This window comes from Flavobacterium luminosum, assembly GCF_023635005.1.
Taxonomy (GTDB): Bacteria; Bacteroidota; Bacteroidia; order Flavobacteriales; family Flavobacteriaceae; genus Flavobacterium; species Flavobacterium luminosum.
Genome location: NZ_JAMLJM010000002.1, coordinates 1 through 115,343 on the forward strand (window position 1 = coordinate 1; position 115,343 = coordinate 115,343).

General features: G+C 34.7%; 102 protein-coding genes and 2 tRNA genes. 53 read left to right on the forward strand and 51 right to left on the reverse strand.

Features of this window, described 5'->3' with window-relative positions; translation table 11 throughout:
- Positions 1 to 258: 258 nt before the first annotated feature.
- The 3 genes from NAT50_RS03170 to NAT50_RS03180 all read right to left on the reverse strand — a co-directional run bounded on the left by NAT50_RS03170 (position 259) and on the right by NAT50_RS03180 (position 4,198).
- The gene (locus NAT50_RS03170; RefSeq protein ID WP_250591429.1) at positions 259 to 1,329 is read right to left on the reverse strand and encodes a tyrosine-type recombinase/integrase; all 1,071 of its coding nucleotides are present in this window, start codon (positions 1,327 to 1,329) and stop codon (positions 259 to 261) included.
- Between the two features lie 89 nt (positions 1,330 to 1,418).
- Entirely contained in the window at positions 1,419 to 1,970 is a 552-nt protein-coding gene (locus NAT50_RS03175; RefSeq protein WP_250591431.1) for a PepSY-associated TM helix domain-containing protein, read from the reverse strand.
- A 5-nt stretch (positions 1,971 to 1,975) separates the two neighbouring features.
- Positions 1,976 to 4,198, reverse strand: a complete 2,223-nt coding sequence (locus NAT50_RS03180; RefSeq protein WP_250591433.1) for a TonB-dependent siderophore receptor — start codon at positions 4,196 to 4,198, stop codon at positions 1,976 to 1,978.
- A gap of 200 nt (positions 4,199 to 4,398) precedes the next feature.
- On the opposite strand from NAT50_RS03180, the gene prfA reads away from it, so the two are divergent.
- Positions 4,399 to 5,472, forward strand: coding sequence for a peptide chain release factor 1 (gene prfA, locus NAT50_RS03185; protein WP_250591435.1), 1,074 nt, complete (start codon positions 4,399 to 4,401; stop codon positions 5,470 to 5,472).
- 250 nt (positions 5,473 to 5,722) lie between these two features.
- A complete protein-coding gene (locus NAT50_RS03190; RefSeq protein WP_250591437.1) occupies positions 5,723 to 7,075 on the forward strand; it encodes a DUF5723 family protein in 1,353 nt (450 codons plus the stop codon).
- A 100-nt stretch (positions 7,076 to 7,175) separates the two neighbouring features.
- Here NAT50_RS03190 and NAT50_RS03195 read toward each other — a convergent pair whose 3' ends face one another.
- Positions 7,176 to 8,333 carry an AI-2E family transporter gene (locus NAT50_RS03195; protein WP_250591439.1) on the reverse strand — a complete coding sequence of 386 codons (1,158 nt, stop codon included), beginning with the start codon at positions 8,331 to 8,333 and terminating at the stop codon, positions 7,176 to 7,178.
- 214 nt (positions 8,334 to 8,547) lie between these two features.
- On the opposite strand from NAT50_RS03195, the gene pyrF reads away from it, so the two are divergent.
- The 3 genes from pyrF to NAT50_RS03210 all read left to right on the forward strand — a co-directional run bounded on the left by pyrF (position 8,548) and on the right by NAT50_RS03210 (position 11,212).
- Positions 8,548 to 9,369, forward strand: a complete 822-nt coding sequence (pyrF, locus tag NAT50_RS03200; protein ID WP_250591441.1) for an orotidine-5'-phosphate decarboxylase — start codon at positions 8,548 to 8,550, stop codon at positions 9,367 to 9,369.
- Positions 9,370 to 9,375: 6 nt separating this feature from the next.
- Positions 9,376 to 10,218: an ABC transporter substrate-binding protein gene (locus tag NAT50_RS03205; RefSeq protein ID WP_250591443.1), complete on the forward strand. Its 843-nt coding sequence runs from the start codon at positions 9,376 to 9,378 to the stop codon at positions 10,216 to 10,218.
- A gap of 205 nt (positions 10,219 to 10,423) precedes the next feature.
- Positions 10,424 to 11,212, forward strand: coding sequence for an alpha/beta fold hydrolase (locus NAT50_RS03210; RefSeq protein WP_250591445.1), 789 nt, complete (start codon positions 10,424 to 10,426; stop codon positions 11,210 to 11,212).
- Positions 11,213 to 11,535: 323 nt separating this feature from the next.
- Here the strand turns inward: NAT50_RS03210 and NAT50_RS03215 are convergent, their stop codons facing one another.
- Positions 11,536 to 12,243 carry a DUF4197 domain-containing protein gene (locus tag NAT50_RS03215; RefSeq protein ID WP_250591447.1) on the reverse strand — a complete coding sequence of 236 codons (708 nt, stop codon included), beginning with the start codon at positions 12,241 to 12,243 and terminating at the stop codon, positions 11,536 to 11,538.
- Positions 12,244 to 12,449: 206 nt separating this feature from the next.
- Between NAT50_RS03215 and katG the strand changes: the two genes are divergently transcribed.
- From katG to NAT50_RS03230, 3 genes are all read left to right on the forward strand, one after another.
- Complete coding sequence (gene katG / locus NAT50_RS03220) at positions 12,450 to 14,660, forward strand: catalase/peroxidase HPI (protein ID WP_250591449.1); 2,211 nt, start codon at positions 12,450 to 12,452, stop codon at positions 14,658 to 14,660.
- A gap of 185 nt (positions 14,661 to 14,845) precedes the next feature.
- A complete protein-coding gene (locus NAT50_RS03225; protein WP_250591451.1) occupies positions 14,846 to 15,331 on the forward strand; it encodes a glutathione peroxidase in 486 nt (161 codons plus the stop codon).
- A 378-nt stretch (positions 15,332 to 15,709) separates the two neighbouring features.
- Positions 15,710 to 19,135 carry a methylmalonyl-CoA mutase family protein gene (locus NAT50_RS03230; protein WP_250591453.1) on the forward strand — a complete coding sequence of 1,142 codons (3,426 nt, stop codon included), beginning with the start codon at positions 15,710 to 15,712 and terminating at the stop codon, positions 19,133 to 19,135.
- 183 nt (positions 19,136 to 19,318) lie between these two features.
- Here NAT50_RS03230 and NAT50_RS03235 read toward each other — a convergent pair whose 3' ends face one another.
- The gene (locus NAT50_RS03235) at positions 19,319 to 21,172 is read right to left on the reverse strand and encodes a DUF4139 domain-containing protein (RefSeq protein WP_250591455.1); all 1,854 of its coding nucleotides are present in this window, start codon (positions 21,170 to 21,172) and stop codon (positions 19,319 to 19,321) included.
- 88 nt (positions 21,173 to 21,260) lie between these two features.
- On the opposite strand from NAT50_RS03235, the gene NAT50_RS03240 reads away from it, so the two are divergent.
- Both NAT50_RS03240 and NAT50_RS03245 read left to right on the forward strand, forming a co-directional pair.
- A complete protein-coding gene (locus NAT50_RS03240) occupies positions 21,261 to 21,854 on the forward strand; it encodes a uracil-DNA glycosylase family protein (RefSeq protein WP_250591457.1) in 594 nt (197 codons plus the stop codon).
- A gap of 124 nt (positions 21,855 to 21,978) precedes the next feature.
- Entirely contained in the window at positions 21,979 to 22,806 is an 828-nt protein-coding gene (locus NAT50_RS03245) for a universal stress protein (protein ID WP_250591459.1), read from the forward strand.
- A 7-nt stretch (positions 22,807 to 22,813) separates the two neighbouring features.
- Here NAT50_RS03245 and NAT50_RS03250 read toward each other — a convergent pair whose 3' ends face one another.
- The gene (locus NAT50_RS03250; protein ID WP_250591461.1) at positions 22,814 to 23,767 is read right to left on the reverse strand and encodes a TerC family protein; all 954 of its coding nucleotides are present in this window, start codon (positions 23,765 to 23,767) and stop codon (positions 22,814 to 22,816) included.
- A gap of 187 nt (positions 23,768 to 23,954) precedes the next feature.
- On the opposite strand from NAT50_RS03250, the gene NAT50_RS03255 reads away from it, so the two are divergent.
- The 11 genes from NAT50_RS03255 (at position 23,955) to NAT50_RS03305 (ending at position 35,206) form a co-directional block, all read left to right on the forward strand.
- Positions 23,955 to 26,144 carry a glutamine synthetase III family protein gene (locus NAT50_RS03255; protein WP_250591463.1) on the forward strand — a complete coding sequence of 730 codons (2,190 nt, stop codon included), beginning with the start codon at positions 23,955 to 23,957 and terminating at the stop codon, positions 26,142 to 26,144.
- A 400-nt stretch (positions 26,145 to 26,544) separates the two neighbouring features.
- Complete coding sequence (locus NAT50_RS03260; protein WP_250591465.1) at positions 26,545 to 27,360, forward strand: hypothetical protein; 816 nt, start codon at positions 26,545 to 26,547, stop codon at positions 27,358 to 27,360.
- Between the two features lie 62 nt (positions 27,361 to 27,422).
- Positions 27,423 to 27,923 carry a hypothetical protein gene (locus NAT50_RS03265; RefSeq protein ID WP_250591467.1) on the forward strand — a complete coding sequence of 167 codons (501 nt, stop codon included), beginning with the start codon at positions 27,423 to 27,425 and terminating at the stop codon, positions 27,921 to 27,923.
- Between the two features lie 10 nt (positions 27,924 to 27,933).
- On the forward strand, positions 27,934 to 28,659 hold the full coding sequence (locus tag NAT50_RS03270; protein WP_250591469.1) for a curli production assembly/transport protein CsgE: 726 nt from the start codon (positions 27,934 to 27,936) through the stop codon (positions 28,657 to 28,659).
- Between the two features lie 10 nt (positions 28,660 to 28,669).
- Positions 28,670 to 29,116 (forward strand): curli production assembly/transport component CsgF, encoded by a 447-nt coding sequence (locus NAT50_RS03275; protein WP_250591471.1) that lies wholly within the window; start codon positions 28,670 to 28,672, stop codon positions 29,114 to 29,116.
- Positions 29,117 to 29,190: 74 nt separating this feature from the next.
- Complete coding sequence (locus NAT50_RS03280; protein ID WP_250591473.1) at positions 29,191 to 30,612, forward strand: CsgG/HfaB family protein; 1,422 nt, start codon at positions 29,191 to 29,193, stop codon at positions 30,610 to 30,612.
- A 6-nt stretch (positions 30,613 to 30,618) separates the two neighbouring features.
- Complete coding sequence (locus tag NAT50_RS03285) at positions 30,619 to 32,103, forward strand: carboxypeptidase-like regulatory domain-containing protein (protein ID WP_250591475.1); 1,485 nt, start codon at positions 30,619 to 30,621, stop codon at positions 32,101 to 32,103.
- Positions 32,104 to 32,129: 26 nt separating this feature from the next.
- Complete coding sequence (locus NAT50_RS03290) at positions 32,130 to 32,567, forward strand: hypothetical protein (protein WP_250591477.1); 438 nt, start codon at positions 32,130 to 32,132, stop codon at positions 32,565 to 32,567.
- A 16-nt stretch (positions 32,568 to 32,583) separates the two neighbouring features.
- Positions 32,584 to 33,453, forward strand: a complete 870-nt coding sequence (locus NAT50_RS03295; RefSeq protein ID WP_250591479.1) for an OmpA family protein — start codon at positions 32,584 to 32,586, stop codon at positions 33,451 to 33,453.
- An 80-nt stretch (positions 33,454 to 33,533) separates the two neighbouring features.
- Positions 33,534 to 34,712, forward strand: coding sequence for an AIR synthase related protein (locus NAT50_RS03300; RefSeq protein ID WP_250591481.1), 1,179 nt, complete (start codon positions 33,534 to 33,536; stop codon positions 34,710 to 34,712).
- A gap of 137 nt (positions 34,713 to 34,849) precedes the next feature.
- Positions 34,850 to 35,206, forward strand: coding sequence for a hypothetical protein (locus NAT50_RS03305; protein ID WP_250591483.1), 357 nt, complete (start codon positions 34,850 to 34,852; stop codon positions 35,204 to 35,206).
- On the opposite strand, the gene NAT50_RS03310 is transcribed toward NAT50_RS03305, so the two are convergent.
- The 11 genes from NAT50_RS03310 to NAT50_RS03360 form a co-directional block, all read right to left on the reverse strand.
- Complete coding sequence (locus NAT50_RS03310; protein WP_250591485.1) at positions 35,203 to 35,835, reverse strand: class I SAM-dependent methyltransferase; 633 nt, start codon at positions 35,833 to 35,835, stop codon at positions 35,203 to 35,205. The genes NAT50_RS03305 and NAT50_RS03310 overlap by 4 nt on opposite strands.
- Complete coding sequence (locus tag NAT50_RS03315) at positions 35,835 to 36,404, reverse strand: hypothetical protein (RefSeq protein ID WP_250591487.1); 570 nt, start codon at positions 36,402 to 36,404, stop codon at positions 35,835 to 35,837. Before NAT50_RS03315 ends, NAT50_RS03310 begins: the two co-directional genes overlap by 1 nt.
- Before the next feature lie 43 nt (positions 36,405 to 36,447).
- Positions 36,448 to 38,949 carry a cation-translocating P-type ATPase gene (locus NAT50_RS03320; RefSeq protein ID WP_250591489.1) on the reverse strand — a complete coding sequence of 834 codons (2,502 nt, stop codon included), beginning with the start codon at positions 38,947 to 38,949 and terminating at the stop codon, positions 36,448 to 36,450.
- Between the two features lie 189 nt (positions 38,950 to 39,138).
- Entirely contained in the window at positions 39,139 to 42,498 is a 3,360-nt protein-coding gene (secA, locus tag NAT50_RS03325) for a preprotein translocase subunit SecA (protein WP_250591491.1), read from the reverse strand.
- Between the two features lie 76 nt (positions 42,499 to 42,574).
- Positions 42,575 to 42,796, reverse strand: a complete 222-nt coding sequence (locus NAT50_RS03330) for a DUF2795 domain-containing protein (protein WP_002986941.1) — start codon at positions 42,794 to 42,796, stop codon at positions 42,575 to 42,577.
- A gap of 147 nt (positions 42,797 to 42,943) precedes the next feature.
- Positions 42,944 to 43,513: a cob(I)yrinic acid a,c-diamide adenosyltransferase gene (locus NAT50_RS03335; protein WP_250591493.1), complete on the reverse strand. Its 570-nt coding sequence runs from the start codon at positions 43,511 to 43,513 to the stop codon at positions 42,944 to 42,946.
- Between the two features lie 72 nt (positions 43,514 to 43,585).
- Complete coding sequence (locus tag NAT50_RS03340; protein WP_250591495.1) at positions 43,586 to 44,272, reverse strand: ABC transporter ATP-binding protein; 687 nt, start codon at positions 44,270 to 44,272, stop codon at positions 43,586 to 43,588.
- 59 nt (positions 44,273 to 44,331) lie between these two features.
- Positions 44,332 to 44,961 (reverse strand): carbonic anhydrase, encoded by a 630-nt coding sequence (locus NAT50_RS03345; RefSeq protein WP_250591497.1) that lies wholly within the window; start codon positions 44,959 to 44,961, stop codon positions 44,332 to 44,334.
- Positions 44,962 to 44,989: 28 nt separating this feature from the next.
- Complete coding sequence (locus NAT50_RS03350; protein ID WP_250591499.1) at positions 44,990 to 45,799, reverse strand: O-methyltransferase; 810 nt, start codon at positions 45,797 to 45,799, stop codon at positions 44,990 to 44,992.
- Positions 45,800 to 47,659: an ABC-F family ATP-binding cassette domain-containing protein gene (locus NAT50_RS03355; RefSeq protein WP_250591501.1), complete on the reverse strand. Its 1,860-nt coding sequence runs from the start codon at positions 47,657 to 47,659 to the stop codon at positions 45,800 to 45,802.
- A gap of 99 nt (positions 47,660 to 47,758) precedes the next feature.
- On the reverse strand, positions 47,759 to 49,609 hold the full coding sequence (locus NAT50_RS03360) for a CocE/NonD family hydrolase (protein WP_250591503.1): 1,851 nt from the start codon (positions 49,607 to 49,609) through the stop codon (positions 47,759 to 47,761).
- A gap of 97 nt (positions 49,610 to 49,706) precedes the next feature.
- On the opposite strand from NAT50_RS03360, the gene NAT50_RS03365 reads away from it, so the two are divergent.
- The 16 genes from NAT50_RS03365 (at position 49,707) to ftsY (ending at position 61,372) form a co-directional block, all read left to right on the forward strand.
- Positions 49,707 to 50,891, forward strand: a complete 1,185-nt coding sequence (locus tag NAT50_RS03365; RefSeq protein ID WP_250591505.1) for a glycosyltransferase family 2 protein — start codon at positions 49,707 to 49,709, stop codon at positions 50,889 to 50,891.
- Positions 50,892 to 50,974: 83 nt separating this feature from the next.
- The gene (locus NAT50_RS03370; protein WP_250591507.1) at positions 50,975 to 52,279 is read left to right on the forward strand and encodes a dihydrolipoamide acetyltransferase family protein; all 1,305 of its coding nucleotides are present in this window, start codon (positions 50,975 to 50,977) and stop codon (positions 52,277 to 52,279) included.
- 309 nt (positions 52,280 to 52,588) lie between these two features.
- Positions 52,589 to 53,383 carry a hypothetical protein gene (locus NAT50_RS03375; RefSeq protein WP_250591509.1) on the forward strand — a complete coding sequence of 265 codons (795 nt, stop codon included), beginning with the start codon at positions 52,589 to 52,591 and terminating at the stop codon, positions 53,381 to 53,383.
- Positions 53,384 to 53,387: 4 nt separating this feature from the next.
- A complete protein-coding gene (locus NAT50_RS03380; RefSeq protein WP_250591511.1) occupies positions 53,388 to 53,819 on the forward strand; it encodes a hypothetical protein in 432 nt (143 codons plus the stop codon).
- A 28-nt stretch (positions 53,820 to 53,847) separates the two neighbouring features.
- Complete coding sequence (locus tag NAT50_RS03385) at positions 53,848 to 54,630, forward strand: hypothetical protein (protein ID WP_250591513.1); 783 nt, start codon at positions 53,848 to 53,850, stop codon at positions 54,628 to 54,630.
- 10 nt (positions 54,631 to 54,640) lie between these two features.
- Complete coding sequence (locus NAT50_RS03390) at positions 54,641 to 54,922, forward strand: hypothetical protein (RefSeq protein ID WP_250591515.1); 282 nt, start codon at positions 54,641 to 54,643, stop codon at positions 54,920 to 54,922.
- Positions 54,915 to 55,835 (forward strand): ADP-ribosylglycohydrolase family protein, encoded by a 921-nt coding sequence (locus tag NAT50_RS03395; protein ID WP_250591517.1) that lies wholly within the window; start codon positions 54,915 to 54,917, stop codon positions 55,833 to 55,835. Before NAT50_RS03390 ends, NAT50_RS03395 begins: the two co-directional genes overlap by 8 nt.
- Positions 55,832 to 56,389, forward strand: coding sequence for a hypothetical protein (locus tag NAT50_RS03400; protein WP_250591519.1), 558 nt, complete (start codon positions 55,832 to 55,834; stop codon positions 56,387 to 56,389). The genes NAT50_RS03395 and NAT50_RS03400 overlap by 4 nt, the downstream gene beginning before the upstream one ends.
- Before the next feature lie 44 nt (positions 56,390 to 56,433).
- Positions 56,434 to 57,207, forward strand: coding sequence for a 3'-5' exonuclease (locus tag NAT50_RS03405; protein ID WP_250591521.1), 774 nt, complete (start codon positions 56,434 to 56,436; stop codon positions 57,205 to 57,207).
- 76 nt (positions 57,208 to 57,283) lie between these two features.
- The gene (locus tag NAT50_RS03410; RefSeq protein ID WP_250591523.1) at positions 57,284 to 57,895 is read left to right on the forward strand and encodes a fumarylacetoacetate hydrolase family protein; all 612 of its coding nucleotides are present in this window, start codon (positions 57,284 to 57,286) and stop codon (positions 57,893 to 57,895) included.
- Entirely contained in the window at positions 57,895 to 58,239 is a 345-nt protein-coding gene (locus NAT50_RS03415) for an Hpt domain-containing protein (protein WP_250591525.1), read from the forward strand. The genes NAT50_RS03410 and NAT50_RS03415 overlap by 1 nt, the downstream gene beginning before the upstream one ends.
- 34 nt (positions 58,240 to 58,273) lie before the next feature.
- Positions 58,274 to 59,530 carry a CinA family nicotinamide mononucleotide deamidase-related protein gene (locus NAT50_RS03420; protein WP_250591527.1) on the forward strand — a complete coding sequence of 419 codons (1,257 nt, stop codon included), beginning with the start codon at positions 58,274 to 58,276 and terminating at the stop codon, positions 59,528 to 59,530.
- Between the two features lie 68 nt (positions 59,531 to 59,598).
- Positions 59,599 to 59,835, forward strand: a complete 237-nt coding sequence (rpmB, locus tag NAT50_RS03425; RefSeq protein WP_250591529.1) for a 50S ribosomal protein L28 — start codon at positions 59,599 to 59,601, stop codon at positions 59,833 to 59,835.
- A 27-nt stretch (positions 59,836 to 59,862) separates the two neighbouring features.
- Positions 59,863 to 60,045, forward strand: coding sequence for a 50S ribosomal protein L33 (gene rpmG, locus NAT50_RS03430; RefSeq protein WP_008253902.1), 183 nt, complete (start codon positions 59,863 to 59,865; stop codon positions 60,043 to 60,045).
- A 10-nt stretch (positions 60,046 to 60,055) separates the two neighbouring features.
- Positions 60,056 to 60,208 carry a DUF4295 domain-containing protein gene (locus tag NAT50_RS03435; protein WP_014166478.1) on the forward strand — a complete coding sequence of 51 codons (153 nt, stop codon included), beginning with the start codon at positions 60,056 to 60,058 and terminating at the stop codon, positions 60,206 to 60,208.
- Positions 60,209 to 60,418: 210 nt separating this feature from the next.
- Positions 60,419 to 61,372 carry a signal recognition particle-docking protein FtsY gene (ftsY, locus tag NAT50_RS03440; protein WP_250591531.1) on the forward strand — a complete coding sequence of 318 codons (954 nt, stop codon included), beginning with the start codon at positions 60,419 to 60,421 and terminating at the stop codon, positions 61,370 to 61,372.
- Positions 61,373 to 61,635: 263 nt separating this feature from the next.
- Here ftsY and tpiA read toward each other — a convergent pair whose 3' ends face one another.
- Genes tpiA through NAT50_RS03460 form a run of 4 tightly spaced genes read right to left on the reverse strand, consistent with a single transcriptional unit; the run spans position 61,636 to position 64,563 of the window.
- Positions 61,636 to 62,388, reverse strand: a complete 753-nt coding sequence (gene tpiA / locus NAT50_RS03445; RefSeq protein WP_250591533.1) for a triose-phosphate isomerase — start codon at positions 62,386 to 62,388, stop codon at positions 61,636 to 61,638.
- Positions 62,389 to 62,886, reverse strand: a complete 498-nt coding sequence (locus NAT50_RS03450; protein ID WP_250591535.1) for a TlpA family protein disulfide reductase — start codon at positions 62,884 to 62,886, stop codon at positions 62,389 to 62,391.
- A 6-nt stretch (positions 62,887 to 62,892) separates the two neighbouring features.
- Positions 62,893 to 63,990 carry a BT_3928 family protein gene (locus NAT50_RS03455; RefSeq protein WP_250591537.1) on the reverse strand — a complete coding sequence of 366 codons (1,098 nt, stop codon included), beginning with the start codon at positions 63,988 to 63,990 and terminating at the stop codon, positions 62,893 to 62,895.
- A 30-nt stretch (positions 63,991 to 64,020) separates the two neighbouring features.
- Positions 64,021 to 64,563, reverse strand: coding sequence for a DUF1599 domain-containing protein (locus tag NAT50_RS03460; protein ID WP_250591538.1), 543 nt, complete (start codon positions 64,561 to 64,563; stop codon positions 64,021 to 64,023).
- A 95-nt stretch (positions 64,564 to 64,658) separates the two neighbouring features.
- Between NAT50_RS03460 and folP the strand changes: the two genes are divergently transcribed.
- Positions 64,659 to 65,477: a dihydropteroate synthase gene (folP, locus tag NAT50_RS03465; RefSeq protein WP_250591540.1), complete on the forward strand. Its 819-nt coding sequence runs from the start codon at positions 64,659 to 64,661 to the stop codon at positions 65,475 to 65,477.
- 89 nt (positions 65,478 to 65,566) lie between these two features.
- On the opposite strand, the gene NAT50_RS03470 is transcribed toward folP, so the two are convergent.
- The 8 genes from NAT50_RS03470 to NAT50_RS03505 all read right to left on the reverse strand — a co-directional run bounded on the left by NAT50_RS03470 (position 65,567) and on the right by NAT50_RS03505 (position 71,990).
- Positions 65,567 to 65,965 (reverse strand): acyl-CoA thioesterase, encoded by a 399-nt coding sequence (locus tag NAT50_RS03470; RefSeq protein WP_250591542.1) that lies wholly within the window; start codon positions 65,963 to 65,965, stop codon positions 65,567 to 65,569.
- 3 nt (positions 65,966 to 65,968) lie between these two features.
- The gene (locus tag NAT50_RS03475; RefSeq protein WP_250591544.1) at positions 65,969 to 67,732 is read right to left on the reverse strand and encodes an ABC transporter ATP-binding protein; all 1,764 of its coding nucleotides are present in this window, start codon (positions 67,730 to 67,732) and stop codon (positions 65,969 to 65,971) included.
- A gap of 1 nt (position 67,733) precedes the next feature.
- Positions 67,734 to 68,474 (reverse strand): tRNA pseudouridine(38-40) synthase TruA, encoded by a 741-nt coding sequence (gene truA / locus NAT50_RS03480; protein WP_250591546.1) that lies wholly within the window; start codon positions 68,472 to 68,474, stop codon positions 67,734 to 67,736.
- A 107-nt stretch (positions 68,475 to 68,581) separates the two neighbouring features.
- The gene (locus NAT50_RS03485; RefSeq protein WP_250591548.1) at positions 68,582 to 69,130 is read right to left on the reverse strand and encodes a hypothetical protein; all 549 of its coding nucleotides are present in this window, start codon (positions 69,128 to 69,130) and stop codon (positions 68,582 to 68,584) included.
- A gap of 90 nt (positions 69,131 to 69,220) precedes the next feature.
- Complete coding sequence (locus NAT50_RS03490) at positions 69,221 to 69,799, reverse strand: Maf-like protein (protein ID WP_250591550.1); 579 nt, start codon at positions 69,797 to 69,799, stop codon at positions 69,221 to 69,223.
- On the reverse strand, positions 69,789 to 70,712 hold the full coding sequence (locus NAT50_RS03495) for a geranylgeranylglycerol-phosphate geranylgeranyltransferase (RefSeq protein WP_250591552.1): 924 nt from the start codon (positions 70,710 to 70,712) through the stop codon (positions 69,789 to 69,791). The genes NAT50_RS03490 and NAT50_RS03495 overlap by 11 nt, the downstream gene beginning before the upstream one ends.
- A gap of 5 nt (positions 70,713 to 70,717) precedes the next feature.
- A complete protein-coding gene (locus NAT50_RS03500; RefSeq protein ID WP_250591554.1) occupies positions 70,718 to 71,245 on the reverse strand; it encodes a KdsC family phosphatase in 528 nt (175 codons plus the stop codon).
- Positions 71,229 to 71,990, reverse strand: coding sequence for a Rossmann-like and DUF2520 domain-containing protein (locus NAT50_RS03505; RefSeq protein WP_250591556.1), 762 nt, complete (start codon positions 71,988 to 71,990; stop codon positions 71,229 to 71,231). Before NAT50_RS03505 ends, NAT50_RS03500 begins: the two co-directional genes overlap by 17 nt.
- Before the next feature lie 141 nt (positions 71,991 to 72,131).
- Between NAT50_RS03505 and NAT50_RS03510 the strand changes: the two genes are divergently transcribed.
- From NAT50_RS03510 to NAT50_RS03520, 3 genes are all read left to right on the forward strand, one after another.
- The gene (locus NAT50_RS03510) at positions 72,132 to 72,572 is read left to right on the forward strand and encodes a hypothetical protein (RefSeq protein ID WP_250591558.1); all 441 of its coding nucleotides are present in this window, start codon (positions 72,132 to 72,134) and stop codon (positions 72,570 to 72,572) included.
- A gap of 141 nt (positions 72,573 to 72,713) precedes the next feature.
- Positions 72,714 to 75,848, forward strand: coding sequence for a cytochrome c biogenesis protein CcsA (ccsA, locus tag NAT50_RS03515; RefSeq protein ID WP_250591560.1), 3,135 nt, complete (start codon positions 72,714 to 72,716; stop codon positions 75,846 to 75,848).
- 6 nt (positions 75,849 to 75,854) lie between these two features.
- Positions 75,855 to 76,460: a glutathione peroxidase gene (locus tag NAT50_RS03520; protein ID WP_250591562.1), complete on the forward strand. Its 606-nt coding sequence runs from the start codon at positions 75,855 to 75,857 to the stop codon at positions 76,458 to 76,460.
- Positions 76,461 to 76,472: 12 nt separating this feature from the next.
- Here NAT50_RS03520 and NAT50_RS03525 read toward each other — a convergent pair whose 3' ends face one another.
- On the reverse strand, positions 76,473 to 77,549 hold the full coding sequence (locus NAT50_RS03525) for a serine hydrolase domain-containing protein (RefSeq protein WP_250591564.1): 1,077 nt from the start codon (positions 77,547 to 77,549) through the stop codon (positions 76,473 to 76,475).
- Positions 77,550 to 77,625: 76 nt separating this feature from the next.
- Between NAT50_RS03525 and NAT50_RS03530 the strand changes: the two genes are divergently transcribed.
- Positions 77,626 to 78,063, forward strand: coding sequence for a lipocalin-like domain-containing protein (locus tag NAT50_RS03530; RefSeq protein WP_250591566.1), 438 nt, complete (start codon positions 77,626 to 77,628; stop codon positions 78,061 to 78,063).
- Positions 78,044 to 78,340: a DUF721 domain-containing protein gene (locus NAT50_RS03535; RefSeq protein WP_250591568.1), complete on the forward strand. Its 297-nt coding sequence runs from the start codon at positions 78,044 to 78,046 to the stop codon at positions 78,338 to 78,340. Before NAT50_RS03530 ends, NAT50_RS03535 begins: the two co-directional genes overlap by 20 nt.
- Positions 78,341 to 78,389: 49 nt before the next feature.
- Here the strand turns inward: NAT50_RS03535 and aceA are convergent, their stop codons facing one another.
- Positions 78,390 to 79,667, reverse strand: coding sequence for an isocitrate lyase (gene aceA / locus NAT50_RS03540; protein WP_250591570.1), 1,278 nt, complete (start codon positions 79,665 to 79,667; stop codon positions 78,390 to 78,392).
- Positions 79,668 to 79,752: 85 nt separating this feature from the next.
- Positions 79,753 to 81,333, reverse strand: coding sequence for a malate synthase A (gene aceB, locus NAT50_RS03545; protein WP_250591572.1), 1,581 nt, complete (start codon positions 81,331 to 81,333; stop codon positions 79,753 to 79,755).
- Between the two features lie 134 nt (positions 81,334 to 81,467).
- Here aceB and NAT50_RS03550 point away from each other — a divergent pair, with 134 nt between their 5' ends.
- Entirely contained in the window at positions 81,468 to 82,946 is a 1,479-nt protein-coding gene (locus NAT50_RS03550; RefSeq protein ID WP_262918579.1) for a helix-turn-helix domain-containing protein, read from the forward strand.
- 87 nt (positions 82,947 to 83,033) lie between these two features.
- Here the strand turns inward: NAT50_RS03550 and NAT50_RS03555 are convergent, their stop codons facing one another.
- Both NAT50_RS03555 and bshC read right to left on the reverse strand, forming a co-directional pair.
- Positions 83,034 to 83,453, reverse strand: a complete 420-nt coding sequence (locus NAT50_RS03555) for a nucleoside-diphosphate kinase (protein WP_063744076.1) — start codon at positions 83,451 to 83,453, stop codon at positions 83,034 to 83,036.
- 168 nt (positions 83,454 to 83,621) lie between these two features.
- Positions 83,622 to 85,211 (reverse strand): bacillithiol biosynthesis cysteine-adding enzyme BshC, encoded by a 1,590-nt coding sequence (gene bshC / locus NAT50_RS03560; RefSeq protein ID WP_250591576.1) that lies wholly within the window; start codon positions 85,209 to 85,211, stop codon positions 83,622 to 83,624.
- 111 nt (positions 85,212 to 85,322) lie between these two features.
- On the opposite strand from bshC, the gene NAT50_RS03565 reads away from it, so the two are divergent.
- Both NAT50_RS03565 and NAT50_RS03570 read left to right on the forward strand, forming a co-directional pair.
- Positions 85,323 to 87,548, forward strand: a complete 2,226-nt coding sequence (locus NAT50_RS03565; protein WP_250591578.1) for a B12-binding domain-containing radical SAM protein — start codon at positions 85,323 to 85,325, stop codon at positions 87,546 to 87,548.
- Positions 87,549 to 87,659: 111 nt separating this feature from the next.
- Positions 87,660 to 89,771 carry a response regulator gene (locus NAT50_RS03570; RefSeq protein WP_250591580.1) on the forward strand — a complete coding sequence of 704 codons (2,112 nt, stop codon included), beginning with the start codon at positions 87,660 to 87,662 and terminating at the stop codon, positions 89,769 to 89,771.
- A gap of 78 nt (positions 89,772 to 89,849) precedes the next feature.
- Here NAT50_RS03570 and rimO read toward each other — a convergent pair whose 3' ends face one another.
- The 3 genes from rimO to NAT50_RS03585 form a co-directional block, all read right to left on the reverse strand.
- Positions 89,850 to 91,151 carry a 30S ribosomal protein S12 methylthiotransferase RimO gene (gene rimO / locus NAT50_RS03575; RefSeq protein WP_250591582.1) on the reverse strand — a complete coding sequence of 434 codons (1,302 nt, stop codon included), beginning with the start codon at positions 91,149 to 91,151 and terminating at the stop codon, positions 89,850 to 89,852.
- Between the two features lie 138 nt (positions 91,152 to 91,289).
- A complete protein-coding gene (locus tag NAT50_RS03580) occupies positions 91,290 to 92,822 on the reverse strand; it encodes an OmpP1/FadL family transporter (RefSeq protein ID WP_250591584.1) in 1,533 nt (510 codons plus the stop codon).
- Positions 92,823 to 92,878: 56 nt separating this feature from the next.
- Complete coding sequence (locus NAT50_RS03585) at positions 92,879 to 93,835, reverse strand: hypothetical protein (RefSeq protein ID WP_250591586.1); 957 nt, start codon at positions 93,833 to 93,835, stop codon at positions 92,879 to 92,881.
- Positions 93,836 to 93,933: 98 nt separating this feature from the next.
- Between NAT50_RS03585 and proS the strand changes: the two genes are divergently transcribed.
- The 5 genes from proS to typA all read left to right on the forward strand — a co-directional run bounded on the left by proS (position 93,934) and on the right by typA (position 98,317).
- Positions 93,934 to 95,412, forward strand: a complete 1,479-nt coding sequence (proS, locus tag NAT50_RS03590) for a proline--tRNA ligase (protein WP_250591588.1) — start codon at positions 93,934 to 93,936, stop codon at positions 95,410 to 95,412.
- A 119-nt stretch (positions 95,413 to 95,531) separates the two neighbouring features.
- Positions 95,532 to 95,603, forward strand: a tRNA-Glu gene (locus NAT50_RS03595).
- A gap of 34 nt (positions 95,604 to 95,637) precedes the next feature.
- Positions 95,638 to 95,709, forward strand: a tRNA-Glu gene (locus NAT50_RS03600).
- 156 nt (positions 95,710 to 95,865) lie between these two features.
- Positions 95,866 to 96,117, forward strand: a complete 252-nt coding sequence (gene rpsT / locus NAT50_RS03605; protein WP_250591590.1) for a 30S ribosomal protein S20 — start codon at positions 95,866 to 95,868, stop codon at positions 96,115 to 96,117.
- A gap of 400 nt (positions 96,118 to 96,517) precedes the next feature.
- A complete protein-coding gene (gene typA / locus NAT50_RS03610) occupies positions 96,518 to 98,317 on the forward strand; it encodes a translational GTPase TypA (RefSeq protein WP_250591592.1) in 1,800 nt (599 codons plus the stop codon).
- Positions 98,318 to 98,441: 124 nt separating this feature from the next.
- Here the strand turns inward: typA and lysA are convergent, their stop codons facing one another.
- A complete protein-coding gene (gene lysA / locus NAT50_RS03615) occupies positions 98,442 to 99,647 on the reverse strand; it encodes a diaminopimelate decarboxylase (protein WP_250591594.1) in 1,206 nt (401 codons plus the stop codon).
- A 356-nt stretch (positions 99,648 to 100,003) separates the two neighbouring features.
- Here lysA and sucC point away from each other — a divergent pair, with 356 nt between their 5' ends.
- Entirely contained in the window at positions 100,004 to 101,197 is a 1,194-nt protein-coding gene (gene sucC, locus NAT50_RS03620) for an ADP-forming succinate--CoA ligase subunit beta (RefSeq protein WP_250591596.1), read from the forward strand.
- Positions 101,198 to 101,307: 110 nt separating this feature from the next.
- Here sucC and NAT50_RS03625 read toward each other — a convergent pair whose 3' ends face one another.
- Together NAT50_RS03625 and NAT50_RS03630 are read right to left on the reverse strand one after the other, a co-directional pair.
- Positions 101,308 to 101,523, reverse strand: a complete 216-nt coding sequence (locus NAT50_RS03625; RefSeq protein WP_250591598.1) for a YgaP family membrane protein — start codon at positions 101,521 to 101,523, stop codon at positions 101,308 to 101,310.
- 64 nt (positions 101,524 to 101,587) lie between these two features.
- Positions 101,588 to 101,980 carry a DUF1456 family protein gene (locus NAT50_RS03630; protein ID WP_250591599.1) on the reverse strand — a complete coding sequence of 131 codons (393 nt, stop codon included), beginning with the start codon at positions 101,978 to 101,980 and terminating at the stop codon, positions 101,588 to 101,590.
- Positions 101,981 to 102,128: 148 nt separating this feature from the next.
- On the opposite strand from NAT50_RS03630, the gene NAT50_RS03635 reads away from it, so the two are divergent.
- Complete coding sequence (locus NAT50_RS03635) at positions 102,129 to 102,578, forward strand: TerB family tellurite resistance protein (protein WP_262918580.1); 450 nt, start codon at positions 102,129 to 102,131, stop codon at positions 102,576 to 102,578.
- Positions 102,579 to 102,602: 24 nt separating this feature from the next.
- Here the strand turns inward: NAT50_RS03635 and NAT50_RS03640 are convergent, their stop codons facing one another.
- The 10 genes from NAT50_RS03640 to NAT50_RS03685 form a co-directional block, all read right to left on the reverse strand.
- Complete coding sequence (locus NAT50_RS03640; RefSeq protein ID WP_250591603.1) at positions 102,603 to 103,577, reverse strand: c-type cytochrome; 975 nt, start codon at positions 103,575 to 103,577, stop codon at positions 102,603 to 102,605.
- A gap of 338 nt (positions 103,578 to 103,915) precedes the next feature.
- Positions 103,916 to 105,904, reverse strand: coding sequence for an excinuclease ABC subunit UvrB (gene uvrB, locus NAT50_RS03645; protein WP_250591605.1), 1,989 nt, complete (start codon positions 105,902 to 105,904; stop codon positions 103,916 to 103,918).
- Positions 105,905 to 106,054: 150 nt separating this feature from the next.
- Positions 106,055 to 107,266 (reverse strand): DUF3570 domain-containing protein, encoded by a 1,212-nt coding sequence (locus NAT50_RS03650; protein ID WP_250591607.1) that lies wholly within the window; start codon positions 107,264 to 107,266, stop codon positions 106,055 to 106,057.
- 17 nt (positions 107,267 to 107,283) lie between these two features.
- Positions 107,284 to 107,490 carry a DUF4266 domain-containing protein gene (locus NAT50_RS03655; RefSeq protein WP_250591608.1) on the reverse strand — a complete coding sequence of 69 codons (207 nt, stop codon included), beginning with the start codon at positions 107,488 to 107,490 and terminating at the stop codon, positions 107,284 to 107,286.
- 13 nt (positions 107,491 to 107,503) lie between these two features.
- A complete protein-coding gene (locus NAT50_RS03660) occupies positions 107,504 to 108,424 on the reverse strand; it encodes an FAD:protein FMN transferase (protein WP_250591610.1) in 921 nt (306 codons plus the stop codon).
- A gap of 1 nt (position 108,425) precedes the next feature.
- On the reverse strand, positions 108,426 to 108,854 hold the full coding sequence (locus NAT50_RS03665) for a thioredoxin family protein (protein ID WP_250591612.1): 429 nt from the start codon (positions 108,852 to 108,854) through the stop codon (positions 108,426 to 108,428).
- Positions 108,855 to 108,865: 11 nt separating this feature from the next.
- Positions 108,866 to 109,528 (reverse strand): thiamine diphosphokinase, encoded by a 663-nt coding sequence (locus NAT50_RS03670; protein WP_250591614.1) that lies wholly within the window; start codon positions 109,526 to 109,528, stop codon positions 108,866 to 108,868.
- Between the two features lie 78 nt (positions 109,529 to 109,606).
- Positions 109,607 to 110,422 carry a DUF4249 domain-containing protein gene (locus NAT50_RS03675; RefSeq protein ID WP_250591615.1) on the reverse strand — a complete coding sequence of 272 codons (816 nt, stop codon included), beginning with the start codon at positions 110,420 to 110,422 and terminating at the stop codon, positions 109,607 to 109,609.
- Positions 110,423 to 110,427: 5 nt separating this feature from the next.
- Positions 110,428 to 112,809, reverse strand: coding sequence for a TonB-dependent receptor (locus NAT50_RS03680; protein WP_250591617.1), 2,382 nt, complete (start codon positions 112,807 to 112,809; stop codon positions 110,428 to 110,430).
- Between the two features lie 124 nt (positions 112,810 to 112,933).
- Positions 112,934 to 115,156 carry an NADP-dependent isocitrate dehydrogenase gene (locus NAT50_RS03685; protein ID WP_250591619.1) on the reverse strand — a complete coding sequence of 741 codons (2,223 nt, stop codon included), beginning with the start codon at positions 115,154 to 115,156 and terminating at the stop codon, positions 112,934 to 112,936.
- Positions 115,157 to 115,343 lie beyond the last annotated feature (187 nt).

A 115,343-nucleotide genomic window follows, 5' to 3' on the forward strand; every position in this document is an offset into this window, starting at 1 on the left:
TGATATTATACTAATAGTTAGATAAATTCCATAGAATGCAAATAAGTATAAAAGAAGCATTAAAAAAAGATTTGTCTTTTTAGATATTTTCATGTAATCAAAATTTTGCTTTAAAATTACCGCTAACTCGTAAATAGGCGAACCTGATTACGGATTCTTTTTGTCTTTTTACTGTTATTTAATAAGTTATAAAATGCTATTCAAAAAAGTGTACTTCGCTTTTCAAAATAGTATTTCGTTTCAAATATAAATAAAATATTACAAGAAATCCAAAGGACTGGCAATTTTTCGTAAACTTTTATCCGATACATTCGTGTATACTAATGTGGTTTTAATATCATTATGACCCAACAGTTCCTGAATAAATCGAATGTCGGTCCCGTTTTCCAGTAAATGGGTGGCGTAACTGTGCCGCAAACTATGTATGCCTACTCTTTTTTTGATATGTGCAGCTTCCAATGCTTCTTTGAAAATTTTTTGCACAGAACGGGAACTGTAGCGACCGCCATACTGCCCTTCAAAAAGGTATTCCTTGGGTTTGTAGGCAATATAATACTTTCGCAAAGGTTCTAAAATACTTTCCGGTAAGTTGACATATCGGTCTTTTTTTCCTTTGCCTCTTTCAATAAAAACCCGCATCGATTTACTGTCGATGTCCGCGATTTTTAAATGAATAATCTCAGAAACACGCAATCCCATGCCATAGCATAATTTTAATAAAGTGTTGTGCTTCAGGTTCTGCGTGACTTCAAAAAGACGTCTTACTTCATCAATATTTAATGCTTTGGGAAGTTTTAGTTGCTTTTTGGGACGGGGAATTTCTACAAAGATTTTTTCCTGACGCAAGACGTGTTCAAAATAAAATTTGATGCCGTTAATCCGACTGTGCAGACTGTTTTCTTTGAGTTTAAGGGTAGTAATACAATACAACAGGTAGTCATGAATGTCTTGCTCGGTACAACGTTTAATTTCTTTGTCTTTCAGAAAGTAAAGAAATTGTGCTAATTCCATGGTATAACAACGCAGCGTACTTTGACTGTATCCTTTAAGTTGTAATAAATCGATGAGTCGTTGTAATTCCCTCTGGTTTTCCACAGAAATTTTTGACAAAGTAGTTTTTCCAACAGTAAACTCGCTCGTAATTTTAAAAAGATTCCGATATTGGCTAACATCGGGGACGTACCACATTCGGTTGGTTTGGCTCCAAGTGGCTCCTACTAAGGTTTTGACTTCAGCGATGAGTTGTGAATTTCTTTCAAATTGTATGAAAATCACTTTTTTGTTGCGATGTTCTCCTAAAGTAAAGGTATAAGGCGTTAAATCTTTCATAATGGCGTATATTACAGTCAAATATAATAAAAAAAATAAAACCCCAACAGTAAAAATGTGTTGGGGTTTTATAGTTTTTAAGGGATAAGTTAGGCGAGGAAGAGTAAAAACAATAGGGGAAAGAGTATGCCCGCTAAGGCAAGTTTCCAACCTCGACGCTTAAAAGAGAATTTACCAGCCGGGATCATGATCGCTCCCGTAATGGCAATAACAATGAGTGATAACCCGAAAATGTCAGCATAATAAATCCACCAATGAGAGGTGCTTTTATGCAGTTTCATACTCTGACTAATAAGTGGTGTTTTAATAAAAGAAATCAGTTCACCTTGTCCGGTTTTTAAATCAATTTCTATATCGTGATTTTCAAAGGAGATTTTTAATTCTTCATCTTTAACTCGGTGTCGACGAAATTTATCTTCAATACCCAATTGCTTTCCCAGTGTTTCGGCATACTTTTCGGTAATGCTGTCCGGGTCGTTGGGTAGGGTTATGCTAATAGTTTTGGTTTCTATCGTATATTTTTCAGGATGCCAATGTTCTCGGTGATTCATTAATATACCTGAAAAAGCAAAGGAAATGATTAAGCCTAAATAAAAGTAGCCTAAATCGCGATGTAGATTTCTGATGGTGATTTGTTTCATGATTTTTAGAATTTATATCGTAAGGTGCTTGTAATTTGTCTGGGAGCAATGGGATTTACACTGTAATTTTCATGCAAAGTATAATTCAATTCGTTCGTAATATTGGATAGTTTGCACAACAAAGAAAATTGGTTCCATCGATACCCCAATGAAAAATCGATGGTGGTATAACCGGATACTGGAATCTCCCGATCCCAAATGCCGTTCGGATAAGAAGGATTGATTTGGTTATTCCATCCGCCAAGTCTGTCGCCAATATAGTTTCCTATAGCGCCCAAAGATACATTTTTTAATAGTCCTGTTGGTATCGTATAAAAGAAACTTAAGTTAGCAGTGTGTTGTGGAGTTCGTACCAAACGATCACCTTCAATAAAACTTCCTGGGGCACCGGTTGTTTTGGTAAAACGCATATCGTTGTAACTATATCCGGCCATGATGTTAAAATCGGGTATGGGTTTGTAGGTAAAATCCAATTCAATTCCTTGGCTTTTGGTCGCTCCGTTAAGCGATTTAACGTTGGGATTGGTGTTAACAGCTCCGGAAGCATCAAACTCCGCGGTTTGTGCTAAATTGCTGTTCATGATTTGATAAGCAGTAATGTTGGTAGTCAATGTTCCTTTCCAGAATTCATTTTTTATACCAACTTCAAATTGGTCAATAATTGAAGGTTTTAAAGCTTCATTATATATAGTAACACCGGTGTTAGGAGTAAAAGAATTGGCATAACTTGAAAACAAAGTTATCGTTTTATAAGGTTGGTAGATCAAACCTATTTTAGGAGAAAAAGCCCTATCGTTTCGAATCGTTTCTGGAGTAACCGTAGCCAATTTTAGATCATAACTCTCGGGTTGGGTTTGCTGATAAGAGTAGCGTATCCCTAATAAAGTTTTGAACTTTTCGCTAAAAGAAATTAAATCTTGAGCGTAAACACCCGCACGTTGTGTCGTTGTTTTTACAATTTTTGTTACCTCAGAGGGGAGTATAGGCCCTTCGTTTGCTACATCGTAAGAGGATGGATCAAAAATGTTAATCGTATCGTATGTAGTTACAGTGGCTCCGGTTGAGGGATCAAAAAATCTAAAAGTGTAGGTATCGGCATTAGAAATTTCCGTATCGATGCCGGTGAGTAATTGATGTTGAATCGTACCGGTTTTAAAGTGCCCCTGCAAACTAATCTGATGGGCAAAAATCTGTTCTAATGCTTTATTTCTTCCATACGGACGCTTCCAATCACCATTATTGGCCGGTTGTATGCGCTCGGTTCCTAGAGAGGTTCTGCTGAAATCTTGAAAGGAAGCGTTAAAATTTAGTTTCCATTCAGAAGAAAGTAAGTGGTTGACCAAAATCGATGTGGAGGCTTGTTGTGTCTTTCCGTTCGACCATCGGGCGCCCAAATAGGTATTTCTTGGAAGATTGGCAATAGCTTTTCCAATGGAGCCGGTACCAAAATCAGGAATCCAGTCATCACTCAAATAATCTCCTTGTAATGTAATTTCGGTTTTAGGACTGATTCTAAAAAGAAAGGAAGGGTTCCAATAGTATCGATTTCGTTGAACCACATCTCGGAAACTCTCGGAGTTTTCATACGAACCATTAAAACGGTACGCAATAACATCATTGAAACTTCCGTAAAGGTCTATTGAAGGTTTGTAAAATTGATAACTACTCATTTGTATGTTAAATTCACCTCCCGATTTGAAATCAGGGGTTTTGGTAACGAGATTTAAAATTCCCCCGGGACTAACATTGCCATACAACAGCGCAGCACTTCCTTTTAGTAGTTCAACTTTTTCTAGGGAAGAAACCTCAGGGATAGAACCACTGTTGTATCGAAAACCGTTTTTAAAGGTATTGTTTGCAGACATATCGTAGCCTCTGGACCAGAATGATTCCTGTGCTCCACCGCGGGAGGAACCCACATAAACACCATTCGCATTTTTAATGACATCACTCAAACGGATGGATTGCTGTTGCGCAATTATTTCATTTCCTAAAACTTGAAGCGATTGTGGGTTGTCCATTGGCTTTAACCCGGAACGAACGCTATTAACGGTTTTTCTGTGATGGTTGGCATGAATAGTAACTTCTTCTAATACTTTGGTTTTTTTCTTTCTCAAAGTGTCATGGTCAAAAGAAGTCGCTGGAATCGGTTCGGGAACGGCGGTTTGTCCAAAACAGAGGACGGAAGATAAAAGGAATAGGGCTTGAAGGGTTTTATATCTTTTCATTTTTACTATTTATTTAGATTGAATAAAAATAACAAAGCAAAAGTAAAGAGTGAACACGAAACATGCAAATTTTATTTAGATTAATTTTAAATAATATTTTTAACCCATTGAAAGTGAGCTTTTCTAAAAATTGGAAAGGGGATTCTTGAAACCTGAAACAAAAATTGTATTTTTGCACTCCAAAATAGACAAATAACATTATGTTAGACAGATTACAATATGTAAAACAGCGTTTTGACGAGATTTCGGACTTAATCATTCAACCGGATGTTATCGCCGATCAGAAACGTTATGTACAATTAAATAAAGAGTACAAAGACTTAAAAGCGCTGGTTGAAAAAAGAGAAGAATATATCAATCTGGATGGAAATATTAAAGAAGCCAAAGAAATCTTAGCGGATGGATCGGATGCCGAAATGGTCGAGATGGCAAAAATGCAATTAGAAGAAGCCACAGAAAGATTGCCGCAACTGGAAGAGGAAATCAAATTCATGTTGATTCCTAAAGATCCTGAAGATGCGAAAAATGTTATGGTGGAAATCCGTGCAGGTACAGGAGGTGATGAGGCTTCTATCTTTGCCGGTGATTTGTACCGTATGTATACTAAATATTGTGAAAATAAAGGATGGAGAACTTCCGTAGTCGATCTGAACGAAGGAACTTCGGGAGGTTTTAAAGAAATTATTTTCGAAGTGACCGGAGAAGATGTATACGGAACCTTAAAATTTGAAGCAGGGGTACACCGCGTGCAACGTGTTCCTCAAACCGAAACACAAGGTCGTGTTCATACCTCGGCAGCGACAGTGATGGTACTGCCGGAAGCAGAGGAATTTGATGTTCAGATTGATATGAACGATGTGCGTATCGACTTTTTCTGTTCTTCGGGACCGGGTGGACAGTCAGTAAATACTACAAAATCGGCAGTTCGTATGACGCATATTCCAACGGGTTTGGTGGCGCAATGTCAGGACGAAAAATCGCAACATAAAAACAAAGACAAGGCGTTAACCGTATTACGTTCTCGTTTATACGAAATGGAATTGGCTAAGAAGCAGGAAGAAGATGCTAAAAAACGTAACTCTCAGGTAAGTAGTGGAGACCGTTCAGCAAAAATCCGTACCTACAATTACCCTCAGGGACGTGTAACAGACCACAGAATTGGACTTACGTTATATGATCTAGACGGGGTGATGAATGGAAACATACAAAAAATCATAGACGAACTTCAATTGGTATCGAATACCGAAAAATTAAAAGAAAGCGAAGTCTTCTAATCATCACAAAAAGCCTTGTCATCACAAGGTTTTTTTTTGGGATATATATTTTTGTGGCTAATGGTTTGAAACAGGAATACGAAACAAACCAAAGGGAATATCAATTTCATCGTGAGGATTCTCGAAATAAGAGTGCAATCGAAAAGAGTAGTTAAAGAGAGTACTGAAGGCAACAGAATCACAAGCAAACGATGATTATAAAAATTGAAATAATTCAAATAAATAAGTAACTAAATTCAAAGAAAACAAAATGAGAAAAATTCTAGTAACAACCTTGGTCGTTGTTTGTTCGTTAACGGTTAAAGCGCAATCGTATATAGGGTTCCAGCAGGATAACTATGCAGGGGTGCAAGGGGTATTGTTTAACCCAGCCTCTATAGTAGATTCTAATTTCAGAACCGATATTAATTTGTTTTCATTCAATACCAACGTTACAAACGATTATTATGGGGTAACTTTTTTGGATGTTTTTAAAAGTGGCTACAATATAGAAACACAGGCAAAATTATTTCCTTCATCAGCGAATAATTTCATCATTAGTTCCGATATAATGGGACCGGCATTCATGTTCAATATCAAACCAAAACATGCTGTGGCGGTTTTTACCCGTGGAAGAGCCTTAGTGAATATTCATGATATTAATGGGGAATTATTCAATCAATTATCAGACGATTTTAATACCAATGAAGATTTTAACCTGAACGCGGGACATTTTAATATGACCGGAAATGCTTGGGGCGAATTGGGAGTTTCTTATGCTGGGGTATTGCTGGACAAAGGCAAACATTTCTTAAAAGGAGGTATTACTGTAAAATACCTACAGGGAATAGCTAACTCCTATACGAAAGGGAGCAACGTAACGGTGAATTATAATTACAATTCGGACCTACCAACAACCAATACCATAGCTACCACGGGGAATTTGACCTATGGAGGAAGTAACGATTTTGAAAAAAGCTTCGAAAACTTTGATTTTGATTCTAATTCTCAAGGTTTTGGTGGTGATTTTGGATTGGTTTACGAATACCGTCCTGAATCTGAAAATAAACCGGCAAATGGGTATAAATTTAAAGTAGGACTTTCTGTAACAGATCTAGGGGCGATCAACTATAAATTGTCGGATCAAAAAACCTACGATTTAAACAAAACGGTGACGGAAGCACAATACCAAGACGCAGGTTCTTTGGGAGACTTCTTAGAGCAAAATTATACGGTGACACAAACCAAAGGAGCTGTAAAAGCGGTTTTACCTACAGCGATTCATGCCAACGTAGATTGGAATTTTTATCGCAAATTTTATGTCAACCTAAACGGAGATATCAGTGCGGCAAACAGAACAGCTTTAAATGCGACAGCAGTAGCCAATGTGGTATCGGTAACACCCCGTTACGAAACCAAATTTTTTAGTTTTTACTTGCCTTTCAACTATATGCAATACCGCGGATTAATGGCAGGTACCGGACTGAGACTAGGTCCATTAATGTTAGGTTCGGGATCTTTACTGACCAATTTAATTTCAAAAGAATCCAAAGGATTTGATGTGTACCTAGGGTTAAAAGTGCCAATATATAAAAGTAGAAAAACGCAAAATACAAAAGTATAAACTGAAAAAAGCTGTTTCGCAAATAAGAGAAACAGCTTTTTTTATTTAAAATAATCCTTTGTATACAGGAATCAAAAAAATGACAGTGGAGTAGCTTTTCTTAGGATGCCTCAGGATCACTGCTATTAGAATCTTCCGCTTCTTTCTCTTTTTTTAATTCTTCCCAATGTTTCAATCGACTCCAAGCTTTGCTTCGTAAATGATCAGCGGTGGGTTCTCCTATTAAAAAACCGTAAGGACGTAAAGAAGGGGTGTGGTCAAAAATGATTTTTAAAGAAGCCGTAATCGGTAAAGCAAGAATCATTCCGCTGGTTCCCCAGAGCATCGAAAAAAGAATCAAGGACAAAATAGAAACAAAGGCATTCACACTCACTTTGGAACCGGTTATTTTTGGAGTGATAAAATTACCTTCTAAAAATTGTACAAATCCAAACACACCAATTACTCCAACAGAATACCAAACGGAGTCTTTCGTAGCCAAAGCCACTACAGCAGGCAACAAAGAACCAATGATGATTCCAATATAAGGAATCAACAACAATAGTGCGGCTAGAAAACCAAAGAAAAAGGCGTTTTCAATGCCAAGTACCAATAAGCCGATGCTATTCAATAGTCCTACGATGAGCATTACGGTAAACAACCCTAACAAATAGCTTTTCTGAACATCGTAAATTTGATCCAAGATGATATTCAAAAGTTTGTTGTTCTTTTCCGGAAAGGCTTTGTGGATAAATTCTACGAAAAAATTACGATACAAAAGGAAAAAGAAGATATAAATCGGAATTAAAAATAAATCGCTGAGTATGCTGGTCGAAGAACTTAAAAGATTGCCAATTCTGGAAAAATTGTCTTTCAATAAGGCTTCAAACTTTATATCGCTTTGGCTTAACAATTGCTTTTCATTAATGCCAAAATGGGCTTCCAGATACTGAAAAATTTCATCATATAAGGCGGTCAATCGGTTGGTGTACAAATCACTTTTATTCACAAAATCAGAGATCTGTACACTGATGAGCCAGATTAAAATTCCGATGATAATTCCTAAAATCAGTAATACGGTCAAAGCGGAAATAATTCGGTTGAATCGAAGTTTTACTTCTAGAAATTGAACAATAGGATAGACCATTATGCTCAAAATCAAAGAAATGAACAAAGGCACCAAAAAAGGTTGCATGATGTATAAAATAAATACAATCGCTATAATCGATACCAAATTATAGGCTAACGGAGCGCTCGGATGGGGTGTAGTGAACTTCATACGTAAATGTAAAAAATTAATTCATAAATAAAATTACATTGTCTAAGAAAATACACAAGCCTAACTTTGTCCTAAGGAGTTTGTATGCGATGGCTATGGTTCCGTGTTCCGAATGACAAAATAGGTACAAACAAGCGTAAAGGGCTTTCAGACTGAGGTGATATAATTTTGTGAATGCAGCCGTAATTAGTACTTTTGTACCACAACTTTCACTATGACAACACAACAACTTATTCAGCAAATTAAAACCAAACAATCCTTTTTGTGTATCGGATTGGATGTAGATCTTACCAAAATCCCCCAACATTTGTTAGCGACAGAAGATCCTATCTTCGAATTCAACAAAGCCATTATCGACGCGACACACGATCTGTGTGTTTCGTACAAGCCCAATACGGCCTTTTATGAAGCTTATGGAATCAAAGGGTGGATGTCTTTGCAAAAAACAATTCAGTACATCAATGAAAAGTACCCCGAGCAATTCACTATTGCAGATGCCAAAAGAGGTGACATCGGAAATACTTCAGCGATGTATGCCAAAGCTTTTTTTGAAGATTTACAGTTCGATTCGGTGACCGTAGCACCTTACATGGGCAAGGATTCTGTAGAACCGTTTTTGGCATTCGAAGGGAAACATACCATTTTATTAGCGTTAACTTCTAACGAAGGCGCTTACGATTTTCAGACATTACCTTTGGAAGGAAAAGAACTATACCAAAAGGTTTTGGAGACTTCCAAATCATGGAAAAACAGTCAAAACCTAATGTATGTCGTAGGGGCAACCAAAGCCGAATTTTTCAAAGAAATAAGAAAGATTGTTCCGGATAGTTTTCTTTTGGTACCCGGTGTAGGGGCACAAGGTGGAAGTTTGCAGGAGGTTTGTCAATATGGGATGAATCAAAACATCGGTTTGCTGATTAATTCTTCCAGAGGGATTATCTATGCTTCTAATGGAGAAGATTTTGCACTCAGAGCTAGAGAAGAAGCACTAAAGCTACAACAGGAAATGCAGGAAATTATTAAAAACATAAAGTAAAAGTACGTGGCCACAAAAACAATAACCGACCAATTAGGAATTGAGCATACTTTCCAATCGACTCCTAAAAGAATTGTATCGCTTGTCCCTTCCCAAACCGAATTGTTATACGATCTAGGTTTAGAAGACAGTATCGTAGGAATTACCAAGTTCTGTATTCATCCTTTTCATCTAAAATCGACCAAAACCATTGTGGGAGGTACCAAACAGGTGAAAATAGAGAAGATCAAAGCCTTACAACCGGATATTATTATTGCAAACAAAGAAGAAAACACCGAGGAAATAGTGGCTTCTTTGCGAGCCATTGCGCCAGTTTGGGTAACAGATATTGTTTCTATAGAGGACAATATACAGATGATTGAAGATTTTGGACAAATATTCAACAAACGTACGGAAGCGCAAAAATGGATCGATAAAATTAATTTTGCGTACCAAGATTTTCAAAATTTTATCGCCGACAAGAAACCAAGAAAGGTCGCTTATTTTATATGGGCCAATCCTTACATGGTGGCGGGAGGAGAAACCTATATCAACGAGTTGCTCAAACTAAACAAGTTCCAAAATATCTACGACAATCATCCCAATTACCCAGGCCGTTATCCTGAAATTGTAATCCAAAAAATGCGCATTCAAGGCGATCCGGACGTGGTTTTTCTATCTTCGGAACCTTTTCCATTTAAAGACGAACATGCTTTCGAATTGGGAAGATATACCCATCATGCCATTACGATTTTTGTAGACGGAGAAATGTTTTCTTGGTACGGAACCCGATTGGCAAAAGCTTTTGAGTATTTCAAAAAATTGCACGAACGCTTGGGGGAGCCGCACGAGCATCATCACCACCATTAAAAACAGAGTCAAGCAGCATCAGAAAAACGCAGAAGATGATTCCATGAGCATACTGATACAGCAATTCGAAAAGAGTATATGAAGGTTTAAAAGAACGAAATAGAATACTAAAAAAAGGAATCGAAATAAATAGTGACAAGACAGTTAAGTTTTTTTGTATCTATCTTAAAATCATTACATTTGTGCTAACCTTAAATTCTACTGTTTGATTTCGTATACTATATATATAAATGAAGCCACAACGCAGTGGGTGACCTTTGTGCATGGGGCCGGTGGAAGTTCGTCCATTTGGTTCCGACAAATTCGCGAGTTTCAAAAACATTTCAATGTTTTGCTATTAGACCTTCGAGGGCATGGCAATTCCAATCAGACGGGATATAAAAATCCTTTTCAAAAAAAATATACTTTCAAATCAATCGCCCAAGATGTGGTAGAAGTATTGGATCATCTCAATATTCAATCGTCGCATTTTGTTGGAATCTCATTAGGAACCATAGTCATTCGCCAGCTAGCCGAAATGCACCCCGAGAGAGTAAAAAGTATGATTATGGGCGGGGCTATTCTTAAAATGAATTTCCGTTCACAAATTCTCATGCGTCTGGGGAATATTTTCAAATACATTCTGCCGTATTTGGTCTTGTATCGTTTTTTTGCATTCATTATTATGCCAAAAGACAATCACAAACAATCAAGGGTATTGTTCATCAATGAGGCCAAAAAATTATACCAAAAAGAATTCATCAAGTGGTTTAAACTAACGGCGGAAATCAATCCGGTGCTCAAATGGTTCCGACAGGTTGAACTCAACATTCCTACGCTATACATCATGGGAGAAGAAGATTATATGTTTTTACCTTCTGTGAAAAAAGTGGTAGAAGCGCATTACAAAACCGCTAAACTGTATGTTATAGAAAAATGCGGTCACGTGGTGAATGTAGAGCAACCCAATATCTTCAACGCTCAAGTAATTCATTTTCTAAAACTGCAGAATTAGAAAAAGGAGCAGTACAAAATAGATTGATTGTAAAGATTTTCTTTTCATTAGATTTTGGTACAAAAGAATGGTATTTTCCAAAATAATAATGAAAATCACAAATGGGAATCCGGAATTAATCGGTAAAATGGGGAGGTAAGAACAGTAAAAGTTATAGTATTCAAAGAAGCAAAAAAAAAGTCGGTATAAGGTGTACCGACTTTTTTATAAACTAACCAAACCAAACAAAATTCTAAGAATTTCTGAAACAAAGGTCGGTATTTTTTTGCTATTCCAAAGTTAAGAGAATGTTATTATCTTGTTGATTATGAAAATTTTAACGCTTATTTTTTATCCTGAAGCGCAAATACTTTTTTCAACAAATCGGAACTTCTTGAGGTTAAGTTAGTTCGAATGTTTTTCTCTTCAACAGAAATCATCGTGAAGACACCTTGCATCGCTTTATTGGTAGTATAATCGGTCAAATCTGGGTTTACTTTCTTAACCAAAGGAATACTGTTGTATTTAGTAATAATATTGGTCCATATTTTATCCGCACCTACTTTAGCGAACGAATTTTTGATTACGGGATTAAATTTGGCATACAAGGCCGTTGAGGTAGAACTTTCCAAATAAGTGGTAGCCGAACGCTCGTTGCCCAAAAGAATGTTTTTAGCATCGGTAAAAGTCATTCCTTTAATCGCATCGACAAAAATTGGAGTCGATTCTTTTACCGCATCTTCTGCAGCACGATTCAAAACTTTCAAACCTTCATCGGCTAATTTGCTCATCCCAATATCGCGCAAGGTTTTGTCTACTTTTTGTAGTTCTTCCGGCAATAGAATTTTAACCATTTCGTTTTTATAAAAGCCATCCGTAGCGGTAAGTTTTACCACTTGTTTGTTGATACCGTTGTTCAAAGCTTCTTTCAGTCCAGAGGCAATTTCAAATTGGGAAACTCCTTGTTCCATGGGAAGTTGGTTAACAACTTGTTGCAATTGGGCACAACCCATAAAAGGGATAATGGCACTAAGTAGGAATAGTTTTTTCATGGAGATATTTTTTATTTTCAAAGATAGGCAAATAGAGTGCCAATTTTCAAAAGTATAGTTTTTGATTATTGATACATAAAAACAATTAATTTTAATTATAGTTTTTACTCATAGATTTACGATAGTTTTGTGTAAATTTAATCGTATAAAAAATTGATTTACAGATTTTTGATGCTAATGTTTTAAATATCAAATAAAATAATACTATGGAAAACAACACGAACAGTACAGGGAAATGTCCTTTTTCCGGAGCTACACAAAATAAAAGTGTAGGAACGCACGGGACAAAAAATAAGGATTGGTGGCCCAATCGATTGAACTTAAATGTTCTTCGCCAAAATTCATCACTATCGGATCCAATGGGAGATAACTTCGATTATAGGAGGGAATTCAAAAGTTTAGATCTAGAGGCGATTAAAAAAGACTTAACAGAACTCATGACGGACTCACAAGATTGGTGGCCAGCGGATTTTGGTCATTACGGTCCTTTGTTTATCCGTATGGCTTGGCACAGTGCGGGGACTTATCGTATAGGAGACGGTAGAGGAGGCGCGGGAACAGGACAACAACGTTTTGCACCATTAAACAGTTGGCCAGACAATGCCAATCTAGACAAAGCTAGAAGATTGCTTTGGCCTATTAAACAAAAATACGGACGTAAGATTTCTTGGGCCGATTTAATGATCTTGGCAGGAAATGTAGCGCTAGAATCTATGGGATTCGAAATATTTGGTTTTGCAGGGGGTCGCCCTGATGTTTGGGAACCCGAAGAGGATGTGTATTGGGGTAATGAAACCCAATGGTTAGACGATAAAAGATACACAGGAGATCGTGATCTAGACAATCCGTTAGCGGCCGTACAAATGGGATTAATTTATGTCAATCCTGAAGGACCTAACGGGAATCCGGATCCAATCGCAGCAGCCAAAGATATTCGGGAAACATTTGCTCGAATGGCAATGAACGACGAAGAAACCGTCGCATTGATCGCGGGTGGTCATACCTTCGGAAAAACACACGGAGCGGGTGACCCGGGGCTAGTGGGACCGGAACCGGAGGCAGCCGATATGGAAACGCAAGGATTGGGTTGGATCAGTAAATTTGGCTCAGGTAAAGGAGCGGATACCATTACCGGTGGACCGGAAGTAACATGGACGCAAAAACCAACACAATGGACCAACTTGTTTTTTGAAAACTTATTCGGTTTCGAATGGGAATTGACCACAAGTCCAGCAGGTGCCAAACAATGGGTGGCTAAAAACGGGGCTGGAGCAGGAACTTTTCCGGATGCACACGATGCAACTAAAAAACATGCGCCAACCATGTTAACTACCGATCTCTCGTTGCGTTTCGATCCGGAATATGAAAAAATCTCTAGACGATTTTTAGAAAACCCAGACCAATTTGCCGATGCCTTTGCACGTGCCTGGTTTAAGTTAACCCACCGTGACATGGGACCTCGTTCAAGATATTTGGGTAGCGAAGTGCCTGCGGAAGAGTTAATCTGGCAAGACCCTATTCCTAAAGTAGATCACGAGTTGATTAATGATTTAGACATACAAGCCTTAAAAACGAAAATACTTAATTCGGGATTAACCGTTTCAGAATTGGTAGCTACAGCTTGGGCTTCAGCAGCTACTTTCCGTGGTTCGGACAAACGAGGTGGGGCTAACGGAGCTAGAATTAGATTAGAGCCTCAAAGAAGCTGGGAAGTCAATAACCCTCAACAATTGGCGAAAGTGTTGCAAACGCTCGGAAGAATTCAGGAGGAATTTAATGCAGCACAAACTTCCAACAAGAAAGTTTCTTTAGCGGATCTAATTGTATTGGGGGGTGGAGTAGCCATTGAAAAAGCCGCTGAAAAAGTAGGTTTCGAAATAGTAGTTCCTTTTACCCCAGGAAGAATGGACGCTTCAGAGGAACAAACCGATGTCGCATCATTTGAGGTTTTAGAACCTATAGCCGACGGATTTAGAAATTATCTGAAAACAAAATATTCGGTAGCAACGGAAGAGTTATTGGTGGACAAAGCACAGTTGTTGACGTTAACTCCACCAGAGATGACAGTTTTAATCGGAGGAATGCGCGCCTTGGGAGCCAACTACGACCAATCAAATCTTGGAATTTTCACCTATCGTCCTGGAGCATTAACCAACGATTTCTTTGTAAACTTGTTAGATATGGCTACCGAATGGAAAGCTACCGATGAGTCTAAAGAATGGTACGATGGTTATGACCGTGCTACAGGAGAAAGAAAGTGGAGAGGGACCCGAGCCGACCTGGTTTTTGGATCGAATTCGGAATTGAGAGCTTTGTCCGAAGTCTATGCCTCTGCCGATGCACAAGAAAAATTCATTAATGACTTCGTGGCGGCTTGGCATAAAGTCATGAACTTAGACCGTTTCGATTTGGAGTAGGCTAAACAAAAACAAAGATTATAAATAGAAATAATTGAAGTAAAAGCCCTCTTCGGAGGGTTTTTTAGTAATAAAGAGTTCGATGAAAAAGGGAAACCCTACCTTTGATTCGACAAACAAAAAAAACGAAATCAATAGGAAAACCGAATAAAAGAGAATAATAAATTAACAATTCAAAAAAAGTAATGGAAGCATCGTTTTATGATTTTAGCGCAACATCTTTACAAGGAAAAGAAGTAAAAATGAGCGATTTTAAAGGAAAGACAATTTTATTGGTGAACACTGCAAGTCAATGTGGCCTAACACCGCAATATGAAGGTCTGGAAAAAATATACGAAAAATACAAAGAAAAAGGATTGGTAATATTAGGGTTCCCATGTAACCAATTTGGAAATCAAGAACCGGGTGACGAGAAATCAATAGCAGAAGGCTGTCTCTTGAATTATGGAGTTTCTTTTCCGATGTTCGCCAAAATTGAAGTCAATGGCCCGGGAACGCATCCACTTTTCAAATACCTAAAAAAAGAACTTCCTGGTTTTCCCGGCAATAGCATCAAATGGAATTTTACCAAGTTTCTCATTGCCCCCGATGGAAAACCTCTAAAAAGATTCTCACCCATTACAAAACCAGAAAAAATAGAACGCTATTTAGCTCAAAAGGCACTGTTATAGACGATTCTATATCGGTAATCAAACCCGACTGTTGAACTACCTTTTAGATTCAACCTTATAGTTGCTTTGCGACGGGTCAAATGGTAGTTAAAAGTAACTTTGCAGTATAATTATAGTATGTTTATAGTATAGTTATAGTATAGTTGTAGTATAGTTAAAGTAAATAAGAAGAAAAGGAATTAGCAATTCAAATCATTGTAAAAAGCTAATTCCTTTATCTATTTTGAAGAGGATCTGGAGAGTAATGAAAGGAATAAAAATAGGGGTTTCTAAAAAAACAGTTTGGGTTCAAAACAATTCTTTATAAAATGGTAATTGATTTCGCTATTTTTTAATAATTACCTAAATTGCGGCACTCAAAAAAGATACTTTTAGATAATGGAACAAGTACAACCTTACCAACCAAAAAATAAAGTTAGAATTGTAACTGCTGCCTCTCTATTTGACGGGCATGATGCGGCGATCAATATCATGCGTAGAATCATCCAAGCTACGGGAGTTGAAGTGATTCACTTAGGACATGATAGAAGTGTAGAAGAAGTGGTGAATACCGCTATTCAAGAAGATGCAAATGCGATTGCGATGACGTCTTACCAAGGAGGTCACAACGAATATTTCAAATACATGTACGATTTGCTTAAAGAAAAAGGAGCAGGTCATATCAAAATATTTGGTGGTGGTGGCGGTGTAATTCTTCCTTCGGAAATTGAAGAGTTACATGCTTACGGGATCACTAAAATCTATTCGCCAGACGATGGTCGTGCCATGGGATTACAAGGGATGATTAACGACTTAGTTCAGAAAGCAGATTTCCCTGTGGGTGATGTGCTGAATGGTGAAGCGGATCATTTAGAAGAAAAAAATCCAAGAGCGATTGCTCGTGTCATTTCTGCAGCTGAAAACTTCCCTGAAATTGCTAAAGAAACGTTAGATAAAATTCACGCCGCAAACGAAACTTCTAAGATTCCAGTTTTAGGAATTACAGGAACAGGTGGTGCAGGAAAATCATCGTTAGTGGATGAGTTAGTGCGTCGTTTCTTAATCGATTTCCCTGAAAAAACCATTGGATTAATTTCGGTGGATCCATCAAAACGTAAAACAGGAGGAGCCTTGTTAGGAGATAGAATTCGTATGAATGCCATCAACAATTCTCGTGTGTACATGCGTTCGTTAGCAACTCGTCAATCGAATTTAGCTTTATCAAAATATGTAGCTGAAGCGATTCAAGTGTTAAAAGCTGCTAAATATGATTTAATCATTTTAGAAACTTCAGGAATTGGACAATCGGATACTGAAATTTTAGATCATTCTGATGTTTCTTTATATGTTATGACACCTGAATTTGGTGCTGCAACTCAGTTAGAGAAAATTGATATGTTGGATTTCGCAGATTTAGTAGCGTTAAATAAATTCGACAAACGTGGAGCATTAGATGCCATTCGTGATGTGAAAAAACAATACCAACGCAATCATAATTTATGGGATGTAGATCCAGATAAAATGCCTGTATTTGGTACTATCGCTTCGCAATTCAATGATCCTGGAATGAATACGCTTTACAAATCGATCATGGATAAGATTGTAGAGAAAACAGGAGCGGATTTAAAATCGACTTTCGAAATTACGCGTGAGATGAGTGAGAAAATCTTCGTAATTCCTCCTCACAGAACTCGCTACTTATCGGAAATTGCAGAGAACAACAGAAAATATGACGAAACGGCGCTAACACAAGTAGAAGTAGCTCAAAAATTATACGGAATTTTCAAAACCATTGAATCAGTTAACGGAAATTTACCTCAAATTGACAAAGCGGGAATTATTGAAAGTTCTTTAAAAGTTAATGATAATAACAAAGATTTCTTAGGTTTATTATTGAAAGAATTCGATAGAGTAAAAATGAATTTAGACCCATACAATTGGGAAATTTTATTGACTTGGGAAGAAAAAGTTAACAAATACAAAAATCCGGTTTACTCGTTTAAAGTACGTGATAAAGAAATTAAAATTGAAACGCACACTGAATCGTTATCACATTCTCAAATTCCAAAAGTTGCCTTACCAAAATACCAAGCTTGGGGAGATATCTTAAAATGGAATTTACAAGAAAACGTACCAGGAGAATTCCCATTTGCATCAGGATTATATCCATTCAAACGTGAAGGAGAAGATCCAACACGTATGTTTGCAGGGGAAGGTGGACCAGAAAGAACGAACCGTCGTTTCCATTATGTTTCTTTAGGAATGCCAGCAAAACGTTTATCAACAGCCTTCGACTCAGTAACCTTATACGGAAATGACCCAGACCACAGACCAGATATTTATGGTAAAATTGGTAATGCGGGAGTTTCTATTTGTTGTTTAGACGATGCGAAAAAATTATACTCAGGTTTCGATTTGAGTCACCCAGCGACTTCGGTTTCCATGACCATTAATGGTCCAGCACCAATGTTGTTAGGATTTTTCATGAACGCTGCGATTGATCAAAATTGTGAGAAATACATCAAAGAACACGGTTTAGAAGAGGAAGTAGAGAAACGAAAGGCAGCATTATACGACGATAAAGGTTTAGAGCGTCCAAGATATAACGGAGAATTACCAGAAGGAAATGATGGTTTAGGTTTGTTGCTTTTAGGAGTAACGGGAGACCAAGTCTTACCAGCAGATGTGTACCAAGATATTAAAGTGAAAACTTTAGCGCAAGTTCGTGGAACTGTTCAAGCGGATATCTTAAAAGAAGACCAAGCACAAAATACTTGTATTTTCTCTACGGAGTTTGCTTTACGTTTGATGGGAGACGTTCAAGAATATTTTATCAAACAAAATGTACGTAACTTCTATTCGGTTTCTATTTCAGGATATCACATTGCGGAAGCAGGAGCGAATCCAATCACGCAGTTAGCGTTTACGTTAGCAAATGGATTTACTTATGTAGAATATTATTTAAGTAGAGGAATGAACATCAACGACTTCGGTCCGAATTTATCGTTCTTCTTCTCTAATGGTATTGATCCTGAATATGCTGTAATCGGTCGTGTAGCACGTAAAATTTGGGCGAAAGCCATGAAAAATAAATATGGAGCTAACGAAAGAGCGCAAATGTTGAAATACCACATTCAAACTTCTGGACGTTCGTTACACGCGCAAGAGATTGATTTTAATGATATTCGTACGACTTTACAAGCGTTGTATGCGATTTATGATAACTGTAACTCATTGCATACCAATGCTTACGATGAGGCAATTACGACTCCAACAGAAGAATCAGTACGTCGTGCGATGGCCATTCAGTTGATTATTAATAAAGAATTAGGTTTAGCGAAAAACGAAAATCCAATTCAAGGTTCGTTCATTATTGAAGAATTAACCGATTTAGTAGAAGAAGCTGTTTTAGCTGAATTTGATAGAATTACTGAAAGAGGCGGGGTTTTAGGTGCCATGGAAACTATGTACCAAAGAAGTAAAATTCAAGAAGAGTCGTTGTATTATGAAACTTTGAAACATACAGGAGAATTCCCAATCATTGGTGTGAATACGTTCTTGAGTTCAAAAGGTTCGCCAACAGTGATTCCAGCAGAAGTAATTCGTGCAACTGAGGAAGAGAAACAGTTCCAAATTCAAACCTTAGAGAATTTGCATCAAGCTAAAGCTAAAGAAGTTGAAAATCAAATCTCAATCATTCAAGAAGCTGCGATTCAAAATCAAAACATTTTTGAAAAATTGATGGATGCAGCTAAGGTGTGTTCGTTAGGACAAATCACCAGTGCTTTATTTGAAGTAGGTGGTCAGTATAGAAGAAATATGTAAGCAGGATGCATCTGAAACAAAGCGTAAGCTGAAGTTGAAGATTGCATATCGCTTATGCTGAGCTTGTCGAAGCATCGCTACGAACGGAGATCTTTACAATAGATTTCCCAAGCAATTATGGATAAAAAAGAGGCTGTTTCAAAAGAGAAACAGCCTCTTTAATTTTCTGCAGTGTGTCTTTGATTATAAATTAATTTTTCTGCCTCTAGGGTATTTTATTTGATAAGAAATTTGTTTTTTGATAGCGTTCTTTGCCGGAATGTTGACTTTCCAGAACAAAATACCCTTTACTTCATCGTATTCGGCATCATTTACATTGATTTTTTCGATTTTTATTTCTCTATTTTGACTAATTGGGATACGATCATAAAGTTTAATGTCTACAGGGATAGATTTGTTATTTCGTAAGTTAATCTCATAATTTCGGTCGATAATGGAAGTACTTCCTAACAAAGATTTGTTTTTATAATCATTAATTTGTTTTCGTTCTACGATTATATTATAGTCAATTCCCATAGAGATGACTAATTCTTCTTCGGTTTGAAATGGATTAAGATAGGTTGTTCCTGCAAAACTACCTTCTAAATATATTGTAGCATCTCCCGGAAGTAAATCGTATTGCGTCCAGTCTTTTATTTTAGCAGTCAGATAAACATTCTCACTTAAAATAGGAGCGGAAAAATATTCAAATTCAGCAGGAATACTAAAACGATCTATTTCAATCATTGAAGGCGTTTCATGAGAAGGAATACTATAGTTTTTATTAATTCGGAATAAAACGGAATTAATAACTATTTCTTTTTCGTCAACAAGTTCTGCTTTTGGTTTTTCAGGAACGCTGTCTTCTTCATAGTTGTCACTACTTCTACTATAGCCTGTCACCACTACTTCGGAAAGTTGTGCTGTACTCTCTTCTAAGATTACATTCATTGTACTACTGTATATGGGAAGTGTTTCCTCTTTCATTCCTATAAATGAGTAGGTTAATTCCATTCCTCTTTCAACTTTAATAGTATAATTTCCATTAAAATCGGTTTGTACACCAATAGTGGTTCCTTTTAAAACTACATTTACTCCCGGTAATGGGCCAGATTTATCAGAAACAGTTCCTGTCACGGTTTTTACTAGTGGGTTGTAAACTAATTTTTTGTTTCTTGAAGGACTTAACTGGCGATTATTATAATTATTTACAAAATTCAGATAATGACTTTCCAGAGTTGGTTTTTCATTGGAGTTTGTTGGATTTGCAGTAGAAAGAATCAATTTAACATCATTCCAGTTTTCTCCGGTAGTTTGATATACTTGAGCTTTGTAGGCAAATTGTAAGGCATCTTGAGTGTTTTTGGCTTTAATTTCATAGGAAGGTACCCACCCGGCATTAGAAACATTGTATTTAATATTTAGATTAAATGAGGCGGTTTCATTGGGATTGTATAATTTTAATAGGATTTCCCCTTTTTGTTCTTTTTCCTCATTGTTTATTTTGTTTTTTTCTAATAGCATAGCCGATAAATCTTTTTCCAGAGATTCTATTTTTTTCGAAATATCAAAAATTTCCATTTTGATCACCGGGACTCTTTCACGGTAATGTTTGCTATGGATTAGTATTTTTTCAAGAGTAACCGATTGTTGAGAACTGCTAAGGTTTTTATTCTGCGTTAAAATAGTCTCTTCTTCTTCTAAACCTTTAATTTGACTTCTTAAAAGCGCTATTTCTCTAGTTTTCAAGTCGATTTCTTTTTGTAAAAGATTCAATTTTTCAGAAGTGGCTCTTTTAGGATAAAATACGGTCTCGAATCCAATAGAAAGAATGGAAAGATCTTTTAAACCACTTATTTGAATGGTATTTTGGTTTACATACGGAGAAAGATCGGTAATTTTAACCAAAGTGTTGCCTTTGGGTAAGTTAACTAATGCTTCAGAGTTGATTTGTGCAGCATTGGAAAATACAGTTACTTCTTTGATTGTTGCTTTAATTTTTATTTCATTTGCAAACAAGGAAAAGGTGCAGAAAAAAAGTAAGAGATAATATTTCATAGTAAAGGATGAGTTATTGCTGAATTTTCAAAGGGTTAATGTACTATAATTTTCTTACAGAACAATACAATTATATTAATAAAAACACATGACTGTAGAAATCCACCCCAATTGGTTTTATGATTTTTATCCTATGAAAACTTTGGCATTAGGAAGTTTTCCGCCACACCCTAAAAGACATGCTTTCCCGTTTTATTATCCGAATAAGCAAAACCGATTTTGGAAAGTAATGTCCGAATTATCGGGAATCGAATTGCAGGCAAGTCTTTCAGATACAGTACAAGTTATTGAAGAGCGAAAGCAAATCATGAGAAAATTAAACCTAGGAATTCATGATGTGGCACTGGAAATAATTAGGAAGAACAACAGTTCTTTAGATGCTAATATCGAAATTACGAAGTTTCAAGATATTGTCTCCATTGTAAATAACCATCCAGAATTGGAAAAAATACTACTCTTAGGTTTTTCGGCCAAAAATAGTGCCGCTCAAACTTTTTTAAAATACATTGAACAGGAACAACTGAAAGTAGAATTCCCTTCAAATTTTCGCCTTAAGTCAGAACAATCCTTTACTATTTTTGTGAATGACAGAAAAATGGAGTGTGTGATTTTAAATTCTACCTCATCTGCAAGTTCGGTAACAATTCCACAACTCGTTAATCAGTTCCGTCAATTTATATAGGATTGGTCGCAACAGTTGGGTTAAATTTAAGATTGTGTTGTTTATAGGTTAAATAATGCTTTTGGGCGTAAACTGTTTGTTTTTGTCAGATTTTTAGACTAAATTAGAGAAAAAAATTATCATCATGAAAACAATTCTAGTTCCTACTGATTTTTCTCAAATGGCCAATAATTCGGTATTGTATGCTTTAAAAATTGCTAAAAAAAATAAGGCACAACTTTTATTGCTGCATACTTACGAACTGCCCATTCTTTCAATGCAGCCTTTCCCTTTTGATGCTTCTAATTTGTATAAAACAATCGACTTAGATGAGTTTGAAGTTTTTAAAGACAATTTGAAAGTTCTACGAAAAATAGCCGAGGAGAACAATGTAGAAGACGTGCCGTTGTTCCATAAACTTTCTATGGGAGATTTGAATTACAATATCAACGAGACCGTTAAAAAGGAAAATGTAGATATGATTGTGGTTGCTACTTCTGGAGGTCAAGATTTTTTCTCAAAATTAGTAGGAAGCAACACAGATTCGGTGATTATTTCTAGTAAGGTTCCTGTAATTGTGTTGCCCAAAGATTTTGATGTCAATGATCCAGTAGAAACCATAGGATTTACGACACGCTTCAGAGAAAAAGATAAAAAAGCCCTGCAATCAACTATTGAATTTGCTGAATCGCTAGGGCTTAGAATAAAATGTATGCATGCGCAAACAGAAGCTGATTTTGATCATCAGATTGTTTCACAATGGGAAAATGAATTCAAAAATCACGAAGTTTCCTTTTTTGTATATCCTTCAGATGATGTTTTCGAAACCATTGAAGAATTTATCACCCATCAAGAGATAGATATGCTCGCTATGGTAACCTATAAAAGAGATTTCCTAGAAGAGTTGTTTACTACAAGGTTTACCCAAAAAGTAACCCACAAAGTAGCTATTCCTGTTCTGGTATTACAATAAAAGGTTATTATTCTTCTAAGTCTTCTTCGCCACCCATTTTTAGGGAGACCAAGACGCCTACTAGTAAAGAAACAGCAATAAAGCCTAAAGAAACCCACTCTGGGAATTTGTAATAATGTACTAACAACATTTTGATTCCTACGAAGGTTAAAATAGCAATTAAGCTGTATTCTAAATAGCTGAATTTTTCCAGCATATTAGCTAGGAAGAAATACATAGAGCGCAATCCTAAAATGGCGAAAATATTAGAACTGAATACTAAAAAAGGATCCGAAGTAATGGCCAAAATAGCCGGAACACTGTCAAGGGCAAACAAAACGTCCATTACTTCGATCACTATCAAAGCAACGAAAAGCGGAGTTGCAGTTCGTCCTCTTTTAGTCTGTATGAAAAACTTCTCCTTATCTGTTTCGGAAGTGATAGGAATAATTTTGCCGATAACTCGGTAGATAAATGATTCTTTAGGTTCAAAATCATCTTCTTCACTGTTGAAAAGCATTTTGATTGCTGTAAACAACAAAAAGGCTCCAAAAACATAAGTAGCCCAGCTAAACTTATTAATAATCATTACTCCAAAGTAAATCATAAGTCCTCTGAAAGCAACGGCACCTAAAATACCCCAAAATAAAACACGGTGTTGGTATTTTTGAGGAATTTTGAAAGAAGCGAAAATAACAGCGATAACAAAAATATTATCAACACTTAAAGATAATTCTATTAGATAGCCCGTAATATACTTCATTACGGCGGCTGTAGGTTTTAAATCATCAGGATTAGCAACGTAATTATTTTGGTATAACCAATAAATAACTCCTGAGAAAGCAAGAGAGATGCTTACCCAAAAAGCGGTCCATCCACTGGCCTCTTTACTAGAGATAATATGAGGGTTTTTGTTGAATACGCCTAAATCAAGCGCTAAAAAAAGTACGATCGCTAAAATAAATAATCCCCAGACTAACATATGAATTTTGATTTCTGCAAATATAAATTTTTTACCAAAGGGATTCCTTAAAATAAGGTTAAATAACTTTAAAATATATTTTTTGATACAATACCCTAAAAAAACAAGGGGTAGTTGATTGTTTTTTTATTGTTTTTTGTATTTTTGTATCAAATTAATAGGGTATAATCTTTTAAATCCACTTTTTATGACAACATTTAGATTCCAATCTTTACAAAAAGCAACTAATCGCGATCCTGTTTTTGTAGAAGAATTAGACAAAAAATCGGCAATTTTTGGTTCAAACGTGTTCAATGACAAAGCAATGCGTCAGTTTTTAACACCAGAAGCATATAAGGCAGTGCAGAGCGCGATTCAGTATGGAACTAAAATTGACCGTAAGTTGGCCGATTATATCGCTATGGGTATGAAAGAATGGGCTTTATCAAAAGGAGTAACACATTACACGCATTGGTTTCAACCACTTACCGGTACTACTGCAGAAAAACACGATGCTTTCTTTGAAACATTTCCAGATGGGAGCGATCCTGTTGAAAGATTTGGAGGGAGTCAGTTAGTGCAACAAGAACCGGATGCTTCTTCTTTTCCAAACGGAGGGATAAGAAATACTTTTGAAGCAAGAGGATATACTGCCTGGGATCCAACATCACCAGCTTTTATATATGGTACAACACTTTGTATTCCTACAGTTTTTGTTTCGTATACCGGGGAAGCACTCGATAACAAAACTCCTTTATTAAGAGCATTAAATGCTATGGATGCTGCGGCAACTGAAATAGCAAAATATTTTGATAAGAATGTAAAAAAAGTTACTGCTACTTTAGGTTGGGAGCAGGAATATTTTTTGGTCGATTCGGCTTTAGCACTTTCTAGACCAGATATCTTGGCAACAGGAAGAACTTTGTTAGGGCATACTTCGGCTAAAGGACAACAATTAGACGATCACTATTTTGGTTCTATTCCGACCCGTGTATTACAATACATGCGCGATTTGGAAAATGAATGTATGTTATTAGGAATTCCTGTCAAAACGCGTCATAATGAAGTGGCGCCGAATCAATTTGAGTTGGCTCCTATTTTTGAAGAGACTAATTTGGCAATCGATCACAACTCCTTATTAATGGATGTAATGCAAAAAGTAGCAGAACGCCATGATTTTAAAGTACTTTTTCATGAAAAGCCATTCAAAGGAGTAAATGGTTCCGGAAAACACAACAACTGGTCATTGGCGACAGACACGGGAGTTAATTTATTAAGTCCAGGAAAAACACCAATGAGCAATTTACAGTTTTTAACCTTCTTCATCAATACTATTAAAGCAGTACATGATTATGAAGAGTTAATGAGAGCTTCTATAGCTTCGGCAAGTAACGATCACCGTTTGGGAGCGAATGAAGCGCCACCGGCTATTATTTCTATTTTCATTGGACAACAATTAACCAAAGTTTTAGAAGAATTAGAAGGAGTAACACAAGGTAGATTATCTCCGGAAGAAAAAACAGATTTAAAACTTAATGTCGTTGGAAAAATCCCGGATGTATTATTAGATAATACGGATAGAAATAGAACATCTCCTTTTGCATTTACAGGGAATAAGTTTGAATTCAGAGCTGTAGGTTCTTCGGCTAACTGTGCGGTGTCTATGACAACCCTAAATACGATTGTGGCCAAACAGTTGAATGATTTTAGAGCTGAGGTGAATGCTTTAATTGAAGAAAAAGGACTGAAAAAAGATGAAGCAATCTTTAATGTATTAAGAGAGTATATTAAAGTAACTAAAAACATCCTTTTTGAAGGTGATGGTTACAGTGAGGCTTGGGAAAAAGAAGCTAAAAAACGTGGTTTGAGCAATCATAAAACAACACCACAGGCTTTGAAGGCTAAAGTTTCTAAAAAAGCGATAGAACTATTTGGAGAGATGGGTGTAATGAACCATGTTGAGGTAGAATCACGTTATGAAATTGAATTGGAAGAATACGTTAAAAAAATCCAAATCGAAGGTCGTGTTTTAGGTGATATTGCAAGAAATCATGTAATTCCAACTGCAATACGTTATCAAAACGTGTTGATTGAAAATGTGAAAGGCTTAAAAGAAATCTTTGGAAAGGATTTTGAAAAAATTGCTAGAGAGCAAATTGGATTAATCAAAGAAATTTCGGAGCATATTGAAGGAATCAACAGTAATGTTGATAAAATGATTGAAGAGCGTAAAAAAGCAAACAATCTCGAAAGTACCGAAAAAATGGCGGAAGCATACTGCGAAAAAGTAAAACCGTATTTCGAAATTATCCGTGAACATTCCGACAAACTAGAATTACTAGTAGATGACGAAATGTGGACTCTAACAAAATATAGAGAACTATTATTCACAAAATAAATAGAATAGTCTTATAAATAAAAAGGCTGTCTCATTTTTGAGGCAGCCTTTTTTGTTTAGCATAATGAATTTTTATGAGAGATTGTTTCATGAATCACTAAAAATAGTGAATTCATCATAACAGTTTGGGTGACAAACTTTTGTAAGAGTTTTATTTTTTTAAAATCATATCTGTAAGAATTAATGTGTTTTGTCGACTAAAGTTGTTGATTTACAGAGTTTTATATTAATTTTTGTTTTAAAATTTATACCGAATAAAAGTTTTATATAACTTTGAAATAACAATAAGGATAAACTAGTTCCAATAATCAAATGACTCCTTTTCTGGAGGTTTTCCCCAAAAGACTTTTCTGATACTTTTTAGTAATAATTAATTTATAAACAACTAAATATCTTTATTATGAAAAAAGTGATTTTTGGCATTTCGGTGCTGTTTTCGGCGAGCATTTTTGCTCAAGCTAATTTAAGTGTGGTTAATCAATACGGTGTAGGAAACGGATCCGATGTTGATCAATTTGGTTTAACAAATTATTCTAACACTTTACAGCAAGGATGGTTTAATGGTTCTGAAGTGGATCAAATAGGTGAAAGCAATGCTTCTTATGTTGACCAATATGGAGACTTTAATGGTTCAAAAGTAATGCAGATAGGTCTTGAGAATTTATCTGTAGTGAATCAAGATGGTTTTGCCAATGGTTCGGATGTTTATCAGTACGGTGAAGGTAACGAAGCATATGTTACACAAACAGGATGGTTTAACCAATCCAATGTAGATCAATATGGGGAAAGTAATGTTGCTCAGGTAAATCAATTAGGAATTGGAAATTCTGCTACTGTTCTTCAACTAGGCGAAGGAAATTTAGCTGAAATAGATCAAGACGGTATAGAAAATGAAGCAATGGCATTCCAAGATGGATTAGGGAATTACTCTTATCAAATGCAATTTGGAGAAGGTAATATGGGAGTAGCTGTTCAATTTGGAGAGTATAACATCTCAAATCAATTTCAATTTGGATATTCTAATCTTGCAAACCATTTACAAATCGGAGAAGGAAATATGGCAATAACTACTCAAGATGGTGTGGCCAACTGGTCATTCATCACCCAAGATGGTGCAAGTAATTATGCCTGGACAAACCAAGAAAATTTATTCCACACTAGCGTTGTAAATCAGGTGGGTGCAGGAAATGTTTCTTTGGTGAACCAAAATAATTAAATAAAACCAATGCAAGGGTTTTCAGGGTAAACTTGAAAACCCTTTCTTATAATCATAAACAAATGAAAACCATTTTTATAACATCGGTTTTTCTATTTTTTTGTGTTTTTCCAATTAAGGCTCAACATGAAAACTACACACCTGATTTTTATCAAGGTGTTTTGTTTGGATATCAAAATGCGATGAATTACATCATTCCACAAGTGAATCAGAATTCAATTGAAATTCAAAATTTGGTGAACATCAAACAAATAGGAAACTTTAATACGGTTGATGCTAATATACAATCCTTGAATCTCAACGCGCAACTCAATCAATTGGGGGATAATAATAGAATTGATGTGCTAAGAAATGATAGACAAACCATGCAATTTATATACCAACAAGGGAATAACAATGAGGTTAGAGATTACTCGCTACACAGTTATCAGAATACAAATTTAAATTTTGTTCAATTAGGGAATAATCTAAAACTAAGTACCTATGGAACTAATTCTATTGTCGAAAATTTGAGCATTTTTCAGAAAGGGAATGCAAGAGAAATTATCATTCTTAACAAATAAAAAATTGATTATGAAACAATCGCTACTCCATATTTTTTTTCTCCTTTTTTCTTTCAATATGGTTTTTTCACAATTCACAAATACAAAGGTTAAAGCAAAAATTGAAGTAGAGGAAGGGGTAGATTTGATTGGTATTACCGCAGTAGCTGAAAATCTAACAGAAGCTACTTTTCAAAGTCTGAGTTACAAATTTTCCATAATTCGTAAGGGGAATAATGAATCGAATAATCAGCAAGGTGGAATTTTTTCGCTTTTAGGAGATCAGAGAATTAGATTATCCAAAACGCAAATCAACACAGATGGGAACAGTGAACTAATTGTATTGTTACTTATTTATGATGAAGATAAAGTACTTATAGGAAAAGATAGGTATGTATTTGGTGAAAAGAGTCAAAATTCGAGAGAAGAAGCACAAAAAAAGGGAGATGGAGTTGAAATTACAGGAATAGTTTCAGACGAAACAAAGACAAAATTTGGTAAAGATTTTTACGATTTTTTTTATACCGAGTTTTCAAAATTAAAATACAATTCTTCTAAAGTGATTACTGTTGAAGAAGAAATTGCAAATGCCCGAACTACGCGAATCAGAGTGAGAATTGATAGCGAAATTTTAAATGAATTCATCTCCAGACCGGAAGAAGAATTCACCAAAGCAATGGCTGAGGAAACCGTTGTCAGGGTTTTCAATTATCTGAAAAAAATAGAAAAAGAGAGCAAATACATCACACAATATTAGAACTATAGTTATGAAAAATCTAGTACCTATTCTGTTTTTTTTACTATCAAGTCTTTCAATGTTTTCTCAGGATTTAGTTTATAAACCAAAGAATCCTGCATTTGGTGGAGATACATTTAATTATCAATGGATGTTGAATTCTGCCGATTCCCAAAATTTATTTAAAGATAAAGAAGGTGAAGATCGCTTAAATAGAAAGTCCGAATTGGAACGTTTTTCGGAGAATTTAAACAGTCAGTTGTTAAATCAGTTGGCAAGGTCCCTTTTTCAAGAACAATTTGGTACAGGAAATATTGGTTCAGGTTCAGGTGGTTCAAGCACTGGTTCAGATGGGATTAAACCAGGTGTGTATACTTTCGGAACATTGTCAGTCGAAATTTTTAGCTCAAACTTGGGTTTGGTCGTTGATATACTAGATACCGCAACAGGGGAGCAAACACAGGTTATCATACCTTAAAAATAAATATCAGATCAGTAAATAATAATGGAGTTTAAATCAGTAATGGCTTAGAAGTTTTTAAAAGTCTTGTTATGAAGTATTTTATAAAAGTTTTTGGTATACTTGGATTCAGTTTTTTTTCAGGTTGTGGGGGATATTTTAATCAACCTCTAGGAATAGAAAAACCTACATTAGGAGAATCTTCCGCGACATCGGTCAGTTTAAAATCACTGCCCAAGCCTGCAGAACCCATAGTGGTTGGAGTCTATAAATTCAGAGATCAAACTGGGCAATATAAACCTTCAGACAATGGAAGTAATTTTAGTACAGCCGTTACGCAAGGAGCCACTACAATTTTGATAAAAGCATTGGAAGACTCCAAATGGTTTGTTCCAATAGAGAGAGAAAATCTAGGAAATTTACTAAATGAACGTAATATCATCCGTTCTACCAGACAGGAGTATGCGAAAAATGCAAATCCTGCAGAGACGCAACTTACCCCTTTATTATATGCTGGAGTTTTGGTAGAAGGAGGAATCATTTCTTATGATTCAAATATTCTAACAGGTGGTTTCGGAGCAAGATATTTTGGAGCAGGTGGTTCAACGAAGTATCGTCAGGACAGAATATCCGTTTACCTGCGTTTGGTTTCCACTTCCAACGGAAAAGTCCTTAAAACGGTTTATGTTTCAAAAACGATTTTGTCACAAGCCATAGATGCCAGTTTATTTCGATATGTGAATTTTAAGAGACTTTTAGAGGTAGAAACCGGATATACCAAAAACGAACCTATTCATATGGCAGTTACGGAAGCTATCGAAAAGGCTGTGGAAGCATTGATTATTGAAGGAATCAAGGACAATATTTGGCAGATTAATGTACCAGCTTCTAAAATAGTAGAGTTGATTAACGATTACGACAGAGAGAAAAAAGTAGCGGAAGAAACACAGCTCTATGGCCGACATTTGTATGAAAGAAGAGGTGTTTTCGGAATAGAAGGTGCCGGTGGAATTACTTTGGTCAATGATGATTATCCTCATCCTCAACCTAGACCCATGATGAAAGCCGCTTTGAAATACCAACTTTCCCAAACATTTTATCTCAGCGGATCGACACATTTATATTGGTTAGGGAATAAAGATAAATTAGAGGTAGGGTACGCCTCAGCAGATTTGAATTTGGAAGCAAATCTCTTGCCATTCGATAAGTTGACTCCTTTTTTATATTTAGGTGTAGGCTATAATTCCAATAGTAAATTTGAAAACAAGTTCTTTAAATTTCAATTTGGCGGAGGACTGGAATATATGACTTCGGATAATGTAGGTTTGAAATTATTTGCAGAACAAAATGTGACCAGTTTTGATAATATTGATTATCTAACACAAGGCAAAGAATATGATTCTTTTCTGAGAGCAGGACTGGGATTGACTTTTTATCTTGGTCAGAGAAAGACAAAACAGAAGAAAGAAATTATTGATACAAATTTCCAAGAGTTATTAAACCAATCAAAGTAAAGGGGTATGAAAATAGTTTCCAAAATAGTCATTTCAGTAGTCTTCATTTTAATTTTAGGTTGTAGTAAAGAATCGTTCGATGAAGGAGGATCCGGAACCATTAAAGGTCGAGTGGTCAGAGATGGTACTTTTGAGTCGTTGGCCAATGTGAAAATCTCATCAAATCCAAATACCAGTATCGTTTTTACCGATTCTACAGGAAATTTCACAATGCAAAATATCCCGGTGGGAACCTATTCTTTCCAGGCTCAAAAAGAAGGCTATGTGGCTAGATTCGAAAGTGGAACAATACTAGTAAATGAAGTCATAGAAATAGTCTTTGAGCTTAAACCAGAAGAAAAGGTGAATGAACCACCTACAACTCCGGTGTTGAAAACACCAACAGACAATAGTGTAGATTTGCCTTTAAATGTAACCTTAACATGGTCTGCCACTGATCCTGAAAGTGATCCGTTACAATACACCTTAACATTACGGAATGATAAAGACAATTCGATTGTCACAATTTCAGATTTAAAAGAGAGTTCATACAACCTTACTAATTTAAAATATTCTACAAAATATTATTGGCAAATTGCTGTTTCTGATGGGGTCAATCCGTCTGTTTTGAGTGCTGTAGGCAGTTTTAGAACATTAGATTTTCCTAACGCTAGATTTTTATTTACCCGACGTATAGAAGGAAATAATGTTATTTTTACGGCTAACGAATCGGGTCAAGAACTTCAAATAACTTCCAGTACTTCCAATTGTTATAGACCCAAACGGAATCTTCAAATTAACCGAATTGCCTTTATTAAATCGGTAGGAGGACAAGAACATATTTTTACCATGAAACCAGATGGTAGCGATGTGTTAAAAATAACCAATTCTGTTCCCATTGCTGGATTCAATATGGATCATGTAACGTTTTCTTGGAGTGGTAATGGTAGTCAGATCATTTATCCATATTTTGATAAACTCTACAGGATTAATGCAGATGGAAGTGGTCTTGTACAACTGTATCAGGCTGATTCGGGTAAGTTTATCTCAGAATGCGATTGGAGTAATGATAATTCGCTCATTGCTTTAAAGACCAATGATATCAACGGGTATAATGCTGAAATTATCATTTTAGATTCAGCTGGAAATTACAGTAGTACAATACTTACTGGAGTGGTAGGGGCTGTAGGAGGCTTGCATTTTTCGGTAAATAATCAAAAATTGATTTATACCATGGATAATTCCGGTTATCAGTCACCAGATTATAGACAGTTGGATAATTGCATATACCTATACAACTTTTTGACAGGATTAAGTACGCAACTTAATGTCGCGAAACCTGCTGGTACAAATGATTATGATGTTAGATTTTCACCTAACGAGTCCGAACTAATTTTTATGAACACCTCCAATGATGGTATTTCGACAAGATACATTCAAAAAGTAAGTTTAACAGTAAATAATAGTAGAACAACACTATATACCAATGGATTTATGCCAGATTGGAAATAATGTGATTAGCCTAAAGTGATTGCAGTATGAGAAAAATAATTGCTCGTTTTTTGTGTATACTTTTTTTGATTTCGTGCGATTCAGGTAAATCCACTATGATTTCTCCTAAAAGTAATACAGAATACGGAGAAGTTATATTTTATGATTTATATAGAGGCTTTCCAAAAAAGTCGTACAGAGTGATAAAAAATTTCGAGGATTATAAAGCCGTTTTTATAGGTTTGAATGTTGATAAAGTCCCCCAAATCGATTTTACCACTCAAAATGTTTTGGTATTGAATGTAGGAAGGAATGACAACGTGATGTATTCTCTTGAGCCTGAAAAAATTATCGAAGATGGAAATAACCTTATTGTCGTATTGCGAAGAAATGTATTTCCTAAGCAAATGGTAGATAAAAAGGTTACTTATCTCCCCATTACAATTGTAAAAATTAAATCGAAAAAGGAGATAATCTTAAAATAATACCTACTTTTATGGTATGATTAGGCTTTTTTTTATTCTTTGTTTTGTTTCTTCATTAAGTGCTCAGGAACAATTTAATATTTACTTTCAAAGTAATAAACATACGCTTTCTGCACCCGACAATAAGGAGTTATTACAGTGGGTTGAGAATAATAAAAACAGCAAAATACTAGCTATTACAGGATATACCGACGAAGACGGAACGCAACAATACAATGATTCATTGGCAGCCAAAAGAGTAGAAACAGTTTTTAAATTAATTTCGGGTAAAGTTCCAATACGGGAAGACTTTAAAAAAATAAGTTTCGGAGAAAAGCATCAGCATTCTAAAATTAAAGCCGAGAACAGAAAAGTAATCATCTATTATCTGTTAAATAAAGATTTGCATCGCGAAGCCGAAGTTTTAGGAATAAAACCCGAATCGGTTCCTAAGAAGAAAATAGCATTTCCGGATAAAGTAATTATTACTAATCCAAATGGTTCTAAATCCGAATACCAATTGGATGTCGATTTTATGAATTCTCTATCCAATGCTTCAAAAGGAACCAAGTTAAAACTCAATAATCTCAATTTTGTACTGAACACTTTTGCCGTTACAAATGATTCTAGAGGGAAATTGTATGAATTATTGTTGGTGATGCAACAAAATCCATCAATGAAAATAGACATACAAGGACATATTTGTTGCGTGAAATCCGACAAACAAGAACTTTCCACCCAAAGAGCCAAAGCAGTATATAAGTTTTTGGAATTAAACGGAATAGAGAAAAACAGAATGAGTTATCAGGGTTTTGGAAGCACACAACCTTTATTTCCATTACCCGAAAAATCCGAAGAGGAACGAGCCGCAAATCGTCGGGTAGAAATAGAAATCATCAATAATTAGATTGCGTAAAAAACTTGAAGCTTATAACTTGTAACTTATAACTTCTTTTTATCTTTGCACCCAACAACACAACAAATTTTATGAGTTCGGATACTTCAAAAAGGTATGCACTTCGCGGCGTTTCTGCTGCCAAAGAAGATGTGCATAACGCTATTAAAAACATCGATAAAGGCTTATTTCCAAAAGCATTTTGTAAAATAGTTCCAGATTATTTAACCAATGATGAAGAATATTGTTTAATCATGCATGCTGATGGTGCAGGAACAAAATCTTCTTTGGCTTATCTGTATTGGAAAGAAACCGGTGATCTATCCGTTTGGAAAGGCATTGCTCAAGATGCTTTAATAATGAATATCGACGATTTATTGTGTGTGGGCGCTACAGATAACATCATGTTGTCTTCTACCATCGGACGAAATAAAAACCTGATTCCTGCCGAGGTTTTGTCAGCTATTATTAACGGAACTGAAGAACTAATCGAAGAACTAAAATCGTTTGGAGTGACCATTCATTCTACAGGAGGTGAAACGGCCGATGTGGGCGACTTAGTTCGAACCATTATTGTCGACTCAACAGTAACGGCTAGAATGAAACGCAAAGATGTAATTGATAACGCAAACATTCAGTCTGGAGATGTGATTGTAGGTTTGGCTTCTTTTGGTCAAGCAAAATATGAAAAATCATACAACGGAGGAATGGGAAGTAATGGTTTGACCTCCGCACGCCATGACGTATTTGCTCATTATTTAGCCGAAAAATACCCAGAAAGTTTCGATGCTTCGGTACCTTCGGAGTTAGTGTATTCTGGAAAAATAAAATTAACAGACACCGTTGAAAATGTACCTGTAGATGCCGGTAAATTAGTCTTGTCACCTACTAGAACGTACGCGCCTATTATTAAAAAAATAGTAGAGAAATTTAGTTCAAGGGATATTCATGGAATGGTGCATTGTAGCGGAGGGGCACAAACCAAAGTGCTTCATTTTGTTGACAATCTACACGTGATAAAAGATAACTTATTTGACGTTCCACCTTTGTTTAAGTTAATTCAGGAGCAATCTGGAACCGATTGGAAAGAAATGTATCAGGTATTTAATTGTGGTCACCGCATGGAAATATATGTTCCTGCAGAGATTGCAAATGAGATTATCGAAATTTCGAATTCATTTGGTGTCGAAGCTCAAATTGTAGGTAGAGTGGAAGCTTCCGAAACAAAAAAATTAACGATTAAATCGGAATTTGGTACGTTTGAGTATTAATTTTAAAGTGTTTCGCGGAATTCTTAAAGGTTCCAAATGTCTTAAAATTAAAAGTTTATCAACTTTAATTTAGCCTAAAATCATGATAACTTCCAAAAATATATAATTCTTATATTTGGAAACTTAATGTGTTTAAAATGTACGAACTACTTTTTTGGAAATACCTAGATGAGGTTTATTTGAATCATCATGAAGTTTATGAAGCCTTGTGCGAAAAAGAATGGGTTAATGGCCTAGAAGAATTACCTATTCAGGTTATTTTAAACCGATTAAATAATGCGTTTTCCACTTGGGAGAAAGTAGATGAGAGCAGTTTTAAAAATAAGTCAGGAGTAGGAGCGTTTCATGTAATCACAACACCACAAAGTATCAAAATAGATTGTTACGGAACCGATGGGAAAACGATGAATAAATTATGTGATATAATGGATGAATTTAAATGTCCGTTATACGATCCCCAGATACCGGCACGTTACGATGATTTTGAAGATTAATTCCCGAAAACAATTAATCGTTTTTCGATAGTCAATTCCTTGAAACCGTATTTTTGAGCAATCCATTCCATAGTTTCTTTTTGATAGAGAAATACATGCGTATGGTCGTTTTTATAATACCACGTTTTGAAATCGATTTCAGGCGAATAGAGGTCCGTCATGATATATAACTTTCCGTTAGGAAACAACATTTTTTTAAGAAGTTTAAATTCTTTCTTGGGATTATAAAAATGTTCAACTACTTCACAAGAAACGATATAATCGTATTGTTTCGTTAGTAATTCTATGTAATTGTGAAAAAAAGGATCAAATTGTTTTATATTATACTGATTGTCTGACAATACTTTCGATATGGCAGAACCCGTTCCTGCACCAAAATCTAGTCCGGAATGTTCTGGAGTAAAATCGTTTAAAATGACTTGGGTGATAGGAGAAACAAAATTCAGATAACCAGGATCTTCCACATCATTGTTATGAAAACGATAATGTTTTTCTTCGTTTTCAGTTTCCATTCGTTGTTCAGGTTCAAGAAAAATTCCTTTACAATTAGGACAAGTGTAATAGATCCGGTCTTTATAATTGATGAAAAAAGTACTTTGCGTACCACAAAGTAAACAAGAATGTGTCATTACAATCCCAATTCTTTTTTTATCTTTTCGCTAAATAACAAAGTCATTAACTGACCATCGTTATCATTGTTCAAAAAGGTCCACTCATTTTTGGTAGAGTCATCGGCTACAGCAATCATAGTGGAAATTAATTTTATAAGGATGGAATTTTTTTCAGCATTATAAGTTACATCATCGGCTTTCATGCTGCTTTTGAAAAGATCAGTTACAGCATTAGGATCACTAATTTTGTTAGTAAACACCATCTCCAGAGCATTGTTGTGTTTGATTACACAAAATGTTTGTCCGTCTATTTTCTTAATTTCACTGAAGTTAAAATTCGGTTCTACGGCAATCATTTTAATTTTGAATTCAGGATTTCCTTCAAAAGTTTGTTTAATAATCTCTTTCAGACTTTCTTTTGGCATGATCGAGAACAACTTAGGATAAGTTAGCTCTAAGATTTTATCAAAATCCATCTCAGCCGAAGCTTTGTAGGCTTGATTAGCTTTGGTTTTCAGACTTTCAATGTTTTGACTAAACATTTGTGTGCTAACGAATAGAACGAATAAATAGAAAATTTTTTTCATAACTGGTAAATTGAATGTCAAATGTAATACAATTTTGTAAATATTATCTGGTTTTAAAGATTTGTTTGATGCTTATATACTTAGCACTTTCGAGAATAATCAATATAGAAATTGCTCCAATTAGTGCAGGAATAAAGTGTTGGTATCCTGGGAATTCAAAATTGAAAACACCTTGTAAGAAAGGAATCGTCAGGATGAGATATAATGAAATGGTTGCTATTGAAAGAATCATCCACAAAGCCCAATTTTTTTCAGTAATGATAGTAAAGAAGTTTCGGGTTTTAGAAAGATTGGTCAAAATCAAAAATACATTACCGACAATAAGCGAAGAAAATGCAATAGCTCTGACTTCTCCATCAGTATGTCCTTCCTGTAGAGAAGCAAAATAGACTGCAATAGTCATGGCTAATAACAACAATCCTTGAAGTAAACTTGAAACGATTCGTTTCGCACCAAAAAACTGTTCATTAGGATTTCTAGGAGCGCGGTTCATAATATTTTTTTCTTCTTGTTCGTATTCAAAAGCTATGGAACAAACAGGATCGATAATTAATTCTAAAAGCACGATATGCAATGGCATTAACAACAAAGGAAGCGATGGGAAAAATGCCGGTAATAGTGTTAACCCGATAATAGGAATGTGAATCGCAATGATGTAGGCCATGGCTTTTTGAAGATTATCAAATATTTTTCTTCCTAAACGAATAGCTGATACGATTGAAGCAAAATTATCATCTAATAATACCAGAGACGAGGCTTCTCTAGCCACGTCGGTTCCCATAATTCCCATGGCAATACCAATGTTTGCAGCTTTTAAAGCTGGAGCATCATTTACTCCGTCTCCTGTCATGGCAACAACTTCCTGATTCGCTTTTAAGGCATTTACGATTCTGAGTTTTTGCTCCGGTACAACACGGGCAAATACCGTTACGGATTCTATTTTGTTTTTAAGTTCTTCATCGGTTAGGTTTTTAAGTTCCTCACCAGTCATGATTACTCCATCATCAGGCAGACCAATTTGAGAAGCAATGCTTTTCGCTGTTGTCGGGAAGTCGCCTGTAATCATGATAACCTTTATACCCGCAGTGTGACAATCTTTAATGGCTTGCGGTACTTCGGGACGAATAGGATCTTCCAATCCTAATAAACCTTTAAACTGAAGATTGAAATGTGTTTGATTTTCTGGAATTTCTGTTTCATTTACAGAAGTGGTAGCAACAGCTATGATTCTAAGACCCTTAAGGGCAAAATCTTTAGCGATTTTTAAATGTTTTTCGGTTTCCTCTTCGGATAACTTACATAAACTAAAAATAGCTTCGGGAGCCCCTTTAGTAGCGACTAAGATCTGATCGGAAGCGTTATCTTTCACTACTCGGGTCATTGCCAGTAATGATTTAGATATAGGGAATTCTTTCAACAGTTGGAAATCAGAAACCAAACCATTTTCTAATTGACTGTGCGCAACGGTAAAGGCTTTTTCCATTGGGTCTAAAGAATTTTCTTGAGAGGCCAAATGCGCCAATTGAATAATTTCTCTGATTTTCGTTTGTTGTTCCGAAAAACTATGTTTAAAAAAAGATTGATTTCCATCATAAACAGCCGAAATATCCATCTTGTTTTGGGTAATGGTTCCGGTTTTGTCACTACATAAGACAGTAGCAGATCCCAAAGTTTCTATGGCGGATGGTTTACGGGTTAAAACTTTCTTTTTAGACAATCGCCAGGCTCCTAAAGCTAAAAAGATGGTCAACACCACCGGGAATTCTTCTGGTAATATAGCCATGGCAGCCGCTAAACCATTGAGTAAGGATTGTATAAAATTTCCACGAATCAGATAAAAAGCAACAACAACACTAGCACTAAGAATGGCTCCAACTATGAATAAATTCTTAATTAAAGATTTCATCTCCTTCTGCATTCTAGTTTCTTCTTGTTCGATGGCAAGCAAGGAACTTCCGATTTTACCAAATTCTGTATTTATTCCTGTGCTCGTAATCTCAGCATATCCTTTTCCTTGTACTACTAGAGTTCCGCTGAAAATCAAATGGTTTGTGTTATTAGCTTCTTGTTGTGCTGATTTGTGAACTGGAATAGATTCCCCAGTTAGAATTGATTCGTCTATGGTGAGATTGAGGGATTCTAATAAATAACCATCGGCAGGAACTCGATCTCCTTCATTTAGAATAACAATGTCTCCAGGAACGACTTCACGACCAAAAATACGGGTTTCAACTCCGTCGCGAATAACCAAGGCGCGTGGCGAAGATAAGTTTTTAAGAGTATTAAGTGCTTTTTCTGTTTTTTGAGATTGATAAAAAGTGATGAATATAATGATGAAAATGGTAGAAAGTAAGATAATACCTTCTCGGATATCACCCAAAATAATATAGAGTATTCCACAACTGATTAGAAGAATAAACATGGGCTCTTTCACAATGTCTAAAGCAATGTGAAAAATGTTTTTTGGTTTTTCAGAAGGAAGTTCGTTATAACCAAAAGTATTTAGTTGTTGTGTTACTTCTTTGGTGGAGAGCCCTTTTTTCATATTGTGTGTTTCAAAAACAGTTGCTTGTGTAAATATACGAAAGATGTTTGTCTATAGTGAAAAGGTGTTGTGTTTAATGCGGCTTTGTAGAGGTAGAAAATTTTAGTAGAAGATAAAAATAAAAAATCCCTAACTATAATATAATTAGGGACTTAAAAATTATTTAATTAAGAGATCAACTCTCAGAAATTATTCCTGAACTAATACCCATTCACCAGAAGCTAATAACGCTTCTGCTTTTTTGTATTTCATAGTTTCTGTTTTACCACTTAGAATGTGTTTAATAGTCACATTGTCATTACGGTTAATCTTTGGTTGATCACGAACGATGGTTTCTGTTACTTGTTGTTGCGTTGGTTGTTGACTTGCTTGCGAAGCTTCGCGGTTTCGCTCTGCTTGTTCTTCCATGTTCAACACTTCGTCTTTAATTTCGTGATACATTTCACGTGATGCTTCTTTGGCTTCTTCGATGTTGGTATTTTGTTGTGGTAAATCACCTTTAAATAAGAATGAAATTACTTCTTTATTAATACCATCAAGCATATTTCTAAATAAATTGAAAGCTTCAAATTTATAAATCAATAATGGATCTTTTTGCTCGTGAACAGCTAGTTGCACCGATTGTTTCAATTCATCCATTTTGCGTAGGTGCTTTTTCCAAGCTTCGTCCACAATTGCAAGAGTGATGTTCTTTTCGAAATCCGCAACCAATTGTTTTCCTTGTGTTTCATAAGCCTTTTTCAGATCGGTCACTACGTTTAATGTTTTAATTCCGTCAGAGAAAGGAACAATGATTCTTTCGAATTGATTGTTTGGATTTTCATAAACATTTCTAATGATAGGGAAGGCTTCGTGCGCATCTCTAACATTTTTCTCCTGATAATAGTCAGAAGCAGCTTTATAACATTTACCAGCAATTTCAACGTCGGTTAAACGATTAAAATCAGCTTCAGTAATTGGAGAAGTTATAGATAAATAGCGAATTAATTCGAATTCAAAGTTTTTAAAGTCTTTGCTTAATTTGTTCTTTTCAGCAATGCTTTCACAAACATCGTAAATCATATTCGCAATATCAAGTTTCAAACGTTCACCGTTCAAAGCGTGTCTGCGACGTTTGTAAACAACTTCACGTTGAGAATTCATAACATCATCATATTCTAATAGACGTTTACGAACTCCGAAATTGTTCTCTTCTACTTTTTTCTGTGCTCTTTCGATAGATTTGGTCATCATAGAATGCTGAATCACTTCACCTTCTTTCAAGCCCATTCTATCCATGATTTTTGCTACACGGTCAGAACCAAACAAACGCATTAGGTTATCTTCCAAAGACACATAGAATTGTGAACTTCCCGGATCTCCTTGACGACCCGCACGACCACGTAACTGACGATCTACACGACGTGAATCATGACGTTCTGTTCCAATGATAGCTAATCCACCTGCAGCTTTTACTTCGTCAGTCAATTTAATGTCGGTACCACGACCAGCCATGTTAGTAGCAATAGTTACTACTCCAGGTTTACCAGCTTCGGCAACGATTTGAGCTTCTTGTTTGTGCATTTTAGCATTTAAAACATTGTGCTGAATGCCACGCATTTTCAACATACGGCTCAATACTTCAGAAATTTCTACCGAAGTTGTACCAATTAAGACAGGACGACCTTGTGCTACCAATTCTTGGACATCTTCAGCAACGGCATTGAATTTCTCACGAACCGAACGGTAGATTAAATCCTCTTTATCAATACGTGAAATACCTCTGTTGGTAGGAATTTCAACAACATCTAACTTGTAAATTTCAAAGAACTCACCCGCTTCAGTTACTGCAGTACCAGTCATACCTGCTAATTTGCTGTACATACGGAAGTAATTTTGCAAAGTAATCGTTGCGTAGGTTTGTGTAGCGTCTTTAATTTTTACATTTTCTTTGGCTTCAATAGCTTGGTGTAATCCATCAGAATAACGACGACCATCCATGATACGACCCGTTTGCTCGTCTACGATTAACACTTCATTGTCCATAATCACATATTCGGTATCTTTTTCGAATAGGGTATAGGCTTTTAATAATTGTGTTAATGTATGGATACGCTCACTTTTAACAGTGAAATCTGCAAAAAGTGCCTCTTTTTGTTCAGCTTCTTCTTCTCTTGAAAGATTTTGTTTTTCGATACGAGCAATTTCGGTACCGATATCAGGAAGGACAAAGAAGTTATCATCAGTGGTTTTAGATAATTCTATGATACCACTTTCGGTTAATTCTACCTGATTGTTTTTTTCTTCAATAACAAAATACAATGCTTCGTCTACTTGAGGCATTTTACGGTTGTTATCAGACATGTATTCGTTTTCTGTCTTTTGAAGAATTTGTTTCACACCTTCTTCAGACAAAAATTTAATTAATGCTTTGTTTTTCGGTAAGGCACGGTGTGCTCTTAATAATTGGAATCCACCTTCTTTGGTGTTTCCTTCTTTGATTAATCGTTTGGCTTCTGCTAAAAATCCGTTTGCTAACTGACGTTGGATTCCTACAAGGCTTTCGATTTTTGGTTTTAATTCATTGAATTCATGACGATCACCATCAGTTACCTGTCCAGAAATAATCAAAGGTGTACGAGCATCATCGATTAATACTGAATCGACCTCATCGACAATAGCGAAATTATGTTTGCGTTGTACTAATTCACTAGGCGAATGAGCCATGTTATCTCTCAAGTAATCAAAACCAAATTCGTTATTAGTACCGTAAGTGATATCTGCTTCGTATGCTTTGCGACGAGCATCGGTATTTGGCTGGTGGTTGTCGATACAATCTACTGTTAAACCATGAAATTCGAAAAGTGGTGCTTTCCAAGTGCTATCACGTTTTGCCAAGTAGTCGTTCACGGTTACTAAATGTACTCCATTCCCTGTTAAAGCATTTAGATAAAGTGGTAAGGTAGCTACTAAAGTTTTACCTTCTCCCGTTTGCATTTCTGCAATTTTACCCTGATGCAGTACCACACCACCAATCATCTGTACATCATAGTGGATCATATCCCAGGTCACTGTTTTTCCTGCAGCATCCCAAGAGTTTGCCCATACTGCATGGTCTCCTTCTATAGTAATATATGATTTAGAAGCCGATAATTCGCGATCTTTTGGGGTAGCGGTTACTCTTACTTGTGTATTTTCTTTAAAACGACGAGCGGTTTCTTTTACCACAGCAAACGCTTCCGGTAGAATTTCATTTAAAGCTTTTTCAGAAATATCATAAGCTTCTTTTTCCAACTTATCTATCTCGTTGTAGATATCTTCTCGAGCATCTATGTCGGTAATATTTTCAACTTCGGCTCTTAGGGACGCTATTTTGCTGTCTTTTTCGGCACGAGCCTGTTTTATTTTTTCTTTGAATTCGATAGTTTTAGCACGTAATTCATCGTTCGTAAGGGCTATTAAAGCTCCTTCGAAAGATTTAATTTTTGTGATAATAGGTTGAATGGCTTTAACGTCGTTTTGTGACTTATCGCCTAAAAATACTTTTAATATACTGTTTATGAAACTCATAACGCGTTTGTTTAAATATGTGTAAAAATAACCAAAAAAAAAGCCTCGCGAGAGACTTTTCTAGTAGGTTTTATGATTAATATTCATCCTCATTCCAAAGATAATCTTCGTCTGTTGGATAATCAGGCCAAATCTCTTCCATTGACTCGTAAATCTCTCCTTCATCTTCAATTGATTGAAGGTTTTCTACTACTTCTAGTGGAGCACCAGTTCTAATAGCATAGTCGATTAATTCGTCTTTCGTAGCCGGCCATGGAGCATCACTTAAATAAGATGCCAATTCTAATGTCCAATACATCTCTGTAAAATTTTTAATTTATGCAAAAATAATTTTTCTACTTAAAAAATCAAGTTTTTTTTAATTTATTTTCAATTCTTTTTAAGAACGTTTTTTTATTTGATCAGCAGACTAGTTTTTTTAATTATAAAAAAAAATCCCAATACGTTATTTTCGGGGAATCCATTGAACCTCGTCAGCTTTGAGGTCATGTGACAACTTTCGTGCCAAGACAAAAAGATAGTCAGAAAGTCGGTTTAAATACATTAAAACTAACTCTTCTATTGGTTCTAGTTCATTTAAATGGGTGGATAAACGCTCTGCACGTCGGCAAACGCAGCGCGCTATATGACAATATGACACAGTGGTGTGTCCTCCGGGTAATACAAAATGCGTCATTGGAGGCAAAGCATTTTCCATAGTATCGATTTCATTTTCTAAAAAAGTAATGTCCGATTCGTTTATGCCTAAGTTTTGTAAACGTTTTTCACCGTTTTTTAAGATTTCTTTTTCCGGTGGAGTAGCCAGAATAGCCCCAACTGTAAACAAACGATCTTGAATTTCAATTAAGACTTTCTGATAAAGTGGATTTATATCCTGATCGCGGATTAGTCCAATATGAGAGTTTAATTCGTCTACCGTTCCGTAACTTTCAATTCGAATATGGTGTTTTGGGACTCTAGTGCCTCCAAATAATGCTGTGGTGCCTTTGTCTCCAGTTTTGGTATATACCTTCATGATATTATTGGTTTACAAAATCAATATTTTGTTCTTAGGGTCAAATAAACAAATTTACGAACAACAAATCAACTATTTTTTTGAGTCACTTTCAATGAGTCCGTCGCGGAGACGAATGATTCGATGGGCATGAGCTGCAATGTCTTCTTCGTGAGTTACTAGAATAACCGTATTTCCATTGGCGTGGATTTCTCCAAAAAGCTTCATGATTTCAACAGAAGTTTTACTGTCTAGGTTTCCGGTAGGTTCATCTGCCAAAATAATAGAAGGGTGATTAACCAAGGCTCTAGCAACTGCTACACGCTGGCGTTGTCCTCCTGATAGTTGATTGGGTTGGTGGTCCATTCGGTCCTGTAGCCCCACTTGTGTTAGTACTTCTTTAGCACGAGCATTTCGTTCGGTTTTGGAGTAGCCAGCATATATCATGGGTAAGGCTACATTGTCTAAAGCAGTAGTTCGTGGTAGTAAATTGAAAGTTTGAAAAACAAACCCAATTTCTTTATTTCGAATTTCAGCAAGTTCGTCATCTACCATCTGACTGACATCTTTTCCGTTAAGGATGTAAGATCCCGAAGTAGGGGTGTCTAAACAACCTAAGATATTCATCAAAGTAGATTTTCCGGATCCCGAAGGTCCCATTAAAGCTACATATTCTCCTTTGTCAATCTGTAGATCGATTCCTTTCAAAACGTTGATGGTTTCATTTCCTAGTTGAAAATCACGTTTGATGTCGGATATTGTTATTAAAGCTTCGCTCATTATTTTTTGCAAATGGTACAGCTATAAGTACATGATATGTGTAATTTGTTACAGTAATTTTAGGAGGTGATCTTGTAAATTTCGGTTATTCCTTTGAGTATATCTTTAAAATCGATTTCTAAATCGATAAGTTTTCCGGTATGAAGATCGAAAATCCATCCATAAACTGTTAATCCTCTGGTTTGAATTGCTTTTTGAACCTCTGCTGTTTTAATAATATTGATGCATTGCTCCTGAACGTTTAGTTCGATTAACCTTCTATAGCGTTCTTCTTCGTTTTCAATGCTGTTAAGTTCCCTTTTGTGAATTCGGTACACATCACGAATGTTTCTAAGCCATGGGTTTAAAATCCCTAAATCGGATTGTTGCATGGCTGCTTTCACACCTCCGCATCCATAATGCCCACAAACTACAATATGATTTACATGAAGGTGTTCTACCGCATAATTTATAACTGACATCGAATTGAGATCGGTATTAGGAACCATATTGGCGATGTTGCGATGCACAAATACTTGTCCGGGTTTTAGTCCCATTAAATCTTCTGCCGAAACCCTACTGTCTGAGCATCCAATGTATAGAAATTCAGGGGTTTGTCCTAAAGAGAGTTGATCAAAATATTGAGGGTTATTCTCTAGTTTTTGAGCAATCCACTTTTGGTTATTTTCGAAAATTTGTTCTACGTTCATATAAAGACTTTTTAAAAAATAAAAAAGATTAGGTTCTAATAGTAAAATGTTCTTTCTCTTGTTCTTTCCTAAAAAAGACTAATCCCCATTGAAAAGTGTCAATGGTAACAGTCACTTTTGGATGATTTTTGATCTCTTCCCATGCTTGTTCCATTTCTTTTGACCAGTGAATGTCATCAAAAATCCAAACGGTTTCGTTGGTAATTGTGGGAAGAAGTGATTCAAAATAATGTAAGGTTGCTTCTTTAGAATGATTGCCATCAAAATAAATCAGTTGATAGTGAGTAGTTGCGAATGAATTCTTCTTCAGATATTCGTTAAATTCCGTGACAACTGATTGTATATTATCAAGGTGAAATTCTTTAAATTGTTCTTGTGCCTGTCCTGAAGTTTTTGGACAACCTTCTAAAGTAGTGATTTTTGATTTTTGATTTAGCTTCGCTCTGTTCGTCTCTGACTCGAGTCCCAAAGAAAGAGCCGAAGTAGCTAGTCCTAAAGAAGTTCCTATTTCTAAAATATGTTCGGGTTGAAAATAGCGAACAATTCTAAACAACAATTCCGCCTTTTTTACAGAGATACCTGCCGTTTGTGCAATTTTACTGATTTGTCTATTATTCGATTTAAAAACCCTTGAACCGGCACCAAAATCAGTTACTTCTATAAACTGTTTGTTCCGAAGCAACCTTTTTCGGTATTCTTTTAATGTTTTGTATTCGGAATAAATGGTAGTGTCATAAAAACATTTAGTAACCAAATGAAACACAAAGGGAGAATGGACTCCATGTTGATTTTTGGATTGCCAGAGAAAATTCAGATATGATTTTATGAGATGCAACATTTATTCTTCCATTTTAGCTGAGAGTTCAAACCAACGTTCCTCTTTTTCTTCTATGGTTTGAATGATTTTTTGCAATTCGTTGGCTTTGCCTTCTATTTCATTGTCAGCGACTTTTCCTTCAGAAAACAAATTTTCAATTTCGATTTTCTTATTCTCTAAATCTTTAATTTCTCGCTCTATCTTTTGAAATTCTTTTTGCTCATTAAAATTTAATCCATTGGTTTTCGGGTTGTTTTGTTTCCAATTGACTTTTTCCTTGGATTCTTCCTTCACAGGTTCTATACTGTCCTCGTAGGCTCTGAAGTCGGAATAATTACCAGGGAAGTTTTCAATTTCGCCTTGACCTCTAAAAACAAGTAGATTGTCTACAATTTTATCCATGAAATAACGATCGTGCGAAACAACCAGCAAACAGCCCGGATAATCTAAAAGAAAACTTTCCAAGACATTCAGGGTAACAATATCTAAGTCGTTGGTAGGCTCATCGAGAATAAGGAAGTTAGGATTCTGAATTAGGACCGTACATAAATACAAACGCTTGAGTTCGCCACCACTTAATTTTTCAACATAATCGTATTGTTTCTTCGAATCGAAAAGGAAACGCTCTAATAATTGCGAAGCAGAGATAATTCTTCCTTTGGCCAAAGGAATGTATTCGCCGTATTCTTTAATTATATCTATAACGCGTTGACCTGGTTTTGGATTTATCCCACTTTGGGTGTAATAACCAATTTTAATAGTATCACCAACAATAACTTTACCGCTATCGGCAGGAATGGTTTGGGTTAAAAGATTTAGAAAAGTAGATTTTCCAGTTCCGTTTTTTCCAATGATTCCAATTCGGGCGCCTCGCTGAAAATCGAAGGAGAAATCATTGAGGATAATTTTGTCGTTGAATTTTTTAGAAATTTTGTGAAGTTCGATAATCTTACTTCCCATACGTTCCATGTTAATTTCTAGTTCAACAACGTTTTCCTTGCGACGACTTTCTGCTTTTTGTTTGATGATATAGAAATCCTCTTGACGCGATTTCGATTTAGTGGTGCGGGCTTTGGGTTGACGACGCATCCAAGCTAATTCCTTCACAAAAAGATTTTGAGCCTTGTCGATACTAGCATTTTCCGAAGCAATACGCTCTTCTTTCTTTTCTAAATAGTAGGAATAGTTTCCTTTGTATTGGTATAATTTTCCATTATCTAATTCTAGTATTTCGTTACACACTCGTTCTAAGAAGAAACGATCATGGGTTACCATGAATAATGTGATGTTTTCTTTAGCAAAATAGCTTTCTAACCATTCAATCATTTCAAGATCTAAGTGGTTGGTTGGCTCATCTAAAATTAATAGGTCGGGACGGTTAATTAGAATGATAGCTAATGATAAACGCTTTTTTTGTCCTCCGGAAAGATTTTTAACTTTAAGTTTTAAATCTTCTAATTTTAGTTTGAATAAGATTTGTTTGTATTGAGTTTCAAAATCCCAAGCATTATGACGATCCATGTCATCAAAAGCTTTTTGATATGCTTCTTCCTCTTCTGGATTTTCTAAGGCCTTTTCATACTGTTCAATTACCTTTAATATTTCATTGTCTGAAGCAAAAATACTTTCTTCAATGGTCAATTCTTCCTGAAGGTTATGATCTTGAGATAAAAAAGCCATTTTGATATCTTTACGAATTACTACCTGACCGGTATCTGGCTCATCTTCACCATTAATAATACGCATTATACTGGTTTTTCCCGAACCGTTTTTGGCAATAAATGCAATTTTTTGATCTTTATTGATTCCGAAAGATAGGTTTTCGAATAAAGTTCTTTCTCCAAACGATTTAGATATATTTTCGACAGATAGGTAGTTCACTTTGAAAGTAGGATTTACAAATTAAAGTGCAAAAATACGGTTTTGTATTCAGTTTGTTCATCACAAATAAAAAAGCTGCCTAAAAAGACAGCTTTATTTTTATTTAATGATATCAACTTCAATTTGACTATCGTTGTGAACTTTAACAAAAGCTTTGGTGTAATCCTCTTTTTTAGCCAAGTAAGGGTTGTCTAAAAACTTTTGTGGATTAATGGCCATTAACGGATACCAAGTACTTTGTACTTGAATCTGAATTTTATGTCCTTCTTTGAAAGTATGTAACACATCTTGTAATCGGAACTTGATTGGTGTAGGTTGGTTAGGGGTTAATGATTCAGGTTTTTCGAAACTGTTTCTGAATCTTGCCGGCATGATTTCGCTGCGCACCATTTGGTGGTAATTTGCATATAAAACATTAGGTTTGTCATTGTTTTGAGGTTCATCGGCAGGATATACGTCAATCAGTTTTACTACAAAATCAGCATCCGTTGCAGTGGTTGAAATATTTAAATTTACTGTAATTTCACCACCTAACGTAATATCTTCCGTCAGATAATCCGTACTGAACGTAATCACATCGGGACGACTTGTAGCGAAACGTTGGTCTTCACTCATGTAATTTCTAGGGGTAAAACCATTCAATTCGGTGTAATTAATACTGCTCGGAACCGGTTTGTTAGGGTCGCTAAAATATTCTGAAGCACCCATATTTTCTGGTTTGGTATTGAGTAGTTTTCCGTTTTCCGATAAATAGAAAACTAGTTTCGATGCATTTTTAGGTGGCCAATTTGCAAATTCATTCCATTGTTTTTTACCGGTATCAAACATGTAAGCTTCAGGAAGTGCTACGGCTTCTTTTTTGTTTTCTTTTAAGTAATAATTGAAGAATTTTTGTTCGATGTTTTTCTGATAAAAAGTAGCGATGCTGTCACCAAAATAAATGTCATTATGAAAGTGTTTGCCATTTTCTCTAGACCAACCGCCATGAGAGAAAGGTCCCATAACAATAGTATTTTTGGCTTTAGGGTTGTTTTTTTCAATAGTTTTATAAATATTCAGCGGTCCAGCCAAATCTTCGGCATCAAACCATCCACCTACTGTCATTACCGCATGTTTGATGTTTTTTAAATGAGGTAATAAATTTCTTTTTTTCCAGAAATCATCATAATTAGGATGGTTAATGATTTCTTGCATGAAGAAATTGTCCGAATAATATTTATCAACCCCTTCTTTTAAAGTTCCCATTTCATTGTAAAAAATCGAACCGTCTTTAGAAATAGGTTTAATCATTTTGTCTTCGTACCAAGCTTTATTTTCTGCTTTTGTTTTTTGCACTCCAAATACAGGGAATGTTTTAAAATAACCCATCAAGAAAGCTCCATTATGATGAAAATCATCAAAAAAGAAATCGGAAATAGGTGCTTGAGGTGAAGATGCTACCAATGCAGGGTGGTTAGCCAATGTTCCCACAGCGGAGTAAAAACCAGGATACGAAGTGCCATATTGGCCCACTTTTCCGTTATTATTGGCAATGTTTTTAATCAACCAGTCGATGGTGTCAAAAGTATCGGTGCTTTCATCCACATCATTTTTGGTTTTATGATCTACCTGAGGTGTCATATTTGTAAAAGTCCCTTCGCTCATATAGCGACCGCGAACATCTTGATATACAAAAATGTATTTATCCTGCGCTAAAAATTTGTTAGGCCCTAAACTTTTACGATAATTTTTCTCACCGTACGGCGCTACACTATAACAAGTGCGTTGCATTAAAAAAGGATATTTGTTAGCCTTCGAAATGTCTTTTGGAATGTAAATGCTAGTAAAAAGTTTTATTCCGTCGCGCATCGGGATGTAAACTTCTTTTTTGTCATAATCTTTTTCAATGGAAGATTGGGCAACTCCTGAAAAACTGAAGCAGACTAAAAGAAAAGATAATATTAATTTCATGTGGTTGATTTTTTATCGAATTTATTAATAAAAATGAAAAAATAATTTAATGTTATGTTAATTTCACAAGTTTAGTATTAATAGTTATTTTCGCAACATGCAATTGTCGGTTATTATTCTCAATTATAATGTTCAGTATTTTTTAGAACAATGCGTTTTAAGTGTTCAAAAAGCACTTCAAGGAATCGAATCGGAAATTATTGTCGTAGATAATTTTTCGCAAGATGGAAGTTGTGAAATGATCAAAAAACGTTTCCCTTTTGTAAAACTTATAGAGAACAAAGAGAATCTAGGCTTTCCCAAAGGGAATAATATTGGTGTAGCACATGCGCAGGGACGCTATTTGTGTATTTTAAATCCCGATACCGTTGTTGCAGAAGACACTTTTTCTAAATTATTACATTTTGTAACGTCTACTCAATTTGAGAGTTTACCAGCAAACCAACCATTAGGGATTATAGGTTGCAAACTTATAGATGGAACCGGTAATTTTCTGCCGGAATCCAAACGTGGTGTTCCAACACCTTGGGTAGCATTGACGAAAATCTTCGGATTGTATAAATTTTTTCCAAAGTTTAGAGTTTTCAATCAATATTATGCACAGCATTTAAACGAAAACGAATCGGGACAAGTTTCGGTATTGGTAGGTGCTTTCATGTTTATGAAACGCGAATTGTATCTAGAAGTTGGTGGATTTGATGAAAACTGTTTTATGTATTCAGATGATATCGATTTGAGTTATTTGATAGAAAAAGCAGGGTATCAGAACTATTATTTTCATGAAACTTCTGTGATTCATTATAAAGGAGAAAGTACCGTACGTGATGAAAAGTATTTGCACCGCTTCAAAGAGGCTATGCAGTTTTTTTATAAGAAGCATTTTGGAGGTTCTTTTTTCTTTAATTTTTTAATGAAAATAGGAACTTTTATTTTCGCTTTATTGAAGCAAAAACAACAAAAACAGCGTGTGGTTTCTGTTGATGAATATATCTTGTTTTCGAAAGATGAAAATTTAAGAAATCAACTACAATCTCAATTGCAAAAAAACGTACATCGATTTACGGATATTAACGAAAATGAGTTACTTTCGCATACAAATTCATCGGGAAAACGTTTCGAAATTGTATTGGATAATAATTGTTTCTCTTGTAAAGAAATCATTGCTTTTCTAGAAAAACAGAAAAATAAAAATTTCACTTTTAAAATTATTCCTGAAAAAACCTCTTTTATGATTGGAAGTAATAGTAGTTACGACAGGGGAGAGGTAATAAAAATTGAATAAAAAATAGGTTTTGTGAAATTATAAATCAAATTAATTAGTAATTTTGCAATCCAAATAGAAAAACACAACTTTAGTTTAATAATATGGCAAAGTTTGAATTGAAATTGCCCAAAATGGGAGAAAGTGTTGCCGAAGCAACAGTAACTAACTGGTTAAAAAACGTAGGAGACAAAATAGAACAAGATGAAGCTGTTCTTGAAATCGCTACCGATAAAGTAGATAGTGAAGTGCCTTCAGAAGTATCTGGAACACTTGTAGAAATATTATTTCAAAAAGATGATGTTGTTCAAGTAGGTCAAACTATTGCCATTATCGAAACCGAAGGCGATACTCCTCAAGTAGCAACGGCTGTTTCGAATGAAGTTGAGAAAGCAGTTGCTGTAGCTGAAGTAGCCAAATCGGTAGAAGTAGCCAAAGAAACGGTTGCTCCAGCAGATTTTTCTGCCTCAGAAAAATTCTTTTCACCTTTAGTGAAAAATATTGCCAAAGAAGAAGGAATTTCATTAGCGGAATTAGAGTCTATTAATGGTTCTGGGAAAGACGGTCGTGTTAATAAAGAAGATTTATTAAATTACATTAAAAATAGAGGAAGCCAACCGGCAGTAGTTAGTACTCCAAAAGTGCAAACACCAGTGGTAGCTTCTCCTTCGACACAAGCGGTTCCGGTATCTGTTAACGGAGCCGATGAAATTGTAGAAATGGACAGAATGCGTAAGCTGATTTCTAAATACATGGTAGAATCGGTTCAAACTTCTGCACACGTTCAGTCTTTCATTGAAGTAGATGTTACTAATATCGTGAAATGGAGAGATAAGGTGAAAAATGCTTTCGAAAAGAGAGAAGGTGAGAAATTGACTTTTACACCTATATTCATGGAAGCGGTTGCAAAAGCCTTACGAGATTTCCCAGGAATGAATATTTCGGTTGACGGAGAGTACATCATCAAAAAGAAAAATATCAACTTAGGAATGGCAGCAGCTTTACCAAACGGAAACTTAATTGTACCGGTGATCAAAAACGCCGATCAATTGAATTTAGTAGGTATGGCTAAGGCTGTAAACGATTTAGGAAACCGTGCTAAAGCCGGAAAACTTAAACCGGATGATACACAAGGAGGAACTTACACAGTAACCAATGTAGGAACTTTCGGTTCTGTTTTTGGAACACCAATTATCAATCAACCGCAAGTAGGTATCTTGGCTTTGGGTGCTATTCGTAAAGTACCTGCTGTTATCGAAACACCGGAGGGAGATTTTATAGGAATTCGTCAAAAAATGTTCTTATCGCACTCGTACGATCACAGAGTAGTTGATGGTGCGTTAGGAGGAAGTTTCGTAAAACGCGTTGCCGATTACTTAGAAGCTTGGGATATCAATAGAGATATTTAATATCAAATAAATTATAAATCAACCCGATACTGAAAAGTCTCGGGTTTTTTCTTTTGGAGCGAATGGCTTGGGCTTTTTTGGTTTCCATTTTCCTGCTGTCCGTTTCAATCTTTTTTAAACCTAACAGGTTTCAAAAACCTGTTAGGTTTAAAAAAGGATTTTCTCTACCATCAGGGCTAGGTTGTATTTGTATTGATTTTTTTGGTAATTATCTAAAATATAAAATGTTAAAATTAAATTAATGTTTTTTTTAACATTTTTATTCGTTATATATTTAAATTGGTTCCACTATTGAAAATTCTTACAAATATGTATTCCAAATATAAAATCATCGCTCTAGACCTCCAAAACGCTACAATTGAAAATCTAAATCATTGGTTCATTACTTCTGATTTTATAACGGCTGAAACAACCAAAGATTACTTGCGTTATCGAGTAAAAGATGAGGAAAATACTATTCATTTAATTTATATAATTAATGACTTTTTATTCGGTACTACTAGTAAAGAGGATTATCCGTTGATTGATATACCGGAATATTTAACCAATGATATTGTTGAATATTGTAAACCCATCCAATTAAGTGAAATCGAATCTTATCGTTCTGTAATTATCGATTGGATTTTTAATACCGATACAACTAGATCAAAAACAGCTTTCGAAATCAAACCCTTTCAAAAATATACGGTCGATTTTTATGAAATGAACTTTCCAGATTTCATTTCCTGTGTTACTTGTATAGAGGTGGAAGAACTGGGTTTTAATTTGAGAGAGTTTTTCCAACCCCTGAATCAAAAGTTCAAAGCCATTCATAACGAGTTCAAAAAATACTATCCCAGAACTCAATATTTACATGAAGTCAAACTAACCAAAATTTATATCCTTGAGAAATACATTTTAGGCTATAGTTTCCGTTTAGAAAATGAACCTTACGAGCATTTCTTTTATAACATCCATTTGGAAAGTTTGCTGCACCAAATCATTCCTTTTCAATTTGATGATAAACCAAAACTAACTGTAGATAGTATATTGGAAAAAATTAACCGAGTAGGTATTGAAAATTTAACAAAAGAAGAACAAGAATTTTTAAACAAACAAAAGTAATATTATGAAAATTGATAAACTACCAAGTTTTTTTTCTGCAAAAGCTATGTATCGATATATAGGCTCAAACATGAAACACTTTCAAGAAAAAAGATTTGAAAACATCAGAATCAAGGATGTAGATTATAAGTTGAATGAAGAATTATTGGTAAAACAAGTCATGTTTGATGGAACTGAAATTATGTATTCAATGATTTCAAGCAATCTGTTTTTTAAAAAAAATGAAAATTTCGAATTTAGAGAAGAGAATTGTTTTTGTGATTTTTGTCTTTTTTATGATGAAGATTACATGGTTTTTGAAGGTTCAATTAGTTATTTAAATGCATTTAAACCAAACTTTGAATATAAGGAATATTTTAATACCACCATTATTTTACCTTTCAACCAAAAACTATTGGATATTTGGGTAAAACATGATAAACAAATACAAGATTAAAAAAATGTAACTTTAAATTTTATAAATTATGCCAGTAGAACACAAATTTTTGAATCACAATTGGGAAAACGGTTTTTGGACAGAAAATGCAATTTTGAAAACTGAAAAGTATGAACCTGAAGTTTTATTTTTGGGTACTTTTAATCATGGTTTTGAATGGAATACTTCTGATTTTTTTTATGGAAGAGGAATGTATATGTGGACAATTATGTCAAATTTATTCATCCATAATGAAAATCATTTAATTCAAAGAAGATCAACAAATAACAATGTTCCATCATTAGATCAAATTTTTGAAATCTGTAAAAAAGGAAAAATTGTTTTTGCAGATTTAATTAAAGGTACAAAAGATGGTATTCAAACGATTGTAAACCAAAATCAAAAATGTGTAATTGTACAAAAAGATGATAATCGATATTGTTGGCATGATTATAAAGACAATTCAATACTTGACTTAATGAACTTTGGTTTTTTAGATGATAATGTTGAAGAAATAATAAATTATATTAATAATAATCAATCGATTAAATTTGTTTATTGCACTTTCAAATCTGGTGAGTTATTTTTAGAAATGATTGAAAAGATTAGGAGAAGCATTAGACCTGATGTTTCAATTGGACATATATTTACACCAACAGGTAATGGATTCGGTAAAAATTTGCAAATTCCATTTAATGAAAGAGCTTGGTCTATATCTCATTGTTGGGTAATGAATAATTTGGGAAATGATGTTTTTATTAATAAAGAAGGGTATTCACATTTAAACCATGATTGGTTAAGAAGTTGTGGTGTAAATCCATTAAATTTTTAATTCACTCTACATGAAAGATTTTATTTTAGAAAAAAAAGCTACAAATTCTCACTTAAAAGGAAATATAAACATTAGTAAAGTTCCAATTAATTTATTACCAAAAGTAAGTGAAAAAGTTATAATTGTTTTAGGTGATGATATTAGCCATTCAAATTTTGTTTTTGCAAAAGGATATAGAATTAATAATGTTTTAATTGGTAATTGGTTACAACAAAATAACATTAGGATAGGAAACACTTTTTATATTAGAATTACTAATAACAATACTTTTGAATTTTTAATTAATGTCTAAAAATCTCCAAACCATCCTCATCGGCACTGCAATAGGTGATTCACTTGGTGTTCCAGTGGAATTCCAACCACGAGGCTATTTAAAAGCAAATCCTGTAACCGATATGCGTGAATACGGTACACACGAACAACCAAAAGGAACTTGGTCAGATGATACGTCTTTGATGTTGTGTTTAGCAGAAAGCATGAGGGAAGGTTTAGATAGCAATAATCTAGCTCAAAAATTCATCGCTTGGAAAAATGATAATCTTTGGACACCGCACGGTTGGGTATTCGATATTGGCATAGGAACACGTATCGCCATAGAGCGTTTAGAAAACGGAATGACACCGGAATTAGCTGGCGGTTTTGATGAAAGGGACAACGGTAATGGTTCATTGATGCGAATTTTACCTTTGGTACTTCATATTAAAGAACTAGATATTGAAACACGTTTTGATTGGACCAAAAAAATATCTTCGATTACTCATGCACACGTTCGTTCTGTTATGGCTTGCTTTTATTATTTGGAATTCGCTAAAAAAATTATTGAAGGAAAAGATAAATTTCAAGCCTATAATGAATTACAATCGGAACTAACCCAGTATTTTGAACAAAGGAAAATTAATCCCATTGAAATCCATAAGTTTCATCGTTTGCTAAACGAAGACATTACAAAAGTGAACGAAGACAATATCAAGAGTTCAGGTTACGTTATCGATACATTGGAAGCGTCTATTTGGTGTATCCTAACTACCAATAATTATAAAGATGCTGTTCTAAAATCAGTAAACTTAGGACACGATACGGATACAACTGGAGCTGTAACAGGTGGATTAGCTGCTTTAATTTATGGAATGGATACAATTCCAGCAGAATGGATTAATACGTTAGCTAGAAAAGACGATATTATTAACTTAACAAAATCCTTATGAGAACTTATTTTTTCCGCTTAGGCTTTCTATCTCTATTGATTTTAAGCAGTTCAAGTTTATTTTCAAAAACGATTGCAGATTCTACCGTTGTGTTTGAAGATGATAAAATTTACATTCTTGATTTTGGAGGTGGCTCTATCGATTTAAGATACAAAAACGGTTACAAAGCCAAAGATCTCAATTATAAATATCAAATACGATTGTTTTATGACAACCCCATTTTTCTGGGTTCAGAAAAGAAAGAAACAGTCGAGAAAAAAGGTGTTGAAAATGTAAAGAAATCATACCTGGCTCCAGCGCTTAAATATCAGAAAGAGAACTTCTTCAATGACTTAGATATTGAGCCATCCCAAATCAAAATTATAACTAAAGAAGAAAACAACATAATGCATTTTTATTACCTTAGAGCGCATAGGGTAAACGAATGTAAAGATGGTATATCAAGTTATTTCTGGTGCAATGAAGAGGTCAAAGAAAAATTTTATGCCGAAGTAAATATAAACGATGAAGAAATCTATTTCAAAGAATTTAAAACAAAACCTGACAGATTTTAAAAACCTGTCGGGTTTTTTTATCTTTGCTACTTACAAACATACGAATGGAATTAAAATTAAACAGACCTATCTGCTTTTTCGATTTGGAAACCACCGGTATCGATGTGGGTAAAGACCGAATTGTAGAAATAGCAATTTTTAAGGTATATCCCAACGGAAATAAAGAAAGTAAAACCTGGTTGGTTAATCCCACCATTCCCATTCCTCCTCAATCTACAGCGGTTCATGGAATCACCAATGAGAAAGTAGCCAATGAACCAACTTTCAAAGAATTGGCGCCGCATGTGTACAATATGATTAAAGATTCGGATTTGGCAGGATTTAATTCGGATCGATTTGATATTCCGTTACTGGCAGAAGAATTATTGCGCGCAGAAGTAGATTTTGATATGAAAAACCGCGTATCGGTAGATGTACAGACTATTTTTCATAAAATGGAAGAGCGTACGCTGAGTGCTGCTTATAAATTTTATTGCGGTCAAACTTTAGAAAACGCTCACAGTGCCGAAGCAGATACCATGGCTACTTATGAAATTCTAAAAGCGCAATTGGATAGGTATCCGGATTTGGAAAATGATATCAAGGTGTTGTCTGAGTTTACTACTCGTAAAAAGTTTGTCGATTTCGCCGGATTTATTGCCCTAGATGATAAAGGACAAGAAATTTTCACTTTTGGTAAACACAAAGGGGTTGCAGTAGAATCGGTATTGGATAAAGAACCGGGATATTACGGTTGGATTCAAAATGCTGATTTCCCTTTATATACCAAAAAAGTGCTCACTGCAATTAAATTAAGAAAGTTGAATACGAAACTGTAAAAGATCATTAGAAAGTAGTTTTGACTTGTTTTGGACTGAGTTACTTTCGAATAAATTGACTAATCAATACATAAAAATGAAAATAATCTGTATTGGTCGTAATTATGTCGACCATATATCGGAACTAAATAATGAGCGTCCCAAAGAACCGGTGATTTTTATGAAACCCGATACGGCTATTTTGCCGAAACAATTTCCTTTTGTACTTCCGGAATTTAGTAATGATGTGCATCATGAGGTTGAAATATTGGTGAAGATCAATAAAGTAGGGAAATATATCGATGCTAAATTCGCTCATAAATACTATGACGAAATTGGCTTAGGAATCGATTTTACCGCGCGTGATCTGCAATCTAAACTAAAGGAAAAGGGACTGCCTTGGGAAATTGCCAAAGCATTTGACGGTTCAGCGGTAATAGGTGACTTTTTATCGAAAAATGATTTTAGTTCTTTGGAAAATATTAACTTTGAATTAAGAAATAACGGTCAATTGGTACAACAAGGAAATACCAATCAAATGCTGTGGAAAATAGACGAAATTATAGCCTATGTTTCGCAGTTTTTTACGCTTAAGACAGGAGATATTATTTTTACAGGTACTCCGGCTGGTGTAGCAAAGGTAAAACCGGAAGATGTTTTGGAAGGTTTTATTGAAAACAAACAATTGTTTAAGATACAAGTAAAATAATGGCGATACACTACAATTTAGCAAAGGTTTATGCAATTTCAGACGATGACAAAGATTTTGTCCTTCAAATTGTGAACTTATTTGTAGATGAGGTTCCCAACGACATCAAGGAGATGAAAGAAGGGATTAAAGAAAAAGACTATGCCCGAACGTACAGTTTTGCGCACAAAACAAAGCCTACTTTAGATCTGTTGGGTATGGATGCCGCGAAAGAAGAAATTCTTCAAATAGAACAATGGACTAAAGATCAGGGTAAGAAAAAAGAAATTAAGGAAGTATATAAAAGCCTTAAAAACAGAATAGATCTGGCTTTAGAAGAAGTAAAGAAAGATTTTAACTTATAATTTTACCGCTCCCCAAATTTAAATCTACAAAAAAATGAAAGCAGCCATAGTAACTATTGGTGATGAAATATTGATTGGTCAGATTATCGATACGAATTCAGGATATTTAGCCAAAGCACTTGATAAAATTGGAATTGGAGTACATGAGATGTTATCCATTTCAGATGATAAGCACCACATCTTAAATACACTTTCTTCGTTACAAAACAAGGTTGAAGTGGTTATTATCACTGGAGGATTAGGTCCTACTAAAGATGATATTACCAAGAAAACACTTTGTGAGTATACAAACGATACATTGGTTTCTAATGACGAAGTCTTGACTCATGTTACACAATTAATAGAAACCAATTTCAAAAGACCTATTTCAGCATTAAACAGAGAACAAGCTTTGGTTCCTTCTCGTTGTGAGGTTTTGTTTAATAAAGTAGGAACGGCCCCGGGAATGTGGATGGAAAAAGAAAATACTGTTTTTATTTCTTTGCCGGGTGTGCCATACGAAATGAAGTACATTATCGAGAATGAAGTAATTCCTAGACTTATTGCCAAATACAAGCGACCATATATTATCCATAAAACATTATTAACTTACGGAGTAGGGGAAAGTCTTTTAGCAGAACGTATCGAAGAATGGGAAGATAATTTGCCGGAATTCATCAAATTAGCGTATTTGCCAAGCCCGGGTAGAGTCCGTTTGCGATTGTCTGCCAGAGGAACCAGTGAAGAAGTGCTGCAGCAGGCATTAACAGAGCAGATCGCTTTGTTAAAACCGCAAATTGAAGATTGTTTGGTTGGTCTTGATGAAGGAGAACCTCTAGAGGTAATGCTCGGTAAATTGTTGACTTCTCATCAATTAACAATCGCTACTGCAGAAAGTTGCACCGGAGGAAAAATAGCCACAGTTTTAACAGCTGTTCCAGGAGCTTCGGCTTATTTTAAAGGAAGTATTGTTAGCTATGCAACAGAAATTAAAGAAACTGTTTTAGGAATTCCATCCGAAACAATTCAACAACATTCCGTGGTTAGTGCCGAAGTTGCCCGCGAAATGGCACAAAAAGTGCAACAACTCCTGAAAGCGGATTTTGTAATTGCTACTACCGGAAATGCAGGGCCTTCTAAAGGAGAGGCGGAGGCAGAAGTAGGAACTGTTTTTATAGGAATTGCTACTCCAAAAAAAGTATATGCAGAAGAATTTAACTTTGGTCAACCCAGAGAAAAAGTAGTCGATAGAGCTGTAAACAAAGGCTTGGAACTAATTTATAAAGAAATTTTAAAAAACTACGAAAAATAGTTTGGACATAAGGTTTATTTTTTGTTACTTTGCACCCTGATTTTGAATAACGATAAAAGATAAGCATAATGTCAAGAGTTTGTGACCTTACAGGAAAAAGAGCGATGGTAGGAAATAACGTTTCTCACGCTATGAACAAGACTAAGAGAAAATTCTCTGTAAACTTGGTTAAAAAACGTTTTTACCTTCCTGAAGAAGATAGATGGGTTACTTTAAGAGTAGCAGCTTCTACAATTAAAACGATTAACAAGAACGGAATTTCTGCTGTTTTGAAAAAAGCACAAGCAGACGGATTTATTAAATAATCTGTTCCTTAATAAATATATAGCAAGATGGCAAAGAAAGGTAATAGAATCCAAGTTATTTTAGAATGTACAGAACACAAAACTTCAGGTGTGCCTGGAACTTCTCGTTACATTACTACTAAAAACAAAAAGAATACTCCAGATAGATTAGAGATTAAAAAATTTAATCCTATCTTAAAAAGAGTAACAGTTCATAAAGAAATTAAATAATTAGTAAGTCATGGCAAAGAAAACCGTTGCAACGTTACAAACAGCTTCAAAAAGATTATCGAAAGCTATTAAAATGGTGAAATCGCCAAAAACTGGTGCTTATACTTTCGTTGAGGCAATCATGTCTCCAGAAGAAGTAGATGAATTTCTAAAAAAGAAATAATTTTATCCATTCAATATAACTAAGCTACTTTCATTGGGAAGTAGCTTTTTTATTTTATATTTGCTGTAAATTTTAGGAGCCCATCGTAAGGTGTTTTTTTTATGTTATTCCTGCTGTCCGCGCTACATGGTAGCTCGCTTCCATCAGGGCTATGTCCAATCCGAAGGCTTCTTTTAAACAAAACCATAACAACTCAAGTCATATAAAATTATGAGCTTTTTCAAAAGACTTTTTTCTTCAGATAAAAAAGAAACGCTAGACAAAGGGTTAGAAAAATCCAGCACTTCATTTTTATCTAAATTAACCAAAGCCGTTGCCGGAAAATCAAAAGTAGACGACGAAGTATTAGATAATTTAGAAGAAGTTTTAGTAACCTCTGATGTAGGTGTAAACACTACCTTAAAAGTCATCGAACGTATCGAAGAGCGCGTTGCTAAAGATAAATATCTAGGAACGGAAGAGTTAAATACCATCTTAAGAGAAGAAATTGCGGGACTTTTATCCGAAACAAATTCAGGAGAAGAAACAGAATTTGTAGTACCCAACAACAAGAAACCCTATGTGATTATGGTCGTAGGAGTAAATGGGGTAGGAAAAACAACCACGATAGGAAAGTTAGCCAACCAATTCAAAAAAGCAGGCTACAAAGTGGTGTTAGGAGCTGCTGATACTTTTCGTGCTGCAGCCATAGACCAATTGCAGATTTGGGCTGATAGAGTAGGAGTACCTATTGTAAAACAACAAATGGGTAGCGATCCTGCTTCTGTTGCTTTTGATACTTTGCAAAGCGCAGTTTCCCAAAATGCGGATGTGGTGATTATTGATACCGCAGGTCGTTTGCACAATAAAGTAGGTCTTATGAACGAATTGACCAAAGTAAAACGTGTAATGCAAAAAGTGGTGGAAGATGCACCACATGACGTATTATTAGTATTAGATGGTTCTACTGGACAAAATGCTTTTGAACAAGCAAAAGAATTTACAGCGGCTACCGATGTAACTTGTTTGGCAGTAACTAAATTAGACGGTACAGCAAAAGGAGGAGTTGTTATAGGTATTTCTGATCAGTTTCAGATTCCGGTTAAATATATAGGAGTAGGAGAAGGTATAGACGATCTTCAAGTGTTTAATAAATACGAATTCGTAGATTCATTCTTTAAGTAATTATGGAAAAGTTCATTCAGTTTTATAAAAATCTAAAACCAATGCATTTATTCCTTTTTGGTACGGTATTTTTACTGTTAGCCAGAACAACAAAGGATAACTTGGGTTTTGAAATGGGATCTTTATTAGCCTCTTTATTTATGTATATTTTGGCTTTGACTAAGTATCTTAAAAAGGAAAAAAATAAATAGTTATATATAATATTCATACAAAAAAACCGGCTTATGCCGGTTTTTCGTTTTTCAAATACTATTGAAATATTTTTAGATACTTTGAACGATTGCTACAAAATTATCCGCTTTCAGTGCTGCTCCTCCAATTAGTCCTCCGTCAACATCAGGTTGCGAGAAAATTTCTTTAGCATTTTCAGGTTTTACACTACCTCCATATAAGATAGACACATTTTCGGCGACGTCATTTCCGTAACGTTCTAAAATCGTTTCTCTGATGAATTTATGCATTTCTTGTGCTTGTTCCGGTGAAGCCGTTTCTCCAGTTCCGATGGCCCATACTGGTTCATAGGCTAGGATAATGTTTTTCCAGGCTGTTTCCGGTAAATGGAACAAAGCGTCTTTTAATTGGTATTCTACCACATTGAAGTGTTGTTTGTTTTGACGGTCTTTAAGCTCTTCACCAAAACAAAAAATTATCTCCATCTCGTGTTTTAAAGCGGTATCAACTTTATTGGCTAATAAAGCATCTGTTTCGTGAAAATAAGCACGGCGCTCAGAATGACCAAGAATAACGGTATTGACACCAATATTTTTAAGCATGTCAGCCGAAATTTCTCCCGTAAACGCTCCTCCTTCTGCCTGATGCATATTTTGTGCAGCTACTTCAATAGGTGTAAATTCAGTATGGTCTACCGCCGAGGCTAAATTGACAAAAGTAGGAGCAATAATCACTCTGCTTTCTGTTTCAGCAGGTAATTTCTGGATTAATTCGTTAATCAGGTCTTCCGTTTGTTCGGCGTTTTTATTCATTTTCCAGTTGCCGGCAACAATTTTCTGTCTCATTTACTGTATGTTTTTTATGGTCTCGTTAATTTTATCAAAATCAGTTTCTATAGCTCTGTATAAAGCAATTTTACCGGTTTTGTCAAGAATAATATATCTAGGAATCCAATTTAAGTCAATCGATTGTCCAAAACTTCCTTTCATACCGCCTTCCATTAAATAGTGGTCACCAACCAAGGCATGTTTTTCGATTCCTTTTAACCAAGCTTCATTAGTTTTATCGGCTGATAAAAAAACATAAGCCACTTCTGAATGTTGTGCTTGTAATTCTTTTAGTTTAGGCATATTTTTTACACAATCACTGCACCAAGACGCCCATGCTTCTATCACAATGGTTTTGCCTTTGTGTTTGCTGATGATTTCTTGAAACGAAATTTCCTGTCCTTTAACATCTTTTAATTTAGAGGACAAAGCTTCTGGAGTAAATTCGGTTTTTTGGGCTTGAGAGCAAGAAATACTCAGAAATAATAATGATAATAGGCTAAATATTTTTTTCATGGTTTATTATAGTTTAATGTTTTCAATATCGTTGTAATGTGCTTTTTGCATGATGGTTCCTTTTTGTAAAACTACTATACTTGGATTGGCTCGTTCAATAGTTTTGATAGTAGTAGGATCACAAAAATAGAAGTCGAAGGTAAATCCGTATTGTTGTTTTATTTTTTCAACTGAAGCAGCATCAGAACCTGTTACCGCAATAGTGTGATAACCTTTAGCTTTGGCTTTTTGATAAAAATTTTCTAAAAGTTTTAAGCCTTCAGGAGCAGATTTTTCTAAAGCATAAAGAGTGAAAAAAATGACTTTTTCTTCGTTAAGAATTTCTTCTTTGTAATCGCTTCCGTCTTTTTCCAAACTGAAATCATGAATAGGAGGCACATATCCTTCTTTGATTAATTTATCCACACGGTCAATGAATTTCGCTGTAGGAGGTATGTTCATCAACTCCTTGTCTGAAAATTCTTTTTGTATTCCGTTTACTTCATAAATGAATTTCATTTCATACTCAGATTTTGGAGCTCCTTCTGGGATTTCCATTCCTTTTTGAATGTTTTTTCCAATGGCAAAGGCTCTAAAATCAATCAATGGTAAATGATGTAAAACATGATAACCAATATAACAACTCGCTACAAGACTAAGAACAGAAACTGCTGAAGCAAATTTGTTATTGAATAAGGTTGTGATGTATTGCTTGTTAAAGAATAAAATAAGTATGAAAACCAGTAATACAACATCTTTAGTGAACGATTCCCATGGAGTTAGTTTTAAGGCATCTCCAAAACAACCACAATCTTTTACTACATTGAAGTAGGCAGAATAGAACGTTAAAAATGTAAAGAATAAAATTAAAGCCAGTAAGCTCCAAAGTGTAAATTTAGTTTGGTATCCCACTAAAAGCATAACGCCTAATACCATCTCAAGGATAACTACGAAAAGCGCTAATCCTAAGGTATAAGGAAGTAATGCCGGTAAATTGAAAACAGTTTCTCCAAAGTATTCATCTAATTTATACGAAAATCCTACAGGGTCATTTAGTTTGATGAAACCCGAAATGATAAATAAAAGACCAACAAACAAACGTGAAAAATGTACAATGTATTTCATATTGAAATTACTTTTGTTAAAATTTGAAAATTACTTTTTATAGTCCATTAAAATAAGAGCAAAAACAGCATAATTAATCATATCCTGATAGTTTGCGTCAATGCCTTCTGATACCAAAGTCTTGCCTTTGTTGTCTTCGATTTGTTTTACACGAAGTAATTTTTGTAAAATTAAATCGGTTAACGAACTCACACGCATTTCACGCCAAGCTTCACCGTAATCGTGATTTTTAGCTTCCATTAATTCTTTGGTGATTTTAATTTTTTCATCATACAAGGCCACAGCATCAGTGACATTTAAATCCGGTTGATCTACAACACCTTTGTCTAACTGAATTAAAGCCATGATAGCGTAATTGATAATCCCAACAAATTCAGAAGCTTCACCTTCGTCTACTTTTCGTACCTCTTTTTCTTGCAAAGAGCGAATTCTTTGGGCTTTAATAAAAATTTGATCGGTGAGAGAAGGCAATCGCAATATGCGCCATGCACTTCCGTAATCTTTTAGTTTTTTAGTAAATAAATCGCGACAAATCGATATGATTGCATCGTATTGTTGTGAGGTATTATGCATTAGATAGTATATTTGTATCAAGTTTGTCCAAAAATAGGACTTTTTTTGGATTGAATTAGGAATATTAACGATTTTTGAACATCTATTATTTACCTATGACCATTAATTGCAACGGAAACCTGATCGATTTATCTATCCCAAAGGTAATGGGAATTTTAAACGTAACCCCTGATTCTTTCTACGATGGAGGCAGGCATGTTTCTGAAAAGATGCTTTTGAGTCAAGTCGAAAAAATGCTCACCGATGGGGCTACATTTATAGATGTGGGAGGTCAAACAACAAAGCCGACATCGACTTTGATTTCTGCAGAAGAAGAATTGAAACGAGTGATTCCTGCGGTGGATTTGATTTTGAAAAATTTCCCAGAAGCAATACTTTCCATAGATACGTTTTATGCAAAAGTGGCCCAAGAAAGTGTAGCGCATGGAGCAGCAATTATAAATGATGTTTCTGCCGGCAGTTTAGACGAAGCCATGTTTGACACAATTGCTCGCTTACAGGTACCTTATATTATGATGCACATGCGAGGGACTCCGCAAACCATGCAAAACTTGACTCAGTATGACGATTTGTTGAAAGAAATTTGTTACTATTTCTCAGAAAAAATTGCACATGCCCGAAGTTTAGGGATCAATGATTTGATTTTAGACCCAGGTTTTGGTTTTGCAAAAACAACCGAACAAAATTTTGAGTTGATGCGTCAGTTGGAATTATTCAACATCTTCGAATTGCCGCTTTTGATTGGTATTTCAAGAAAATCAATGATTTATAAAACTTTAGAAGTGACCGCTGCCGAAGCTCTCAACGGTACCACTTTTTTAAATGCGATTGCCTTAACCAAAGGAGCTCAAATTCTGAGAGTGCATGATGTTAAAGAAGCGGTGGAATGTGTGAAATTGTTTGAGAAACTATAAATAGTTGACCGCAGCAATTTAAGATTATTTTAAATTCCATCGTTTTGGTAATTATTTGATGGAAATGAAGCAATAATCTTAAAGATTGGTTATTGCAGTAAGGATGCAATTTCCGGTATAGAATCGGGAGCTACTAATTTGCCATTTTTTAAAGCTACACCAGTCACTTTAGCCGATAAGATAGTTTTGTTGTCAGATATTCGAATAATATTCTGATGGAAAATAACTCTCAAATGACCTTCTTTTTCTGCAGAAACTTCAATTTTAAATCGATCACGACTGACTAATGAGTTTTTAAAATTCATCTCAATGCTTTTCACTACTAAAAGGATATTGTTTTGAGAGAATGCTACAAAATCGATACCATGATGGTGTAAGAATTCGTGTCGGGCGTGTTCTAAATAATTTTGATACACCGAATTATTTACAATTCCTTGTACGTCTAATTCGTAATCTCTTACCGCTAATTCAATTGAAAAAAGTTCCATGGGTTAAGCATTAGTGTTTTCTTCGCGGTTTAAAAATTGCGCTTCGTATAATTTTTTGTAATAGCCGTTTTCTTTTTGTAACAGTTCTTTGTGACTGCCTTCTTCTACCACTATACCTTTGTCTAAAACTACTATTCTATTAGCATTGATTACTGTCGCTAAACGATGGGCAATGACAATTGAAGTTCTATTTTTGGTAAGCGTATTTGTTGCTTTTTGAATTAATTCTTCTAAATAGGCATCGATAGAAGAGGTCGCTTCGTCTAAAATAAGAATACTCGGATTGCTCACATAAGCTCTTAAGAAAGCAATCAACTGTCTTTGTCCGGAAGAGAGCATGCTGCCTCGTTCTTTAACATCATAATCGTAATTGTCGGGTAATCTCATAATGAAATCATGCGCACCAATTTCTTTAGCCGCTTTAATTACCTCTTCTCTGGAAATTTTCGGATTGTTTAAAGTAATATTGTTGTGTATTGTATCGGCAAACAAGAAAACATCTTGCAATACTACAGCAATTTGTTTGCGAAGACTTTCTAAAGTATATTCTTTTATGTTGTGTCCATCAATAGAGATGGTTCCTGATTTGATTTCATAAAAACGATTCAACAAATTAATGATGGTCGATTTTCCCGCGCCCGTTGCTCCAACAATGGCTATAGTTTCGGCCTTTTTTATAGAAAGGTTGATTTTTTTTAGAACGTCTTCGTCTTTTTTATAACCAAATACAACTTCTTTAAATTCGATATTACCTTCAAAATGAGGTGCTTCTAGAGAGCCGGAATCTTCAATAGGTTGATGATTGTCTAATACTTCAAACACACGATTGGCAGCGATCATTCCCATTTGCATCTCATTGAATTTATCCGCAATTTGACGTAGAGGAGTGAAAAATATAGAGATATACATCGTGTAGGCGAAAAGGTCTCCAAAACTGGTGATTCCATCGTTGTTTAAAATGTTTAATCCACCATACCAAATGATCAAACTCAGTGTTAAAGCCGAAACGATATCAGCAATTGGAAAGAAAATGGAGTTGTACCAAACGTTTTTAATCCAAGCTTTTTTGTGCAATTGGTTAATGGCTTTAAAATTTTCATATTCAATATCTTCACGAGTGAAAAGCTGTACTATTTTCATTCCTGAAACACGCTCTTGTACGAAAGTGTTCATGTTGGCAATTTGAGCACGAACCTCTTCAAATGCAACTTTCATTTTAATTTGGAAAACTCTGGTAGCATAGATTAAAATAGGCATGGCTGCTATTACAATTAAAGTAAGCTTCCAGTTCATGTAGAGCATAAAACCTAACACAACAATCATTTTAAGCAGGTCACTCACGATCATGAATAGTCCTTGACTGAAAATTCGGGCTATGGCTTCAATATCTGAAACGGCTCGAGTTACCAATTTTCCAACGGGCTCGTTGTCGTAATAACTCATTCTGAAAGTAGACAAGTGATTGAATAGTTTAATTCGAATGTCCTTAATGATGTCTTGTCCTAACCAATTGGCCCAATACACAAAATAGAATTGTGCTAGCACTTCTAAGAATAATGTTAAAGCGATGAGTCCGATAAAGAGCAATAATCCTGTTTCGTCTTTGGTTTGAATGTAATGATCAACATTATATTTTAGTAAATACGGGCGCAATGCGGCAAATAACGATAATAAAATGGCCCATACAATTACGCTATTGTAACGCCATTGATAAGGTTTGGTGTATACTAAAATTCTTTTAAAAAGTTTCGAATCAAATGCTTTCATGCTATTTGTTGATATACGGATACGTAATATTTGTTAAGAACAATCCTTGAGCTGGAACAGAAAAGCCCGCTTGTTTACGGTCTTTACTTTCTATGATTTTTATAAAATCTTCCTTCGTAATCTTATGTAACCCAATATTTACTAATGTGCCAACAATGGCTCGCACCATGTTTCTGAGAAAACGATCAGCAGTAATAGTAAAGATCAGTTTGTTATTTTCTTTTCTCCAGTAAGCTTCGGTAATTTTACAATTATAGGTAAACACATCTGTGTTAGACTTAGAAAAACACTGAAAATCTGTAAAATTAAGCAATAACTGAGCTGCTTCATTCATGGCTTCAAGATCTAGTGGTAATTGATTATACCACGATGTCTCATTACCAAAAATATCTTTTTTAGTCGATATAAAATAATGGTAAGTTCTCGAAGTAGCATCAAAACGAGCATGAGCTTCTTCGTGTACGGGAATAATATCGTATACAATAATATCTTTGGGTAAAAAAGAATTGGCCTTGTAGATTAATTTGTCTTTATCGATTTCTTTATCGGTATCAAAATGACCATACATCAAGGAAGCATGAACACCGCTATCGGTACGTCCTGCCCCAACAATATCGATTTCTTGCTGTAATAGTGTGGAAAAAATTTTGTTTAAAGTTTCTTGTACAGAAATAGCATTGGGTTGGTATTGCCAACCATGATAATGTGTTCCGTTATAAGCAAATTCGATAAAGTATCTCAAACCAAAAATCTTTTTTGCAAAGATAGAAGAATTCTATGGGTTATAAATTAAAAAAAGACTCAGCAAACGATAGTTCTTTGAGTCTTTTTGTGATTAGATGATATTGATTAACGTCTTCCGTGTCCGTGACCATGTCCGTTTCCGCGACCATGATTTTCGTTTCTGTCGTTTTGTTTTTTATAATAACCTCTATCGTTATTGCGATAATAATAGTGGTCGTCGTTATCGTAGCGTCTTTCCTTAACCACTACATAATTGGTTCTTCTGTTGTAGTTAGGACCGTAGTATTCGTGACGATAGTTTCTGTAGTTATCTCTCCAATAGTGTCTGCGGTGATAATCAAAATTTACCCAAGGAGAATTTCCTCTATAATTAATCACTACTCTATGTCCTCGGTTGATATCGTATCCATGGCAGTATTCTGGTAAGTAACGTGAGCGTATCCAACCGTTTGGACCATAGTAAACATATACAGCATCGTAGGTATCGTAATAACATTCGATTTCCGGTAAATAAACGTATTGCACTCGTTCTTCATGGTAATGATCGTGCCAAGTTGGTCGAGAACCAATATTCAAACTTATAGAAACTTGCGCATTAGATTCCAGAGAAAATAAAACTAAAAATGCTCCGAATATAAATTGTAACTTTTTCATCGTGTATGGTTTTTAAGTTATGGATAATAGTCTGTTGATTTAAACGATAATCCAATTACTATGCCAAAACGAAAAAGTAACAGAATTTAGTTAAAATTTTAACAAATACTGAAAGAGTTTTTCTGTGGGTAAACCTACCACATTGGTATAGGATCCTTCAATTTTGGAAATGCCGATAAGCCCTATCCAATCCTGAATTCCGTAGCTACCAGCTTTATCTAGTGGTTGGTAGTGGTGAACATAATATTCAATAGCTTCTAAACTTAAATCTGAAAAGGTCACTTGAGTGATATCGTAGATAATATCTGATTTTTCTTTGGTTTTACAACATACCGAAGTAACTACTTGATGGGTTTTTCCAGATAGTTTTTGTAACATTTGAACTGCTTCTGCTTCATTTCTAGGTTTGCCCAAAGCTTCGTTATCTAACCAAACTAAAGTATCACTAGTGATTAATAATTCATTTTTTTCTAAATCATTAAATGCATCGGCTTTTAATTGTGCCAAATAATTTGTGATTTCATACGATTGTAAATGTGGGGGATACACTTCTTCAATTTCTTTCAATCGAATTTCGAAATCTAAATCCAAATCTTTTAAAAATTGTTGACGGCGCGGAGATCCTGAAGCCAGAATGATTTTAGTATTTTCAAATTTCTTACGAAGCATAATATTGAATATTTAATCCGATGACACCAATGGCTAATATTCCAAAGAAAATGATCAGTTTTAAAACTAGACTCAAATGATTGAAATCTTTCTTGTTCTTGGCAGTACCCATTTTAATCATAAAATAAAGCAAAGGACCTATGATAAATCCTAAAATATAGACTGTAGCAAACTCTAATTGGAATAAGTATGTATAGATGTAATAAAGAATCATGATTACAGGAATAAAACTGTAGCCTAGTAATATTTTAGTGGTTCTTGAAACTCCTAGTACAATTGGAAGCGTGGAAATACCACTATTATAATCACCTTTCATATCCTCTAAATCTTTTACGATTTCCCGAAGCAGATTAATAATAAAAGCGATCACAGCGAAATCTAATAAGATGGAAAAAGTCATTTTCATTTGGGCTTGATTTTCTGGAATCGTTGCAGGGTAAATTTCAAACAAGCCAATAATTATGATGCTAAAAGCCAATAAAAAGGAAATAATTAGATTTTTAACCAATAGAATTTGTTTGAAAGAAGTAGCATACATGTACAACAAAGCGGCACAAAAAATAAAAACAGAACCAAAAATAGGTTTACCAATTACATTAGCCAGATAGAAACCTAAAAGTACTCCAATTATCGTAAAAGTAGCATAGAGATTATAAGCTTGATTCTCGGAAATAGATTTTCCAACTTGGTTGCTATTGGGTTTGTTTATCGCATCCGAATTCTGATCGTTAATATCGTTGATAATATTTCCACCAGCCGCAATGCAAATAGTTGCTAGAACTAATAGACCAAATTGCCAGTCGGATAGAAACAACCAAATGTTTTGTATTTTTAAAAAACCATATAAAACGACAAACTGCATTAAAGCAATGAGTAATAAATTAGGATAGCGAATTAGTTTTAGGTATTTCATTGTTTTTAATCGAATTTACCATTAAAATAAGTATTCCATTTCTCTTGAACTTTCATCACTTGTTCAATAACATCACGAACGGCACCTTTACCGCCATTTCTGTGAGAAATATATTGGGATATTTCTTTAATTTCTGGTACAGAATCCTGAGGGCAGGTAGGTAATCCTACCAATTTCATCACGTGAAAATCAGGGATATCATCACCCATATATAATACTTGTTCCGGCTTAATGTTATAGATGTCGATATATTCTTTAAAGGTTTCTACTTTATCGGAACAGCCTAAATGAATATCTGTAATCCCTAAATTTCGTAAACGAATTCTAACTCCTTCATTGCTACCGCCGGAAATGATACAAACGTTATAACCACTTTCAATAGCGGCTTTCATGGCAAAACCATCGCGGATATTCATCTCGCGAAGCATTTCGCCAGTTGGGGTTACATGTACTGTTCCATCGGTCAATACACCATCAACATCAAAGATGAAGGTGGTGATGTCGTTCATCAGTTCTTTATAGCTTTTTGCCATTGTCAATTATGGATTTTGTAAGTAGTTTATAGATTTCTTTATGGGTTTGATCAGTCAGAAAATTAAGATGTGTGTTAATGGTAATGCTGTCGTTTCTTTTCGCTGGTCCTGTTTGTGCTTCCTGAGGCGAAAGAGTTTTTATCTTGTTCGCTGTTTCTTCAATCAGAGGATATAAAATTTCAAATGGAATATTGTTGGTTTGACAAATTTCAGAACCAATTTGATACAAGTGATTCACAAAATTGCATACAAAAACGGCAGATACATGTAATGCTTTTCTTTGTTGAGAGTCAATCGCATATACTTTATCGGAGATAGCTAGAGCAACTTGTTCTAGTAATTTGAAATCGGATTCAGTTGTAGCTTCCAAACAGATGGGAATTGTCCGGAAATTGACTTCTTTCCCTTTAGTGAATGTTTGAAGTGGATAAAAAACACCTTTTCGGTTTTCATCGTTTAGGATTTCAATCGAAGCCGAACCGGAAGTATGTACTACGAGTTTGTTTTTAAACAAAAGTTGATTCGAAACCTGTTCAATAGCATTATCGGTTACGGCAATAATATAAAGATCGGCTTCCTGAATTTGGTTAAAATCAGTTGTAATTTTATCTTTTTCAATAATATCACCAATACTTTCAGGGTTGCGAGCCAAAACTTGTTTTACTTCAACGGTATTACTTTTAGCGAAGGCTGAAATCAAGTGTTGCGCAACATTTCCGGCACCAATTATTACTGTCTGAATCATGTGGCTAAAATAGTAAAAAATACACTTTTAAAAGAATTCATGCACTATTAACAATTTGTTGTTGATAATCAAAAGGATTATTTGTTGTTTTGTTCAAGTAAAATTTTATTTTTGCATAATAACCAAAACTATTTTTAATCTATGAAAAAGTTATTCTTGTTAGCGCTTTTTTTAATCAGCGGTCTAAGTTTCGGACAAATTAAGGTATTGCCAACAACTCCATTAGAACGCTTGGGAAGAGTGGGTACTAACGAAGTTTATGTACAAAAAGAAGGAACTCAATATACATTCTTTTATAAAGACATAGAAAATACAGACGAAAGCTCTACTAAAAATTTTTCATTTAAGAATGTAGACAACGATTACGAAAATCTTTACAAAATCATTATTGATGGTTTCAATGCATCACCGATGTATGATATTAAATTAGAACTTCCAAATGATTTTGTATGGTTACATTATACTAAAACTTCTGCAAGACCAGTGGTTCAGTTTATGACTACAAATAAATTGACTTCATCTACAGGAATTTCACAAATGTTAAGTGTAGAAGACATTAAAAAACTATTCGAAAAAAATTAATTCTTTATTTTTGATTGAGATAGGAAGCGAAACATAATGTTTCGCTTTTTTTATTCTTAAAATCTCCTTAAAAAAAGGTTAGTATTGAATCGAAAAAGAAAGTAATTAAGTATTTTTGTGCCTCTCATTAAGACCCTTAAAATGGATAAAAAAATTTTCTCTTTTCTTTTCTCAACACGTTTAATGGCTGTTTTGTTTATTGTCTTTGCAGCTGCTATGGCAGCAGGAACTTTTATAGAAGATGCTTACAATACAGATACAGCGAGAATTTTAGTATATAATGCATGGTGGTTCGAGGTAATCATGGTGTTTTTCATGATTAACTTTTTCGGAAACATTAAGCGTTATCAATTGTATAAAAAAGAAAAATGGGCCACTCTCGTTTTGCATTTATCGTTCATTCTAATATTGTTAGGTGCTTTTATTACTCGTTACATCAGTTACGAAGGCATGATGCCTATTAGAGAAGGAGCTACTGAAAATCAATTTTATTCCGATAGAGCTTTTCTTACTATGTACGTAGATGGTAACTACAAAGGTGAAATGATGCGAAAAACCATCGAAAAGCCATTGTTGTTGTCTGCTGCTGTTGATAATCATTTTGTAGACAAGCATGAGTTTAGCGAAATTCCATTTCAAGTAGAGTTGGTTGACTTTATCATGGGAGCCAAAGAAGTGATTAAGCCGGATCCTAACGGTGTTTTATATCTAAAAATGGTTGAATCCGGTGATGGTCAACGTCATGAGCATTACATCAAAGAAGGAGAGGTACAAAGTATACACAACATTCTTTTTGCTTTAAACAAGTACACTCAAGGAGCAATAAATATTACAATCAATGAAAATGGTTCTACTATAGAAACACCTTTCGATGGTGATTTTATGCGTATGGCTGATCAGTTTAAAGGTAATGTTACTAAAAATACCAAATCAGAGTTAATGTATAGATCTCTGTACAATGTAGCCGGAAGTCAGTTTGTATTCCCTGAAGCTGCAATAAAAGGAGTGAAAGAATACAAATCTAATGGAGATTATAAAAACAAAGAAACGGATGATGCTTTGGTGTTGAAAATTTCAAACCAGAATCAAGAAAAAACTATAACTATTTTAGGCTCTAAAGGAAAGGTAAGTGAACCACAAGCTTTCAAATTGGGCGATCTTGAATATACCGTTATTTTTGGAAGTAAAGTATATGAACTTCCTTTCAAGGTTAAATTAAACAAATTTATAGCCTCTAAAAATCCTGGAACCGAGAAAAGTTATTCTGCTTTCGAAAGTCAAGTGACTATAGTAGATAAAAAATCTTTTGATGCTCGAATTTACATGAATAATGTATTGGATTATCAAGGATACAGATTTTTTCAAGCGGGTTTCGATCCAGATGAAAAAGGGACAAAATTATCTGTAAGTCATGATTTTTGGGGAACTTGGATTACTTACATTGGTTATTTTTTATTGTATTTGGGTATGATGGCTATTTTATTTACTAAACATTCGCGTTTTGGAGAATTGAAAGAGAAATTAGATAAGGTTCGTCTTAAAAAAGCTTCATTACTGATTATTACATTATTATTCTCACTAGGTGGTTTTGCACAACATAGTGCTCACAAGCATAATACGGTAACAGAAAAACAAATTGATTCGTTATTACATAAATTCTTAGTGCCGGAGGAACAGGCTGAAAAATTCGGACGATTGGTTATTCAGGATGAAGGAGGACGAATGAAGCCTGTCAATACTTTTTCTTCAGAATTGTTAAGAAAAGTAAGTAAGAGTGATACGTATAAGGATATGAACGCCGATCAGGTCTTTTTGTCTATTACACAATTCCCTCAGGTATGGTATGAAGTGCCTATTATTTTCTTGAAAAGAGGTAACGATAGTATTCGAAAAATAATTGGTGTTGATCAAGATGCTGAGTACGCTAAAATGATTGATTTCTTTGATGAAAAAGGAAATTACAAATTGTCTTCTTATGCAGACAAGGCATACAGAGCTGCTGTCCCTAATCAGTTTGAAAAAGATTTTATCGATGCAGATAAAAAAGTAAATTTATTGTATTCTGCATTAAGCGGACAAATTCTGAAAATATTCCCAAAACCGTATGATAAAAACAACAAATGGGTGAGTTATTTAGAATTGAATGAACCAACAAATACGGCTTTAGATACGGTTAGAAATGTTTTACCTTTTTATCTAAATTCTCTAGACAAAGCTTCGTTTTCTAAAGATTACAAATTGGCTAATAGTTTGTTGCAAGGACTAGAAAACTATCAGAAAAAATACGGTTACGAAGTTCGTCCATCGGATGAGAAAATAAATATGGAGATACTCTATAATAAATATGATGTATTTAAGAAATTGTTTTCATGGTATTTGTATGCCGGTTTGCTCATGTTTTTGTTTGTGATTATTAATATTTTCAATACAAAAAAATGGGTTGGAATTTCAGTAAATGTTTTTCATGCGATCATCGGTATTTTATTTCTTTTACACACAGCAGGATTAATTACTCGTTGGTATATTTCCGGATATGCTCCTTGGAGTAACGCTTATGAATCAATGATATACGTAGGTTGGTCGATTATGTTTTTTGGATTGGCTTTTGGAAGAAAATCAAAATTAACAGTGGCTTCTACGGCTTTTGTGGCGGCTATGATCTTAATGGTTGCACATTGGAATTGGATGGATCCATCTATTGGAAATTTACAACCGGTATTAAATTCTTATTGGTTAATGATTCACGTAGCAGTAATTGTAGCGAGTTACGGTCCTTTTGCATTGGGCGCTATTTTAGGTTTGGTAGCAATGATTTTAATGTTGTTTAGAACAAAAACCAATATGAAAATAATGGATTTGAACATTAAAGAAATTACCTATATCAACGAAATGGCTTTAACGGTTGGATTAGTAATGTTAACCATTGGAAACTTTTTGGGAGGACAATGGGCGAATGAAAGTTGGGGACGTTATTGGGGATGGGATCCAAAAGAAACATGGGCTTTAATAAGTATTATGGTTTATGCTTTTGTAATTCACATGCGTTTTGTACCAGCATTAAGAGGAAAACTTTTCTACAATTTCATGAGTGTTTTAGCTTTTGCCTCTATTATAATGACATACTTTGGAGTTAATTTCCATTTAAGTGGTTTGCATTCCTATGCGTCTGGTGAGCGTCAAAATGTGACTATTTACATTTATATTCTTACAGGATACCTATTATTTTCAGCACTAGTATTTTGGGTTAATAAAAGAAATGAAAAACAATTAAAATAATAATTTATGAGACAAGCATTTGTTATTGTATTAGGCTTATTTCTTTTGAGTTGTATGCAACAAAAAAGTAATGTAAAAGTGCCAGTAGATTCATCGGAAAACGAACAGGTTCAAAATAGTATAACTATGGAAAAACAAACTATTTATCAGTTTAAAGTTAAAGACATTTCAGGGAATGAATTTGACTTGGCTTCTTTAAAAGGAAAAAAAGTAATGATCGTGAATACAGCTTCAGAGTGTGGGTTAACACCTCAATACGAGCAGTTACAAGAAGTTTACGATCAATATAAAGCAAAAAACTTTGTGATTGTTGGTTTTCCTGCGAATAATTTTGGAGCACAAGAACCAGGATCAAATGAACAAATTGCAACTTTTTGTAAAAAGAATTTTGGAGTAACCTTTCCAATGATGGAAAAAATCTCAGTAAAAGGAGATGACATGCATCCTTTGTATCAATTTTTGACACAAAAAGCCAAAAATGGTCTTGAGGATAATGAAGTACAATGGAATTTTCAAAAATACCTAATCAACACCAAGGGAGAATTAGAAAAAGTAGTAAGTCCAAGAACGCTACCGAATGATCCTTCCATCATTGATTGGATAAAAGCTTAAAAAAATAATGCGCTATGGAAATAGCGCATTTATTTTTTGCCATAAAACGTCATCAAAGTCGGAAAGCGCCAAATTTACTTTATCGGCAGCATCTCCCATACGTATTACGACCATTTTTTTACTAGGGACAACATATATTTTTTGATCATTTTTTCCTAAAGCCATAAACATGTCGTTAGGACCAGAAGGAATGATACTTCCGTTAAACTGCAGTTGACTTCCCGGTAAATGATAACTGGCTTTACCATTTAACCACCATAAATAACCGTATCCAAGATTGATGTTTTGTGATGTTGAGGTTGCTTCATTAAAAAAAGTTTCATTTAAGATTTGTTCGCCATTCCATTTTCCTTTGTTTAAGGCCAAAAGTCCAAAACGCGCCATACTTCTGGTGTTACTCCAATAAATTCTAAGTCCATCATTAGTATTAACCCAGAAACCGTTAGTACTCATTCCAATTTTATCACGCAATTTGGTGTTAAAATAAGTATTCCAAGTTTGTCCAGTTGCTTCTGTGACCACATCTTGAAGTTTTACATAAACATTGTCATAAGCCCATCGCGTTCCGGCATCAGCTTTGTAAATTAAATTTGCAGGATCTACTAAATCAGCATTATATTCATCGTCTAAACCAGAGCTCATACTAAGTAAATGTTTACAAGTAATAAGATCTTCCTTAGCTGCGGTTTCACTGGTCCATCCCGTTCCTAAATAGGTGGAAACCTTATGGTTAATATTTAGTTTTCCTTCCTGTTGTGCTATACCGGTTAGTGTTGCGGTAAGTGTTTTTCCAGCACTGGCCCAATACCATACAGAATTAGCGTCATGACCATTGAAGTATTCTTCCATTACAATTCTCCCATTGACTAGGATGATAAATGATTTGGTGTTTTTTTGAATCAAATAATCTTTCAGTGGTTGCACCGCGTTTTGATTCCATCCTAAGGAAGTCATCGATTGAGTTTCCCAAGTAGTGCCTGTCAAAGGCGGATAATACATTTTTTCTGTTACTGTCGGGGTTGTTGTTTCATCAGAACTACATCCCGAAAATCCAAGTAGGCAAAAACTCAAAAAATAAAATAGTTTCATTTGGTTTCGTTTAGTTATTTCAAATTTAGACGATAATTTTTTAAAAAGGTTTAATTGAATATGCTAATTTTACGATATGAAAAAAAGTATAGTTCTATTAGCAGTATTTACAATAGTATCATGTGCTGAAAAAGTAGATATTCAGCATATAGATAAAATCAAAGGTTATTGGCAAATCACTAAGGTTGAAACGGCCGAAGGAGAAAAGAAGGAGTATCCTGTAAATGAAAATTACGAATATTTTGATATTCAAAATAAAGTTGGTTTTCATAAAAAAGTACGTTGGCAACCGATGGGCACTTTTTTAGTAGATGATTTACAGGAAAAGATGGTCGCTTCTGTCAAAGAAGAGGAAGTAGTTTTAGATTTTTCTTCTGAATTTGGTAAACATACCGAAAAAGTAATTGAGCTAACCGATAGTACTTTGGTCTTAGAGTCGGAAGCAGGTGCCGATTTTTATTACAAAAAAGTAAATGTAAACGCATTACCTAATTATGGCAAAAAGGCTGAGTAACGAAAGTTCGATAGGGGATATTTTAAAAGAAATTATTGAAGTCAATAAGCTGGATAAAGGCTTAAATCAGATTTCTGTAGCCGATGCTTGGAAAACCCTCATGGGTAACGGTGTTAATAATTATACCCGAAATGTATTGCTTAAAAGGTCTACTTTGTATGTAGAGCTTACCTCGTCTGTTTTAAGAGAGGAACTCAGTTACGGAAAAGATAAGATTATTAAAATGATTAATGAAGAATTGGGTAGAGAAGTAGTAAAAGAAGTCGTTCTAAAATAAAAAAAATGCTCCTGAATTATAGGAGCATTTTTCATTAATCAATTAAAATTTAAAATTGAGCCGTTTCTGTAGAATCTTTCATAGCTACTGTTGAAGCAGTTCCTGCGGTTACCGCATTTTGAACTTCGTCGAAATAAGATGTTCCTACAAAATTTTGATGTTTCACAGCTCGGAATCCTTCAGCTTGCAAAGCGAATTCTTTTTGTTGTAATTCAGAATAACCAGCCATTCCTCTGCGTTTGTATGCTAAAGCTAGTTCAAACATAGACGTATTTAAAGCGTGGAATCCAGCTAGTGTGATAAATTGAAACTTATATCCTAATTTGGCTAAATCTTCTCTGAATGTTTCCATTTCAGTTACCGATAATTTTGCCGCCCAATTAAAAGAAGGCGAGCAGTTGTAAGCCAATAATTTTCCTGGAAATTTAGCGTGAATTGCTTCGGCAAATTTTCTAGCTTCGTTAATATCTGGAGTTGAAGTTTCCAACCAAATTAAATCTGCGTAAGGTGCGTAGGATAATCCACGGCTGATTCCTTGTTCAAGACCCGCTTTCACATAAAAAAATCCTTCGGCAGTTCTTTCTCCTGTAATAAATTCTCGATCTCTTTCATCGATATCACTAGTTAATAAATTGGCCGCATCGGCATCCGTACGCGCTACAATCAATGTTGGAACTCCCATTGTGTCAGCTGCCAATCGAGCAGCGATAAGTTTATTGATTGCTTCTTGAGTTGGAACCAATACTTTTCCTCCCAAATGGCCACATTTTTTGGCTGATGACAACTGATCTTCAAAGTGAACTCCAGCGGCCCCGGCTTCGATCATACCTTTCATTAATTCAAAAGCATTCAAATTCCCTCCAAAACCAGCTTCGGCATCGGCAACAATAGGAACCAAATAATCTTTTTTGTTTTCTACTCTGTTCACCGACTGAATTTGATCGGCTCGTAATAAGGCATTGTTAATGCGTTTTACTACTTGAGGAACGCTATTGGCTGGATATAAGGATTGATCGGGGTACATCTCACCGGCTAAATTAGCATCGGCTGCTACTTGCCAACCGCTTAAATATATGGCTTCTAAACCAGCTTCCACCTCTTGAATGGCTTGATTACCAGTTAAAGCTCCTAGTCCCGCTACCCAATCTTGAGAATTTAGTTTTTTCCAAAGTATTTCGGCCCCGCGACGTGCTACAGAGTATTCAATTTGATACGATCCTTGTAATTCAACTACTTTTTCTGCGGTATAAGGTCTTTCAATACCTTTCCATCGCGGGTTGGTTGTCCAATCTGTAACTAATTGTTGAATTCTTTCTTCAGTTTTCATAATTTTGTGATGCTTTAAATAGTTATTGATAATTATTTGAATTTATTAAACTGTTGAATGTTGCCGCATTCAGCAGTTTTTTGTTTTAAATATATTCGTAAGCGGTTGTAGTTAGGAAATCGTCTAGCTCTTTTTTAACAGACATTTCGGTAAATAACTTTGCTGCTAAATTAAATTTGCCATGATCGTAACGTTCTGTTCCTACATATTCTTTAATTTTTAGTAATTCTTCCTGAACTAATTGTTTTAAAAGTTCAGTATCAAAGATTTTTCCATCATCGATGGTGACCTTTTTTTGCAACCATAACCAAATTTGCGCTCTTGAAATTTCAGCCGTAGCAGCATCTTCCATCAAGTGATATAAAGCAGCAGCTCCAACTCCCATAAGCCAAGATTCGATATAAAGAATCCCTACATTAATATTTTTTCGAATTCCATTCAGGGTAATCTCTCCTTTAGGCATGGCTAACAATTGGTCTTCAGTGATGGTTAATTCGCTTCGTTTGATATGCATCTGATTTTTCGTCAACATATTTTCATTAAAGACTTTCATAGCCAATGGAACTAAAGCGGGATGTGCTACCCATGTACCATCATGTCCGTTTTTTACCTCTCGTTCTTTGTCTTCAATTACTTTTTTGAATGCCATTCCATTAGCGGTTTCGTCATTTTTTATCGGAATTTGAGCCGCCATACCTCCAATAGCCAGAATATTGCGTTTGTGGCAAACCTGAATAACTCTAAGTGAATAAGCACTCATGAAAGGACTAGTCATGGTAATTTGATCTCTGTCAGGAACTATGAAATCTTTATGGCTTTTTAGTTTTTTGATGTAAGAGAAAATATAATCCCATCGACCACAATTTAAGCCTGCGATATGTTCTTTTAGCTCGTAAATAATTTCATCCAACTGAAAACTTGCTGTAATAGTTTCTATCAGAACCGTAGCTTTAATGCTTCCTTGAGGTACCTTTAAATAATCTTGACTAAATACAAAAACTTCATTCCACCAACGAGCTTCTTCATAATGTTCTAGTTTGGGCAAATAAAAATATGGTCCCAATCCTTGCGCTAGTTGATTTTGAGCATTATGAAATAAAAACAAACCAAAATCTACTAAGGAAGCCGATGTTCTTTGACCATTAATTTTGATATTTTTTTCTTCCAGGTGTAATCCGCGTGGTCTTACCAATAGGACAGCGGTGTTTTCATTCAATTGATATTTCTTTCCGTTTTGTTCTAAGACAATGTTTTTGTTCACGGCATCTTTCAGATTTTGTTGTCCTTCCATTAGATTATTCCAAGTAGGGGAACAGCTGTCCTCAAAATCTGCCATAAATGTTTTAGCGCCAGAATTCAATGCGTTAATTACCATTTTGCGATCTACTGGCCCTGTAATTTCAACTCTTCGATCTAATAAAGGCTCTGGTATCGTTGCCGCTACCCAGTTCGACTCTCGGATTTCTTTTGTGCTTTTTGGAAAAACTGGACTTCCACCAGATTCAAATAGCGTTTGTTGGGTTGCTCTTTTCTTTAAGAGTTCAATTCTTTTAGCATTGAATTTATGATGGAGTGCTTCTAAAAAAGTAACAGCTTCTTCGGTCAGGATTGCAGCATGCTTTTCCCAATCTTTTATTTGTGTTTTTTGATTCGTTAAAATTTCCATGGTGAAATACTATTTATTTGCGAACAAACATATAAAATATTTTTTTACAAAACAAGCGAACGTTCGCAAAAAAAATAAAAATTCCAAAATCAAACGAATTTTCTATCTTTGTAAAGGTTAGTTAATTCGTCCTGATGATAGAAGAAGAATATATACGATTAATTTTTGGTCTTAAACTAAAGCAAATGAGAACAGATAAAAATCTGTCCCTATTTGGTTTGGCAAAAATTACGGGTTTGTCGAAATCGTATTTAAACGAGATCGAAAAAGGAAAAAAATACCCGAAGCGCGATAAGATTTTACTATTGGCTGAAGCGTTGGAAACCAATTATGATAATTTGGTTTCGCTGAAATTGGATAAAAATTTGGCGCCAATTGGAGAAATTCTACAATCGAACATTCTTAAAGAAATTCCGCTTGATCTTTTTGGGATCAAAGAAAGTGATCTAATCGACATTATTGCCGAAGCACCTTTAAAAGTCAATGCCTTTATCAGTACTATTTTTGAAATTGCAAAACATTATAATTTAACCAAAGAAAGTTTCTTTTTGGCAGCTTTACGATCTTATCAAGAAGCGAACAACAATTTCTTTGAAGATATTGAAAATCAGGTTGAAAAATTTGCAAAAGCCTATTCTATCGATCTTTCCAAGCGTCTTTCGGTAAAGGAATTGGAAGAAATATTAACAGAAGAATACGGTTATGTAATCAATAACGAAGAATTATCTGAGCATAAGGAATTAATCAATCTGCGTTCAGTATTTGTCCCTACTTCCAAAACGCTTTTGGTTTCTTCTGAGACAGATGAATCACAGCGTTTGTTTATCTATGCCAAGGAAATTGCTTATAATTATCTCGACATTACCGACCGTTTGTATACTTTTTCTTGGATTAAGTTTGAGCGATTCGATCAGGTTTTGAATAATTTTTTAGCGTCTTATTTTGCCGGAGCCTTATTGATTCCAAGAAAATCATTGGTCGAAAATTTAAAAGTTTTTTTCGAAAAACCAACATTCGATCCTATTGCTTTTCAGAAATTAATTGCTTCCTACACGGATTCACCTGAAACGTTTTACCAACGATTAACGAATATTTTACCCAAAGATTTTAATATCAAAAATCTATTTTTTCTCAGATTTGGGTACAAACCGGAGCGCGATGATATTAAGCTAACAAAAGAGTTGCATATTACCAATCTGCTGGAACCTCATGCCAATGAGAGTAACGAGCATTATTGTCGAAGATGGATTTCTTTACAAACCATCAAAGAAATCCCGAATACGGACAAGGAACATTTGTTCGATGCTCAGGTTTCTTTTTATGAACATAGTGGTGTAGAATATTTTACAATCTCGTCGGCAACTAAAGATCCGTTTAGAAAGGGATATTATCGCAGTATTGGTTTTGGTATCATGATTACGCCTAATTCTTCTTCTAAAATTGCTTTTCTAAAAGAGGAATCCATTAAAAAACGTCAAGTAGGAGTGACTTGTGAATCGTGCCGAATTACGGATTGCAAGGAAAGGGTAGCGCCACCCAAAACAGTCGAGCGAAAGTTACGTTTTGCTCAGACCGATGAGGTAGTAAGCCATATTTTTGAAAAATATAAGTAATAAAAAAATCCGTCAAGTGATACACTGACGGATTTTTTATGTTTAAAATACTCGGTTTTATTGTCGAGTACTATTGCTGAGATTCAATTAGAACATTTCTCTTCCAGCAAAGTGGAAAGCACCTTCGATAGCAGCATTTTCATCAGAATCAGATCCGTGAACTGCATTTTCTCCAATAGAAGTAGCGTATTTTTTACGGATAGTACCCTCAGCAGCTTCTGCAGGATTTGTAGCACCAATTAATGTACGGAAATCTTCAACAGCATTGTCTTTTTCTAAGATAGCTGCTACAATCGGACCTCTTGACATAAATTCTACTAATTCACCGTAAAAAGGTCTTTCAGCGTGAACAGCGTAAAATTTCTGAGCATCAGCTACTGTCAATTGAGTTAATTTCATAGAAACGATTCTGAAACCACCTTCAGTAATCATATTCAAAATCCCACCGATGTGTCCTTTTTCAACTGCATCCGGTTTGATCATAGTAAAAGTTCTATTACCTGCCATTTTGTTTATTTTTAATTTGGGTGCAAAAGTACAATTTTAGTTTCAATCTCTTACTGTTTGCAATTTTATTTTTTTGCAGCACAACAACTTTGTCTTCTCGAAAGTTTCTTCCCGCTGTCCGCGCTACACGGTAGCTAGCTTCCATCGGGGCTGTAGCGAAGTGTGTAGTTACAAAGTAATAATAGTAAAATCTTGTTCTAACGGTTTTAAAACCTCTATTAATTGGTTAATAAAGCGGTCACCATATTCTTTGTATAATACTGAAAAATTAAGTTGTCGCTCCTGTAATCCTCCATTGGGAAACAATTCGTTTTGAATAGCAAAAATACGATCCAACTTGTCGCGATGAATTCTTTTCTCGGCTTTCAATAACCTTTTTTCAAGGTTTTCTAATCCTTTAAGTTGTTTTACTTCTTGTGCTTTAACCGCTCCTATAAACGAAGGGTCGGTTTTAGCGGCTATGGCATGTAGTTGTTCAAACTGTTGTTTTAAATTTTCTTTTTGTTGCGAAAAATCTATAACGAATTGAGAAAACTCTATAGTTTTTTTGTTTTCAAGCTTTTGTTGAGTCATGAATAAATCCTCCCAACTCAATTGCAGTTGATCTGCTTTTTTGGCCTGTTTTTCACTACTTACCAAAACAGAATTTCTCAATAAAAGCATCGGGAAAGTTATTTTAAAAGCATCGAACATTTTTTTTAGTTCAAGCCAGTAAGCAATTTCTCCACCACCACCTACATAACAAAGGTTAGGAAGAATGATTTCCTGATACAAAGGTCTCAAGATTACGTTGGGACTGAACTTTTCAGGATGGTTTTTCAGTTCCGAAAGTATTTCATCTTGCGTAAATTCAAGAATTGTATTGTTGATTTTGAATTTTCCTTTCTCTATAATAATTCGTTCTCGCAGGTTATCTTCAATATAAAAAAGATTCAGTTCTCTGGGATTAACTTGCGCCTCATAATTTGAAAAGTGCTTAAGGGTTTCAGAAACTTGCTGATACGAAACCTGCTCCTGTAATTCTCTGCTTACGTAGGGCGCAAACAATTGTTTTAATTTTTGGTCATCGCCATCTAGAATAACTAAACCGTACTCTTTGAAAATTTCATTGACTAAATAACGTGTAGCCTCGGTTAAGTTTTCGTGTTCTAAATAGGCTTTTTGGAACCAATTTTTCAATTGTTTAGCATTGTCATTTGTCCCAATCAATTCCGAAAATTCCTCAAAAAGGTTTTGCAACCCTTCTGTGGTTAATCTTCCTACAGGACCAGAAGCTTGTCTATTCCAACTTAATTTTTTGTCGAAAATTTTAAAATGATTAATCTCTTCAAAATCATGATCTTCTGTAGCCATCCAATAAACCGGAACAAAATTAAATTCGGGATATTCGGATTTTAATTGCTTACACAAATTAATCACAGAAACAATTTTGTAGATAAAATACAACGGACCAGTAAATAAATTCAACTGATGCCCTGTTGTTATCGTAAAAGTATTGGCTAATCGTAGCGATTCAATATTTTCGGTTGTGCTTTCAGAAAGAGAAATATTTTTGTTTTGTTGCAAAAGACTTTCCACTAAAACAGCTCTGTTTTCAATTGGAAAATTGTTTTGTTTTTCTTCGATCTGAGCCAGAAAATTATCAAGTGTGGGAAAGCGATAGTATAGAGACTGTAATTCGTGTTTTTGATTCAAATAATCAACAATAAGTTTTGAAAAATATCCTGAATTTTGATAGTTGATACAGTCGCTTGGCATTGGTTTTTATTTTTTGCTAAATTAACAAAAATAAAGGTAGTTAAAATTGGTTTAACAAGCCATTATGATTTTCGTATTTTAGGCTTACTTTTGTATTTTAAATACTCTGTTTTGAAAGACATCCTACTTATTACACCGCCTTTTACACAACTGAATACTCCGTATCCGGCGACAGCTTATTTAAAAGGTTTTTTAAATACTAAATCTATTGCTTCTTTTCAAATGGATTTAGGAATTGAAGTCATTCTGGAGCTATTTTCTTCGAAAGGTTTGAATGCAATCTTTGATTTTGTTGAGTCAAATTTTACTTCTCAAACTGAATCCAACTTTGAGGTTTCTGAAAACTCTCAAAGGATTTTAGCACTTAAAACAGAGTATACCAAGACTATAGATGGTGTGATAGCTTTTTTACAAGGAAACAATCCAACTCTTGCGCGTCAGATTTGTTCGGGCAATTTTCTGCCTGAAGCTTCACGTTTTGCCCATCTCGATGATTTGGATTGGGCTTTTGGTTCAATGGGGATGCAAGATAAAGCAAAGCATTTGGCCACTTTGTATTTAGAGGATTTATCTGATTTCATTGTAGAATGTGTAGATGATAATTTTGGGTTTAGTCGTTATGCGGAACGCTTAGGACGAAGTGCAAATTCTTTTGATGAATTGTATGAATTTCTGCAGAATGCCCCAACATACATTGATAATATTACTCTTCGAAATTTGAAGGATAAATTAGATGAGAAACACCATAAGTTAATTTGTCTTTCAGTTCCTTTTCCGGGAAATCTTTACAGTGCTTTTCGTTGTGCTCAATTTGTTAAGACACATTATCCTGAGGTTAAGATAGCAATGGGAGGTGGTTTTCCTAATACGGAATTACGCGAACTAAAAGATAAAAGAGTCTTTGAGTTTTTTGATTTTATTACTCTTGACGATGGTGAATTGCCAATTGAATTATTGTACGATTCAGTTTGTCATTCCGACGAAGGAGGAATCCAATCCATCGAATTTAAACGGACTTTTTTACTTGAGAATGATGAGGTAGTTTATAAAAACAATACATCACGTGCCGATTACAAACAAAGCGAAGTAGGTACACCGGATTATTCTGATTTGTTGTTGAATCAATATATTTCGGTCATTGAAATTGCCAATCCAATGCATAGTCTTTGGAGTGATGGTCGTTGGAATAAGCTTACGATGGCTCATGGCTGTTATTGGGGAAAATGTACATTTTGCGATATTTCATTGGATTATATCAAAGTATATGAACCTATCCATGCCAAAATTTTGGTGGATAGAATGGAAGAACTTATCGCACAAACGGGAGAAAATGGATTTCATTTTGTAGATGAAGCGGCACCTCCGGCTTTAATGCGCGAAGTGGCTTTGGAGATTCTTCGTAGAAATTTAGTGGTGACGTGGTGGACTAATATTCGTTTCGAGAAAAGTTTTACATTAGATTTATGCGTGTTGCTAAAAACTTCAGGCTGTATTGCTGTTTCGGGAGGATTAGAAGTTGCTTCGGATCGTTTATTAGAACTTATTAAAAAAGGTGTAACGGTAGAGCAAGTAGCTAAAGTAACCAAGAACTTCACTGATTCAGGAATCATGGTTCATGCTTATCTGATGTATGGCTATCCGACTCAAACCATTCAAGAGACTATCGATAGTTTAGAAATGGTTCGTCAAATGTTCGAATTGGGCATTCTACAGTCGGGATTTTGGCATCAGTTTGCGATGACTGCCCATAGTCCGGTGGGAATGAACCCTGAACAATTTGGAGTGGTTCCACAATTAAATGAAATTACGTTTGCCAATAACGATGTCCAATTTAAAGACAAAACAGGAATCAACCACGATAAATTCAGTTTCGGGTTAAAAAAATCTCTTTTCAATTTTATGCACGGGATTTGTTTTGACTATCCTCTGCAAGATTGGTTTGATTTTAAGATTCCAAACACTAAAATTCATCCTGATTTTATTTACAATTGTTTACAAGAAGAGCAACTGCTGACTGTAAAACCAAATGCGAAAGTGGTATGGATTGGTGGAAAACCTACTGTGACTCATTTTACTAAGTCTAAAAAAGGTAAATCATGGGAAATGTTACAATTTACTTTTTACGATAAAAAGGATACTTTAAGTGTTTCAATCGAAAAAGACAAAGGAGAATGGCTTCTTCAAATTTTAGACGATATTTCTGTTTATAAAGAAAAGAAATGGACTTTCAATGATTTAAAAATTTCGTACGAAACTCATGGACTAGAGGATTTTGAATTATTTTGGTTTTCTAAGCCTATCCATCTTCTTAGAAGTTCTCTTTTATTGACTTTGTAAGATTAATAGTAAGTCTAAATCGTTATTGCTGTTTTTTTTTGATAGATAGTAAAAAATATACTAAGTTTATGATTCCCAAATTATAACCTTAAAGAAATTAACCTCAAATCTATGACAAAAATCAACAGATTGTCTATATATTCCAAGTTGTTGTTGTTGATTTTTTTCTCCACTACATCCTTTATTCTGTTATTCCTATATCTTTTTTATTACACACTCAAACAAGAGAAGGAAGTCTATACAATGACTCAAAAACAGTTGAACGATGAGGTTAATTCATTAATGAAATTAAACTCGGAATCTCATTATTCTACTCTAATAGACGTTACTTATTGGGATGCTTTGGTTGATTTTACCCAAACAAAAGATCAAAAATGGTTCGATAAGCATGTGGGAAATATTATCAATATGTATTTTGTTGAATACATTGGGATTTATGATTTGCAAGGCAATGAGATTGGAAAAAAATACAAACCAGAATTAAAACATCCTATTCGTTTTATAAACAAACCATTGCTGAATTATGTTTATCAAAAAAGAACTACTAAATTTTATGTAAAATTGCCCGAAGGTTATGCGGAGGTTTTTATGGCGACAATACATCCGGGTAACGATCCCACAAAAATGAAATCTAAGCCATCAGGTTTTTTCGTCATGGCTAGATTACTGAATCAGGAGTATATTAATCGATTAGAAGAAATTAGTACTTCGAAAGTTTCGTTTTCATATCTAGAAAAGGAAAAACTTTTTTATGATAATTTCATCAAAGGAATCTATACTTTAAAATCTTGGAATGGAGAAAAGATAGGGGTTTTGGCGTTTGAGCGTAAATTCTTTGTGAACTTTAAAGCCACCGAAAGAATTTTAGCCATAATTTTAATTTTCTTTATTTTATTTCTAATTGTCTATGTTTTTTTTCTGAGAAGATGGGTTTCTACTCCTTTGTATCTTATCACTCAGATTTTGGAAGCCGGGAACAAAAAAGCCATAAAGCGATTAAAATCATCACCTGGTGAGTTCAGTAAAATTGGTAATTTATTCGAAGAAACTTTTTCGCAGCGAAAACAATTAGAAAAAGCAAAAGCAAAAGCAGAGGAAAGCGATCAGTTAAAAACAGCCTTCTTAACCAATTTGTCGCATGAAATCAGAACTCCGATGAATGCCATTATTGGTTTTTCTGAACTTTTAAAAGAAAACGGTTTAGAAGAAAGTGAAAAACAGAATTACATAAAAATCATCAATAAAAGTGGAGTCAATTTGGTTTCAATTATCGATGATCTTATCGAAATGTCTAAAATCGATGCCAATCAAATTAGACCTAATATTTCTAGTGTAGATTTAGAATCTTGTATGCAGGAATTATACAAGTCGATTGCGATTACGATTTCAAAAGATAAAAACATTGATTTTAAGTGGATTGAAGCTAATCCTCCAATAACTTCGAAAGTGTTGTTGGATGAAACCAAGTTCAAGCAAATATTAACCAATCTTCTCACCAATGCTATTAAGTTTACTAATCAAGGATTTGTTGAATTTGGTTATCATTTAAATAGTGAAAAATTGCAAATAGATTTTTTTGTGAGAGATTCAGGGTTAGGAATTGCTCAAGATCATCAGCCTTTTATTTTTGATAGATTTCGAAGAGTTGATAATGATTATTCCATAAAAGAAGGAGGATTGGGACTTGGCTTAGCGATCACTAAAGCGTATGTGCAACTTTTAGACGGTACAATAGAACTAGAATCAGAATTAGACCAAGGTTCGCTGTTTACATTTAGTATTCCATTGGTCTATGCGACTGAGAGTACGGATACCGGTAAAGTATCGGAAGATTCAAAAGACCATCCAATAGATAAATCGATTACGGTTTTAGTTGCAGAGGATGACAATATTAACTACCTATTAATTGAAAACCTTTTGATTAGAAAAGACTTTAATGTCATAAGAGCTAAAGACGGAATAGAAGCGGTTGAATTGTATCAAAAGTATCCACAAATCGATTTGGTTTTAATGGATATTAAGATGCCTAGAATGGGAGGGTATGAAGCATTTGAGAAAATAAAAGAAATAAATGCAGAATTACCCATTATAGCTCAAACAGCATTTTCATCTTCTGAAGAAATTGAAAAAATTAATACTTTCGGATTTAGCGGATATATTACAAAGCCTATCGATAAGGCGACATTATACGATTTAATATCTGAAATACTCAAACATTACTGAAGGAATAAAAATACCCCAAAGAGTGTTTGACTTTTGGGGTATAATTTGATTTAGAATGACTATTTTATTTATATAGCATTATACTGGTTCTCCGTACAAGTCAAATTCTGTAGCATCAAAGATTTTGATATTGGCAAATTCTCCTATTTTAAGATAATGTTGAGCAGCATCAATTAGTACTTCGTTATCCACATCCGGACTATCAAATTCTGTTCTTCCAATAAAATAAGGCCCTTCTTTTCTGTCAATAATACACTTGAATGTTTCTCCTATTTTTTCCTGATTCAAATCCCATGAAATTTGAGCCTGAATCTCCATGATTTCATTCGCGCGGGCTTGTTTTACTTCTTCAGGAACATCATCTTCTAAAGTATAAGCATGGGTGTTTTCTTCGTGCGAATACGCAAAACAGCCCAAACGTTCAAAACGCATTTCAGTAACCCAGTTTTTAAGAATCTGAAAATCTTCTTCTGTTTCTCCAGGATAGCCAACGATTAAAGTGGTTCGGATAGCCATTCCTGGTACTGCCGCACGAAAATCTTTTAATAATTGTGTGGTTTTTTCATAAGTGGTACCGCGACGCATCGATTTTAGAATGTTGTCCGATATATGCTGTAATGGAATATCGATGTAATTACAAATTTTTGGTTCCTTTTTCATTAATTCCAATACGTCCATAGGGAAACCGGTAGGGAAGGCATAGTGAAGTCGAATCCATTCGATACCTTCTATTTTTACCAAGTTTTCTAATAATTCCGCTAGATTTCTTTTTTTGTACAGATCTAATCCGTAATAAGTTAAATCTTGAGCAATTAAGATCAGTTCTTTTACGCCGTTAGCTGCTAAACCTTCTGCTTCTTTAACCAATTTTTCAATAGGCTGAGAAACATGTTTTCCTCTCATGATAGGAATCGCACAAAAGCTACATGGTCTGTCACAACCTTCGGCAATTTTTAAGTAAGCATAATTTTTAGGAGTAGTGGTTAAACGTTCTCCCAATAATTCATGTTTGTAATCTGCACCAAGCGCTTTTAGCAATAAAGGTAAATCAGTAGTGCCAAAATATTGGTCAACGTTAGGAATTTCTGCTTCTAAATCAGGGCGGTATCTTTCTGATAAACACCCCGTAACAAAAACCTTATCAACTATCCCTTGTTCTTTTTTGTCTACGTATTCTAAAATCGTATTAACCGACTCTTCTTTGGCATTATTAATAAAACCACATGTGTTAATCACAACAATATTTCCTTCTTCTTCGTGGGCAACATCTTTACCACTGGCTTTCAATTGTCCCATTAACACTTCACTGTCATAGACATTTTTAGAACAACCTAATGTGATGACATTAATTTTATTTTTCTTTAACGATTTGGTTCTCATTGTTTTAATTTAGGATTGCAAAATTACAATATTTATTTTAAGTGGCGAAACATTTAAGAATAGAACCCCCGAGAATAGGAATAAAAAAGAGGCTGTCCTTTTGAGACAGCCTTCTTGTAATATTAAATTTGAAATAGATTATAATTCAAATGAAAGCGATACGGTAACATTATTGTTTTTTAGTGTGCTGTTAGCTCGATCTGTCAAACCGGTTGAAAACATCTGGTAGCCATAATCTCTTTTGGAAGTAGCATAGGCTAAGTCTAATTTAGTACCTCCAAAGTTATATCCAATACCGCCCGAATATCCTTTTAGGTCGCCCATTAAAGCCTCATTTTTGTAAGGACTGGACTCGTAACGGAAACCACCTCGCAAACTCCATTTCTCAATTTTATATTCTCCTCCAATTCTTAATTCGTTTGAAGTAGTAAATAAATCTTCGATTAGCATATTGCCATCTCTATAATCACTTTTTGGTTTTAAACGCATCGTGCTGTAATCTTTTGAACTAAAGTCAACGCTTAAAAATCCTTGTTTATCAAAGATATAAGCTGCACTTGCAGTTAGTTTTCCTGGAGTTTGAATGGTATAAGGTTCAAAAACCATTACAATACCCGGTTCAACTCTGTCTACAGGTAATTCTCCAGTGTTATTACCACTAACGGCTGCAACTCTTTGAATCAATTCGTCGGTTAATTTATGCCAAGTTGGTGATTCATAAGTAGCTCCTACTCTAAATTGATCGTCTAATTTTAAGATTGCTCCAATTTGAAAAGAGAATCCATTTCCGTAAGTATGCAAGTCATTATCAAAGTAAATTCTCTTTACATAGGTATCTGTAGTGGTATTGTTGTCATTGCTTTCGAAAAAACTAGAGTATTTTGTGTAGTCTGAGAAATGAGAGTTTAAGTTGATACCGATCATCAATTTGTCCTGATAGTTAGCTGCAGCATTGAAAGACAATTTACCATTATAACCAGTGGTTTCAGCAGAATATTGATGGGTAAAATTCCCTGGTAACACCGCTGAAGTATATTGATTTATATTTGGGTTGTCGTAATTTCCTGGATCAGTATCTAACGGGATTGGATCTATTATGTAGGCATTGTAACCTAAATACGCTTGTTGTTCGTTAAAATATAATTCGTCGAAATAATAATTCTGCAAATTACCTAGTTGTACTGAGTTAGTATAGGCATTCCCGTTGGCATAAGCTAGGAAATATTTGTCAATCGAATTGCTCGGATTTATTCCTGAAATATAGATAGAACTATCAAAATTATTTTGATTTTCGTAATTCAAAGACAAAGCAAATTTTTTCCAATCACTATGGTTGTTGTTTTCAAATACGAAAACACCTCCAGCTTGATTCAAATCAAAAGAATTGTATGAATCACTATTGCGGGAGCCAAAGTAATTGTTATTGTTTTTAGAAGCGTAATTACTCAAGGTAAATGCTACCTGATTATTTTTGAAAATTACGGAACCGGCAGGATTGATGCTTACAGCAGATAAATCGCCTCCCAATGCTCCAAAAGCACCACTTAGTGCTCTAAAGCGAGCAGTTCCCAGCGGTTCTGTTTGAGAATAACGTAAAGCGTCATTTATATCTTGTGCTTGAATGGCAGAAGTTCCTAAAATAATACTTAAAATAGAAATATATTTTTTCATGAGAGTAATGTTTATTTGTCAAAAACCTTAATTGGTACTTTCGGTAAAGTTAAAGGTTATCCTCTTCGTCCACCGCCACTTCGTCCACCGGAGAAACCTCCTCCGCTGTTATAATTTCCTCCCGAAGATCTTGGAGCGTCGTAACTTCTTGTAGAATTGCTTCTTGGCGCATCGTAGCTTCTATTAGAGTTGCTTCTCGGAGCGTCATAATTTCTTGGTGAAGTACTTCTTTGTCTAGGATTTTCGTTAGTGTTAGTTCTCGAAGGAGTAGTTTCATTATTTCTTCTTGGAGAATTAAAATTCGTTCTTGGACTTGAAAAAGTTCTATTGCTGTTAAAGTTTGTTCTTCTATTGGATTCATACGAACGTCGACCGGTATAATTTCTGTCGTTTGAATATCGATCTCCATAAATCACATTTCTTCTTCCTCCGTTGTGGCTATAATTTCTTCCATAGTAGTGGTTGCCATACCAATTATTGTAGTAACCTCCGTAGTAACTATATCCGTACCAACCACCCCAGTAAGAAGGGCCGTAATAAGCGCTATATCCCCAGAAAGGATCGTACCAATAAGAATTCCATCCCCAATAACTTCTCCAAGGACGGTAACCCCAATAATAATTATTCCAACCCCAGTTGTTTTCGTAAATATTAATAGTCGTTTGGGTTGTGTTTTCACCCCAAGCCGCATAATTTTGTCTTTCGACTGAAGTGGTATCCGTATTGCTTGAATAGTTTTCAATATCAGTGAAAATATCAGAATTTTCTATACCGTAGTTATTGGCATTATTAGCGAAAAATTCCTTGTATTTTTTATTAGAGTCGTCAGTCTGATTTTGTTGAGTTTCTGTGTTGGTCTGTGTGACAACCTCTCTTTTACTACTGCCGTAAATACCATCATTGTCGTAATAAGAAACATTCTGGTACGAACCACAAGAACTTACTATCAAACCTAATAAACCAACAACAGATTTGATAAGGGTATTGTTTGAAGAGGAGAATTTTAGTTTCATATCTTTAAAATTTATTGTTGGACAACTCAAAAATAGTTAGTTTTGTCGAATAATTATAATATTTAACATTGCACAATATTTGTGCCAAACTATTCAATATGAGCAAGAACTTAACTAAGCGTGCAGAAGATTACTCGAAATGGTATAATGAACTGGTTGTTAAAGCGGATTTAGCGGAGAATTCAGGTGTTAGAGGATGTATGGTGATCAAGCCCTATGGGTATGCTATTTGGGAAAAAATGCAAGCAGAGTTGGATAGAATGTTTAAAGAAACAGGACATAGCAATGCCTATTTCCCGTTGTTTGTTCCTAAAAGTATGTTCGAAGCCGAAGAAAAAAATGCGGAAGGCTTTGCAAAAGAGTGTGCTATTGTGACGCATTATCGCTTAAAAACAGACGAATCGAAACCAGGTAAATTAATGGTAGATCCTAATGCAAAATTGGAAGAGGAATTAATCGTTCGTCCTACCAGTGAAGCAATCATTTGGAGTACTTATAAAAATTGGGTTCAGTCTTACAGAGATTTACCTTTATTAATTAATCAATGGGCTAATGTGGTTCGTTGGGAAATGCGCACCCGTTTATTCTTGCGTACGGCTGAATTTTTGTGGCAAGAAGGGCATACAGCGCATGCAACAAAACAAGAAGCTTTGGCGGAAACAGTTCAGATGATGAATGTTTATGCCGATTTTGCAGAAAACTTCATGGCTATTCCGGTAGTTAAAGGGGTTAAAACGGAAACAGAACGTTTTGCTGGTGCTGATGAGACATATTGTATCGAGGCTTTAATGCAAGATGGAAAAGCATTGCAGGCGGGAACTTCACATTTCTTAGGACAAAATTTTGCAAAAGCATTTGATGTTAAATTTGCGAGTCAGGAAGGAAAACAAGAATATGTGTGGGGAACGTCATGGGGGGTGTCAACTCGATTGATGGGAGCTCTAATTATGACTCATTCGGATGATTTAGGATTGGTGTTGCCTCCGAATGTTGCGCCAATACAAGTGGTAATTGTGCCTATCTTTAGATCGGATGAAGAATTGGATAAAATTTCAGCTGTAGCTAATGAACTTCAAGCGAAATTCAGAAAATTAGGAATATCGGTTAAGTTTGACAATAGAACGACTCAAAAACCAGGTTTTAAATTTGCTGAATGGGAATTAAAAGGTGTTCCAGTTAGAATTGCTATAGGTCCTAAAGATTTAGAAAACGGAACTTTTGAAGTAGCTCGTCGTGACAATTTGACTAAAGAAGTTGTAAGTGCTGAAGGAGTAACAACTTATATTGCTGAATTATTAGAGCAAATTCAACAAAATTTATTTGCAAAAGCATTAGATTACAGAAATACTTATATTACTGAAGTAGATAATTTTGAAGACTTCAAAGAAGTATTAGATGGTAAAGGAGGTTTTGTATCGGCACATTGGGACGGTACTACAGAAACCGAAGAGAAAATTAAAGAGTTAACGAAAGCTACTATACGTTGTATACCTTTAGATAGAAAAGAGGAAGAAGGTGTTTGTGTTTTTTCAGGAAAGCCATCAAATGGAAGAGTCTTATTTGCAAAGGCTTACTAAAAAAATGTAAAAAAAGACTAAAAAAAATTGCAAGTGCTATTGCAGAAATAAAAAATGTGTGTATCTTTGCACTCGCAATACGAAAATGAGCTGATTAATTCAGAAACAGAGTACGAAATGGCCCGTTCGTCTATCGGTTAGGACGCCAGGTTTTCATCCTGGTAAGAAGGGTTCGATTCCCTTACGGGCTACAATTTTTGAAATATTGAAATTTAAAGGCTAGATGGCCCGTTCGTCTATCGGTTAGGACGCCAGGTTTTCATCCTGGTAAGAAGGGTTCGATTCCCTTACGGGCTACAAAATTAGTTGTAAATAAGTTTTATAAAATAAAGCTTAGTGTCTCAAGTCTTTGTTTTATTAGTTAAAACCAAAGTGATTGCGTAAGTAATTGTGGGAGGTTTTTCTTTTTTAACTAGTAGTTTATAATAATTATTACAATTAAAAAATAAGAAAATGGCAAATCATAAGTCAGCTCTAAAAAGAATTAGAAGTAACGAGAAAAAAAGAGTATTAAACAGATATCAGCACAAAACTACACGTAATGCTATCAAAGCAATTCGTTTAGCTACTGATAAAGCTGAAGCTGCTGCTAAATTATCTGGTGTTATTTCTATGATCGACAAATTAGCTAAGAAAAATATCATACACGATAATAAAGCTTCAAACTTAAAGTCTAAATTGACAAGACACGTAGCTGCTTTATAATTCTGTTAGTGTTCAAAAATTTACTCAAAAGCTCTGCATTTGCAGGGCTTTTTTGTTTTGTATTCAAATGTTTTAGCAATAAATATTGCTAATTTCTTTAGCTTGAAATAAGAAAGTTTCAGTTTTGCTAACTACTAGGAATAAATAAGTTATCATCACAAATTACCTCAATTTTAAATTTGAATCTTCTTTAAACGTATTTTTTATAATTCAAAATCATAACTGTAATAGGTTTATTTTTTTAATTGTGAGTAAAATGAATCGAGTAGGAGGTTTATTGATAAAAAGGATAATTTGCTAAGCTTTTTGTTATGTCTTAATTGTTAAGGAATTACGACTATTATTAAAAAAGTTTTATATGTAAAAAATAATCGTACTTTTGCACCACAAAAAAATACAAATGGAATCTATTAGAAACATTGCAATTATTGCTCACGTTGACCACGGTAAGACTACGTTGGTTGATAAAATCATGTACCACTGTCAGTTATTTCGAGAAAATGAAAACACGGGTGATTTAATTTTAGATAACAACGACTTGGAACGTGAACGCGGTATTACAATTACTTCTAAAAATGTTTCTGTTACTTATAAAGGTACTAAAATTAATATTATTGATACACCGGGACACGCCGATTTTGGTGGAGAAGTAGAGCGTGTATTAAACATGGCTGATGGTGTTTGTCTATTGGTGGATGCTTTTGAAGGTCCAATGCCTCAAACACGTTTCGTATTGCAAAAAGCAATCGATTTAGGATTAAAACCATGTGTGGTAATCAATAAAGTAGATAAAGAAAACTGTACTCCAGAAGAAGTGCATGAAAAAGTTTTCGATTTGATGTTTGAATTAGGGGCTACAGAAGAGCAGTTAGACTTCCCAACAGTTTATGGTTCAGCTAAAAACAACTGGATGTCTGATGATTGGAAAAAACAAACGGAAAACATTGAACCTTTATTAGATATGGTTTTGAATAATGTTCCGTCTCCAAAAGTTTCAGAAGGAACTCCTCAAATGCTAATTACTTCATTAGACTTCTCTTCATTTACAGGTCGTATTGCGATTGGTCGTTTACAAAGAGGTGTTTTAAGAGAAGGAATGAATGTTTCTTTGGTAAAACGTGATGGTACGATCACTAAATCTAAAATTAAAGAATTGCATACTTTTGAAGGTCTTGGACGTAAAAAAGTTGCAGAAGTAGTAGCGGGTGATATTTGTGCGATTGTTGGTTTAGAAGGTTTTGAAATTGGTGATACCGTAGCTGATTTCGAAAATCCGGAAGCTTTAGCAACCATTGCAATTGATGAGCCTACGATGAGTATGTTATTTACTATTAACGATTCTCCTTTCTTTGGTAAAGAAGGAAAATTTGTAACTTCAAGACACATTAAAGACCGTTTAAATAAAGAATTAGAGAAAAACTTAGCATTAAGAGTTCAGGAAACGGATTCGGCAGATAAGTTTATGGTTTTTGGTCGTGGAGTTTTACACTTATCGGTTTTAATCGAAACTATGAGACGTGAAGGATACGAATTACAAATTGGTCAACCACAGGTTATTATCAAAGAAATTGATGGTGTTAAATGTGAACCAGTAGAGGAATTAACAATAGATTTGCCTGAAAATGTTTCTGGTCGTGCGGTAGAGTTTGTTACTGTTCGTAAAGGTGAAATGTTAAGCATGGAGCCTAAAGGAGATCGTATGATTATAAAATTCATCATTCCTTCAAGAGGTATTATCGGTCTGAGAAATCAATTATTAACAGCTACAGCTGGAGAAGCTATTATGGCACACCGTTTCTTAGAATATCAACCATTTAAAGGAGAAATTCCTGGACGTTTGAGTGGTTCATTAATTTCTATGGAAAATGGTAAAGCGATTCCTTATTCAATCGATAAATTACAAGATAGAGGTAAGTTCTTCGTTGATCCAAATGAAGATATTTATGAAGGTCAAGTAATTGGTGAAAATTCACGTGGAGATGATATGGTCGTGAATGTTACTAAAACTAAAAAATTGACTAACGTTCGTTCTTCTGGTGCTGATGATAAAGCGAGAATTGTTCCTGCTATCAAATTCTCTTTAGAAGAAGCATTAGAATATATTCAAAAAGACGAATACGTTGAAGTTACACCGAAATCATTACGTTTACGTAAGATTTATTTAAATGAAAATGACAGAAAACGTAATAAAATAGCGTAATAATGAAATCCAGCGAAAGCTGGATTTTTTTTTAATACAAAGTTCGTTTAGAATAATGTATAAAAAACAAAATCCTTATCAGACTAACTTGATAAGGATTTTTTGTATTTATATTTTTTAAAGTTTATGAACCGATCTCAATTTGATTGTGTAAGAGATCTTCAAAAGTTTCACGTTTACGGATTAAATGTGCTTTTCCGTCTTTCCATAAAACCTCTGCAGGTTTGTAACGTGAATTATAGTTTGAAGACATGCTAAAACAATAGGCACCGGCATTTCTGAAACATAAAATATCGCCTTCTTTGATTTCTGTGATGCGACGATTTGTGGCAAATGTATCTGTTTCGCAAATATAACCTACTACCGAATAAAAACGCTCTTTTCCTTTTGGGTGTGAAATATTTTCAATATAATGTTCAGAGCCATAGAACATTGGGCGAATCAAATGATTAAAACCTGTGTCAATTCCAGCAAAAACGGTAGAAGTAGTTTGTTTTACTACGTTTACTTTTGCTAAAAAATAACCGGCTTCACTTACCAAAAATTTACCAGGTTCGAAGGCTAACGTCAATTCACGGCCGTATTCTTTTTCGAAAGCTAAAAAACGTTTGGTCAGTTTTTTTCCTAATTCTTCAACATCGGTTTCAATATCTCCTTTTTTGTAAGGAACTTTAAAACCACTTCCAAAATCTATAAAATCTAATTCTTTGAAATGTTTCGCTGTATCAAATAAAATTTCTGCAGCATATAGAAAAACTTCAATATCCAGAATATCAGAACCAGTATGCATGTGAATACCGTTAATATGCATTCCGGTATTTTCTACAATTCTTAAAATGTGTGGTAATTGATGGATTGATATACCGAATTTGCTATCAATATGACCAACAGAAATGTTAGAATTTCCTCCTGCCATTACGTGTGGATTTATACGAATACAAACCGGAGTTTGAGGATGTTTAGCCCCAAATTGCTCTAAAATTGATAAATTATCGATATTTACCTGCACTCCTAATGCCGCCACTTCCTCAATTTCGTCTAAAGAAACTCCATTAGGCGTATAAATTATATTTTCAGGTGCGAAACCGGCGTGTAATCCTAATAGAACTTCCTGAATGGAAACCGTGTCCAATCCAGAACCCATTTCTTTGAAAAGCTTTAAAATGGAAACATTAGACAAGGCTTTCACAGCATAATTAATGCGAAGTCTTTCCACCTTGGCAAATGCATTCGTTAATCGTTGGTACTGATGAGCAATTTTTTCGGCATCATATACATAAACAGGTGAGCCAAATTCTTGTGCGATTTGTAATAACTGATTCGATTCCATTTTTTAAATTTTTATGCAAAACTAAAGTTATGAATTTTCAGATCCAAAAAAATAAACAAAACTATATAAAATAAAACATATTGTTATTTTTATAACAAAATATTCTATTAAACTACTGTTTGTAAACTTTTTTTATTCTTATTAACACAGATTGAATTTTGAGGTTAAGAATTTTTTTAATCAATCTTTTGTAATATTTCGAATGGTTTTTAAATTCGATTGTTATAAAACAGTCCTGTTCTTCTCTCTTAAGTTGTATTCAAGAGCAACAGATGAAATAAAAGTTCAGACAAGTATTATTTTCTTCAGGAATTTATTATTTTTGTGGCACTTTACATAAGTCAAAATCAATATTTATGAATTTACACGAGTATCAAGGAAAACAAATATTAGCAAGCTACGGTGTACGTGTACAGCGTGGTTATGTGGCTCACAACGCTGAGGAGGCAGTTGCAAAAGCAAAACAACTTACCGAAGAAACGGGAACAGGTTGGCATGTGATTAAGGCTCAAATTCACGCCGGTGGTCGTGGAAAAGGAGGAGGAGTTAAATTAGCTAAAAATCTAGACCAAGTAAAAGAAATCGCAGGACAAATTATTGGTATGGATCTAATTACCCCTCAAACACCTCCAACAGGAAAAAGAGTTCATAAGGTATTGGTAGCAGAAGATGTATACTATCCTGGAGAAAGTGAAACAAAAGAATTTTACATGTCGGTTTTATTAAACCGTGGTAAAGGTCGTAATATGATTATGTATTCTACCGAAGGTGGAATGGATATTGAAGAAGTTGCAGAAAAAACACCTCATTTAATTTTTACAGAAGAAATTGATCCTTCAGTAGGTTTACAAGGTTTTCAAGCAAGAAGAATTGCTTTTAACTTAGGTTTATCTGGTGAAGCATTCAAAGAAATGGTAAAATTTGTTGGTGCTTTATATAATGCATACATTGGTTCAGATTCATCAATGTTTGAAATTAATCCAGTTTTAAAAACTTCGGACAATAAAATTATGGCAGTAGATGCTAAAGTTTCTTTAGACGATAATGCTTTGTTCCGTCACGTTGATTTAGCTGAGATGCGCGATGTTACTGAAGAGCGTCCAATTGAAGTTGAAGCGAAAGAAGCAGGATTAAATTATGTTGACTTAGACGGTACTGTAGGTTGTATGGTAAATGGTGCTGGTCTAGCGATGGCAACAATGGACTTAATTAAATATGCGGGTTATGAGCCAGCTAACTTCCTTGATGTTGGAGGAACAGCTGATGCTAAACGTGTAGAAACTGCTTTCCGTATTATCTTAAAAGATCCAAACGTAAAAGCTATTTTAATCAATATTTTTGGTGGTATTGTTCGTTGTGACCGTGTGGCTCAAGGAGTAGTTGATGCTTACAAGAATATGGGTGATGCAATTAAAGTGCCAATCATTGTTCGTTTACAAGGTACTAACGCTGAAATTGCTAAAGAATTAATCGACAATTCAGGAATGCCAATTTTATCAGCAGTTCAATTCCAAGAAGCTGCAGATCAGGTAAAAGTAGCTTTGTCTTAATTAGATAATTCAATTTTATATAGAAAACTCCCGAGACATTCTCGGGAGTTTTTGTTTATATGTCTTGTCCTGAAAAAAAAAATAAAAATCCGAGCATTGCTCGGATTTTTTTATGGTTTGTTAGGAGTAGTCGGACAAGTACTGAATCCAAATACTTTGTAGAGAGGGCAAAAACCAATGAATGAGGTAATTACAAAAACGCCGGCTAACACAGTTAAAATCCATCCCAAAGTTCCTGTAATACTCCCATTATAGGTTAAATAGCCCATAATTATTGCAAGAAGTATTCTGATCATACGATCTGCTGCACTCATGTTTTTAGTCATAATGGTTTGTTTTTTAGGTTGATATCTTCAAATTTACTAAAAAACTATAACAAAAGAAATGCAGCTATTTCTTTTTTCCGTTTTTAAATTTTGTGTTTTCCATCACAGCCGTTTTTGTTGAAATAGGCTTATTGCTGTGAGTTGTTTTTTTAAAAATTTTTGTTGGTTTTGATTTTTCTGGGGTTGTTTTAGCAACAGGAGTATTCGCAGCAATAACCTCTTTCGGGTTTTTAGGATTTTCTTTGGTCCCTCGAAGATGAATTACCAATCCATTTAAGAAGTTTCTTAACACCTGATCTCCACATTCCATATATTTAGGATGGTCTTCTTGACGAAAGAAATTACCCAATTCTCCTTTTGACATTCTAAAATCAACTAACTCTAAGATTTCTACGATCTGATCATCTCTCAGTTGTAAAGCAACTCTTAATTTTTTAAATATTTCGTTGTTGTTCATCGCATTTTTTTTGAGCCCCAAAGGTAATTGTTTTTCAATTCTTTCGGTTATAATTTCTAAAGATACTTTTTTGTGAATTATTATCGATTTGAAGCACTAAGTCTTTTTAGTTTCACTATCTAAAAACAAATAGTATTATTGAGAGTCTTTGCAATTATTCTTTGAAAAGGTTAGCTTTGCTGCAAATATCCAAATTATGAATTCCCAGGAAGAAAAAATAGGTTTGTTATCTGAAATGATTGCTTTTGCAGTTATCGATGGAGTATTACACGATAGGGAATACGATTTTTTACTGATGGTTTCAGAGGAATTGGGAATCGATAAAGATACTTTTTTACAATTGTTTAGTAAAAGAAATGAGTTTAAAGTGGTTAAAGATGAATTTCACAGAATTCTTCATTTTTACCGATTGGCTTTATTGATGCATTGCGATGGTATTTTACACGAAAGGGAAAGAATCTTTATCAATGAAATTGGCATCAATATGGGGTTAAATCCTCAAGCGACAAAGCGTATTTTAAAGCTTATGGAAGATTCACCCAATCAAATGGTTGAAGCAGAAACATTAATTACAGCTTTCCAAGAACAGCACAACTAACATTTCTACTTCCCCTTTGATATATTATGTAGAAGGTGTAAAACGAGTTACAGCATTATTTTTAGGTTCCAAAGATTTAAGATATTTAAATATGGCCGCTAAATCTTCTTCGGTCATACCCGCATACATATTCCATGGCATCATAGTTTGGAATTCTCCCGGTTTTACTTTAGGAGCTACATAATTTGGATTAGCATAATCTTTGAATCTTTTTATGAATTGTTTTTCAGTCCATTGTCCAATACCGGTAGGGTGTGGGGTAATGTTAGCTGATCTTAGCGTGGCGCCTCCAGGTAATTGAAATTCAAATCCACCAGCGAAAGGTTCTCCAACAAATTTTCCTTTTTCTTGTCTTGTGTGGCAATCGTAACAAGCGGCAGCAGTTGTTAAGTATTTACCATAAGCAACAGATTTTTTATCTGAAGGGATTGAAGAAAATTCAGCTTTTTGTGGGATCGTGTTAATGATAAAATTCATCGGGAAATCCGCAACAGAAGGTTCTGTTTTATGTTCAATCGGTTTTAGCGTTCTGATGTAAGCAATCACGGCAAATATATCTTTTTGATCCAATTGGCCATAGCTTATGTGTGGCATTACGGGAAATAAAGCTCTTCCGTCTTTGTTCACTCCAGAGGTAATAGCTCTGAAGATTTCTCCATCACTCCAAGATTTTAGGTTGGCAGGTGTAATATTACTTGCAACGAATTTCCCCGGGAAACCTAGTTTCTGATCAAAAATTTCTCCACCCATTCCCAATGTTCCTTCTTTTGGTGGTCCTGCAAAAGATCCCCAATCTCTGGAAGAATGACAGTCCATACACACCATTACATTATTAGCCAAGTATTTTCCTCTGGCAATATTTTCTTTAGTCATCGCTACTTTTAGGTTAGGAACTTCTCCAACAGAAGGTAGCATCGTTTTGGCATAAGTAAGTGCTCCTAAAATAAGCACACAAGCAAGGATAAAAATGTACCCTAAAAATTTCATTATTCTTTTCATCTCATAAATTTTGGGTAAAAGTATTTTTAATACGTTTTTATTCAAAATTTAGGCTTATTTTTTCGATAAAATATAAAAATAACGGGTTGAAATACCATTTTTTTAATAAATATGTTTTTTTGTTTGTAGAAGATATGATGTAATATGTTTTCGTAAAATACAGTTGATATCCGTTAGATTGAAGTTTTAATGGTTTAAATTCGAGTGTTTTAACGATGAAATAGAATAAAAAAGTATAACGAGTCGTTTTTGATTGTTTCAAAAAAGTTTTCTAAAAAAAACGATTGGATCACTCAAATATGAATCATTAAAAATGATACCCAAAAGTTTATGTAGGATTATATTTTTTCTTGAAGAGCTTTGATTTCATCTCTTAATTTAGCGGCTTGCATAAAATCAAGATCTTTGGCAGCTTTTTCCATAGTTTTTCGGAGTTCACGGATTTTCTTTTCGATTTCGGGTTTGCTTAAGTATTGACTTTCCGGTTCTGCAGCTTTTAAAATTTGATTTTCATAGTATTTAGTGGAAACAGAATTTCCGCTCAAAGCATTATTTAAACTCTTATTTAGGGCTTTCGGCTGTAGTCCATGTAGAGTATTATACTGGATTTGCTTTTCACGACGATAGTTGGTTTCGTCTATGGTACGTTGCATACTGTCGGTAATCTTATCGGCATACATGATGGCTTTACCATTTACGTTTCGGGCTGCACGACCTACAGTTTGTGTTAACGAACGATGACTACGTAAAAAACCTTCTTTATCAGCATCTAAAATAGCGACTAAAGAAACTTCAGGTAAATCTAAACCTTCTCTTAATAGGTTGACACCAATCAGTACATCGAATAATCCTTTACGTAAATCCTGCATGATTTCTACACGTTCTAAAGTGTCTACATCACTATGAATATAACGACATCTGATAGAAACTTTAGTGAGATATTTGGTTAGTTCTTCTGCCATACGTTTGGTTAAAGTAGTGACCAAAACTCTTTCGTCTACTTCACACCGTTGTTGGATTTCTTCAATCAGATCGTCTATTTGATTCGCGCTAGGACGAATTTCAATGATAGGATCCAATAAGCCAGTAGGACGAATGACTTGTTCTACATAAACCCCTTCTGATTTCTGTAATTCATAATCTGCAGGAGTTGCCGAAACATAAACTACTTGATTTTGTAGTGCTTCAAATTCCTCAAATTTAAGAGGTCTATTATCCATAGCGGCTGGTAAACGAAAACCATATTCAACTAAATTCTCTTTTCGGCTTCTATCGCCACCGTACATGGCATGCACTTGAGAAATAGTCACGTGACTTTCATCGACAATCATGAGGTAATCATCTGGGAAATAATCCAATAAACAGAAAGGTCTGGTTCCAGCTTCGCGACCGTCAAGATATCTAGAATAATTTTCGATTCCCGAACAATATCCTAACTCTCGAATCATTTCCAAATCAAAATTTGTTCGTTCTTCTAAACGTTTTGCCTCCAAATGTTTTCCAATTTCTTTGAAATAATCGACTTGTTTTACTAAATCTTGTTGAATGTTCCAAATAGCATTTTGTAATACATCCGGAGAGGTAACAAACATATTTGCAGGATAAATATTTAATTTATCATAACGTTCAATTACTTTAGACGTTTTAGTATCGAAGGCTTCAATTTCTTCAATATCATCCCCGAAAAAATGAATGCGAAACGGATCATCTGCATAACTAGGAAATACTTCTACGGTATCCCCTTTAATACGAAAAGTTCCAGGGGTGAAATCACCTTCGGTACGAGCATATAAACTTTGTACTAATCGATGTAAAAATTTCGTACGGGATATCGTTTGATCTCTTTCAATCGAAATTACGTTTTTTTGAAATTCAACGGGGTTGCCAATTCCATACAAACAAGATACCGATGCTACTACCAAAACGTCTCTTCTTCCTGAAAGGAGTGCTGAAGTGGTACTTAATCGAAGTTTTTCTAATTCATCGTTGATAGACAAGTCTTTTTCAATGTAGGTTCCAGTTACAGGAATATAGGCTTCGGGTTGGTAATAATCGTAATAAGAAACGAAGTACTGTACCGAATTGTTTGGAAAAAACTGCTTGAACTCAGAGTACAACTGGGCAGCTAAAGTTTTATTGTGTGCTAAAACTAATGTAGGTCTTTGGATTTCCTGCACAACATTTGCCATTGTGAAGGTTTTTCCCGAACCGGTTACCCCGAGAAGTGTTTGGTATTTTTCTCCATTAATAATGCCTTTGGCTAATTTTTCAATAGCTTGTGGCTGATCGCCCATTGGTTTGTAATCGGATACGACTTGGAATTTCATGGTATAAAAACTTGATTGCAAAGATACTAATTTTACCCAAGAAATACTTGCTTTTATGAGGTCTGACAGATAAGAGAAACCGCAAACTGATAGGCTTTCAAAGTGTTTAACCTGTCAATTTGCGGTAGCTGTATTTGGGAAAAATAAATTTTATTTAAATTTCATCGCCAAAGTTACAATGTGTGAATTTAGACCATTGTCTCGGGTATAATATCCGTAACGTAATTCTAGTGAATTGATTCTTTTTACGCCAAAAATTCCTTGATCTGCATCGGTAATTTTGTAACCTAAACCAATCATGTGACTTTTGAATTTGGATAGATCGAAGTCACTAGTGTAATATTCTTCACCCAATTGATGTGTGAATATGGGTTTGAAATATTTTGCAGAAGTCTGATTGTAAAAACGATATGGCACCGATATAGACGAGAATGCTGAGAGTTTTAAAACAGGTTCAAAACTGATGGTATGTGATTTGATATCCCAATTGTCTTGATAATATCTGTAAAAACTTCTCAGAATAATATTGTCACCTAAAAAGTAGTTCGCTCTAACACCGAACGGAATCTTAAAGCGTGTACTTGGTAGTTTTTCCGATTTTAAATCGCCTCCGTCAAAATATACACGGTTAAATTTAGTGGCCAAGAGTCCTTCTTGATAACCCAAATCGGTTAATAAAGCAATTTGAAAGTTTTTATTAATGACTTGAGAAAGGGTTAATCCTAAATTATACGAAGTACGAGGTTTGCTGTCTCCTTGTTTGGCGTCGTTATCTGATGGATTGTTCCTTAATTCTATTGGGAGGATGACTTTCCAAGTATCGAAAAAGGCCATACCTTTTACGGAAAACTCTCGGTTTTTGTCTTTTGAGATTTTAGTAAAACCTCCATTAATTCCAATAGAGAAATAATCAAATTCTGCTGAACCAGAAAGACCTCCATTCAGAATATAATTTTTTTCTTCATTCTGAAATGCATAATTCAAGGAAGGATATACTCTAACATCTTGGTAGGATGCAGAACTCACAGTGTTAGGGTCAATTTTATCGGAAGAAGCAGAGGTATAAGAATCTACGCCTAATTCGAAACCTAAATTATGCTTGTTGTTATTTTTATCTTTTTTAGAGACTTTAACTTCAATAGTTGTGGCAATATCTCTGAGTTTCTCAGTTCCTTTACCACCTGTCACAGCCGAATTGTCTCCATCTTGAGTATAATAACTTGTAATAAAGTTAACTTCTTCAATTTTGAGTTTTTGTTTTTGGTAAGCTGAAGTTGTATCTGTTGTAATATTTTCTTGAGCTTTGCTATGATTTCCAAATAAAAATGCCAATAGCGATGCGGTTATAATTCTTTTTTTCATGACTTTTTTATTAGAGATTAGTTACAACCACATCCACCACCTGTTTTTCCTCCGTTAGCACCAGAGCTAGCTTCGCGATATAATTGGAAAGTATTCTCGAATTTTTCAGATTTTCTAGCAGCTAATTCCATGTCGGAATCGTTAATTTTCGATTTTTGATATTCTTTTACAGAAGTGCAACTCACACTTGACAAGAGTAAAAGAAAATAGGCTAAAGATTTCATATTTGAAGTTAATTTATGTTAATGTTATATTGTTGGAAAAGTATTTTCGGTCGTAATCATCAATTATAATACAGCCTATGTGTTTTAACTGATTAATAAAATCCATACCGACTTCAATTCCCATAACGGTGACAGGAGTGGCCAAAGCATCTGCAATTTCTGCATTTTCAGCAATAATAGTGACGCTTTTAATGCCACTTACCGGATAACCCGTTTTTGGGTCTATGGTATGAGAATATTTTTTATTGTTGATGATAACGAATTTCTCATAGTTTCCAGAAGTGGCTACCGCCTTGTTTGTTATCTTAAAGGTAGAAAAAATATCGTTACGATGGTTAGGGTTAGCTACACCGATGGTCCAGGCTTGTCCGTTTTCTTGAGTTCCCCAGGCAGTTAAATCACCTGATGCATTCACAATACCGCTTTCAACACCGTTTTGAAGCAAGATTTTTTTTGCCATTTCGGCAGCATATCCTTTCCCAATTCCTCCAAAACCGATGCGCATTCCTTTGTTTTTGAGAAAGATCGTTTTGTTTTCTTTGTCCAGAATGATATTCTCGTAATTGATAAGTGCTACCGATTTTTTTGCTGTTTCAGGATCTGGTAAAGAGGTCATTTGCGTATCGAAATTCCAAAATCTTTTGTCTAGGCTACCATAACTGATGTCGAAAGCACCTTGAGTGATTCTTGAAATCATTTGACAACGCTCGATGAGGTTAAAAACTTCATCGGGCACAACAATGGGTTTATTTCCGGCATTTTCATTAATTTGAAATGTAACGCTGTCTGTTGAAAAGGTCGTGAGTAAACGTTCGATTCGTTTTATTTCCTCTATGGCTAAATTAATTTTATCTGAGCACCAATTTTCATTGGAACCCACTACGGAAATCTCAAATCGATTTCCCATTAATTTATCCACTTTTTTCCAAAGCATTTTATTTGAGTTTTGCGATGAATTCTTCTAGAGTTTCTGATGGTAAATGATCCCACGATTTAATTACTTTTCCTTCTTTATTCAATAGTAAAATCAATGGGAATAAACCATTACGGTTATATTTTTCAGCCAAAGTTTCATTTTCTTTGACAATTTCAGGAGTTAACTGATTTTTTTTCAATCTTGGAAAGTCAGCATTGTAAACTACTAGATTGTTATCGGCATAGGATTTAAATTGTTCGGTCAGTACAAATTGTTTTTTGAATTTTACACATGGCGCACACCAATCGGAACCAGAGAAGTAAAGCAATACATTTTTGTTTTCGGTTTGGGCTTTCTCTAAAGTTTGTGAGAAATTGAGTTTATTTGCTTCTTGAGCAGAAATTAGCACAGAAAACAGTAAAACGGCTAGTTGTAGGAGAGTTTTCATAAGTAAGGGATTTAGTCAAAAGATTCAATTAATAATAGATTACCAGATTCATGAGTGACAATAACCATGCCGTCTTCTGCTACATGATTACTGCTTCCTGTTCTGTATCCTATGGTAAGGGTGTCATTGGTAAGGGTGTAATATAAATTTTCAGAGTGAATACCGGTTACTTCACCTATAGGTATTAACGAAATGATACTGTTTTTAGTGTACCATTTTTCAAATTTATTCGGGAGAAGAAAAATTTTGGAATGGTCGTCTATAATAACAATTTTTAATTGTTCTTTAAATCGGACAATATTGGTAAGATTGGTTATTGTATGATCTGCTCTACGTCCTGTGGCCCAAATTACATTTACCGCTTTATGTCCTCTTTCGATTAAATATTCAAAAGCTTTTTCTAAATCGGTTTTATTTTGATCCGGAGCATAGACAATTTCCAGTGGATATTGTTGGTTGAGATAGTATTCAGGCGTAAATCCTCGATCAAAATCCCCTAAAAGCACATCAATTTTGATTCCTAATTCAAAAACTCGTTCAATTGCAGAATCCAGAACAACTACAAAAGGAGACCATTCTAATAACTGGCCCAATAATTCTTTTGAACATTCCGCTCCATTAGCAATAATTAAAGCAGGTTCTTGATCATCGCGAACGATATGATGTGAAGACATTTTAGATACGATTTACGAAGTTTGTTATGATATGTAAATTTATGAAACTTCTGTAAAAGTTACTCAATATTTCTCATCTTATTGAACTGTATAGTCTCTAGCGTCAACTTCTCCCAACGCAAAATATCCAAAAGGGAAGTTTTGTGAGTTGGTAACATTTATGATATTTCCGCGAAGAACCGCCGGAGGTGTGGCAAAAGGGTTTCCAGAATTGCCGCCTGAAGCAGAAATTAATTTCGACATGTAGTTGAAATACGCTTTGTCTATTCCTTGAACACTCAATTGCAACAGATTCCCTTTTTTGATATCATCATTGTAAAATCCAAACATTAAGTTGCCTTGGAAAAATTCATCACTAACGACACCGTATTCTGGAAAAACAATTTCTGGATTTTTAACTTTTAACAGATAATAGTTTTCTTGCTGACCATCGTCTTGAAAGAAAAATTTCACCTGAATTTCATCTTCACCACTTATTCCGGGTTTGGTTTCTTGTTGAATGTCTTGAATAACCGGTGTAGCCAATAATTTACTGGTAGCTGTGTAGGTTTCTCCTTTGTACACCACTGTAAGGGTATAATTTGTATTGATTTGAGGAACGAAATTGGTACAAATATAATTCCCCGTATTGGCATCTTCAATAAAATTGAAAAGAGTGTTAGCATCGTCTTTTATACTTACTATAGCCCCAGATGCCGGAAGTATTTCACTGGTATAAAAATCGTTAGTTAAGCTTAATTTGATTACTTGAGTGGCGCCATCGGTTCCTTTGTACCATTTTATATTTGCATCTATAACTAATTTAGCTGGAGCATTTTCCAAAGGAATGTCAACTACATCTTGACAGGAAGTTAGTAGAAGAATGGTGGTAAGTAGCAACAGTATTTTTTTCATTGTCATTAAAATTTAAAATTGTAAGAAACAGACGGAACAATTCCGAAAATGGATAAACGTGTAGCTTCATTCTTTCCAGTATCTCTGTTTTGAGCAAAAGAAATGGAAGCTGCATTTTTACGACTGTACACGTTGTAAATACTAAATACCCATTCGCCTTTCCAATTTCGAGAAATATTCTTCTCGGGAGTCAAAGTTGCGGAAATATCCAAATGGTGAAAAGCCGGAAGTCTATTATTGTTGCGGGAATCGTAACTAGGAATAACAATATCTTGATAAACATATTTTCCAGAAGGATAGGTGACAGGTTGACCGGATTGTAGGATGAAATTAGCACCAAAAGTCCATTTTTTATTATAGATGTAATTTCCGGTAATAGCCAAATTGTGCGTTTTATCATAAGCGGATCGATACCAGTTACCATTATTGATACCGATTTCAGTTTCGGTTCTTCCAGGAGTTTGTTGTTCGGATCTAGAAAGTGTGTAGGCGATCCATCCTGAAAAATTTCCTGTATTTTTTCGCAATAAAAGCTCTAATCCGTAGGAACGCATTTTTCCATTTAAAATAACTTGTTCGATAGCTTCGTTGGCGATCAAATCGGCACCATCTATATAATCCATTCTGTTTTGAATGCCTTTGTAATAGGTTTCTACTTCTAAAGTATAATCATCATTTTTAAAATTCCTAAAATAACCTAAAGCAATTTGATCCGCAATTTGAGGTTTGATGTAATTGTCACTTGGTGTCCAAACATCGAGTGGCGTAGGAGAGGCTGTATTCGAAATTAATTGTAAATATTGAACCATGCGGTTGTAGCCCAATTTTAAAGATTGGTTGTTGTTAATTTCATACGCAACAGCTAATCGAGGTTCCATGTAATTAAATTGTGCAATGGTCTTGTTTTTTCCAAAGTAACGGGTGCTTATGGGGGTTGCTTTTTCATAAATTTTTAAACTTTCATCATAAGTAACCGCCTGATTGTTTTGGTAGTAATTGATAGTCGAAGCACCTAAACGGTAAAACCAACTGTATCGTAATCCTGTCAAAATAGATATTTTATTTCCTATTGATTGTTCGGCATCTAGATAAATGGCAGGTTCTAGAGCGAATTTTTTATCCAATTGACGGAAATTGATACTAGAATCTTCGTCTATAGGTTCGATGGTTCCAGGATTAAAATCGTAATAAATGGCATTGGCACCATAGTTCAGTTTAAGATTGTTGGATAGGTAATGTTTGAAATCGTATTTTAGATTGTAATTTTTTATACCTGATTTCCAGTTGAATCCAATAAAATCTAATGTTAATCCGTAATAGTAATCACTATAAATCATTGATAAATTGGAAAATAATTTATCAGAAAAAAGATGATTCCATCGTAAATTTAATGTAGTGTTTCCATAAGTATTGGTAAAACTATCGCCAATAGAAAAAATATCACGACCAAAATAACCCGAAAGGTATAAAGTATTGTTTTTGTTGAGTTTGTAGTTTAATTTGGTGTTTAAATCATAAAAATAAGCCAAATTGTTATTGTCTGTAAATTTCAAAAAAAGATGAGCATAAGAACCACGACCTCCGACCAAAAACGAACCTTTTTCCTTAACAATTGGACCTTCTGCAAGAATTCGGCTAGTTATTAAACCAACACCGCCATTCATGCTGAATTTGTTACTGTTACCGTCCTTTTGGTAAATATCCAAAACCGAAGAAGCTCTTCCTCCAAATCGCGCAGGAATTCCTCCTTTGTATAGTTTTAAATCTTTAATAGCATCTGGATTGAAAACAGAGAAAAATCCGAATACATGCGAAGAATTGTATATGGTTGCTTCGTCTAACAAAACTAAATTTTGATCGGCACTACCACCACGAACATTAAAGCCCGATTGACCTTCTCCTGCATTGGTTACGCCCGGTAAAAACAATAGCGATTTGATCACATCAACTTCTCCCAAAACTACCGGCATTTGTTTTATAGACTGAATACTCAGTTTGTTGACGCTAATTTCCGGTTTTTTGATATTAGCTTTATTTTTAGAGGTGATGACTACTTCATCTAATTGTTTGGATGTTTCAGTTTCTTCTGATAAACGAAGGTTGATGCGAGTGTTGTCGTTAAGGGAGACTTTTCTAATGTCTGTGTCATATCCCGAGTAATTTACTTCAAGAGTATAATCACCTTTTGGTAATGTCATTGAAAAGAATCCGTATTCATTGGTGAATACAGAAGTATTAGTCTCCACAATCGAAACGGTTACCCCAATTAATGTTTCGTTGGTTTTAGCGTCTGTTATGCTTCCGCTCAAAGTGATTTTATCTTGAGCATTCAGATTATAACCGAAAAATAATAAAAAAAATGAAAACCAAAATCTCAATAAGTTCATGCTGATTTTTTTATGTTTCTATGATGGTAAAGATCGATTTTTTTTAGCAAAACACTTGTTAATATAGGGTTAATAAAAAAGGCGACCTGAAAAGATCGCCTTTTTTTACATTTAAAATGTAATCTTATTTTAACTGAGCTAAAATGTTGTTAAATGTTTCACTTGGACGCATTGCTTTAGCAGTTAATTCTTCTGCTGGTTGATAGTAACCTCCAATGTTTTGAGGTTTTCCTTGCGCACCAATTAGTTCCGCATCAATGGTAGCTTCGTTAGCAGCTAAGGCAGCAGCTACTGGAGCAAATTTTGCTTGAAGTTCAGCATCTTTTGTCTGGTTAGCTAAAGCTTGAGCCCAATATAAAGCCAAATAAAAATGAGAACCTCTATTGTCAATCTGACCTACTTTTCGAGCAGGTGATTTGTCATTGGCTAAGAACAATGCATTAGCTTCGTCTAAAGTGTCGGCTAAAACTTGTGCTTTTGCATTATTTTGTGTCTGTGCCAAATGCTCTAATGAAGCTTGTAGGGCTAAAAATTCTCCTAAAGAATCCCAACGTAAATAACCTTCTTCTACAAATTGTTCAACGTGTTTTGGAGCAGATCCTCCTGCACCAGTTTCAAACAAACCTCCACCATTCATTAATGGCACAATTGATAGCATTTTTGCCGAAGTTCCTAATTCTAAAATAGGGAATAAGTCGGTTAAGTAATCACGAAGAACATTTCCAGAAACAGAGATAGTATCTTTTCCTTCACGGATTCTACGTAAAGTTTCGGTCATAGCATCTTTAATGTCCATGATACGGATGTCAAGACCGGTAGTGTCGAAATCTTTTAAGTATTTCTCTACTTTTTTGATGATTTCTCTATCGTGCGCTCTATCTTTGTCTAACCAGAAAATCGCTGGAGTATCAGACAAACGTGCTCTGTTTACTGCCAATTTTACCCAATCCTGAATAGGAGCGTCTTTTGTTTGACACATTCTGAAAATATCTCCTGCCTCAACTTTTTGTTCTAATAATACGTTTCCTTGTTCGTCTTCTACTTTTACGGTACCTTCAGCAGATAATTGGAATGTTTTGTCATGAGAACCGTATTCTTCCGCTTTTTGAGCCATTAAACCAACATTCGGAACTGATCCCATAGTTTTAGGGTCTAACGCGCCATTTTTCTTCATGTCATCGATAACTGCTTGGTAAAAACCAGCATAAGAACGATCTGGGATAATAGCAATAGTGTCTTCTTCTTTTCCTTCAGCGTTCCACATTTTACCTCCATTACGCGCTAAGGCAGCCATAGAAGCATCTACAATAATGTCAGAAGGAACATGGAAATTGGTAATTCCTTTATCCGAATTTACCATAGCTACTCTAGGTCCTTGGTTCAAAACGTTTTGAATTGCTTCTTTGATTTCAGCTTCTTGTGCATGACCTGCAATTTTGTCTAATAAGTCTTGTAACCCATTGTTTGCATTGATGTCTAAAGCTTTAAAAACATCGGCATATTTTGTGAATACGTCTTTGAAGAAAGTTTCAACAACTGCACCAAAAATGATAGGATCCGAAATCTTCATCATGGTTGCTTTTAAATGTGCAGAAAGTAAAACGTTATTTTCTTTAGCTTTCTGAATTGCAGTTCCTACAAATTCTTTTAAAGCGTTTAAGTTCATTACAGAGCTGTCAATAACTTCTCCTGCTTTTAAATTAGAGTAGTCTTTTAAAACTTTCGTAGAACCATCGTTTCCGCTAAATACAATTCTGAATTTACCTTCTGATGCTACTGTAGTTGATGTTTCAGTACCGAAGAAATCTCCAGCATTCATGTGAGCTACTTCTGTTTTGCTGTCAGAAGCCCAAGTACCCATTTTGTGAGGGTTTGCTTTTGCATAATTTTTAACAGCTTTAGGAGCACGACGATCTGAATTTCCTTCACGTAATACTGGATTTACAGCAGATCCTAATACTTTAGCATATTTAGCTTTAATATTTTTTTCTTCTTCTGTTGTAGCTTCTTCCGGGAGATTAGGAATAGCATAACCATGAGATTGTAGTTCTGCAATAGCTTCTTTTAATTGAGGAATAGATGCAGAAATATTTGGTAACTTGATAATGTTAGCTTCTGGAGTTAATGCTAATTGTCCTAATTCGGATAAATTATCGGCTACTTTTTGTTCTTCTTTAAGTACTTCAGGAAACTGCGCTAGTATTCTAGCAGCTACAGAAATATCTTTTAATTCAATATTAATATCAGCCGGAGCTGTAAAGGCTTGTACTATTGGTAAAAACGAATGTGTAGCAAGCATAGGGGCTTCATCCGTTAAAGTGTAGTGAATTGTTGATTTTTTTGTCATTGGTTTTCTATTTCAAAAATGAATAAATGCTTTAAAAAAGGTTAGCAAATATAAGAAAATCAGACTAAAATACAGATGACTTATGTGGGGTAAATGAAAATTATTTGATTATTACTTTTTTTAGATTTAATTGTAAAAAGTGTAATTTTTATTCTGATTTTTTTGCATAAAAAAAGTCTCGAAATAA

Bases quoted from the DNA above. Each gene is read 5' to 3' on its own strand.
- NAT50_RS03170 (WP_250591429.1), bottom strand. From the start codon at position 1,329: ATGAAAGATTTAACGCCTTATACCTTTACTTTAGGAGAACATCGCAAC.
- NAT50_RS03175 (WP_250591431.1), bottom strand. From the start codon at position 1,970: ATGAAACAAATCACCATCAGAAATCTACATCGCGATTTAGGCTACTTT.
- NAT50_RS03180 (WP_250591433.1), bottom strand. From the start codon at position 4,198: ATGAAAAGATATAAAACCCTTCAAGCCCTATTCCTTTTATCTTCCGTC.
- prfA (WP_250591435.1), top strand. From the start codon at position 4,399: ATGTTAGACAGATTACAATATGTAAAACAGCGTTTTGACGAGATTTCG.
- NAT50_RS03190 (WP_250591437.1), top strand. From the start codon at position 5,723: ATGAGAAAAATTCTAGTAACAACCTTGGTCGTTGTTTGTTCGTTAACG.
- NAT50_RS03195 (WP_250591439.1), bottom strand. From the start codon at position 8,333: ATGAAGTTCACTACACCCCATCCGAGCGCTCCGTTAGCCTATAATTTG.
- pyrF (WP_250591441.1), top strand. From the start codon at position 8,548: ATGACAACACAACAACTTATTCAGCAAATTAAAACCAAACAATCCTTT.
- NAT50_RS03215 (WP_250591447.1), bottom strand. From the start codon at position 12,243: ATGAAAAAACTATTCCTACTTAGTGCCATTATCCCTTTTATGGGTTGT.
- katG (WP_250591449.1), top strand. From the start codon at position 12,450: ATGGAAAACAACACGAACAGTACAGGGAAATGTCCTTTTTCCGGAGCT.
- NAT50_RS03225 (WP_250591451.1), top strand. From the start codon at position 14,846: ATGGAAGCATCGTTTTATGATTTTAGCGCAACATCTTTACAAGGAAAA.
- NAT50_RS03230 (WP_250591453.1), top strand. From the start codon at position 15,710: ATGGAACAAGTACAACCTTACCAACCAAAAAATAAAGTTAGAATTGTA.
- NAT50_RS03235 (WP_250591455.1), bottom strand. From the start codon at position 21,172: ATGAAATATTATCTCTTACTTTTTTTCTGCACCTTTTCCTTGTTTGCA.
- NAT50_RS03240 (WP_250591457.1), top strand. From the start codon at position 21,261: ATGACTGTAGAAATCCACCCCAATTGGTTTTATGATTTTTATCCTATG.
- NAT50_RS03245 (WP_250591459.1), top strand. From the start codon at position 21,979: ATGAAAACAATTCTAGTTCCTACTGATTTTTCTCAAATGGCCAATAAT.
- NAT50_RS03250 (WP_250591461.1), bottom strand. From the start codon at position 23,767: ATGTTAGTCTGGGGATTATTTATTTTAGCGATCGTACTTTTTTTAGCG.
- NAT50_RS03255 (WP_250591463.1), top strand. From the start codon at position 23,955: ATGACAACATTTAGATTCCAATCTTTACAAAAAGCAACTAATCGCGAT.
- NAT50_RS03260 (WP_250591465.1), top strand. From the start codon at position 26,545: ATGAAAAAAGTGATTTTTGGCATTTCGGTGCTGTTTTCGGCGAGCATT.
- NAT50_RS03265 (WP_250591467.1), top strand. From the start codon at position 27,423: ATGAAAACCATTTTTATAACATCGGTTTTTCTATTTTTTTGTGTTTTT.
- NAT50_RS03270 (WP_250591469.1), top strand. From the start codon at position 27,934: ATGAAACAATCGCTACTCCATATTTTTTTTCTCCTTTTTTCTTTCAAT.
- NAT50_RS03275 (WP_250591471.1), top strand. From the start codon at position 28,670: ATGAAAAATCTAGTACCTATTCTGTTTTTTTTACTATCAAGTCTTTCA.
- NAT50_RS03280 (WP_250591473.1), top strand. From the start codon at position 29,191: ATGAAGTATTTTATAAAAGTTTTTGGTATACTTGGATTCAGTTTTTTT.
- NAT50_RS03285 (WP_250591475.1), top strand. From the start codon at position 30,619: ATGAAAATAGTTTCCAAAATAGTCATTTCAGTAGTCTTCATTTTAATT.
- NAT50_RS03290 (WP_250591477.1), top strand. From the start codon at position 32,130: ATGAGAAAAATAATTGCTCGTTTTTTGTGTATACTTTTTTTGATTTCG.
- NAT50_RS03295 (WP_250591479.1), top strand. From the start codon at position 32,584: ATGATTAGGCTTTTTTTTATTCTTTGTTTTGTTTCTTCATTAAGTGCT.
- NAT50_RS03300 (WP_250591481.1), top strand. From the start codon at position 33,534: ATGAGTTCGGATACTTCAAAAAGGTATGCACTTCGCGGCGTTTCTGCT.
- NAT50_RS03305 (WP_250591483.1), top strand. From the start codon at position 34,850: ATGTACGAACTACTTTTTTGGAAATACCTAGATGAGGTTTATTTGAAT.
- NAT50_RS03310 (WP_250591485.1), bottom strand. From the start codon at position 35,835: ATGACACATTCTTGTTTACTTTGTGGTACGCAAAGTACTTTTTTCATC.
- NAT50_RS03315 (WP_250591487.1), bottom strand. From the start codon at position 36,404: ATGAAAAAAATTTTCTATTTATTCGTTCTATTCGTTAGCACACAAATG.
- NAT50_RS03320 (WP_250591489.1), bottom strand. From the start codon at position 38,949: ATGAAAAAAGGGCTCTCCACCAAAGAAGTAACACAACAACTAAATACT.
- secA (WP_250591491.1), bottom strand. From the start codon at position 42,498: ATGAGTTTCATAAACAGTATATTAAAAGTATTTTTAGGCGATAAGTCA.
- NAT50_RS03330 (WP_002986941.1), bottom strand. From the start codon at position 42,796: ATGTATTGGACATTAGAATTGGCATCTTATTTAAGTGATGCTCCATGG.
- NAT50_RS03335 (WP_250591493.1), bottom strand. From the start codon at position 43,513: ATGAAGGTATATACCAAAACTGGAGACAAAGGCACCACAGCATTATTT.
- NAT50_RS03340 (WP_250591495.1), bottom strand. From the start codon at position 44,272: ATGAGCGAAGCTTTAATAACAATATCCGACATCAAACGTGATTTTCAA.
- NAT50_RS03345 (WP_250591497.1), bottom strand. From the start codon at position 44,961: ATGAACGTAGAACAAATTTTCGAAAATAACCAAAAGTGGATTGCTCAA.
- NAT50_RS03350 (WP_250591499.1), bottom strand. From the start codon at position 45,799: ATGTTGCATCTCATAAAATCATATCTGAATTTTCTCTGGCAATCCAAA.
- NAT50_RS03360 (WP_250591503.1), bottom strand. From the start codon at position 49,609: ATGAAATTAATATTATCTTTTCTTTTAGTCTGCTTCAGTTTTTCAGGA.
- NAT50_RS03365 (WP_250591505.1), top strand. From the start codon at position 49,707: ATGCAATTGTCGGTTATTATTCTCAATTATAATGTTCAGTATTTTTTA.
- NAT50_RS03370 (WP_250591507.1), top strand. From the start codon at position 50,975: ATGGCAAAGTTTGAATTGAAATTGCCCAAAATGGGAGAAAGTGTTGCC.
- NAT50_RS03375 (WP_250591509.1), top strand. From the start codon at position 52,589: ATGTATTCCAAATATAAAATCATCGCTCTAGACCTCCAAAACGCTACA.
- NAT50_RS03380 (WP_250591511.1), top strand. From the start codon at position 53,388: ATGAAAATTGATAAACTACCAAGTTTTTTTTCTGCAAAAGCTATGTAT.
- NAT50_RS03385 (WP_250591513.1), top strand. From the start codon at position 53,848: ATGCCAGTAGAACACAAATTTTTGAATCACAATTGGGAAAACGGTTTT.
- NAT50_RS03390 (WP_250591515.1), top strand. From the start codon at position 54,641: ATGAAAGATTTTATTTTAGAAAAAAAAGCTACAAATTCTCACTTAAAA.
- NAT50_RS03395 (WP_250591517.1), top strand. From the start codon at position 54,915: ATGTCTAAAAATCTCCAAACCATCCTCATCGGCACTGCAATAGGTGAT.
- NAT50_RS03400 (WP_250591519.1), top strand. From the start codon at position 55,832: ATGAGAACTTATTTTTTCCGCTTAGGCTTTCTATCTCTATTGATTTTA.
- NAT50_RS03405 (WP_250591521.1), top strand. From the start codon at position 56,434: ATGGAATTAAAATTAAACAGACCTATCTGCTTTTTCGATTTGGAAACC.
- NAT50_RS03410 (WP_250591523.1), top strand. From the start codon at position 57,284: ATGAAAATAATCTGTATTGGTCGTAATTATGTCGACCATATATCGGAA.
- NAT50_RS03415 (WP_250591525.1), top strand. From the start codon at position 57,895: ATGGCGATACACTACAATTTAGCAAAGGTTTATGCAATTTCAGACGAT.
- NAT50_RS03420 (WP_250591527.1), top strand. From the start codon at position 58,274: ATGAAAGCAGCCATAGTAACTATTGGTGATGAAATATTGATTGGTCAG.
- rpmB (WP_250591529.1), top strand. From the start codon at position 59,599: ATGTCAAGAGTTTGTGACCTTACAGGAAAAAGAGCGATGGTAGGAAAT.
- rpmG (WP_008253902.1), top strand. From the start codon at position 59,863: ATGGCAAAGAAAGGTAATAGAATCCAAGTTATTTTAGAATGTACAGAA.
- NAT50_RS03435 (WP_014166478.1), top strand. From the start codon at position 60,056: ATGGCAAAGAAAACCGTTGCAACGTTACAAACAGCTTCAAAAAGATTA.
- ftsY (WP_250591531.1), top strand. From the start codon at position 60,419: ATGAGCTTTTTCAAAAGACTTTTTTCTTCAGATAAAAAAGAAACGCTA.
- tpiA (WP_250591533.1), bottom strand. From the start codon at position 62,388: ATGAGACAGAAAATTGTTGCCGGCAACTGGAAAATGAATAAAAACGCC.
- NAT50_RS03450 (WP_250591535.1), bottom strand. From the start codon at position 62,886: ATGAAAAAAATATTTAGCCTATTATCATTATTATTTCTGAGTATTTCT.
- NAT50_RS03455 (WP_250591537.1), bottom strand. From the start codon at position 63,990: ATGAAATACATTGTACATTTTTCACGTTTGTTTGTTGGTCTTTTATTT.
- NAT50_RS03460 (WP_250591538.1), bottom strand. From the start codon at position 64,563: ATGCATAATACCTCACAACAATACGATGCAATCATATCGATTTGTCGC.
- folP (WP_250591540.1), top strand. From the start codon at position 64,659: ATGACCATTAATTGCAACGGAAACCTGATCGATTTATCTATCCCAAAG.
- NAT50_RS03470 (WP_250591542.1), bottom strand. From the start codon at position 65,965: ATGGAACTTTTTTCAATTGAATTAGCGGTAAGAGATTACGAATTAGAC.
- NAT50_RS03475 (WP_250591544.1), bottom strand. From the start codon at position 67,732: ATGAAAGCATTTGATTCGAAACTTTTTAAAAGAATTTTAGTATACACC.
- NAT50_RS03485 (WP_250591548.1), bottom strand. From the start codon at position 69,130: ATGAAAAAGTTACAATTTATATTCGGAGCATTTTTAGTTTTATTTTCT.
- NAT50_RS03490 (WP_250591550.1), bottom strand. From the start codon at position 69,799: ATGCTTCGTAAGAAATTTGAAAATACTAAAATCATTCTGGCTTCAGGA.
- NAT50_RS03495 (WP_250591552.1), bottom strand. From the start codon at position 70,712: ATGAAATACCTAAAACTAATTCGCTATCCTAATTTATTACTCATTGCT.
- NAT50_RS03500 (WP_250591554.1), bottom strand. From the start codon at position 71,245: ATGGCAAAAAGCTATAAAGAACTGATGAACGACATCACCACCTTCATC.
- NAT50_RS03505 (WP_250591556.1), bottom strand. From the start codon at position 71,990: ATGATTCAGACAGTAATAATTGGTGCCGGAAATGTTGCGCAACACTTG.
- NAT50_RS03510 (WP_250591558.1), top strand. From the start codon at position 72,132: ATGAAAAAGTTATTCTTGTTAGCGCTTTTTTTAATCAGCGGTCTAAGT.
- ccsA (WP_250591560.1), top strand. From the start codon at position 72,714: ATGGATAAAAAAATTTTCTCTTTTCTTTTCTCAACACGTTTAATGGCT.
- NAT50_RS03520 (WP_250591562.1), top strand. From the start codon at position 75,855: ATGAGACAAGCATTTGTTATTGTATTAGGCTTATTTCTTTTGAGTTGT.
- NAT50_RS03525 (WP_250591564.1), bottom strand. From the start codon at position 77,549: ATGAAACTATTTTATTTTTTGAGTTTTTGCCTACTTGGATTTTCGGGA.
- NAT50_RS03530 (WP_250591566.1), top strand. From the start codon at position 77,626: ATGAAAAAAAGTATAGTTCTATTAGCAGTATTTACAATAGTATCATGT.
- NAT50_RS03535 (WP_250591568.1), top strand. From the start codon at position 78,044: ATGGCAAAAAGGCTGAGTAACGAAAGTTCGATAGGGGATATTTTAAAA.
- aceA (WP_250591570.1), bottom strand. From the start codon at position 79,667: ATGAAAACTGAAGAAAGAATTCAACAATTAGTTACAGATTGGACAACC.
- aceB (WP_250591572.1), bottom strand. From the start codon at position 81,333: ATGGAAATTTTAACGAATCAAAAAACACAAATAAAAGATTGGGAAAAG.
- NAT50_RS03550 (WP_262918579.1), top strand. From the start codon at position 81,468: ATGATAGAAGAAGAATATATACGATTAATTTTTGGTCTTAAACTAAAG.
- NAT50_RS03555 (WP_063744076.1), bottom strand. From the start codon at position 83,453: ATGGCAGGTAATAGAACTTTTACTATGATCAAACCGGATGCAGTTGAA.
- bshC (WP_250591576.1), bottom strand. From the start codon at position 85,211: ATGCCAAGCGACTGTATCAACTATCAAAATTCAGGATATTTTTCAAAA.
- NAT50_RS03570 (WP_250591580.1), top strand. From the start codon at position 87,660: ATGACAAAAATCAACAGATTGTCTATATATTCCAAGTTGTTGTTGTTG.
- rimO (WP_250591582.1), bottom strand. From the start codon at position 91,151: ATGAGAACCAAATCGTTAAAGAAAAATAAAATTAATGTCATCACATTA.
- NAT50_RS03580 (WP_250591584.1), bottom strand. From the start codon at position 92,822: ATGAAAAAATATATTTCTATTTTAAGTATTATTTTAGGAACTTCTGCC.
- NAT50_RS03585 (WP_250591586.1), bottom strand. From the start codon at position 93,835: ATGAAACTAAAATTCTCCTCTTCAAACAATACCCTTATCAAATCTGTT.
- proS (WP_250591588.1), top strand. From the start codon at position 93,934: ATGAGCAAGAACTTAACTAAGCGTGCAGAAGATTACTCGAAATGGTAT.
- rpsT (WP_250591590.1), top strand. From the start codon at position 95,866: ATGGCAAATCATAAGTCAGCTCTAAAAAGAATTAGAAGTAACGAGAAA.
- typA (WP_250591592.1), top strand. From the start codon at position 96,518: ATGGAATCTATTAGAAACATTGCAATTATTGCTCACGTTGACCACGGT.
- lysA (WP_250591594.1), bottom strand. From the start codon at position 99,647: ATGGAATCGAATCAGTTATTACAAATCGCACAAGAATTTGGCTCACCT.
- sucC (WP_250591596.1), top strand. From the start codon at position 100,004: ATGAATTTACACGAGTATCAAGGAAAACAAATATTAGCAAGCTACGGT.
- NAT50_RS03625 (WP_250591598.1), bottom strand. From the start codon at position 101,523: ATGACTAAAAACATGAGTGCAGCAGATCGTATGATCAGAATACTTCTT.
- NAT50_RS03630 (WP_250591599.1), bottom strand. From the start codon at position 101,980: ATGAACAACAACGAAATATTTAAAAAATTAAGAGTTGCTTTACAACTG.
- NAT50_RS03640 (WP_250591603.1), bottom strand. From the start codon at position 103,577: ATGAAAAGAATAATGAAATTTTTAGGGTACATTTTTATCCTTGCTTGT.
- uvrB (WP_250591605.1), bottom strand. From the start codon at position 105,904: ATGAAATTCCAAGTCGTATCCGATTACAAACCAATGGGCGATCAGCCA.
- NAT50_RS03650 (WP_250591607.1), bottom strand. From the start codon at position 107,266: ATGAAAAAAAGAATTATAACCGCATCGCTATTGGCATTTTTATTTGGA.
- NAT50_RS03655 (WP_250591608.1), bottom strand. From the start codon at position 107,490: ATGAAATCTTTAGCCTATTTTCTTTTACTCTTGTCAAGTGTGAGTTGC.
- NAT50_RS03660 (WP_250591610.1), bottom strand. From the start codon at position 108,424: ATGCTTTGGAAAAAAGTGGATAAATTAATGGGAAATCGATTTGAGATT.
- NAT50_RS03665 (WP_250591612.1), bottom strand. From the start codon at position 108,854: ATGAAAACTCTCCTACAACTAGCCGTTTTACTGTTTTCTGTGCTAATT.
- NAT50_RS03670 (WP_250591614.1), bottom strand. From the start codon at position 109,528: ATGTCTTCACATCATATCGTTCGCGATGATCAAGAACCTGCTTTAATT.
- NAT50_RS03675 (WP_250591615.1), bottom strand. From the start codon at position 110,422: ATGAAAAAAATACTGTTGCTACTTACCACCATTCTTCTACTAACTTCC.
- NAT50_RS03680 (WP_250591617.1), bottom strand. From the start codon at position 112,809: ATGAACTTATTGAGATTTTGGTTTTCATTTTTTTTATTATTTTTCGGT.
- NAT50_RS03685 (WP_250591619.1), bottom strand. From the start codon at position 115,156: ATGACAAAAAAATCAACAATTCACTACACTTTAACGGATGAAGCCCCT.